We start from the raw sequence: 115343 nt of genomic DNA on the forward strand, positions 1-115343 counted from the left end.
TGCCAGCATTCAGGTCATCAAAGAACAGCCCACCCACACCGCGGGTTTCGTCGCGGTGCTTCAAGTAAAAATACTCGTCACACCAGGCTTTGTAGCGGGCGTACACATTCTCTCCAAAGGGGTCACAGGCGGCCTTGGCAACCTGATGCCAGTGCACGACATCCTCCAGGACCGGGTAGTAAGGCGTTAAATCAAAGCCGCCACCAAACCACCAAACGGGCGTCTCGCCCTCTTTTTCCGCAATAAAGAAGCGTACGTTGCCGTGACTGGTGGGAATATGCGGATTTTCCGGATGCAGTACCCAGGAAACCCCAACCGCATGAAAGCTGCGCCCAGCAAGTTCCGGGCGCGACGCGGTGGCCGAGGGCGGCAACTGGGCGCCGTATACGTGGGAAAAATTAACACCACCTTTTTCAAACACGCGGCCCTGTTCAATTACCCGTGAACGACCGCCACCGCCCTCTTCGCGCTGCCAGCTGTCTTCTCGGAATGCGCCACGGCCATCGACGGCGGCTAGGCCCTCGCAGAGCCGCTCCTGCAGGTTAAGCAGGTACGTCTTAACGTTATCCAGGTGCTCGTGGGCCACGGTATCTCCAACAATGTGCCTAAGGGGTTAGTGACAATGGTAAGGCGTAAGGCTTAAGGGTTGAAGGGCGAATCGGCAAAAGGTGACAAGCCTCTGAGCACTACGGCCGCGCCTGAAAGCGCGCGAGCGCCCGGCGGTAGGCGCCGCTTCGTACCGCACGGCTGATCATGGGCATGGCGCTTTTGATCCCGGCACGCACCAGACGGCGCTGAATCCAAGGCATGTCCAATTCAAGCTGGTTAGCGGCCCATTCGGGAAGCAGATCGATACCCGCACGCATGAAAAGCGCACCGGCCGGACGAAAGATCAGATGGCGCGGTGGGGCGTTCAACAATATTTGTATGACTTCCCGGGTGCGCTCGTCGCAGATGAGTTCGCGCCTTTTAGTGTCAAGGTACGCCTCGATGGCGGCGCAACTGTCGGGCACGTTGCGCGCCCCCAACGCCTCGGCGATACAGGCGGTCTCGAAAAAGTAACGATCCTGGCTTTCGCGCTCAAGGTGGGGGTTACGATAACGCAGGTGGGCGGCCATGAAGCGGCTCATCTCGGCGACATGCACCCAGGTGAGAAGGTCCGGGTCGTCGGCCGAATAAGGGCGACCGTCGGCGGCGTGGCCGCGTACCTTGGCGTGCACTCGACGTACGCGGGCGATCGCCTCTTCGGCCTGCTCGAAGGTGCCGAAGCTGGTAGTGGCGATAAAGTCGCTGGTGCGTCTTAGCCGCCCGACCATATCATGGCGAAAGCTTGAGTGATCCCATACGCCAGCCAGCGCCAGCGGATGCAACATCTGCAAGAGCAGCGCGCTGATGCCGCCGCACATCATGGGGGTGAAGTCGCCATGAATGTTGCGCACCAGACCATCCAGAGGAAAGGGACCTGGGTTTTGCGCGGCGCGCGCCTCACCCAGGCGCGCCGCCATGGCGTCATACAAGAAGGTGGTCACGGCTATGAGCGCAGCACCTGGCCCGTGGCAAGATCGCGAATGGTGCTGGGCCGCGGGTTGCCTCCCAGCTCGCCGACAACAATAGCGGCAACCTCCTGGCCAAAGATACTGACAATTTCGTCACTGCTCATGGCTGGCGGCTCCCCGGCGCGATTGGCCGAGGTAGATACCAACGGGCCGCCAAATGCTTCGCACAGCGCCTTCATTAATGGATGGTCGGTAACCCGCAGCGCCACGCGCTGGTGAGCACCGCGTACCAAGGCGTGGCTGCGGCCGTTATCCGGCACCAGCCATGTATTGGGGCCAGGCCAGCTGGACGCCAGTGGGGCATGCAGGGCCAAGGGAAGCTGATTTAACCAGGGCTGGAACTGCTGGATACTCGCGGCCACCAGAATAACGCCCTTGGCCGGGTCGCGTTCTTTCATGCGCATTAATCGGGTAAGCGCTTCGTCATTATCGGGGTCGCAGCTAAGCCCCCAGACGGCTTCGGTGGGGCAGGCAATTACGCCACCTGCGTGCAGCGCATTAATGGCAGTATCGAGGTCGGTAGCCGGTTTCATGGCAACTCCTGCTCTACTCAAGGCAACGGGCAATAAAGAGGTTTTTTGCATCCTATCACGGCCTGGGCAAACGCACCCAGCCACCCGCTTGCTGGGCTACCCAGCCATCAAGCTCCAGCATGAGTAGCCGCTGCTGGCAGCCGCTGACGCTTTCACCGGTCGCCTGCACCAATACATCAATCGGCGTGGGTGTGCCCGACAAGTCATGTAACAGCGTATCAGGCAGCGGTTCACACTTATCTGCCCCAGCGGCGGGGACTTGCTGTTCAACGGCAGGCGGCGGCAGGAACGTGCTTGCCCATTGCTGCAGCTCTTCAAGCATATCGTCAATATGGCGCACCAGCGTCGCCCCGTTGCGCAGTAGATACAGGCAACCCTGCGCCTGTATGTTATGCAGCGACCCCGGCAGGGCAAACAGCTCCTTGCCCTGCTCCAGCGCCAAGCGCGCGCTGACCAACGAACCGCTTTTCTCGGTCGCCTCCACCACCAACGTGCCGAGGGAAAGCCCGGTCACGATGCGATTGCGCCGAGGAAAAAAGGCGGGCCGGGCCACCGTGCCCGGCGGGTGCTCTGAAAGCAGCAGCCCGCCAGGTATCTGGCTTAGCTGTTCGTGAAGATCACGGTGCCGGGCAGGGTAGATAACATCAACGCCACAGCCCAGCACGGCAATACTGCTCCCCCCGGCGCTTAACGCAGCGCGCTGGGCGATACCATCAACCCCAAGCGCCATCCCGCTAACCACGCACCACCCGCGGCGCGCCAGTTCGCGGGCAAACCCTTGCGCGTTAGCGCTACCTTCCGAGGTGGGCTTACGGGTCCCCACCATGGCAAGCTTTGGCCCTTCAAGCGCACTCAAATCACCTTGCGCCCAGAGTACGGCAGGCGGGTCATCTATTTCATCCAACAGGGCCGGCCATGCGGGATGATGACGATGCAAAATATGTCGACCGGGGCCGCTTTGCTGCCAGGCGATAGACGCCTCGACCTGTTGCTGTAACGGGCTGCGTTCAGGATGTTCAAGCCATAGCCTTAAGGCGTTGGCAGCATTACTGGGCAGCACCGCCAGCCAGCCTTCCGGCCAGCGCGGCCTGCGGGCCACCAGCTGATGTATGCGCAGTGCCCCCATTCCGGGCAAGGCATTGATTACTAGCCATTCCTTGGTATCCATCGGCTCTCCTTACAGTGCATCACGCGAATAAAAGTTGATTGATCAATTCGGGGTAACTACCCAGTCGCCCACTTCCAGCACATTGGATGTCTGCATCACCAGTGCATAGCTGACCCGCTGGTAGGGCTTGATAATCATCACCTGCCCTGCTGGCGTGGCGGGTAACTGAACTGACGCTTGGGTACGCGGGTCGTCGATCAACGTGCCTTGCTGGTTAACCTGAAGGATATGCCCGGGCTCCAAGCCATCCTGAGTGCCCACATCCAGAGCAACCATTTGCAAACGACCGACAAACCGCATGCCACTCGGCACGGCAACAATACGCCCACGGATACCATTCAAAGGCGGGTGCGGCTGAAGCGCCGGGCGAGCGCCGTCATACTCAAGGGGCAAGATCAGATCATTGCTACGCACTTCTTGGTCGGCCTTGAGTACGTGCAACTGCGCAATGTCGCCGTCGCTTCGCAGGTGCTGCGCCTCCCCCACCTTGAGCAACTCACGTCCCAGCAGTCTGCCATCAACATCACGATAAGACTCCCCCGGGCGATAGACCCCAAGCGCCACGTCATGGGGCACTCGGCCTCGCGCATAGAGCGTATCCCCCGCGGCACTCATCAGACGCTGCTGATTTCCAGCCAGCACGTAAGTAAGCTCTGGCAGGTTATCGCCCTCCTCCAACACGCGGTGCGCGCGCAAAAAAGCGTCCAGGCTTGCAAGAGGTAATGCAAAATCGGCAAAGCGCCCCTTCTGATCTGCCTCACCCAGCGCTATTGTGCGTATTTGCGGGGATAGCTTGACGACCTGCTGGCATTCATCGCCTAACGCCTGATCACTGAACAGCAGCAGTAGGCCGAGCCCTAACGCGTATAATGTCATTATCAGAGCTACCCTTTTCACGTGAGCTGCCTTGGGCGGCATGGCCATATTGCGCTCCTTTGAAGAGGCTGGTGAAAGACTGGCCTATGCAAGTCGGCGGCGGGCGCGCTTTTTGCTGCCTGTCAGGCCGTGTGGCAATGCCCAGGAGTGCTGCCAGCGTGGTATAGTAATCATCAAGAAAGTAGCAGGCCGCGGCTAGCCGGCCTGATTATCTAAGATTCTGCATAACGGTGATTGTAACCCCATGGCCAAACTACCTATTCTCGAATTTCCCGACGAGCGCCTGCGCACCAAGGCGGTACCGGTGGAAACCGTCGACGATGAAGTTCGCCAGCTTGTCGACGATATGCTGGAAACCATGTACGACGCCCGCGGCATCGGCCTTGCAGCCACGCAGATTGACGTGCACCGGCGTGTTGTCGTGATGGACGTCAGCGAAGATAACTCGCAGCCGCTGGTACTCATAAACCCCCGTTACACGCCCATCGGCGAAGAAAAAGAGCCGCTTTCAGAAGGCTGTCTGTCGATTCCTGAGTACTACGCCGAAGTGCCACGCTATCTCAAGGTCAAGCTCAACGCCCTTGACCGTCACGGAGAAGCTTACGAGCTTGAGGCCGATGGCCTGCTGGCGCACTGCATTCAGCACGAGTACGACCATCTTGAAGGCGTACTGTTTGTTGATTACCTCTCACCGCTCAAGCGCGACCGCGTCATGAAAAAAATGCAAAAACGCCATAAGCTGATGCAGGACGATGCATAACGGCTAAACGGTTTTACCACAGTTTACTTCGGTTTTGGTAGCTGGCGTTCAAAAAGCGCGGTGTAAAATGTGTCAGGCCGAGGAGCCCGGTAATCACAACAACTGTTGTCTACCTTCGCTTCTCGGCCTTTATCGTCAGCGCGGGGCTTTATTTCTTTTCTTGTTATTAGGTATCTATTTACATGTCACAGTTGCGCGTTGTTTTTGCGGGCACGCCCGATTTTGCCGCCTCAAGCCTTGCTGCTCTTCTAGAAAGCAAGCATGAGGTGGTCGCGGTTTATACCCAGCCCGACCGCCCGGCGGGTCGCGGCCGCAAACTCACGCCTAGCCCTGTTAAAAAGCTGGCCCTTGAGCAGAGCCTTCCGGTCTATCAGCCGCAAACACTAAAAGATACCGGCGCCCAGGCCGAACTTGCAGCGCTGGATGCCGATATCATGGTGGTGGTTGCCTATGGCTTGCTGCTGCCTCAGGCCGTGCTGGATACGCCGCGGCTGGGTTGCATCAATGTGCATGCTTCGCTATTGCCACGCTGGCGTGGCGCCGCTCCCATTCAGCGTGCCATTGAAGCGGGAGATCAAGCTTCAGGCGTGACGATCATGCAGATGGATGCGGGGCTGGATACTGGGGCCATGTTGCACGAAGTGCGCACCCCCATTACCGAGCGCACCACCGGCGGCGACCTTCACGACCGTCTGGCCATTCAAGGCGCTACTGCGCTGATCAACGTACTGGATGAATTGGCCCAAGGCACGGCAAGCGCCACGCCTCAGCCCGAGGAAGGCGTTACCTACGCCACCAAACTGAGCAAGGCCGAGGCCGAGCTTGATTTCACCCAGCCCGCCGAGGCGCTGGCACGCAAGATTCGTGCCTTTAACCCTTGGCCGGTCGCGTGGTGTCAGCTAGGTGACGACCGCTTGCGCCTGCTTATGGCAAACGTTGAACCAGGCGAACATGCCCCTTCGCTACCCGGCATGCTTCTGGAACACGGCGAAGACTACCTGCGCATTGCCTGCGGCGCACAAGGCCGTGAGGTATTGTGCATAACCACCGCTCAACTGCCGGGCGGCAAGGCCATGGCGGTCCGCGATCTGCTCAATGCCCGCCACGCTCGCCTGACTACCGGCACACGCCTTGGTCAGTCAGAAACCCAGCAAGGAGACTCCTTATGAGCCAAAAACGCCCCGCGCAGAACGGTCGCGCCTCAGGCAACAGTGGCCAGGACGTTCGCGCCGCCGCTGCCCGTGCCTTGGCACCGGTTATTGCCCAGCAGGGTTCTCTTGCCAGCCTGGATGAGCATAGCGTGGTGGCCCGAGACCGGAGCCTGTTAAAAGAGCTCTGCTTTGGCACTTGCCGTCAGCTGCCACGTCTGGAAGCCCTGGCTAACACCCTTTTAAAGCAACCCTTTAAAAAGCGTGATAGTGATATCCACGCCCTGCTGCTGGTAGGTATTTATCAGCTTTTGTACATGCGCATTCCCGCCCACGCGGCGGTGGGTGAAACCGCAGGTGCCGCACGTTTGCTGGGCAAGGAGTGGGCAACACGCGTGCTCAACGGTTGTCTACGCCGCCTGCAGCGCGAGTCCGAGGAACTCCAGGCCACTGTTGATAAAGATGAAAGCGTGGCGCTCGCCCATCCCCGCTGGTTACTGGATGCTCTACGCGACGCCTGGCCCGAGCAGTGGCGTTCGATTGTTGACGCCAACAACCAGCCCGGCCCCATGACGCTGCGCGTTAATCAGCACCACAACGATCGCGAAGCCTATCTGGAGCGGTTGGTTGAACAGGGGCTCAGTGGAGAACTATGCACCCATGCGCCTGACGGCATTACGCTTAACGTACCGTGCGATGTGACCTCGCTACCCGGGTTTTCCGAGGGTCACGTCAGCGTACAGGACGAGGCGGCCCAACTTTGTGCCGCACTACTTGGCCCTGTACTGGCGCCACGGCACGGCGCACAGGTTCTGGATGCGTGCAGCGCCCCCGGCGGCAAGACCGCGCATCTGCTTGAGCAGTTTGATATCGCCCTGACAGCCCTGGATAGCGATAACCAGCGCCTATCGCGAGTAGAGGATACGCTTAGCCGTTTGGGTCTAACGGCTGATCTCCAGCATGCCGATGCCACCCAGCGCGACTGGTGGAACGGCACGCCGTTTGAGGCTATTCTGCTGGATGCCCCCTGCTCCGGCACGGGCGTTATCCGGCGCCATCCGGATATCAAGACGCTGCGCCGCAAGGAGGATATCCGTAAACTGGCCAAGCTCCAGCAGCAGCTGCTGGATAATCTGTGGCCCTTGCTGCGCGAAGGCGGCACGCTGTTATATGCCACCTGCTCGGTACTGCCTGAAGAGAACGCCAAGCAGATCGATGCCTTCCTGGCGCGTACGCCAGATGCCAGGGTAACCACGCCTAGTGATGTTGCCTGGGGTGTCGAGAGCGGCCATGGCCGTCAGCTGTTTCCCGAGGTGGGGCGTCACGATGGCTTTTTTTATGCCAGACTAGAAAAGCGTACTGCCTAGGTTTTATCGAATGCCAAGGCAGTGAATTCATGACTAAGGATGGAGATACCATGACTCATCACACCTACAAGCACGTAGAAATCACCGGCTCTTCCGAGAAAGGCATCGAGGAAGCCGTGCAGAACGCACTCGCCAAGGCATCAGAAACCCTTCAGCACATGCGCTGGCTGGAAGTCACCGACACGCGCGGCCATATTGAAGATGGCCGAGTGGCTCACTGGCAGGTCACTGTAAAAGTCGGTTTTACATTGGAATAATCCTCACCTGCTTTTCAACGGCGGCTGGTTTACACTGGCCGCCGTCTTTATTGCAGCGCATTAAGTTAGAACTTCACATTAGACATTGCGCTGGCGCTTTCAATGGAACCGATGCTCAGTAATGAAAATCATCATTCTCGGCGCCGGCCAGGTCGGCGGCACCCTGGCGGAGCACCTCGCCCGCGAGGAGAACGACATCACCGTCGTGGACACCGACGCCAACAAGCTGCGCGAGCTGCATACCAAGCTCGATATCCGCACCGTTACCGGCGCAGGCTCCTACCCCATCGTGCTGCGTCAGGCGGGCTGTGAAGACGCCGATATGCTGATCGCGGTGACCAATACCGACGAAGTCAACATGATCGCCTGTCAGGTCGCCCATACCCTGTTTCGTACGCCCACCAAGATTGCCCGGGTACGCGCCACACCCTACCTGACTCGCAAGGGGCTGTTTGCCCACGAAGCCATCCCCATTGATGTATTGATCAGTCCCGAACAGGTGGTCACCGATCACGTGCGCCGTCTGATCGAACATCCCGGCGCCCTGCAGGTGCTGGACTTTGCTGGGGGGCTGGTACAGCTGGTGGCGGTGAAAGCCGTGTTTGGCGGGCCACTGGTAGGCCAGGACCTGGCCTTTCTTCGCCGCCATATGCCCAACGTGGATACCCGTGTGGCGGCCATCTATCGGCGTAACCGGCCGATCATTCCCCGCGGCGATACGGTGATTGAAGCCGACGACGAGGTATTCTTCCTCGCCGCCCGACGGGACATCCGCGCGGTGATGAGCGAGCTTCGGCGTGTCGAACGGGGCTTTCGCCGGGTGGTGATTGCCGGAGGCGGCAATATCGGCGAGCGTCTGGCCGAGCACCTGGAGCATACCCACCAAGTCAAGATCATCGAGCACAACCTCGAGCGCTGCACCACGCTGTCCGAGCGGCTCGACCGCACCGTGGTGCTCCACGGCAGCGCGACCAGCAAGCGGCTGCTGGAGGAAGAGAACATCGAGGACTGCGATATCTTCTGCGCGCTGACCAACGACGATGAGGTCAACATCATGTCGTCGCTGCTCGCCAAACGGTTGGGCGCCAAGAAGGTGCTGACGCTGATCAACAACGCCGCCTACGTGGATCTGGTGCAGGGCGGCGAGATTGATATCGCGATCTCCCCCCAGCAGGCCACCATCGGCAGCTTGTTAACTCACGTACGCCGGGGCGATATCGTCAACGTGCACTCGCTGCGCCGTGGGGCAGCCGAGGCGATTGAGGCCATTGCCCACGGCGACAAGCAGTCATCCAAGGTAGTGGGGCGTACCATCAGCGAGATTAACCTGCCCGAAGGCACCACCATTGGGGCAATCGTGCGCGGCAAGGAGGTCATTATCGCCCACGGGGAGGTCGCGGTGGAAAGCGGCGATCACGTGATTCTGTTCGTGATCGACAAGCGCCGTATCCGCGATGTGGAACGCCTGTTCCAGGTCGGTTTGACGTTCTTTTAGGAGCATGCAACAACCATGAGTCTGCGGGTAATCCTACGCATTTTAGGGCTGCTGCTGATGCTGTTCAGCTTGACCATGCTCCCTCCCATGCTGATTTCTTTTTGGTTTCGCGATGGGGTCTGGTATGCCTTCATGATCGGTATTGCCATCACGGTGCTGACAGGACTGGTCCTCTACCTGCCTAACCGGCGGGCGCGCAAGGAACTGCGCATCCGCGATGGCTTCCTGATTGCCGCCATGTTCTGGACAGTACTTGCCCTGTTCGGTTCGCTGCCCTTGATGCTGTTTGGCGATGCTGCGCTGGGCATTACGGATGCGGTGTTTGAGTCGTTCTCGGGCCTTACCACCACAGGGGCAACGGTCATCACAGGCATCGATTTTCTGCCCGAATCGATTCGCTACTACCGCCAGCAGCTTCAGTGGCTGGGCGGCATGGGGATCGTGGTGCTAGCCGTGGCCATCCTGCCCACGCTGGGGGTAGGCGGCATGGCGCTTTACCGCACCGAGATTCCGGGGCCGCTAAAGGACTCAAAGCTGACTCCCAGAATTACCGAAACGGCCAAAGCGCTCTGGTATATCTATGCCACGCTGACCATTGCCTGCATGGTGGCCTACATGCTTGCGGGCATGGATTGGTTCGATGCCTTAGGGCACAGTTTTTCCACCGTCGCGATTGGCGGTTTCTCTACCCACGATGCCAGCATCGGCTACTTCAACAGCCCCTCTATCGAACTGATCTGCGTGGGCTTTATGCTGATTTCAGCGTTCAGTTTCAGCCTGCACTTCATGGCCTGGCGCGAAAAGCGTCTGCTGCACTACTTCCAGGACCCGGAAGCCCGCTTTTTGATGCTGTTTCTGGCTGGGCTGGTCACCATTGCCGCGATCACCCTGTGGCTGACGCAAACCTACGATACGATGAGCGGCTTACGATACGGCCTTTTCGAGGTGGTATCGGTGGCCACCACGGCGGGCTTCTCAGTAGCTGACTTTTCGGCTTGGCCTGGCGCGCTGCCTTTCTTACTGTTTATTGCCGCCTTTGTGGGTGGATGTTCGGGGTCAACCGCGGGGGGCATGAAAGTGATCCGCATCATCCTGATCGTTAAACAGGGCATGCGCGAAGTCATGCGTTTGATTCACCCCAATGCGGTGATTGCGGTCAAGGTCGGCAAGATGAGCGTCCCCGACAGCATTGCCCAGGCCGTATGGGGATTTTTCTCCGCCTACGTCATGCTGTTTTTCCTGATGATGGTAGGCGTAATGGCTACCGGCGTTGACCAGATTACCGCCTGGTCTACGGTGGGTTCTGCGCTTAATAACCTTGGCCCTGCTCTGGGGGAAGCCAGCAGCCACTACGGCGAACTGCCAAGCCTTGCCAAATGGATATTAGTGCTTGCGATGCTGATGGGCCGCCTGGAAATTTTCACGGTGCTCGTTCTGTTTACGCCGGCTTTCTGGCGACGCTAGCCCGTATGACACCGCTTTACTATTTGAGTTGAAAAATCATGAATCAAGACGATATCACTCCGCTGGCAACGGCACCTGACGCTATACCAGCGACCAGCGGGCCGCTGAAAGCGGTCAGCATTGGTGACACTACTTACACGCTGCTGGGCACCGCGCACGTATCAGCACAAAGTGCCGACGATGTTCGCATGCTGGCCGATAGCGGCCAGTTCGATGCTATCGCCATCGAGCTTTGCGATGCCCGCCATCACAGCATGAACAACCCCGACGCCATGGGCGAGCAGGATCTTTTTCAGGTATTCAAGCAAGGTAAGGCCGGGATGGTGGCGGCAAGTCTCGCACTGGGCGCTTTCCAGCAGCGCATTGCCGAGCAGTCGGGTATCGAGCCTGGCGCCGAGATGCGTGCAGCTCTTGAAGAGTGCCGCTCGCGCAACCTGCCGCTGCTGCTAGTGGACCGCGATGTAGGCGTAACCTTGAAGCGCATTTACCGCAATGTGCCCTGGTGGCAGCGGTTTTCGCTCTTCTCCGGGCTGATCGGCAGCGTGCTGTCGCGTCAGGATGTTTCCAAGGAAGAGATAGAAAAGCTAAAAGAAGGCGACATGCTGGAAGCCACCTTTAGCGAGTTTGCCGCCGAATCGGAAGCGCTGTATACCCCGTTGATCCGCGAGCGCGACCGCTATATGGCGCTGCGCCTGGCCGAACAGGCCCCGCCCGGACGCTATAAAAACGTACTGGTGGTGTTGGGAGCCGGGCACTTAAAGGGTACCGTTGAACACTTGGAAGCCCCACTTCCTGAAAATCCCACGATTGAGCGCGAAGCGCTGGAAGCCACCCCGCCGCCCTCCAAGCTCTGGAAAGCCCTGCCCTGGCTGATTACCATCCTGGTGCTTACCGGCTTTGTGATTGGTTTTTCACGTAATACGGATCTCGGCTGGCAGCTGGTGCTGGAGTGGTTCCTAATCAACGGAATTTTGTCCGGCGGGGCGACCATTATTGCCCTGGCCCACCCGGTGACGGTGATCGCCACCTTCTTTGCAGCACCGCTTACCTCGCTAAACCCCACCATTGGCGCCGGGTTTGTCGCCGCTGGGGTTGAGCTTTATATGCGCAAACCCAAAGTGCGCGACTTCTCGTCGCTGCGTAAAGATGTCACCCAGCTTAAAGGCTGGTGGCAAAACCGCGTGTCGCGCACGCTGCTGGTATTTATCCTCGCCACGCTTGGCTCGGCCGTGGGTACCTGGGTTGCTGGCTTCAGAATTGCTGGCGCCCTGTTTGGAGGTAGCGCCGCGTGAGTACGCTCACGCGTGCGCCCTGGCAGGCCGATGCCCTGCTGCTGCTAGTAACGATAGTGGCAGCGGGTGGGTGGATCTTTTCAAAAGAAGCGCTCGCCGGCATGCCACCGCTACTGTTTATCGGCACCCGTTTCTTGCTGGCAGGCTTGATCCTGCTGGGCTTTGCCTGGCCAACGTTAAGCCGTATGCCCGCGCGGCGTATTCGGCGCGGTTTCTTTGTCGGCCTGTTGTTTAGCGTTGCCATCGGCTTCTGGATTATGGGGCTTCAAACATCCAGCCACCTGGGTGAAAGCGCATTTATCAATAGCCTGGGAATACTGCTGGTTCCTGTCGTTGCCAAGCTTCTGTTTGGCGACCGGCCGCCGCGCTCTACCTGGATTGCTCTGCCGATAGCGCTGGCAGGCTTCGCGCTGCTCTCTCTTAATGCCGGCTTCAAGGTAGAAAAAAGCCAGCTGTTAATGGTGTGCGCCGCGCTCTGCTTTGCTCTGTTGATCAACGTCAATACCCGCGTGGTGCGTAACGTACCGGCGCTTCCTCTGACCACGCTACAGCTATTGGGAGTGGGGGCCGTATTAACGCTTACCTCGCTTATTTTCGAGCGCCAGCCCGTGGCACTGGACATCTCTATTTTGGGCTGGTTTATGGCAAGCGTTCTGCTTTCGAGCTCGCTGCGTTTTTTTATACAGATCAAGGCTCAAGGCATGACCACCCCCAGTCATGCCTCGGTTATTTTGATGCTGGAAGCGGTATGGACAGCGCTATTTGCCGCCCTGTGGTTTAGCGAAACCATGGCACCACTTCAGTTGCTTGGCTGCGGGCTGATTTTTGCCGCCCTGTTGATCAACCGTTGGTACTGGGTACGCAAATTACTTCTGCGCTGGTTGCCGGGCGTTACCCGCTAGTCTTACTCCGTCAACCTGCTTACTCCGCCTGGCGCGCCAGCAGGCGCGTCATTGCCTTGGTGGGTTCGGCAATTTTTGTGTAGAACCGGCTGGCGGCGTAGCTGTCGTTAAACACATCAAAGTAGTCATCCAACACGGCTGCTGCGCTTTCATCCCCGCCTTGACGCAGCAGCTCAATCGCCACTTCCACCGTGCATAAATGCGCTTTAGAAGCGGGCTTGCGCAGCCGGTAGCGGGTTTCACGATCGGTACGCAAAGGCAGTACCGGCAACTCATCCAGGTACGCGCTTTTGCGAAACATGCGCCGCGCCTGACGCCAGGTGCCGTCCAGAATGATAAACACCGGAATGCGTGAATCCTGCTTGGTGTTATGTACCGCCTCCATACCTACCACACGATCGGCATAGTCAGGCTGATCATCGGGAAAGATCAAGAAAGGCGCATAGCGCGGGTCTGCCAGTAAAGCAGTCAACTGCGCATCGGGCGCCGTTCGGTACCAGGTAAACACTTGGGTTTGCGCCAGCACGTCACCAATCAACCGGCCGGTATTGGTCGGCTTATAGTGCTCCAGCGGGTGAGTGATCAACCAAACCTGGGCGTGGCTTTCTGCCTTCACCTGATACGGGCAGAGGCAGTTCAGCTCAGGAAGGTTACAGCCTTCGCAACGCCGAACAAAACTGCCCCGCGCCTTGAACTCACGCCGCGGCGGGCGCGGATGGCCGGTTGCCGGATCACACTCAGAGGAAGTATCAGAGGCAGACATCCACGCTCCAGAAAGAAGAAGAGAAGAAAAGGGCGCAGAGTATAAAGCAGGGCATTCGGGATGACGAACCTCTTACACTGTAAACCATGAAAATTTTCAAAGTTGACATAGCAAGCGTATCGTCGATAAAGTCTGGTAAACTTATCAAATATAAAAGGTTTACCAATGGCCGTAACAGCTGCCACACGTCATGACTGGACGTTAGACGAAATCAATGCCCTGTTTGCCCTACCGTTTAACGATCTGCTGTTTCAAGCTCAGCAGGTTCACCGGGCAAATTTTGCCGCCAATGCGGTGCAGGTCTCTACCTTGCTGTCCATCAAAACCGGCGCCTGTCCGGAAGACTGTAAATACTGCCCGCAGTCCGGCCACTACAACACTCAGCTTGAAAAAGAGAAGCTACTGGAGATCGAAAAGGTCGTTGAGCAGGCCAAGGCAGCGAAAGCGGCGGGCGCTAGCCGCTTCTGCATGGGCGCTGCCTGGCGCAGCCCGCGGGATAAAGACCTGATCGCCGTTGAAGAGATGGTGCGCCAGGTTAAAGCCCTAGGACTTGAGACCTGCATGACGCTGGGCATGGTCAATGGCGAACAGGCCAGTCGCCTGGCAGATGCAGGCCTTGATTACTACAACCATAACCTGGACACCTCGCCTGACTACTACGGCGAAATTATCACCACGCGCACCTACAGCGACCGCCTGGAAACGCTAGCTACGGTGCGTGAGGCAGGCATGAAGGTATGTTCAGGCGGTATCTTGGGCATGGGAGAAGGCGCCCAGGATAGAAGCGCTCTTTTACAGCAGTTGGCCAAACTCACCCCCCACCCGGAGTCCGTGCCAATCAACATGTTGGTAAAGGTACCTGGCACACCGCTTGAAAACGCTGACGACATGGACCCTATCGAATTTATCCGCGCCATAGCCGTGGCGCGCATCATGATGCCGCAAAGCCATGTGCGCCTGTCGGCCGGGCGCGAACAGATGAGTGAGTCTACTCAGGCACTGGCATTCCTGGCAGGCGCCAACTCGATCTTCTACGGCGACAAGCTACTGACCACCGGCAACCCTCAGGCTGACCGCGACCGTGCCCTGTTCGCCAAGCTGGGCCTGTATCCTGAAAAGCGTGAGACTTGTGAAAGTGAAGAAACCCAGGCCGGCCGCCTTGCCCAACAGGCGCAGCAGCAACAGCTCAACGAGCGCGCTGCCGAGCTTGCGGTGGATGCCGGTGTCTAAAGCATGGCGTGAACGCCTGACTAACGCTCGTGATACCCGTCAGTGCGCCCAGCAGTGGCGCGCTCGGCGCATCAAGCAGCCGGGCCAGCTGGATTTCGCAGGTAATGACTACCTCGGCTTGGCGAAAGACCCACGGGTCCAGGCCGCCCAGGTCGAAGGCGCCCGCCGGTTTGGCGCTGGCGCCGGAGCATCGCATCTGGTGAACGGTCATCTGGCGGTTCATGAGGCTCTGGAAGAAGCCTTGGCAGCATGGACGGGGCGCGAGCGCGCGCTGCTGTTTTCCACCGGCTATATGGCGAACCTGGGCGTGCTACAGGCGCTTGCCGGTACTGATACGGCTATCTTCCATGACCGCCTCAATCACGCCTCGCTGCTTGACGGCAGTGCACTGAGCGGCGCTCGCTCGCGGCGTTATCACCATAATGATATTGACGATTTGACCCGCCTGATGACACGCAGCGGCTGTGCCTGCAAGTTGGTGGTAAGCGACGGCATTTTCAGCATGGACGGCGATGTGGCCGACATTGCCGCCTTGGCGCGCGTTAGCCAACAGCACAACGCCTGGCTGATGATCGATGATGCCCACGGCCTTGGCGTTACCGGCGCTAACGGCAGTGGCTGCGTCGGGCCTCACTGGGGAAGCCAGCAGGTGCCGATTCTGGTAGGTACCCTGGGTAAGGCGCTTGGCACCGCTGGGGCGTTCGTCGCGGGCGATTCACTGCTGATTGACCATTTGATCCAGTTCGCCAGAAGCTATGTCTACACCACCGCGCAGCCCCCCGGCGTTGCCACCGCTACACTGGAAGCACTCACCATTGTTCAGCGCGAGCCCGAACACCGCGAGCGCCTTGAACGCCATATCGACTACTTCCGTAAGGAGGCCTTACGGCTGAACCTGCCGCTGGGCAAATCACGCACGCCCATTCAGCCGCTGTGCCTGAAAAGCGAATCGCGCCTACTTCTGTGGGCCGAACGGTTGCACCACGCGGGCATCGATGTTGGTGCGATTCGCCCGCCGACGGTGCCTAAATGCGAGTCGCGTCTGCGTGTCACCCTGAGCGCCAGCCATTCACGCAGCGATATTGACCAATTGCTTGAAACACTGAACACCTGCCGCCGGGAGGTTCCATGACACGCCTGGTACTGCTTTCCGGCTGGGGAATTGACCAGCGCATCTGGCAGCCAATTCAGCCTTACTGGCCAGACAACGTTAATGCCGTCACCGTTGACTGGCCGGGATACGGAAAGGCGCCCGCGCTGCCCGCCAACGCCTCCATTGACGAACTTGCCACTGTCATGGCAGGCCGCTTGCCAAGCGATTCCGTGTGGGTTGGGTGGTCGCTGGGCGGCCTGTTGGCGACCGCCCTACTTGACTATTTTCCCGCGCCGCGGGGGCTAGTACTTCTGGGAGCAGGCACCCGGTTCTGTGTTCCGGGTAGCGCGCTTGCCGCAGAGCTCGACGACTTCCGAGCGGTGTTCGCGCGCCGCCCCGATGCGGCCTGGCGCCACTTCTTGCGCTGGCAAGCCCAAGGCGAGCCAGCGCCCCAGCAGGCTTACACTCAGCTTCGCGACCTGCTGGGCAAGACACCCGGTGCAGACCATGCGACTCTGGCCACGGGCCTTCACTGGCTGGCCACGCTGGATAATCGTCAGCGTTTGAAGGTACCCCCCTGCCCGGTGGTTCACCTGGCTGGCGAGCATGACCCGTTGATCAGCCGCACTACGCGCCAAGAGGCGCTGCCTATTGCGCGCTGCGGCCACTGCCCGATGCTCTCGCAGCCAGCGCGTTTAGCTTCCCTGCTCGCCGCCCAGGCCGCCATGTTATCCGCGGAGGAGATCGTATGAGTCTCCGTACTGCTCAACCACTACTGCCGCCTGAGGCTGACTGGCAGGCCAAAGTGGCCCGCGCCTTCTCCCGGGCGGCACCTCGTTATGACGCGCTGGCCAACGCCCAGCGGCATATCGGTGAGACGCTATGGCGCGGCCTGCCATATACAGCGAATCATATACTCGACCTGGGATGCGGCACCGGCTACTGGTCACAGCGGCTAGCCACGCGTTACGCCACCGCAAACGTCACGGGATTGGATATTGCGCCAGGCATGCTGGAACACGCTCGGGCGTACCATGGCGACAGGATTATCTGGCAACAGGGCAGCGCCGAGGCGCTGCCGCTGCCCGCAGGATCGTTTGACCTAGTGTTTTCCAACCTGGCGATCCAGTGGTGCCGCGATAGCCTCGCCGTTATGCGGTCGCTTTATCGCGTGCTGACCTCGGGCGGCAAGGCGTTCATCACCACGCTGCTGCCCGGCACGCTGGCCGAAATCGCCGCCGCCTGGCAGCGCCCGGACGCTCTGCTGAAAACGCCAGAACGTTGCGCGCTTGAAGCCGCCATCAGCGAAAGCGGCCTGCTTTCTCTACAGCAATCTACCTGGGTGGAAACATTCTTTTACCCCGATTTCAAGGCCGTCATGGCGTCTATCAAGGGCGTAGGTGCCCAGGTGGCGAGGCCCAATGCCGCTCTCACCCGGGCTGACTTGGCAGCGGCAGCAGCACGTTTTGAGCAGCTTCGCGAGCCTCGTGGCTTGCCGGTCACTTATCACTGTCTGAACTTGCAGCTGGAGAAACCCTGATGAAGCGCTTCTTTGTTACCGGCACCGATACCGATGCGGGCAAAACGCTGGTCACTGCCGCGCTACTTCATGCAGCCCGACAACAGCAGCTGAGTACGCTGGGACTCAAGCCCATCGCCTCTGGCAGCTCACTAACGCCTGACGGGCTGCGCAATAGTGACGCCCTCGCACTGCAACAGCAAAGCGTACCACCGGTCGACTACGTCACGGTCAACCCCATTGCCCTTGCCCCGGCCATTGCGCCTCATTTGGCCGCGCTGGAAGCGGGCCAGCCGCTAAATGTCTGTGATACCACCCGTCTGCTACGTGAAACGCTTAGCCAGACGGCTAGGCGCTTCACACTGATTGAGGGCGCCGGTGGTTGGCGCGTGCCGATAAACGAGCGGGAGGATTTTGCCGACATCGCCATCGCGCTGGGGTTTCCGGTCATCCTGGTGGTTGGTTTAAAGCTCGGCTGCCTGAATCACGCCTGTTTAACGGCCGAAGCTATTCGCGCCGACGGCCTGACGCTGGCAGGCTGGGCAGGCAGCGTGGTTGACCCCGCCTTTGCGGCTGACACTGCCCGCCTAGCGGCCAATATCGCCCATCTTGAGAGCAAACTAGCGGCACCCTGTCTGGGCATCATTCCTCACCTGACTACTCCCGATGCCGCCACCGCCCATTGCTATCTCTCTTTGGAGATATTATGAGTTCGCCGGTTTGGCACCCCTATGCGCACCTTAAAACCCAGGCGCCCGCTCCCCGAGTCGTCGGCGGCAGCGGCGCCCACTTTGAGCTTGAAGGCGGCGAGCGCTTGCTGGACGCCACCTGCTCCTGGTGGTGCATGATTCATGGTTACGGCCATCCACGCTTGGTAGCAGCTATTCGCGAGCAGGCAGGCACGCTTTGCCACGTGATGCTGGGCGGGCTGACCCACGACCCCGCCGATCAGCTGGCCCGTGAGCTGGTGCGTATCACCCCCGATGGGCTTAATCATGTCTTCTACTCCGACAGCGGTTCAGTGGGCATGGAAGTGGCGATGAAGATGGCGCTTCAGTATCAGGTGCTAACCGGCCGCCCCGGCAAGCGCAAGATGCTTTCGCTGATGAAGGCGTACCACGGCGACACCACTGGTTGCATGGCGGTCTGTGACCCCGAAGAGGGTATGCACAGCCTGTTTGCCGCCCTGCTGCCCCAGCACCACTTTGCGCCTGTGCCCACCGCCCCTTTTGAGGCATCACCGGAGCAGGTCGAAGCGGACCTTAACGCCTTGCGCAGCATTCTCGAGCGTCACCATACTGAGATCGCCGCCCTGCTGATGGAGCCGCTACTGCAAGCCGCAGGTGGGCTGAACATGACTTCCCCTGCGTATCTGCGTGGTGCGCGAGCACTGTGCGATGAGTTCGGAGTACTGTTGGTGTTTGACGAGGTAGCTACCGGTTTCGGGCGCACCGGCAAGCTCTTTGCCGCCGACCATGCAGGCGTCACGCCGGATATCATGGTGCTCTCTAAAGGCCTGACCGGCGGCTACTTGGGTCATGCGGCAACACTTGCCACGGATCGCGTCCATGACGCCTTTATCGGCGACAGCGCGCATCATGCCTTTATGCATGGCCCTACTTTTATGGGTAATCCACTGGCTTGCCGCGTGGCGCTGGAGAGCTTGCGCGTGTTTGAGCAAGAGGATTATCTAGCAAAAATCGCCACACTTAACCAAACGCTCAGCCGCGAACTACTCGATGATGCCGCGCTGAACGCTCACCCGGCAGTGGCCGACGTTCGCGTACTCGGTGCCACGGCAGTGATTGAAACGTACGCAGCGGAAGCGCTTACAGGCGTAGCGAGCTTTGCCCGCAAGCGCGGCGTATGGCTGCGTCCGTTTGGCCGTTGGCTTTACACCATGCCCGCCTATATCACCTCGCCCGCGGAAATGATCCAAATTACCGATGTCATGAAGGACTGGTTTGCCCCCCCCCAACACACCTGAATAGTCATAAACTCACGGTAGTTCCAGTTTACCCTGTGCTTTCCACTGTTCGACCAAAGTAGGCACGCCTTCCCCGGCGGTGGCGTTAATGGCCGCCACACCGGGCGGGCTTAGCGCGTCGGCGTCAGGGTCGATCAGCACGCAAGGTGTGTCGTAGTCGATATAAGACAGCAGTGAGGCTGCGGGCATCACCGCAAGCGATGTTCCCACTACCAGCAGAAAATCGGCCTGGCTTGCGATCGCGCAGGCCTCTTCAAACAGCGGTACGGCCTCACCAAACCAGACCACATCCGGGCGTAGCTGGCTGCCTTTGTCGCACACATCGCCAAGCGCAATATTGCCTTTCAACGGGTAGCACATGCGCTCATCCACACTGGAGCGCGCTTTCAATATCTCCCCATGCAGGTGAATCACCTGGCTGGAGCCTGCCCGCTCGTGCAGGTCGTCAATATTCTGGGTGATGATGGTGACCTTGAAGCCCGCCTGCTCAAGGCTTGCCAACGCTTTGTGCGCCGCATTGGGTTGGGCCTTGCGGATCTGCTCCCGGCGCTGGTTATAAAAGCCCAATACGCGCTCGGGGTCGCGCTGCCAGCCTTGCGGTGTGGCTACCTCTTCCACGGGGTGGTCTTCCCACAGCCCGTCGCTGGCGCGAAACGTCTTGATACCGCTTTCGGCACTGATGCCCGAGCCGCTAAACACGACCAGATGACCAAGTGTCGTCATGGTTACCTCATTAATATCAGTGTGGCAGAGGGAATAACGCCCCCGCTGCTGCTACAAAACGCTGTTCATTAGGGTAAGGGTACACATCAATGATGTGACCATCGAGAATGGCTTGCTGCAGGCTTTTCCAATACGCCACGTCAAACAGCTCCGGGTGGAGCTGTTTAAACACATGAAGCCGCTCGGGATTGGCAAACATAAACGGGCCAAACTCTTCAGGAAAAATATCGTTGGGCCCGATGGATAAGCTTTCGCCCCCACCACCCAGGTAATCGCTACCACTTGATACGGGGATAGATCGGAAATGACACTCGGTGAGATAGCACACCTCATCGTAGTCGTAGAAGATCACCCGCCCTTGACGCGTAACCCCAAAGTTTTTAAGCAGCATATCGCCAGGAAAAATATTGGCAGCGGCCATCTGCTTGATGGCATCGCCGTAATCCTTAAGCACCGCTAACTGTTCTTCGTCGCTGCACTGTTCCAGATAAATATTCAGCGGGATCATCATGCGCTCGGTATAGCAGTGCTTGATGATGACCTTCTCGCCTTTCAGGTAAACCGTAGAGGGCGCAACGTCCAGCAGGTGGGCCAGGCAATCGGGGGCAAAGTGATCCTTGTGGACCGTAAAGTTGGGAAACTCCTGGGTGTCGGCCATGCGGCCGACCCGGTCGTGGCGTTTTACCAAGCGGTACTTTTCACGCACGATGTTATGCGTGACGTCCTTGGCGGGGTCGAACTTATCCTTGATGATTTTAAACACCGTACGCGCGCTTGGCAGCACGGACACTGCCATCACCATACCGCGCACACCCGGGGCGATAATAAACTGATCCTCGCGTTTGGCGACCTGATGATTAAGCGCGCGAAAAAATTCGGTTTTACCATGCTTGAAAAAGCCGATAGCGGCGTAAAGCTCACCGGCAGGTTTATGGGGCATCAGCATTTGCAGATAGCCCACGAACTCGCCGGGCACCGCTACGTCCACCTGAAAATACGCCCGGGTGAACGAGAAGATGATCGCCACATCGTTAGGATTAACCAGCACGGTATCCAGATGCAGACAGGAATTGCCATCCGTTTTCTCTTCAAAGCGCTCATTATGGCGTATGGGCAATACCAACGGCACCTGCTCGCCACCGCCGGTAATGCGCCCCACTAAATAAGCGCCTTTATTGCGGTAGAAAACGCTGTTGAGCAGCTCAATCTCGGCATACTTCGCCTGTAAAAGAGCGCTAGGCAATGCGTTGGAAAGTAACGCCGCCCCCAGATGTGTGTCCCGCGTCATATCGGCGAAAGGGTTTTCCAGCGCCGCGCCTTCCAGGGCCCAGTGCAGAGCCGCCTGCCAATCACCGTTGACCGAGTAGCGGCGACACAGTGCAATGCTTGAGCGCCGCGCAGCCTCTGGTTGCGAGCTAACCACAAACATCCAGTCGTTGTGGATATGGCGATGGTTGAAGACTGCGCAAAACAGCGAGTTAAAAAAGGTTTCCGCTAACTCGACATCCAAGCGCTGGCTAATCATCGCTGCATAGTGGGCACGCGCTTCGCGCCAGACCTCACAATCGCCCAGCACGTCACTAAACGTGAGCTGCAAACGCTCTAACGTGTCATCTACTTTCTGCTGGTAGAGATTGATTCTCTCTACAGAAGCTTGCTGCCCATCCCGCCAGGCGCCATTACGAAAGCGGCGGCAGGCATCCTGGGTAATCGCTTTAAAGCGCGTTCGGTAGGCTTCAAAGCCGTGCAGAATGGTCGCCGCCAAGCGATACGCAGGAGTGGTTTTCACATGGATTACTCTTAGCGTTTTTTTGCCAGCCTATATGATGAAAAGCCCCTATGCCATTCACACAGGGGCTTCTCAGAGCGTTGATCTAGCCTTTACGTAGATCAGCAACGAATGGTCGATTATGGTTTCACGGCCGATACTGTCGATACTCCTGTACTTGGCGCTGCCTCCGGCTCGGCGATTACCAACGCAAACTCCTCTTCAGCGGTTTTCGCGACCAGCTTGTTCTTGCTGTACAGGAAGTAATACGCCGCCCCAGCGATAAACAGCACAATGGTGTAATTAAAGGCGCGCGGATCAAACGCGTAAACGCCAGTGAGGGCGATCAGCGCCAGCACCAAGGCAATGGAGGATGTGACAATACCACCGGGCGTTTTATAGGGACGCGGCAGCTCTGGGCGTTTAAGACGCAGCAGAATATGACTAAGCGCCATCAGCGCATAGGAAAGCGTGGCTCCCACCACGGCCATCGCCAGTATCAGATCGCCCTCACCACTTAACGAGACCAAAAAGCCGAAGATACCGGGTACGATCAATGCCAGATAAGGCACTTTACGGCTACTGGTCAGCGACAGCTGTTTAGGTAGATAGCCCGCACGGGAAAGCGCAAATACCAAGCGGCTATAGCCATAAATAATCGAGAAGAACGAAGCAATCAGGCCCGCCAGCCCCAGCACGTTAACGAGCGTGGCAAGCGTTGGGTTACCCACCGCGTTGAGTGCATCTACCAGCGGCACACCGCTTTGCCCAATCATTTCAGCTCCTGCAGCCCCGGCCAGCAGCACTACAACCAGCAAGGCTGTAAAGAGCAAAAACAGCATCGCGGCAATAATCCCCTTGGGCATATCGCGGGCAGGGTCTTTGGCTTCTTCCGCGGCAAGTGGCACGCCTTCCACAGCTAAAAAAAGCCACATGCCAAACGGCAGCGCCGCCCAGATGCCGTACCAGCCATAGGGCATAAAGGTGCTGGCGCCTGCCGCGTCAGTGGGCGCAATATCAAACAGGTTGGTCGCATCAAAACTACCTATCAGCGCCGCCGCCGTAGCTAAAATGGCAAACACGGCCAACCCACTGATCACCATCATTACCTTTAGCGCTTCACCAACACCTGCAAGATGAATGCCGATAAAGGCTGCGTAAAACAGCAAATACACCAACGGGCCATCCAGGCCGGTGAGGGCTTCCATCGCTGAGCCAATAAAAATCACGATCGCGGCGGGTGCCAGAGCGTACTCGATCAGTACGGCCAGCCCGGTTAAATAGCCCCCGGCGGGGCCCATCGCCTGGCGAGCAAAACTATATAGCCACCGCCAGCCGCCGGAATGGCAGCCGACATTTCCGCCAGCGACAGCACCAGCGCCAGATACATGAGGGCCATTAAACAGGCAGCAATCGCAAACCCGCCCCACCCGGCCTCGGCGATGCCAAAGTTCCATCCCGCGAAATCACCGGAGATGACATAAGAAACTCCAAGCCCTGCCAGGAGTAGCCAGCCTGCGGTGCCTTTACGCAGCTGGCGCTTGGCCAGATATGCCTGATCAATAGAAGATTGTGTCATTGTTTTGCCCTTTTAGTGTGGAACGAAACCTGTGTCAGCGGCGTGCGTCCGTAGTAACGGTTCCATGTAGTTATTTGGGTAGCTGTTGTTAGTGATTATTCGTTAGCGACGGGTTGAGCGTTAATCGGCGACCAGAAAGTTCTGGGTTAAGTCTGTTGCGGCTGCGTCGCCTTCCAGTACATTATCCTCGCTGCGATCTTTCAGTTTGACGCCAGAAAGCTTTTCCTGGCGCGCCTCTTTCAAGAGTAGAAATAGCCGCCTCGCGGCTTCAGCCATTTGCAGCCCGGCGGGACGCACGTTGGAGATGCAGTTGCGCCGGTCATCCTTGAGCCCCGGCTTGGGCGCCCAAGTCATATAAAGCCCCAGGCTGTCCGGCGAGCTAAGCCCGGGGCGTTCGCCAATCATCACCAGCACCGCATCGGCATTGAATAACGCGCCAATTTCATCGCCAATTGCCACCCGTCCCTGCTCGACAATGGTGAGCGGTGCTAGTGGCCACTCAGCGGCGTCCTGCTCAAATTGCTGATAAAGCGCTTTTAAAAACGGCAAGCTGTTCTGCTGTACTGCCAGCGCAGAAAGTCCATCAACCATTACCACAGCTAGCGCCGCACGCGACTGGGAAGCCGCTGACGCTTGTAAACGCTCTTTTGAACCATCATTCAAGCGGCGGCCCAAATCAGGGCGCTGAAGATACATGGCGCGATCTTCTGCCTGACTGTGCAAGCGTAGTGGCGCCTCTTCCAGGGCAAACGCTTCTTGCAGCTGATTAGCCAGCCTGTCTACCTCCAACGGGAAGTGCACCGCATCCTGTGCCTGGGCGTGGGCCAGCTGAAACTCCAGCAGTTTGCTGGTGGGCAAGCTGACGCCTGCCCGGCCCAAGCCAATGCGCGCATCGGTAAACGCGCGCAGTTTCTCCCAGGGGTTTTCAACCACAATAGGCGATGGGTTAGGCGTCATGGCGTGGCTCCTTGGGCAGGTAGCTCAGGCTGTTGGCAAACGCAGCGGGTAGCTGGTCGTTTAGTCGGTGCGTTTGTACATCTTTGAAAATCTGCATCTCGGCCAGCCAGCGTTCAAACTCAGGTGCGGCTTTTAGCCCGAGCACCCGGCGGGCATAGAGCGCGTCGTGAAACGAGGTGGTTTGATAATTGAGCATGATGTCGTCAGACCCCGGAATGCCCATCACAAAATTGCAGCCCGCTACGCCCAACAGGGTCAGCAGGTTATCCATGTCGTTCTGGTCGGCTTCGGCGTGGTTGGTGTAGCAAACATCACAGCCCATAGGCACGCCCAAGAGCTTGCCGCAGAAATGGTCCTCAAGCCCGGCCCGGGTAATCTCCTTGCCGTCGAATAAATATTCAGGGCCGATAAAACCCACCACCGTATTGACCAGCAGCGGGCTGAATTTACGGGCGACTGCATAGGCGCGGGCCTCGCAGGTTTGCTGGTCAAGCCCGTGATGGGCATCAGCAGAAAGCGAGCTGCCCTGGCCAGTTTCAAAGTACATGACGTTGCGCCCCACCGTGCCCCGGTTAAGCGACTGAGCCGCCGCTTCGGCCTCGGCCAGCGTACTTAAATCAAACCCGAAGCTGCGATTCGTCGCCTCGGTGCCGCCAATCGACTGAAATACCAGGTCCACCGGGGCGCCCTGCTCAATCGCTTCCAACGTATTGGTCACATGGGTAAGCACGCAGGACTGGGTGGGAATCTGATACTTCTGAATCACATCATCCATCAGGCGCATCAGCTTCACGCTCTGGGCCACGTTATCGGTTGCCGGATTGATCCCGATCACCGCGTCGCCGCTGCCGTAGAGCAGGCCGTCCAGAATGCTCGCCGCAATACCGGTGACATCGTCAGTCGGGTGGTTGGGCTGTAGCCGGGTGGAAAGCCGCCCGGGCAGGCCGATGGTGTTACGAAAGGCCGTAGTGACTCGGCATTTCTTGCCCACCAGAATCAAATCCTGATTGCGCATCAGCTTGCTCACTGCTGCGGCCATTTCCGGCGTAATGCCAGAGCGAACAGCGGTGAGGGCTTCAGAGGTTGCTTGGTCTGAGAGCAGCCAGTTACGAAAATCCCCCACCGTTAAATGCCGAATGGACGCAAAGGCTTCGGCATCATGGTCGTCAATAATCAGCCGGGTAATTTCATCTTGTTCATAGGGAATCAGCGCTTCGTTTAGAAAGATGGTGAGGGGGAGTTCCGCCAGTACCATCTGCGCGACCACGCGCTCTTCCGCGCTTTCGGCGATCACACCTGCCAACCGGTCGCCCGAGCGAGCCGGAGTCGCTTTAGCCATCAGTTCGGCTAAGCTTTTAAAGCGATAGTGTCGGCTGCCTACCGTGGAATGAAAGGTTTGAGCCATGGTGTTTCCTTATATTTATTTTCCCAACGCTTGGCGTTACGGAATAAAAATTGCTTGCTTACACCATAGCGCTATCACTCAACTTTCAGTATCGAGTTTTGGCAAACCCAAAAATATTAAATAAATACAAATACTTATAAAACAATCAGATAATTTTAGGCGACGCCGCCACTGCCTGAGGAGTACGTATGCCTACAGCCGCCTTGCTTGATGCACCAAAAAGATGCACTCAGGAAGCCTTCGATGCCGATGAACACGCCCAAAACCTGACTCGCTGGCAGCAGGAGTATGACCAACTGAGCCCTGGCCGGTTTTATGGCCGATTGGATGAGATAGGGTTAGAAGCCATGCAGGTCTTCAAGGAGCACACGGGACAGGCGCTACGCCAGCAGTGCAGGGTATGGTCCAACTCGCTATGGATAGGCATTCCTTCTTCCCCTAACGGCACGCGCATTAACGGGCAGGCCCTCAAGGCCTACGAGGTCATGTGCCGCCCAGGCGGGCAAGATTTTGAACTGATAACTCCCGAAGCCTTCGATATCTATGGGCTGGTGATCCACCTCCCCACCCTAGACGCTGCCGCAACACAGCAAGGCGTTACGCTAACGTCCCACTGGCAGAGGGCTCCACGCCACCATATTTCGCCAACTACGTTAAAAGCTATGTCGTTCTTACTGGAGCGATTACTTGGTAATCAAAACGTCGCAATTGCCGGGCATGTACATCAGGATATTTTATTGATGGGGCTTATAGAACTGCTTCAGGCAGAGCAGCCGAGCAGTGAACTACCGCCCAGCTACGCCCATCGCAAAGCAGTGGTCGACCGGGTTAAACGTTACCTGGATACGCATTTGGAAGGCCCGGTTACCATGGAGGAACTGTGCAAGCTTACCCACGTTAGCCGACGCACGCTGCAGTATAGCTTTACCACTATTCTGGGCATCAGCCCGCTGCAGTTTCTGCGCATGACACGCCTAAATCGCGTTCGCCGAGCACTGCGGGCCGCGACACCTTCACAGTCGGTCACAGAGATTGCCACTTGCTGGGGATTTTGGCATCTGAGCCAGTTCGCCCACGACTATAAGCATCAGTTTGGCGAGTGTCCTTCTCAAACGCTTGCTAGTAATACCCACTAACGATGGTGATAAAGCGGCAATAGGTCTACAGGACATCTACTTAAACGCTTCTAAGCGCCTCCTTATTGTTATATTATTACATAACAAACAATTTAGAGGAGTGCTAGCAATGACTGCGTTTTCTCCCCTGCCCGTTACGGTGTTATCGGGCTTTCTGGGTGCCGGTAAAACCACCGTACTGAATCATATTCTGGCCAACCGTGAAGGTCTTCGCGTGGCGGTGATCGTCAACGATATGAGCGAGGTGAATATTGACGGCGCACTGGTACGTGGTGGCCCCGGAGAATCAACGCTGGATAGTGAAGTAGCGCTTAACCGCTCTGAAGAGCGCTTGGTTGAGATGAGCAACGGCTGCATTTGCTGCACCTTGCGTGAAGATTTGCTTATCGAAGTTAATCAGCTCGCCAAAGAGGGCAGATTTGACTATTTAGTGATCGAATCGACCGGTATTTCTGAACCTCTGCCTGTGGCGGAAACTTTTACTTTTGAAGATGAAAGCGGCCAGAGCCTTTCCCACGTGGCCCGGCTGGATACGCTGGTAACGGTCGTGGATGGCGTCAACTTTCTTAAGCAATATCGTGAAGCGCGAAGCCTGGAGGAAGCTGGCGAAAGCCTAGGCGAGGAAGACGAGCGTAACGTAGCCGACCTGCTGGTCGACCAGATCGAATTTTGCGATGTGCTATTAATCAGTAAAACGGACCTGATAAGCGATAAAGAGCTTGCCTCATTAAAGGCCATTCTGCGTTCGCTTAACCCGGATGCCGAACTGGTGCCCATCCGCCAAGGCGGTGTGCCGTTAGATAAAATACTGAATACCGGCAGGTTCGATTTTGAGCGCGCCCAGCAGGCGCCCGGCTGGTTGAAAGAGATGCGCGGCGAGCATGTGCCCGAAACCGAAGAGTACGGCATCGGCAGCTTCGCTTACCACGCGCGCCGCCCTTTTCACCCAGAGAAGTTTCACGATCTGCTGCATTCCGAGTGGTTCGGCGAGGGCCTGTTGCGCTCCAAAGGCTTTTTCTGGCTGGCTACCCGCCCTCAGTGGGCTGGCCAATGGAGCCAAGCGGGCGGAATCGCCCACCACGGCGTAGCGGGCATGTTCTGGAAAGCCATCCCGGAAGATCGATGGCCGGAGGATGCAGAATACCGCGATTTTATTTTGGAAAAATGGCAGGAGCCGTTTGGCGATATGCGCCAGGAGCTGGTGTTTATCGGTCAGGGCTTGGATCAGGCGAGGATGCGCAAAGCGCTGGATGACTGCCTACTCAATGAGGGAGAGCTACTAGCAGGTATGGAGGTTTGGAAAACACTGCCTGACCCCTTCCCCGCCTGGGAATAAACCCGCTTGTGAGTCAGCCAAAAAGCCTCAGGTAGCGACCTGAGGCTTTTTCAATTACAGCGTAATAGCAAATTGTGCCTAGACCTTTTGGGTCTTCTTCTTCGAGACCGCCCAGCGTATCGCATCAATTACCGCGATGATGAGCAGGCTGCCGCCCAGTACAGGCAAGGCGACGCCTAAACACACCATAATGGCGATCAGGCCTAGCTGAGCGGATAGGGGCAACATGATAAACAGTGCCGTCATGGTCTGCGCCTGGTTAACCGTGGTGCCTTTGATGCGCTGCCACCACATCCTATAACCCCAGACAATCAAGAAGACCAGGGCGGCGGCAAACAGGGCCAACACCAGCTGGTTGATCAGCCCAAAGAGTACGCCCATGTGCAAATCGACGCCCCAGCGCGTCAGCTTTGCCGCCAGGGGAAAGGTGGTAAAGTCGGTTTGCTCAAGAACCTGCATGCCATGGGGGTCTAGTGCTACCTGGTCCACCTGGGTAGGCCAGTGGCGGTCAATTTCCGATACTCGCCACGCCCGGCCCTCACCGGCAGGCGCCTCTATCTGCATTCTGTCTGCCAGTAGTCCTGCATTTCGGGCCGCCTCAAGCGCCTGGTCAAACCCTGCTGGGCTCGCGTACTCCCCGGCTTGGGGGGCACTGCTCATGCCATGGTCGGCGTGAATATCGTGATGGGCATGGGAATTGTGACTCGCCGCATCGTCAGGCGCTTCAAGTACAGTGGACACACTGGGTGTGCCCCAGCCCCAGGCTTGCCTTAATTCACCAATATTACCTCCGGCCCACTGCGACCAGGTAAGCCCGGTGGCCGAAAAGAACAGCAGCCCGACGACCGCGAATGCCCCCACGGTGGCGTGCCGCCGCCGAGTTGCCATACGCGGGCTTGCACCATGCAGCGCTTTACGGCGTGCAACCCAAAGCACAAGCCCTAGCAGGGCAATAATCCATAGCCAGGAGGCGGCCAGCTCACTGTATAAGCGCCCTACATCACCTAACAGCAGGCTTCGATGGAACTGATCAATCGCGGTACGAAAAGGCAATATGCCGCTAGTACCATAAACGGTCATATCCCCTTTTACTTCGAGCGTTGCCGGGTCAATGAAAATGGCGCGGTGCTCGGAAGGGCCAAGCGTCGGGTCGGCAAACATGACCCGCGTAGTGCTGTCGGCATCAGGCGCGGGGCGAACCACGGCAGGCAGCATGGTTTGGCCAGCCGCCAGTTGGGCAGTTTCAATTTGCCGAGCCAATGGCTGTGGCGCATTCTGGGTGCTGGCCGTTAACGCATCGCGGTAAAGCCAGGATTCCACCGAGGGCGTTAATACGTACACGATACCGCTCAGGGCGGCCACCAATATAAAAGGCCCTACCAGCAACCCAACGTAGAAATGCATACGCATTAATAACGCAAAGAGAACATTGCCACTTCGCCTGGGCGGCGCCGGGTCGGTTTTTTTCGATAGCATGTTTTATCTTTCCCTAAGGATTTAGAGCAGGCTTTCTATAAACACAGAGTGTGAGAAAAATATTAACGATTTTAAAAACCGCCCAACTATAAAGATTACATTAAACAGCTTTTCAAACACCGGGCGTAAAGCATGCGGTGTTATGCCGCATAAAACCCAGTGCTTACAGACGCTATAACCCAGCCGATCATTTATTTCACAATGTAATAGCGGCCACCCATAAGGCTGCTACAATAACGCCACTTATAACGCCCTGAGGGCTGAATTTGATGCCGCTGTCTCGCTCAGCACGCTTACTCTACTACCGCTGTACGTTAGCGATGGCGTGGGTAGCCATGTGTCTGTTATTTGCGGGCCCGCTCATTTCTCAATTGCAGGCCAGCCAGCACGCTTATGACCACCAAGGTCATGGTCATCATGGGCATTCGGCGAGTGTTGATCGTCCTGGACGCTCTGCTGATAGGCAGGCCGGACACCCTGTCGTCCATCAAACCGAGTATTCTGCCGGTCCGCCGGGTACGGCTATTAACTCAGCCCCTATCAGCGCCTTGTCGGATTGGCACAATCAGTGCGGGTACTGTGAACTGTGGCAACACAGCCCGTCGCTCTCCCTTGCGTTACCCGCCATTGCCAGTGACGCCTTCATAGTACTTGGCGGTAGGTTTCTTGCGTCTCAAGCTGGGGCGCTTTTTCAGTATAACTACCCGCACGCATTAACTCGCGGACCGCCTTATTTCATCTATCGCTCTTTAAAACATTATACGCGAGTCACGTTTATAGTAACGCGTATAATTAAAAAAGGAACAGGGCTGTTAGGCTTTTTTAAAGTATAACAAGGCTCGGCTTTAGTGCGCTTTTAATTCTCGTAAAGTACGTTCAAATATCTTTATTTTTTTCACAACATCTTTAAATTCTCTCTTTATAAAAACCGGTTCAACGATCGCTGCTGTATATTAAAGCCATTAATAGTTTTTTATCCTTAATCATTAGCATTCGGTTAACTAACCACTGCTATCACCTCTTTGAACCAGGGCTACACAGCAAGATGTTCAAGGCAGCAAACACAAACCGGGGTGCCTATTAGGCACCCCGGTAGCGGTCTGACTTAAACAGCGTTTTTACTTAAGGAATAATGCGTTCTGCGCGTAAGCGGGTAAACAGATCAAAAAACGCGCCGCGGGTTTCGCGGAAGTGGTCAAAGCCGAAATCCCGTGACTTGGTGATATCGTTGACGCACTCAAGCTCACGGCCAAGATCGGCATCGGTGTGCCACCAGGAAGCCAGCTTGGTCACATCGGCTTCAACAAGGTCATGCTTCTCAGCAATGTCGGCCCAGATAGGCGCAATATCCGCCATTTGCGTTTCCAGCGGCAGCGGCATTTCCGGGCAGTCGGCGACTTCCAGCTCGAAGAACTCGCCAATTTCACGCCATAACCGGCGCCAGCGGAAAACGTCACCGTTAACGGTGTTGAACGCTTCATTATGCGCACCTGGGGTGGTGGCCGCCCACTCCAGCTGGCGTGCCAGCACTAGCGCATCAGTCAGATCAGTCAGTGCATTCCACTGAGTCTGCGAACCTGGGAAGGTAAACGGCTTGTCGGTTGCCTTGCAGATGGATGCGTAAACCGCCAGCGTCACGCCCATGTTCATGGCGTTACCCAGGGCATAGCCGATCACGGTATGCGGGCGGTGCACGTTCCAGCTAAAACCGTCACGTTCGGCAGCGGCGAACATGGTGTCTTCAAGGGCGTAGTAGAAGTTCTCACCGGGTACGCGCGGCGCAGATTCACGAAACGGTGTTTCGGTCTTGCCGCTGCCGTAGCTCTCAAAAGACCCCAGGTACTGCTTGGTGCCAGTTACCAGCGAGACATGCTTAATTTTCGCGCCCTGCAAGGCATCCAGCAGGTTCTGCATCATCGCGCTGTTGGCCTCGACGTTGGCCTTTTCGCTATCGCGCTTGATCCAGGTGCAGTAGAAAACGTGCGTGATGGGTAAATCGGCCAGGGCTTTCTCAGTGGCCTTGCGATCCAGCAGATCAGCGGCAACAGGGATAATGCCGGTCTGGGTCGTGGGGCGGCGTGATAAACCATAAACGGTCCAGCCACTGGCATTGAGATAGCTTGCCAGGTTCCCGCCGGTAATACCGGTGGCGCCGACTACAAGCGCATTGCCTTTACGCATTATTGACTCCTTATCCAAACGGGGTAACTCGTTGCAATCCAACTAGTGTTGAAAGAGTTAGCTCTGAAAACGACGAACGCTGTGTTCGTATTGGTTACGGCTCATTCTGGATAGCAACCAGAGTTGCTACAATTGGAAAAACCGCAAATCTTTATTGCTTCAGGCGCAACTCAATGGATCTCAATGCATTACGCGTTTTTGAGCGCGTTGCGGCAACCGGCAGCTTTACCGCCACGGCTCGTCATTTTCATCGCGCGGTATCATCCGTCTCGCGCCAAATCGCGTCGTTGGAAGAGTCTTTGGGTCAGCAGTTGCTCTATCGGCACACGCGAGCGGTCACACTGACCGAGGCGGGCTTACGCTATTACCAGGACGTACGCGAGATTCTTGAACAGCTCGATCTAGCGACCGAAGCGCTGATGGCGCCGGATACCGAGCCTTCAGGTGTGCTGCGCTTAAACGCGCCGGTCGCTTTCGGCCAGCGCCAAATAATGCCGATTCTGCATCACTTTCAGCAGCGCTATCCCGCTATCAAGGTTGAGCTAATGCTCACCGATCAATTAACCGATCCGGTGCGTGAGGGCATCGATATCACGTTTCGCGTTGGCGAACTGGCAGACACCACGCTGGTGGCGCGTCGCTTGGCGCCTATGAATTACGTGGTGGCCGCTGCGCCGAGCTATTTACAGCACACTGGCGCGCCGAATACGCCAGATGACCTAAGCCAGCACAACTGCTTGCTTTACCAAGGCGAAATGGGCCGCCAGCGCTGGTACTTCTACCACCCCGAGCAGCCGCAACCCATTACCTGCAAAGTCGATGGCTCCCTTTATAGCAACGATGCCGGGAGCCTGGTGCAAGCAGCGCTCATGGGCCAGGGGTTCGTCATGTTTCCTACCTGGCTAATTGCCGATGAGCTGGCTTCAAAAAAACTACTACCCGTACTTGAAGCGTGGCGTTGCGAGGTCGCCCCCGGCAAGCGCGATATTCACGTGCTGTATGCTCAGCGGCGCCTGCATACCCGAAAAGTCAGCGTTTTTCTGGATCATCTGTTCGAGATGGTCGGGCCTGTACCGCCGTGGGATAACTGGCGAGAAAGACGCCTGTCTGGTGGCAGTAATTAAAGGAGATACTTAAAACAGTAGTTAGCGTCAATTCAAACAATCCTACTGTTTTTGCCGAATAGCTAATTTAGTAATTTCTCTATATAACTACGCCCATTCCCTTACACGAGCGCCATTGATGTTTCACTTCATCGTTGCCATACCCTGCCTGATCGTTATTGCCCGTTACCTGGCGCCGCTACGCTGGCCGCTCTGGATTAAAATTGTACTCAGCGCGTTACTGCTGCTTGTTTCACAGCATCATCTGCTAACGTATCTGGCCTTCGGCAGCATGTTTTCCCCCGAGGTACCCAGAACCATGGTGCTGGCGATTAACTGGGTGTTTGGCACGCTTCTTCTACTCGCCGTATTTCAGCTAGCCGTCGACCTGGTGACCATTTTCTTGATGGTGATCAAAAGAAGGCGACTCACAATCCCTGCTTCCCTGCGCTACGCCATCGGGGTTATTGCTCTTGGAATTGCAGCGTTTGCGGTCAACCAGGCGACGCGTGTACCTCCCTTGAAGGAGGTTGAGATCACCATTGATGGACTTCCAGCGCCGTTTGACGGGTATCAAATTATTCATTTAACCGACCTGCATATTAGCCGGTTATTTGAAGCGCCTTGGGTCGAAGCAGTGGTTGCCAAAACCAACGCCTTGGCGCCTGATTTGATCGTGATTACCGGCGACCTGATTGACGGCGATCTTGAAGCCCGGCGGGTCGACGTGGCACCGCTTCAAGCGCTTTCAGCCCCTGATGGGGTCCATGCAAGTCCCGGCAATCATGAGTACTACTTTGGGTATGAGCAGTGGATGGCGCATTACCAATCATTAGGCATGCAGACGCTAGCCAATCAGCATGCCGTGATCACTCGAGACGGTGCCGATTTAGTACTTGCTGGAATTACCGATTTAAGAGCACCCCGTACTGGCTGGCCCGCACCGGATGTAAAAGAGGCGCTTGCGGGCGCACCGACCGATGCGCCCATCATCCTGCTCGACCACCAGCCTTTTGACGCCGCCATCGCAGCCGCAGCTGGAGTCAACGTGCAGCTTTCCGGCCACACCCATGGCGGCATGATTTGGGGGTTTGATCGTATCGTGGCCCGGGCCAATAACGGTTTTGTGTCAGGCATGTACGATGTTGACGGAATGACGCTTTACGTGAACAACGGCACCGGGCTCTGGCCTGGCTTTGCGCTGCGTCTGGGCAAGCCTTCGGAGCTCACCCGTATTACGCTACGCCAGGGTTAAGGCACCGCGCTGTTCAAGCGGCTAATCCGCTGGGCTTGTTAAACAGCCCATTCACGCTAGTCCCACTTCGCCCCTTTTAAAGCATCCAGGGGGATTTTCAGGTAGCGCTTGCCGTTGGCTTCAGGCTCCGGCAAGCGCCCACCCTGAATATTCACCTGCAGTGCATGAAGCATCAGCTTCGGCATGGGCAGCTCGCTGTCGCGCTGCTGACGCAGGGCGATGTAGTCGGCCTCACACTTGCCCGTTAGATGCGGGTTATGCTCCCGCTGCTCGGCAACACTGCTTTCCCACTTGGGCTCGCGGCCATCTGGCATATAGTCGTGGCCGGTAAACAGGCGGGTGCTGTCGGGGAGCGCAAGAATTTGTTGAATGGAATGCCAGAGTGACTGGGCATCGCCGCCGGGAAAATCAGCCCGCGCGGTGCCAAAATCCGGCTGAAACAGCGTGTCGTGGATAAACGCCGCACCGCCTATGACATAGCTAATCGAGGCCAACGTATGGCCAGGTGAATGCAGCACGCGAGCGCTTAATTCGCCAATGTTAAACGTATCCCCTGCCGCAAACAGCCTATCCCACTGCCGGCCATCAGCGGGCATGTCCGGCCAGTGATAAATCTCCTTCCACAGCGCCTGTACTTGCGTGATGTGCTGGCCAATCGCGGTCGGCGCGCCGGTTTTCTCTTTTAGATACTGCGCTGCGGAGAAGTGATCCGCATGGGGGTGGGTATCCAAAATCCACTCCACGCTCAAGCCGTGCTTCGCCACATAGGCAAGCAGCTCGTCGGCATGGTGGGTGGCGGTGGCGCCGGATTTTTCGTTAAAATCCAGCACCGGGTCGATAATCGCGCACTTATGTGTGGCCGGGTCGCTGACGATGTATTGAACGCTAAACGTACGCGGATCAAAAAAGCCAACCACTTCCGGCATTCCCTCACCCGTACTCGCTGAACGTGCAAACGTCTTCATGCTGTCTCCTGACCGCCTAATAAATGATAGTGCAACAGCCTACCATTTAGACAAGTAATGCTATAACCATAGCCATATAAAGAATATAAGAGCTATGACGTATTAACACGACTGCTTCAGTAAAGCGATAAAGCAGGCAGCCCCCCTTTTTCTGAGCAAAGAAGATATTGAGTAAAAAGCAAAAGCCAACTAAAACGCCTTCTCAAGTGCAAAGCGTGGCTGGATGCGGCCGTCTTTGGTGACGGTCTCAGAAAACATCTCAAGGGGGCGAACCCACAGCCCGTACTCACCATATAACGCGCGGTAAACCACCAGCGGTTCTTCGGTCTCGCTGTGCTGGGCGGTGCCGAGCACTTCGTAAAGTGCGCCTTTATAGTGGCGGTAGATACCGGGAACAGGGGCAGTCATTCGCTTTCCTTTTGAGTAGCTGGCTGGTTGGCTTTTTTGGCCAGGCGTTCGAGCACCTTGGAGGCTGCGACAAAGCCGAACGTGCCGGTGACGAACGTGGCCGCGCCAAAACCGGAGGCGCAGTCCAGGCGGGTGGCTTCACCGCTGCCGGGCTTTTGCAGGCACACTTCGCCGTCGCTTCCGGGGTAAACCAGTTGCTCGTCGGAGTAGACACATTCCACCGAGAAACGCCGTTTGGGGTTGCGGGAGAAATTGTAATCACGGCGCAGGCGCGAGCGCACCTTGGCCAGGAGCGGGTCGTGCTCGGTGCGGGTTAAATCCGCCACTTGAATGCGCGTAGGATCGGTCTGCCCACCGGCAGCGCCGGTCACGGTAATGGGGATCTTGCGCCGCTTGCACCAGGCAATCAGTGCCGCCTTGGCGATTACGCTGTCGATGGCATCCACTACATGATCGGCATCATCAGGAATGCGCTCGGCCAGGTTCGTGGGTGTGACAAACGCGGTGTCAGCGACGATCTCGATCTCAGGGGCGATCAGGCGGCAGCGATCGGCCAGCACGTCTACCTTGGGTTTGCCGATAGTGCCATCCAGCGCGTGAAGCTGACGATTGACGTTGGAGACACACACGTCATCCAGATCGATCAGGGTAAGCTTACCGATCCCCGAGCGCGCCAGCGCTTCGACTGCCCAGCTGCCTACGCCGCCTACGCCGACGACCACTACATGGGCATGGCGAAATGCGGTGGCCGCGCGCTGGCCATAGAGGCGCCGAATGCCTCCAAAGCGAAATTCATAATCAGCCGAGGCCGGTGAAGGCGTTGCTGGCGTGCTTGATAAAGTAGTAGATGACATAGCGGGCTTACTCACCGTTCGTAAACAGACAGGTCTTGAGCAGACGATTCTTGAACAAGCGGCTCTTCAATAGGTAGCGCTTGAAAAGCAGAAGAGGCGGCCAGAGGTGGCACATTTACACTATCCAGCGGCAGGTGACCGGCCCATCCCAGATGATCAAACAGTGTGGTCATCGCCTCATCCAGAGCGCAGTTTATGACTATTCGCGTTGCCAATACCGGGTGATCGAACGCCAGGTAAGTTGCTGCGAGTAACAGGCGCGGTGCCCCGAGCTTATCGGCAAAAAAGCGGTTGTGGATACTTTTACCATGCTTGGCATCGCCAATAATCGGGTAGCCGCGCCGCGAAAGATGGCGGCGGATCTGGTGGCGCCGCCCGGTTAGCGGCCGGGCTTCCACCAGCGAATAGCGAGCTTTCGGGTAACGATCTACCTGAACGGGCAGCTCCACGCTATCCAGGCGGCGTATATCGGTCATGGCAGGCATCGCGGGCATTTCTGCCTTGGGACGCGTGCCGTCTTCCTCGCGCAGCGGGTAATCCAGGCGCGCCTCTGCGGGGGCTTTACCACGCACCACCGCCAGATAGCGCTTTTCAACCTGTCGCTCGCTAAACGCTTCGCTTAACAATGCGGCCACGTGGGAGGAGAGCGCAAACACGATGACACCCGAGGTGGGCCGGTCGAGGCGATGCACGGGATATACCCGCTGGCCCAACTGATCGCGCAGCTGTTGAAGCAGAAACTGGGTTTCGCCCCGGGCCAGTGCCGAACGGTGCACCAAGAGCCCTGAGGGCTTATGCACCGCAACAAGGTGCTCATCCTGATAAAGGATTCTAAGGGCCGACATAGCACTTCCTGGGGAAAAAACGAGGCGCTATTGTCGCGGCTTGGCGGGTAGATGTCACTCACTGCCGGAGGATTTAACCGCCAATCATCTGGGGATGCTTGTGACAAGGGGATTGGCGGAGTCGTGCAGAGCCAGCTACCTTGAGTAACAACGCTTAACCCGCGTTTCCATGGATCAGGAAAGGAGAGTTCATCATGCGTATTGCAACCACGCTTACCGGTATTGCGGCTTCACTACTGCTTGCCTCCGCTGCCCACGCCAACGAAACCTTGGATGTCGATATGCACAAGGTGAGCGTGGATGGTGTTGAAGAGTCCATTGGCACCATTTCGCTGGAACAGACCGATCACGGCCTGCTGCTGACGCCTTCGTTAAGCGGCCTTGAGCCCGGTATTTACGGTTTTCACGTGCATCAAAATGCCAGCTGTGAACCGGCTGAAAACGATGACGGCGAAATGACGGCCGCCCAAGCGGCAGGCGGCCACTACGACCCTGAAGAAACCGGCACCCATCAGGGCCCTTACGGCGATGGGCACTTGGGCGACCTGCCCGTGCTGACGGTTAACGATGACGGAGAAGCCAATCTGCCCTTGCTGGCGCCGCGCCTGAGCATGGAAGATATGCCGGGGCGTGCGCTGATGATCCACGAAGGCGGCGACACCTATTCCGATGAGCCCCACCTGGGCGGTGGCGGAGGCCGTATGGTGTGCGGTGTGGTCGAGTCGTAACGCCAAAGCTATACATCATCACTATATTAACGGGCAGCTTAAAGCTGCCCGTTTTCTTGCCTGCATCCATACTCACCCCCAGTGGGCAACTAAAGTCTTAAAGCGGTTTTGCCAATGACTCTGTACATTCTGCAAGGCTAAACAAGGCGTTGCCTGATTAGCTCGAACATACCTGTCAATGGTTAATCCCCCCTTCTGACCACTTTGGGTGCCCTAAATGATTACATTTATTGTATCGATCCTGCTGTTGATCGTGGGCTATTTTACCTATGGAAAATTTGTCGAACGCGTCTTCGTGACCAATCGAAAACGTCAGACGCCCGCCTTCAGCATGCGTGACGACATCGACTACGTGCCGATGAATACCACGCGCAACTCATTAATTCAGCTACTTAATATTGCCGGGGTCGGACCTATTTTCGGGCCAATCCTGGGTGCGCTGTATGGCCCCATCGCGTTTGTGTGGATCGTGGTCGGCTGCATCTTCGCCGGTGCCGTACACGACTATCTCACCGGCATGATCTCCATTCGCAACCACGGCGCTCACCTGCCTCAACTGGCCGGCAAATTCCTGGGCAAGATGATGAAGCATGTCGTTAACGGCTTCGCCATTCTGTTGCTGTTGCTTGTGGGTACGGTCTTCGTGACGTCACCGGCGGCCTTGCTCAACAATATGATACCGCTGTCGCTGACGGCCATCATCCTGGCGATCTTCGCTTACTATTTGATCGCCACGCTTTTGCCGATAGATAAGGTCATCGGACGCATCTATCCCTATTTCGGCGCCCTGCTGCTGTTCAGCGCCGCCGGTATCGGTATCGGCCTGGTGGTCACCGGCGCGCCAATTCCCGAGCTTTCGTTCCAGAACATGCACCCGGAAGGTGCGCCTATCTTCCCGCTGCTGTTTCTAACCATTTCCTGCGGCGCGCTTTCCGGCTTTCATGCCACGCAAACCCCGATCATTTCGCGCACCACCGAGAACGAGACCAACGGACGCAAGATCTTTTACGGCATGATGATCACCGAAGGTGTGATTGCGATGATCTGGGCGGCAGCGGCCATGAGCCTGTTCCATGGCGACCAAAGCCTCTCCGATGTGCTCGCTGCGGGCGGCCCGGCGGCCGTGGTCAGCGAAGTCGCCACCACCATGCTGGGCGCCGTGGGTGGCACGCTGGCGGTACTCGGCGTTATCGTGCTGCCGATCACGTCAGGCGACACCGCGTTTCGTAGTGCACGCATGATCATTGCGGACTATCTGAAAATTGACCAGCGCCCGATCGTCAAGCGCCTGTTGATTGCCCTACCGCTGTTTGCGATGTCCTACATTCTGACGCACATGGACTTCACCCTGCTGTGGCGCTACTTCTCCTGGGCCAACCAGACCACCGCGGTCATTGCCCTGTGGGTCGCCACCATGTACCTGGTGCTTTCACGCAAGCCGTACCTGATCACTTCGATTCCGGCGGTCTTCATGACCATGGCGACCTTTACCTACATCGCCTACGCGCCGATTGGTTTTGGCCTGCCACTGCAGTGGAGCTACGCGGCGGCTGCCCTCGGCACCCTGGTTTGCATCGCCCTGTTCATGAAGCGTGTGCGTCGTTTGAGCCGCGCTACCTTTACCGTGGATGAGCCGGCTAATAACTTCAGCGATGAAGCTTTCGCTGCCTCCGCTAAATAACGTCATACCTGCCGGGCAGCCTTGCCCGGCCATTATCAAGCGCTGAACATTCAGCGCTTTTTTTATGCCTGCTATGTTTTGCCTACCTCTTTCGTCCTCGCCTTTCCGATTGACGTCTTGGCCTGGGTTGTCGCGTATTGCTGTTCGCACAAAAAATGTTATATCATAACTTTACTTGCGATTTAATGGCTTAGCTTGAGATGTTGTCAATGTGCAGCAACCCCGTGTTATCCGTGCGTGACCTGCGCATTCAAATTGGCCAACAGCTGGTCGTCGAGGGGCTCTCTTTTGATGTGATGGCGGATGAGCGTGTGTGCCTGCTGGGCGCATCGGGGTCGGGAAAATCATTTACCGCTAAAGCGGTATTAGGGCTTTTGCCTCCTAATGCCCGTGTTCAGGGAAGCATCCGTCTTCTTGGCCAGGAAGTTATCCATACCCCTGCCGCTCAGCGCCGTAATGAAACCCGCGTCTCCATGGTGTTTCAGGATTCGCTTTCGGCGCTTAACCCGCTGGTGACCATTGGCTCCCAACTGCGGGAACCCTTTACACGCCACCACGGCTTATCGCGTAAGGCGGCCGTGCAGGCCACCATGGCGCTACTTGAGGCCATGGGCCTTCCTGACCCACAGCGTCTTATTAAACGCACGCCGGCCGAGCTTTCCGGCGGCCAGCGCCAGCGCGTGTGTATCGCGCTTGCCATGGCATGTAAAACCTCGCTGCTTGTGGCCGATGAGCCTACGACCGCACTGGATGTGGTCACCCAGGCACAGGTACTTCGCACGCTGCGTGAACATACCGATAAAACAGCCACCTCCCTGCTGTTTATTACTCACGATCTGCACGCCGCCGCCCAGCTCTGCCAACGCGCCGTGATTATCGAGCGCGGTGTCATGATTGAAAGCGGCGAGCTGGATACTCTGATTACCGCTCCACAGCACCGCTTTACCCAGGAGCTGGTGGCCGCGGCACACAGCGTACAGCCAGCAGAGCTGATGGGGGCTACCGAGCGAATGCCTATTGATTACTTAAAGAGCGCCTAGATGCAAAGCCCCATACCGTTTAGCCGTCAGGAAGCACTGGTGGGTAGAGAAGCGTTTATCTCGGCACGCGGACTCAATAAGAGTGTCACGCTACCGCGTGAGGTGTTCTGGCGGGCGGGTGAGCGCAAGCGGATAATGAGCGATATCGACCTCACGCTTTACCCCGGCGAGCGTGTGGGGCTGGTGGGCTTATCCGGCTCGGGCAAAACCACCTTGCTGCGCTCGCTTCTGGCCATTGAAGCACCGGATACCGGCTCCATTACCTGTCAACGCCAGGCGGTGCGCCCTGCCTCTATCGCCCGGCTGCGGTGGTACCGTCAGGCGGTTCAGTATATTCCCCAGGACCCTGCCTCATCTCTTGACCCACGCATGAGCGTGCGCGCGCTAGTCGCCGAGCCGCTGATTCGGCTTCAGGTGAAGTGCAACCCTGAAGAGCGCACCCGTGAAGCGCTGGAACAAGTTGGTCTGGATGCCCCGTTTCTGGACCGTAAGCCCCATGAGCTTTCCGGTGGCCAGGCCCAGCGGGTGGCGATTGCCCGGGCGATCGCCACCCGTCCGCGTTTCTTACTGGCCGACGAGCCGCTTAGCGGGCTTGACCTACCGGTACGCGCTCAGGTGATTAACGTGCTTAAAAGGCTTAGCGATGAGAACGGCACGGGCCTGCTGATGGTGTCACACGATTTATCCGTGGTCGCCAACCTTTGCAAGCGTACCTTAGTGATGGATGACGGCAAGATTGTTGAAGACCGTCCTACTGCGGAACTATGGCGTACGCCTCGCCACCCCATAACGCTTGATTTGATCGAGGCAGTCTCTCAATTGCCCACCTGCGCTTATCCGCACTGCAATGCGGCTGACGTGGAGGCGCTTTTATAGCGAGCTTTCGATTAAACACCGCGATTAATAATCCATTTGCCAGCGTAGCGCTTGCTTTTCGCGCGCGTGGCGTACTTATTTAACTGCATGTTTTTAATAAAATTAAAAAGTTGGAGACTTTACGATGTTACGCCGAAAGCTTCGCTTATCTTTACCCGCTGCCCTGGCTACGCCGCTTCTCCTCACCGGCTGCTTTGATGACCAGCGTGATGCGGCGTCTGACTCGCCAGACGCCGGTGAGCGTATTAGCGTGGCGATGCTTCAGCCGCCGCGTTCAGGGTTGAACCCGTTATCCGACGACGCTTTTAAGCTATCGCGCTGGAGTAACGCTGAAACCCTGATTCGCCTGGATGCCAACAACGACCCACAGCCGCTTTTGGCGACCGAGTGGGAGCAGCTGGATGACCAGACGTGGCGCTTTTTGATTCGCGACGGCGTGATTTTCCATGATAGTACCGAGTTGACCGCCGATGACGTGGTGAACGCTCTGAACGCCGCTACCCAGGCGGCCCCAAAGCCACGGATTCTGGATGGCGTCAATATGACCGTCGAGGCCGATGGTGATAACGCCGTAATCGTACGTACCGAAAAAACCGATCCACTGATTCCCAACCGTCTCTCTAGCCCGCAATTGGCGATTCTGGCAGCTGGTGCCTACGGCGAAGATGGCCGGGTGAACCCCATTGAAGCGGGCACCGGCCCCTTTGTCTTGAAAGAGATCAACGGTACCACCAGTGCCAAGCTTGACCGGTTCGACGACTACTGGGGCGAACCCGCCACCATTGCCGGGATTGATGCCGACTACGTATCCGATGGTACGGCGCGGGCCGCCGCTCTAAGAACCGGCACCGCCGATGTGGTTGAAGCCATTCCGGTTTCTCAAGTGGCGCTGCTTGACCAGGCGCTGGTACACGAAGTACCGATGCCCCGTACCAATACGCTCTACCTGAATACCCAATCGGGCCCCATGGCCGACCCTGGCCTTCGCGCGGCCGCTCGTGAAGCAATTGATCGCTCGGCCATTGTGAATACCGTCTACGAAGGCCGTGCCGATATTGCCGAAGGTCTGCTGGGCCCGGCGCTGGCCTGGGCAAGCGCCTACCGCTCGCCGATTGACAACCGCACCGCCCCCAAAGCTCCTGGCGGCACCGAAATTACCCTGGCGACCTTTACCGACCGTGCTGAGCTGCCTGAAGTTGCCGTGCTGCTTGAGCAGCAGCTCACCCGCGCGGGCTTCAAGGTGACTCAGGAAGTGCGTGAGTACGCGCATATCGAGTCTGACGCTTTGGCCGGTGAGTTTGACGCCTTTATTTTATCGCGTGCCACCGTGCTCGACTCCGGCGACCCGGTGGCCTACATGTATAGCGATTTCGCCTGCGAGGGCTCTTTCAATATCGCCCAACTTTGCGACCCGGCCGTTGATGAGGCGCTTGCCAACGCGGCCCAGCAGCCCACCGGCGAGGCGCGCCGCCAGGCGATCATTGCCGCTGAAACCGCCATTCTGCGCACCGATGCGGCGATTCCGATGCTGCATGAGCGAGTCATTCAGGGCGAGTCGGCGCGGGTTGCCAACGCCGAGCGCGACCCACGTGAACGTATGCTGATCACCGAAAAAACCGCTATCGACACCGATAGCGAGTCTTGAAGGCGCGCCACACATGATCAACGCAACATCGCGATTCCTGTGGCGCAGCCTACGCATCGAGCCGTTTATTCCGCTGCTATCACGACTGGTGACGCTTGCCGGTGTTGTGGTTCTGGTGGGGCTACTGCCGTGGCTTTCGGGCCGCGACCCGGCATTGAGCATCTTACGAGCGCGCTCTGCCGAGCAGGAAGCAACACCTGAAGCGCTAGCCGCTATTCGGGCGCAGCTGGGCCTGGAGTCTGGGCCCTTGGAGATGCTGCAGCGCTGGCTAATGGGACTTCTCCATGGTGATGCGGGCAACTCCTGGATTTCGGGGGCGCCGGTGCTGCCCGGCATGCTTAAAAGCGCTCAGGTATCGCTTACCCTGATGGGCTTTGCCATGCTGGTGGCCGTCGTTACCGCAACGCTTATCTGCCTGCCGGTCGTTCGGCGCGGTTTACGTGGCCAAATCAGCCGCTCGTCAGGCGCCGTGGGTGCAGCATTAACGGCGCTGCCCGAGTTCCTGCTCGCCTCGCTGCTGCTGGTAGTCTTTGCCGCCTGGCTCAACTGGCTGCCGCCCTATGGCTGGCGTGGCTTGAGCTATGCAGTACTTCCGGCATTCGCCTTGGGTCTTCCCGCCGGGGGGCTTCTGGGCCGCCTGTTCAGCGATGGCCTATCGGCCACCTTTACCGAGCGCTGGGTGGCGACTTGGAGCGTGGCAGGCTTTTCCCATCGCCGTATTACGTTATCCGTTCTACGCCGTACGCTTCCAAGCCTTATGCCCCAGGTGGGCATGGTCATGGTGGGCTTGACCGGCGGTGCGATTGCCGTTGAGCAGGTGTTTTCGATTCCAGGCCTTGGACGGGCCACGCTGGGCGCGGCATCGGCTCAGGACATGCCTGCGCTGCAGACCGGCATTCTCATTCTGCTGGTGATTGCCATTGTGCTGGGCAGCCTTGCTAATATTGGCCGCGCCCTGCTGCTTGGTCGGGCGTTTCGGCTGGGCGCCCTGCCCGTTGCCCATAGCGAGCAGAGCGTATCGCGTAGAACATGGATCGTTCCGGCAACTGCGGTCACACTATTGTGTGTACTGGTGGTGGCAGGTATTACCCGTGACCCGTTTAGCTCTGCGTTTATGCGTCTGGAACCGCCCAGTTTTGGCCTGCCCTTGGGGGCGGATGGCACCGGCCGAGATATTCTGGCGCGGGTGGCTCATGGCGCGCTATCCACGATTGGCATGGCGGTTGTCGTGGTATTTTTCACGCTGATTTTAGGGCTTCTGATTGGCTTGGCCCCACGGGTTGCCACGGGCCCCATTGAGATCACCAAGGCAACGCCGCCCACCATTGCAGGTCTTATCGTCGCTGGTTTGATTGGGCCTAGCACCAGCGGCGCGATTATTGCTGTTACGTCAGTGGCCTGGGCACCGCTTGCAGCACATACGGCGGCGCTGGTCACCGAGGTAAAAGCTCAGCCTCACGTGCGGATAACGCCGATTCTTGGGGTAGGGCAACTGCGCTTGATGAGTCGTTATATTCTTCCTGCAGTAATTGGTCCGGTATTTCGCCACGCTATGCTGCGCTTGCCCGGGGTCGCCTTGGCGCTTGCGGCACTGGGCTTTTTGGGCCTAGGACCAAGGCCACCCTCGCCGGAGTGGGGATTAGTGCTAGCAGAAGGCATGCCTTATATTGAACGCGCTCCTTGGGCGGTGCTGATTCCAGCGCTTGCGCTGGTGCTGCTTTCGGTACTGGCCGTGTCGCTTTCAAGCTTTGTAGGTTCAAACAAGCCAACCCGTTAAATGGCCCATGCAGATGGTTAGGCAATAACTAGGCAAGAGCTAGGCAAAAAAATGCCCCCGAAACATCGGGGGCATTTTTGTGTACGCGGCGTTTAAGCGACGCGTTGGTAAGCCCTGCTCTCGATTTAGCGCTTACTCGTGATCGCCTGCCAGCTGCATCTGACGCAGCATATAGTTCTGAATACCTACCTGCTCAATCAACTTCAGCTCGGTTTCAATATGGTCGATATGTTCTTCTTCATCGGCGAGCAGATCGCGCAGCAGATCGCGGGTAACGTAGTCTTTCACGCTCTCGCAATAGGTAATCGCTACAATGTAATCGTTGCGGCCATCATGTTCGATACGTAGATCGCTTTCCAGCATCTCTTTAACGTTTTCGCCAATATGCAGCTTGCCAAGATCCTGCAGGTTGGGAATACCTTCAAGAAACAGGATGCGCTCGATCAGCTTGTCAGCGTGCTGCATCTCTTCAATGGACTCGTCGTATTCCCATTTGGCTAGCGCTTTCAGGCCCCAATCCTTGTACATTTTGGCGTGCAAAAAGTATTGGTTGATGGCAATAAGCTCGTTGCCTAATGCTTTGTTGAGATGCTGGATTACCTGGGGATCACCTTTCATGACGTCACCTTTTTCGCTGCAATACCGATAGTTAATCTAACCAATCAAGCAGTTACGTTAATGAAGGAGTATAGGCCATGCAAAGGCATACTCCCAGCTTTCTGAGAGTATAGAGAAGAGGAATAAAAATTCAAACAAATCAGTTATTTGCTAACGATAACCCTAACAAGAGTGATTCGCGTCACACAGCGTAAGCGAGACCCATATCTGCGTCCATACGTGCTTCCTGTAGCGCTTCTTTGGTAAGCGATTTGGCATAACAGGCGCACTTGCCGCACTGGGTTGCGCAGCCAGTTGCTTCACGCACTTCTCGCCAGCTGCGAGCTCCGTCGCTTACCTGCTGGCGTATCTGATGATCGGTTACTCCCTTGCACACACAAACGTACATGGCGACACCTCATAAATCATATGAGGTGAATGTAAATGATTCGCATACATTTTATCAAGTAAAAAAAGATGCCTAATAGTAGTGATTGCCTTTCATCTAATAATCACCCTACCAATACAATAACTTAGTCGTTACTTGCCTAAATACTGATATACAGATTAACGCTTGGGCAGCAAAACGGTGCGGGTATTAGAGACCATATCCGGCCAGCTACGGCGCTGAGGATCAATAATCACCCACCAGTACCCAAGCCCCAGCGCCGCCAGCGAGAGCCAGCCAATGGCGCAGCGTATCAGGCATTGTTTAAGAGAGGGAATTTGGCCATTAGAGGTTTGCACTTGAAGCCTCCAAGCCTGCATGCCCAGCGTCATCCCGGCGCGATGCCAGAAAAAGCAGAAGAAAAATGTGGTAGCCGCCACCAGTACGCCGCGCAGGCTCCATATCGCCAGCGCAGAAGCGCCTACAGCTTGAGCAGGCTGACCCAGTATCCATTGGAAAAATGCTAAATGCAGCGTGGTAATCACCAGCCAGAGCGCCAGAACCAGTACGCCATCGTAGATTAGGGCGCCCAGCCGGCGCCCCAAGCCGGCAGTAACGGGACTAGCCATTGCGACGCAGGAAGTACACTCCGACAAAGGCACACACAAGCGTGGGTACAAGTACCGCCCATACGGGAGAAAAGCCAAAAATGGTAGATGCCGGGGCCAGCAGATCCTGGATATATTTAAATGTAAGCCCCGTCACTACGCCGTAAAACACTCGGGTGCCCGCCGCCACGGTACGCAGCGGGCCAAATACGAACGACGCCGCAATCAGTACCAACGAGCCCATGGTGAGCGGCATCAGCATTTTTTGCCAGAAGTACAGTAGAGGCTGATCCGCCTTTAACCCCTGGGCCTGCAGGTAGTTGGCATAGGCCCACAGCTCACTGGGCGCCTGACTTTCGATATCACGCAGCAGGCGCTCAAGCTGTGTAGGGGTAATATGCGTTTCCCAGAAGGCGCTTTCCTGAGTATCCGATTCGGTATAGTCCTCGTAAATACGCGTAGTGGTGATATTTTCAAGCCGCCAGGCGCCTTGCTCCCAATGCGCACGATCAGCATGCGTAGCCTCAATCAGGCGGCGGTCATCAAACCGATAGCGGGTTAAATCAAGCACCACATTGTCAGCTCTTATGGCACCGAACCGGTAAACGCTATCGCCTTCGAACTGCCAGCCGCTGCGACTGGCGGGCTGGGCACTTTCGCCCTGGCGCTGTTCAAGACGCCACGCTTCGGCAAATTGTTCGGTACGTGGGCTTACGAACTCGGCGACCAGCAGTACAACGACCACCACCACCAGTACCGGCTTCATTACGCCCCACACAATGCGCGCAAGCGAGCGCCCGGCGGCACGCATGACGGTAAGCTCGTTGCTGGAGGCCATGCTACCCAAGCCTATAAGTGCACCGATCAGCACCGCTACGGGGGCGTACTGATAAAACCGCCATGGCATGCGCATTAACAGATAGAACAGTACATCCAGCGCCGTGTAGTCCTGCTGCACTTTGCTTAACTCACCAATGTAGGCAATGGTGATATCCAGGCCCAGCAACACAAACTGAACAATAACAATCGCACCCAGCACGTTGCGGGCAATATAGCGATCCAGGCGGTCGGCCAGTGTCAACATTAACGCATCCCCTTACGCTGTGAGCGCCATAAAAGCAGCAGCCCTAACCCCAAGAACAGGAGATGAACCGGCCAGACACCTATTACTGTTGGCAGGCTTCCACTACCAATAGCGTCCACCGCCGCCAGCAGCAGACTCAAATAGGCAACGTATAGAAAGATCGCTGGCAGCAGCTTGCCAAACCGACCCTGACGCGGGTTCACCCGGGAAAGCGGCTGGGCGAGCAGCGCCAGGATGAAGACCATAAAAGGCAGCCCGGCTCGCCACTGAAATTGTGCCTGGGCGCGCGGGTTAGGATCGTGCCACAGCTCCTGCGTTGTGGCGTACTCGAGCGAATCAAGTTCCTGAAGACTACGGCTTAGGCCAAGCCGCATGGTATAGCGCTCAAAGGTCAACCGTTGGGCATCGTTTTGCCCCGGCATTACGCCGTAGCGCTCGCCGTTTTCCAGCACCAAAAAGCGGCTGCCCGTTTCGACCCGGGTTTCCTGATAGCCTGACCCTGCCCGTGTCACGAAGCTATGCGGGCTTTCAGGACCTGGTTGCTCATGAACCAGCACTTCCTGCATTTTGGTGCCATCGCTACTGAAATCACTGATATAGGCCGTTCGGCCACCACCGAAATCCTGAAACCGTCCTGGCGCCAGTACCGAGACATCCAGCCGGCTGCGCTGCTCCTCAAGGGTGGCAGCGGTTTGCAACGCCCCGGCCGGAGTTAGCCACAGGCTGCAAAGGGCGACCAATACCGCCACAATAGAGGCGGGCAGAAACGTTACCCGTAAAAGGCGCAGCGGGCTCATGCCGCAGGCGACCATCACGGTGATTTCGCTGTTCATGTAAAGCTGGCCATAAGCCAGTAAAATCCCCAGGAAGAACGCCAGCGGCAGTACCAGTTCCATAAAGCCCGGTAGATGAAACATCATCAGGCTGCCCAGGATGGTGACCGGAAAATCGCCCTCTGCCGCATCTGAAAAGTAGCGGATAAAACGACTGCCCATGATGACCAGCAGCAAAATGCCGGCGACCGCCGACATGGTGAGTAACACTTCGCGGGTTAAGTACCGAAATAAAATCAACGCCCTCTCCGGCTAATCATGCAGGATGCCATGCAATGCGCGCATGGCTTGGGTACACTAAACGAACACTCAGTACGGGGCATTATCCCGAATCCCTCGATGCTTGTCTTGTTGGAGACGTCATGGAATTTTCCGTTCAGACCGCCAATCCGGCCAAAGCCGAAACGGCTTGTCTCGTCATCCCCCTGTTTAAAGGTAGCCACTTACTGCCCACTGCGGCCAGCCTGGACGACGCCAGCGAGCGTTTAATTAGTCAATTGCTTACGCGTGGCGATTTCGACGCCGCCCTTGGCAATGTTCAGATGATCCCCTTTGCGCCAGGCCTATGTGCCGAGCGGCTTTTACTAGTAGGCCTCGGTGAGCGCGAAAAGTGCCAGGAAGCCGCCTTTTTAAAAGCGCTGGATGCAGCCATGGCGGCGCTTGCCAAACTGCCTGTGGATGAAGCAAGCATCGCGTTTAATGATGTCCCCCTTGAAAGCCGCGAAAGTGACTGGAAAGCCCGCAAGGTATTGGAAGCTGCTGAGCGGGCGGTGTACCGCTTCGACCAGTTTAAGTCTCAGCCCGCGCCTTTAGCGAGCCTTAAAGCGCTCACGCTGATCTGCGAGCCTGAAAATGCCACGCTTGCCAAGCAGGGTGCCCGCATTGGCGCCGCTATTGGCCAGGGCATTAACTACACCCGCACGCTGGGTAACCTGCCGGGCAATGTATGCACACCACGCTATCTTGCCGAACAGGCCGAGGAGTTGGGCCGAGCATCCAACGGCGCGCTAGAGGTTGATATTCTCGACGAAGAAGCGCTGGAAGCGCTGGGCGCGGGCTCCTTGCTGTCCGTAGGCCGGGGTAGCAACGAACCTAGCCGCTTGATTGTCATGAAGTACAACGGCGCAGCTGAGCGTGAAGAGGCACCCCACGTTCTGGTAGGTAAAGGGATCACCTTTGATACCGGCGGTATTTCGCTGAAACCCGGCGAAGGCATGGACGAAATGAAGTTCGACATGTGCGGTGCAGCCAGCGTGTTTGGCACCGTGAAGACGATGTTGACCATCAAGCCCAAGCTTAACCTGGTCTTCATCGTCGCTGCGGCAGAAAACATGCCAGACGGCCTGGCCACCAAGCCCGGCGATATCATTAAAACGCTCAAGGGCTTGACGGTTGAAGTATTGAATACCGACGCCGAGGGTCGCTTGGTGCTGTGCGATGCGCTGACCTACGCCGAGCGCTTCAAGCCGGCAAGTGTTGTGGATATCGCAACCCTCACTGGCGCGGTGATTGTTGGCCTGGGTCACCACGCGACTGGCTTGCTCTCCAATGACGACGACTTGGCGCTCGATTTATTAGAAGCGGGCGAAGCGGCCTGGGACCGCGCCTGGCACCTGCCCCTTTGGGATGAGTACCAGGAGCAGCTGGAATCCAACTTTGCGGATCTGGCCAATATCGGCGGGCGCCCGGCGGGTACGATCACTGCGGCGTGCTTTTTGTCGCGCTTTGCCGACCACTTCCCCTGGGCGCATCTGGATATCGCCGGTACGGCCTGGCATTCAGGTAAACAGAAAGGCGCTACCGGCCGCCCGGTTGGTCTGCTTTCGCAATACCTGCTGGACCGTGAAGCCGACGCCCAGGTAGAAAGTAGCGCCAATTAATATCCTGATTGAGCGCTCGATGGTTGCCTTTCAGGGCGACAACCGTTAAATCTGAAAGTATTAGCGTGTGCCAGCCCTTTATGACGCACGCTACTCTTGATCATATGCTTACATTTGCCCTTCGGGGTCTGGCTCTAGCGGAGAAAACACGCCGTGCCCACTAGCTCTACATCATTTGAAGTTCTGCCGTCCAACCAGCCGACGGCTGGCAGTATCCGTGACAACATTCTGGCCAACCCTGGGTTTGGTAAATACTTCACCGACCATATGGTCAATGTCCGTTGGACGGTCGACGCTGGCTGGCACGGCCACCAGGTGCGTCCCTACGGCCCGTTAACCCTCGACCCGGCCGCCTCCGTACTGCATTACGGCCAGGAAATTTTTGAAGGCATCAAGGCCTATCGCCATGCTGATGGCTCGGTCTGGACCTTCCGCCCCGAGAAAAATGCCGAGCGTTTCCGCCGCAGCGCCCGCCGTTTGGCGCTGCCGGAGCTCACTGACGAGGATTTCATCGGCTCCATCAAGGCACTGCTGGCCCAAGACCACACCTGGGTACCCACGCCGTCAAGCGATACCGATGAGTGCAGCCTGTATCTTCGCCCGTTCATGATCGCCTCCGAAGCCTTCTTGGGCGTACGCCCGGCCCACGAAGTGGATTACTACGTGATCGCCTCACCGGCGGCCTCCTACTTCAAAGGCGGCATCAGCCCGGTTTCCATTTGGCTCTCCTCCCACTATAAGCGTGCAGCCGCGGGCGGTACCGGCTTTGCCAAGTGCGGCGGCAACTATGCGGCGTCCTTGGCCGCGCAGAAAGAGGCCGAGTCTCACGGCTGTGGTCAGGTAGTATTCCTTGATGCCGCTGAAAGCAAGTGGATCGAAGAGCTGGGCGGCATGAACCTGTTTTTTGTCTTCAAGGATGGCCGCCTGGTCACCCCGCGCCTCACCGATACCATTTTAGAAGGCGTTACCCGCAACTCGGTGCTCACCCTTGCCAAAGATGAGGGCCTAACGCCTGAAGAACGTCCGATCAGCATTGACGAGTGGCGCGAAGGTGCGGCTTCCGGCGAGATCACCGAAGTATTCGCCTGCGGCACTGCCGCGGTCATCACCCCGGTAGGCGAGCTGGTCACCGAAGACGAGCGCATTCGCCTGAACGGCGACGGCGGCAATGAAGTGGCCATGCGCATTCGTAAAAAACTGCTCGACGTGCAGTACGGCCGCAGCGAAGACAAGCACGGTTGGCTCACTCAACTGGTGTAATACCCTCCCGCCGCCGCCAACAATGGCGGCGGCTTTGGAACGTTGAAAGAGCGGGAGCCGCCATGGCGCGCATCGACTTTTATATTCTCCCCGATACCACCCTGGAAGCGCGTTTGGCCTTCGCCTGCAAATTGGCCGAAACCATCTGGCGCAAGGGCTATCGTTTGCACCTCCACTGCGAAGACAAGGCCCTGGCCGAGCAAGCCGATAAGGCCCTGTGGAGTTTTCGCGAAGACGCCTATCTCCCCCACGCCCTTGAAGACAGTGACATGGCAAGCAGCGTGCCGGTCACGCTGGGCTGGCAGAAGTTGCCAATACCTATCGAGGAGACCGCGCTTTTAAATCTGCACCCCGAAATTCCTGATGGCGTTGAGCGCTACGCGCGTATCGCCGAAATCATTAACCAGCACCAAGACGTGCTGGTCGCCAAGCGCGCCTGCTGGCAGCGCTACAAAGAGCTCGGCCATGAAGTGGTGCCGCATAAGCTTGGCTAGGCCAGAGCGCTCTGTAAAACATCAATAATTACCAAAGAGCCTTTTCATGTCTTCTCAACACGCCACTCGCACACGGTTTGCTCGTTACCCGCTGACCGTGATCGTTATCGCCCAGCTGTTTGGCACCTCACTGTGGTTCAGCGTCAACGGCATAGGCCCTGCGCTGCAGGCAGCGGTTGGGCTGAGCGAGGGCGACTTGGGGCTTTTAACTATCGCCGTTCAGGCCGGGTTTATTAGCGGTACGCTGCTGATTGCTACTACCGGCCTTGCCGACCGCATGCGGGCAAGTCATCTGTTTGCGATTTCCGCCGTACTCGGTGCGTTCATCAACGCGGCATTTATCGGTCTTGCAGAGAACATCACGCTGGCCGCGGCCGCCCGTTTTGCCACCGGGCTTTGCCTGGCGGGCATCTATCCTCTGGGCATGAAGCTTGTCGTCAGTTGGACACCCAGCCACGCAGGTGCCGCGCTGGGTTGGCTTGTCGGCATGTTGACCCTCGGCATTGCCTCGCCGCATCTGCTGCGCGGTTTAACGTTAACCCTGCCTTGGCAGTGGCCGCTATTGCTGGCCTCTCTTCTGGCGCTGATGGCCGCGGTGATGATTTACCGGTTAGGCGTGGGACCCCATTTGCCCACCAAAGCCGGAAGCGGCCGCCCTTGGGCAGGGCTTAGCGCTTTCAAGCAGCGCTCGTTTCGCAAAGCCGCTTTGGGCTACTTCGGCCACTGCTGGGAACTTTATGCCTTCTGGGCGCTGGTCCCCTTTTTGGTTATCCGCGAGCTTGAACGGTTAAACGCATCAGCGAGCCTTCAACCGTGGTTAACCTTTGTGGTCATTGCGCTGGGCCTGCCAGGCTGCGTGTGGGCGGGAAAGTGGAGCCGCAAAGTAGGCAGCGCCCATGTCGCTTTTGTGGCACTGTTTACCTCTGGTGCGCTTTGCCTGGCTTATCCATTGCTAGGCAGTCTTCCGCCCTGGCTATTACTGATGCTTTTGGGTCTTTGGGGTGTTAGCGTGATTGCTGACTCGGCGCAGTTTTCTGCCCTGGCGTCTGCTCATGCCCCGCCCGAACGGCTGGGCGCGGCGCTGGCCATGATGAACGCCATTGGTTTTGGGTTAACCATTCCCTCTATCGCGCTGGTAACCGCCTTGTGGTCAAGCCAGAGCCTGACTGTTATCTGGTGGCTGCTCCCAGGCCCGGTATTGGGTCTGATTGCCATGCACGGTCTTAACCATCACTCGCCAAGGGCCTGACGCTTTAGCGCTTATCGCGCTATACTTGTCGCCATTTTTTTGCACGTTGTGAGCCGACTCCCCATGGAAAAGACCTACCAACCCGAACAGATCGAAACCCGCTGGTACCAGCGCTGGGAAGCTGATAACCGCTTTGCCCCTTCGGGTAAGGGCGCGCCTTTCTCCATCATGATTCCGCCGCCCAACGTGACAGGTAGCCTGCACATGGGCCACGCCTTCCAGGACACCATCATGGATACCCTGACGCGCTGGAAGCGCATGCAGGGTAATAACACGCTATGGCAGGTAGGCACCGACCATGCGGGGATAGCGACCCAAATGCTGGTTGAGCGCAAGGTAGCCGCGGAAGAGGGTAAAACGCGCCACGATCTCGGCCGCGAAGCGTTCACCGACAAGATATGGGAGTGGAAGGAGGAGTCTGGCGGCCATATTACCCGCCAGCTGCGCCGCATGGGCGCCAGCGTCGACTGGTCTCGTGAGCGCTTCACCATGGACGACGGCTTCTACAAGGCAGTGCAGGAAGTCTTTGTACGTCTGCATGAAGAGAAGCTGATCTACCGTGGCAAACGCCTGGTTAACTGGGACCCCACCCTGCACACCGCGATTTCCGATCTGGAAGTGGAAAACAAGGAGCAGCAAGGCAGCTTCTGGCACTTCCGCTATCCGCTGGCCGACGGCGTTAAAACCACCGATGGCAAGGATTATGTGGTCGTTGCCACTACTCGCCCCGAAACTCTGTTGGGTGATACCGGCGTTGCCGTTAATCCAGAAGATGCGCGTTACGCCTCACTGGTCGGCAAATTTATCGAGCTACCCCTGGTGGGTCGGCGTATCCCTGTGGTGGCGGACGAACACGCCGATATGGAGAAAGGCTCGGGCTGTGTGAAAATCACCCCCGCTCACGACTTCAACGACTATGAAGTCGGCAAACGCCAGAACCACTTACTGATCAACGTCTTCTCCAAGGACGCCACGATTCTTGAACAGGCCGAGATCTTCGATCTCAAAGGCCAGCCGCAGCCGGAAGAAGATGCCAGCCTGCCCGCCAAGTACGCGGGTCTGGACCGTTTTGAAGCGCGTAAGCAGATCGTTGCTGATATGGACGCGCTCGGCCTGCTGGAGCAGGTGGAAGCTGTTAACAACACCCTGCCTTATGGTGACCGCTCTGGCGATGTGATCGAGCCACTGCTCACCGATCAGTGGTTCGTGGCCGTTGAGTCGCTGGCCAAACCGGCCATTAAAGCGGTTGAGGATTGCGAGATCCAGTTCGTACCTAAAAACTACGAGAACATGTATTTTGCCTGGATGCGCGACCTGCAGGACTGGTGTATCTCCCGCCAGCTGTGGTGGGGACATCGTATTCCCGCCTGGTACGACGCGGAAGGCAACGTTTACGTTGCGCGCACAGAAGAAGAGGCACGCGAAAAGCACGGCCTGGGCGCGGATATCGTGCTTACCCAGGACGAAGACGTGCTGGATACCTGGTTCAGTTCAGGCTTGTGGACCTTTGGCACGCTTGGCTGGCCGGAGAAAACCCCGGAGCTTGAAACCTTCCACCCGACCAGCGTGCTGGTGACCGGTTTCGACATCATCTTCTTCTGGGTTGCCCGGATGATCATGCTGACACTGAAGTTCACTGGAGAGGTACCCTTCAAGACCGTGTATGTGCATGGGCTTGTGCGCGATGGCCAGGGCCAGAAGATGTCCAAATCCAAGGGCAACGTGCTGGACCCCATCGACTTGATTGACGGTATTACGCTGGATGCGCTACTTGAAAAGCGCACCGGCAACATGATGCAGCCGCAAAAGGCCAAGGCAATTGCCAAGGCTACCCGCGATGAGTTCAAGGACGGTATTGAACCCCACGGCACCGACGCGCTACGCTTTACCTTCCTCTCCCAGGCCACCACTGGGCGCGATATCAAGTTTGATATGAACCGCCTGGAAGGCTACCGCAACTTCTGCAACAAGCTGTGGAACGCCTCACGCTACGTATTGATGAATGCCGAAGGTGAGGATTGCGGCACCGATGGCGGCGAAGTGGAGCTTTCACTAGCGGATCGCTGGATTATTTCCGAGCTGCAGAAGGTGGAGACTCAGGTCACCAGAGCGATGGACGAGTACCGCTTTGACCATGCCTCGCAAGCGCTGTATGAATTCGTGTGGAACGAGTACTGCGACTGGTACCTGGAGCTTTCCAAGCCGGTGCTGTGGGACGAAAATGCCTCCGCTGAAGCCAAGCGTGGTACCCGCCGCACGCTGGTGCGCGTACTCGAAACCATCCTGCGCCTTGCCCACCCGATGATGCCCTACATTACCGAGGAGATCTGGCAGCGCGTATCGCCTCTGGCAGGTACGTTTATGGGCGAAGGTGCTTCTCTGATGCTGCAGGCCTGGCCGGTAGCCGACGAGAGCAAGATCGACGAGCAGGCCACCCGGGATATCGAGTGGCTGAAAGGCGTCATTATCGCCGTGCGCAATATCCGCGCCGAGATGAACATTGCCCCCGGCAAGCCGTTGGACGTGCTGCTGACCAAGGGCCAGCCTGAAGACGCCGAGCGTCTGGAGCAAAACCGCCGCTTCCTGGCCAAGCTTGCCAAGCTTGAAAGTGCCACTTGGCTTGAAAACCCCAAGGACGCGCCGCTTTCAGCTACTCAATTGGTGGGTGATATGGAAGTGATGGTGCCCATGGCCGACCTGATCAATAAAGATGCCGAGCTTGCCCGCTTAACCAAAGAGATTGAAAAACAGGACAAGCTGATTGGCGGCATCGAGAAAAAGCTGGGTAACGATGGCTTCATCGCTAAAGCCCCGGTAGCCGTTGTCGAGAAAGAGCGCGGTAAACTTGCCGAGTTCCAGTCTGCCAAGAAACTGCTGGAAGAACAGCGGGCCAAGATCGAGGCGCTGTAAAACTCGCCCTGGCTCATAGGCTCTAACGCGCCCGGCTCCTTGCGGAGCCGGGCGTTTTTATGACCACTACAACTGTTTTGGTTACCTTACTAATGGCGGCAGCGAGTTAGGAAACATCGTCAGGTAGTGCTCCCCTGGATGCTATACAACGCGCACATTACCCGTTTGATCGAGCGTATGGCCGCCTTCTTCGACAGCGCCTTTCATAGATTGCAGAACCACCATTAAATATCGCTTATGAGTAGAGCATAAAAGCCCCACATGCCCGCTTATGCAGGCATGTAGGGCTTTGAGAGCCATTAACCTGCCTAGCGTTAGTGCGCTTTGCGCCAGCCACCAAGGACGCGGCTATCCGGACCGAAGAACACCAGCCGGTCATGATCAATTAAATAGCGGTAAGCGGTATCCAGCATATCCGTTACTCGCTTGGCATCGGCCATTTGCGGACAGGCCATGCGCGTGGTGGCAAGTTCCTTAACGTCGATGCGCTGGCTTTCCCCCAGGTTTACTTGGCCTGTAAAACGGTTACAGCCATCAGAGCCAGTCATTTTTCCATCCTTCGAGATCGTGAAAAATGGCGTTTCCGCAAACGATAGCCGCTCATCGGTACCTACCAGCAGCAAATTCCAGCGCTGACCCACCACCGGGCCTGATAAGCCTGTGCTCTGCGATGCATCGTTTAACTGTGGCCCGGGCGCGCTGCTACACGCATTGAGCAACAGAGTGGCTAGTGCCAGTACAGGCAGCAGACCAGTGCGTGGACGTAGTCTCTTCATGAACATATCCATCACCTTTCGCTTACCAGCTGCCGCTGTTTTCCATGGAAGCCCATGGCTCCTGAGGAGGCAGCGCATCTCCTTTCTGCAAAAGCTCGATGGAAATACCATCAGGCGATTTAACAAACGCCATATGACCATCGCGAGGCGGCCGATTGATGGTCACACCGTTGTCCTGAAACTTCTGGCATAGGGCGTAGATATCGTCAACACGGTAGGCCAGATGGCCGAAGTTGCGCCCGCCAGTGTACTCTTCAGGGTCCCAGTTGTAGGTCAGCTCAAGCTCAGGTGCGCTTAACTGGGCTGAACGCTCTTCATCATTCGGTGCGGCGAGAAAGATCAGCGTAAACCGGCCCTTTTCGCTCTCCTTGCGACGTACCTCTTTAAGCCCCAACAAGTCGCAGTAAAAGTGTAATGAGGCATCTATATCCTTAACGCGCACCATCGTATGTAAATATTGCATGCAGCTACTCCTTTAGTGATGATGGTTCTAGTGTACGCTTGCCTCATAATATCGCGCAGAATAGAAAATTGCCTAATGCTTGACGACTATGTGACATACAAGAATAAAGCCAGTAACTTTGTATAGTAAATACCAAGAGATTATCTTAGCGCGCACCCGAGGAGGAACCAGTGGATTCGATCACACAGGCTGCATTAGGCGCCGCTGTGGGTGGAGCGGTATTAGGCCGCCGCCTGGGCCGCAAAGCTGTGCTGATTGGCGCACTGCTTGGCACCCTGCCCGATCTTGACGTAGTGCTTGATTATGGCGATGCAATTACCAATGTGACCGAACACCGAGGCTTTTCCCACTCCTTATTTGTCCTCACGGGCCTTGCGACGCTGTTAGCCTTATTGTGCAAGCGTTTTGCTCCCGCCAGGGATATTACCCTGCTCCGCTGGTGGTGCTTTTTTGCGCTATGTTTGGTGACTCACCCGCTGCTTGATGCGCTTACGACCTACGGCACTCAGCTTTTCTGGCCATTGAACACGCTGCCCGCTGCGTGGCCGATCATTTTTATCATCGACCCCGTTTATACCCTGGCGCTTTTGATTGGCCTGGGAGCGGGCCTGACCTCTCAGCGGGTGTACAAATACTGCGTATGGGGATTGACGGCTTCGAGCCTTTATCTGGCCCTGGCGGCAGGTGCCAAATGGAACGTGGAACAACGCCTGGCACCCGCGCTTGTAGAGCAGGGGCTTACACAAATGCCGCTTCTCATTCAGCCAACACCCTTCAATATTTTGCTCTGGCGGGCCACGGTAGTGGGTGAAGACCGCTACTACGAGAGTTTGATCAGTGTTTTTGATTCACCCCGCCTGCCTCAGCTAGAAGCGCTGTGGCGTAATTCAGGTCTTGAACAGGACGCATTGTCAGGCCCCTTGGGCCAGCGCTTGACGTGGTTTACCGGCCCCTTCCTGCGCTACGACATGCGCTTAATTAACGAAAGGCAAACGTTGGTAGCAACCGATATTCGCCTGGGTTTTCCAGGCTTTCATCCGTTCAGTTTTACGCTTGCCACGCGGGAAGATAACCGCTGGGTTCCAGTGGCCAGAAGCGAAGCGGTGGAAGCACCTCAGGAAATAAGCCTTGCCACCCTTTCAAGGCTTGCTGAGCGTGCGATGGGCGACGTAACGGCCTTATGTGCTAGTGATTTTGTAGCATCGCATTGGCGAGTCGAGCGGTTTGTATACCGCTGCTAGCCGCTGCATCAGGGGGCGATCCCTTGTCCACAGCCGCTATACTGTTCGTCTTCGTAGGTGAGCGTTACCCGGGCAGGAAAAGGCTGACCGCTCATGTTGTCAAAACAGGCCGCCGCTTCAATGCGCAGGCGAAAGAAAGGTTCCACGCGAGCATTTTCAAGCACTACCCGGCCCGCTGCGTTGTCCATCACGCTGACCATATAGGGTAGCTCAATACGCTCTTCCCCATAGTTGAGCTGCAGGGTAAGCGTCGGTGCATCGTGAGCTAACGCCACGTTCCAGCCGGGTTCATTGCCCTGCGCCCAGAACATAACGCCTGACTTCTCTGCACGGGTAATAGCAGCTCGTTCTTCACTCAGCGTGCACTTCAACTGGCCGCGTGGCGTTTCTACGCGGGCCTCATCGCCGCGGTTCCAGAAGCTGATGTCGCCGTCCTGATAGTGTGCGCCGCTGGCCACCACCGCTTGGGGCAGGCGCCAGGCGCCATGCAGTGACCACAGCCGCAAGTCTTGCACGTTGGTGGCACTTACTAAGTGTTGATTGGCCGGTGTGCAGTGCCAGCCCTGAAAACGCTCGGCCGTGCCCGCAAACAGCGCTGACGGCAACAGCGGCGCACTGCTGTTCACTGTGGTTTGGGTGGGTGCCGTCTCTGGCGTTTGCGTGGCGGCGCAGCCCGCCAGCGCCATTGCCAAAATACCTGCCCCGATCAAGGGGATGGGCTTTGTAAACCGTGTCATCAATTTCTTCCCTGCATTTCTCATTTGTTTTATAGCGACTGAACGGTGCTTAAAGCTTCAGCTTCGCTTGAAAGCGTGCAGATCCTGCGAATCGAAGGTATCGACCTGAGCCGGCAGCCCTAGCGCTTCGCGCTTCTCGGCAAGGTGCGTTGTCTCGGCAAGCCAAGCGGCATCGTTAGGCGGCGTGCGGCCATTAAGCTCGGCAAGCTGCGTCACCCCTGCATGGTAGAACGTGACGATATCAAGCGCGGCCCGGTTATTCTCCTCGACCGCTCGGCGTAGCGTGGGCAAAAAACCGCTGATCTGCGATAAGTACTGCCTTAGTTGCCATACGTAGCGCATTTCCGCCATCCACGGGCGCTCGCGTAGAACGGCAAACAGAGCACTGGTGGCCAGAAGCCCAAGAAATATTCCGAGTGCATATAGCCACGGGCTGCTGCCAAAGGTCGATGTCAGCAGCATGGAAAACAGCATACCGAAAATAATTAGCTGCCCCGTCATTGCAAAGCTGATCATGCGCGCCTTGCGGCGATAGCTATGTGAATCATGCTGCTCGAGGGTAAAAACCATGGCCAACCTCGTCATCTAATTGAACGCTCTATGATACGGGGCTGGCCAAAGCAAACAAGCCTGAGTCGCTAAACGTTAGCTTAACCGCTCTGCGGCTGTTTTTAGCAACCGCTCAGTTGCCTCCCAGCTAACACAGGCATCGGTCACCGAAACGCCATAACGCAGGGTGTTCGGCGTCAAGGGCTGCTTACCTTCAAATAAGTGGCTTTCCAGCATCAGGGCCACCAGGTTGGCATTTCCAGACTGGCGCTGGGCCACTACATCCAGCATTACTTCACTCTGTCGGCGATGGTCTTTACACGCATTAGCGTGGCTGCAATCAACCATCAGCCGAGGATTCTGGCCTGCCTGATCAAGCGCCTTAATGGTAGCCTGAACGTGGGATGCCTGATAGTTAGGCTCGCCATGCCCACCACGTAGCACCACGTGGGTATACGGGTTGCCGGCGGTTTGCTGCATGACCGGGCGCCCATTGCCATCCTGGGCAAAACGCTGATGCCCGTGAGCAGCCGCCTGCATGGCATCAATGGCGATTCGTACATCCCCACTGGTAGCATTTTTAAACCCGACCGCCGCTGCCAAATCACTTGCCAGCTCGCGATGCAGTTGGGATTCCGTGGTGCGCGCACCAATCGCAACCCAGCTTAAAAGATCATCCAGGTAAGGGGCGAGCATGGGTTGAAGCAGCTCGGTGGCAACCGGCAGACCCCGGGCGGCAACGGCGTGCATCAATTCCCGCGAAAGCGTGATGCCTTTTGCCATATCGCCGCTGCCGTTTAAATCCGGGTCGTAGGCAAGGCCCTTCCAGCCGACCGTGGTACGAGGCTTTTCCACATAGACCCGCATGACCGGCAGTAACCGCTCGCTTACCTGCTCGCTAAGCACTGCCAGGCGGTCCGCGTATTCAAGCGCGGAATCTGGGTCATGTATGGAGCAAGGGCCAACCACGATCAGCATACGATCATCATGACCACTTAAAATATTGTGGACCGCTTGGCGCTGTTGGGTTATTTGCTGGTTTAATCGGGCATCTACCGCCACGCTGTGACGTAGCTGTGCCGGGGTGGGAAGCGGTGTGGTTACGCTGGCCGTGCTGGCAAGAGATATAGCGTTACGTGCTTGATTCAGGGCATTTGCAGGGGCATTCATAAATTTTTCTCCGGTCTCACATGACATCGTTGGCTGGCGTTGCCACCCAGGTTGGCGCGGTCGGAGGTGGCAGCTAGCACCGACCGCGCGCCGCTAAATCGCCAGCCATAGCCCACATAGCCGGTTGCAGTAGCGTATGCATAAGCGCGATAAGTCATGGTGTAGCTCCTTTTGATGACGTTTCCAGTACGTTGGTAAGAGACGCTAAACGCAAAAAGCCCCGGTTGGGTTACCAACCGGGGCTTAGATATTCGGCAGGCAACCCAGTAGGTGTGCCTGCTAGCGCGACGTTAGCCGTCGGCCATGGGCACACCGCTGCTAAACCAATATCCAAAATAGGCCACTACGCTCATGCACACGCCAGCCGCCGCGATGGGCAGGCTATTAGTAGTGTGCAAAAACGACGATGCGTGCATATTCTTCCTGATGATTGGCAAGCCAGGAGGCTTTGCGAAACGGATTTCATAAAAACGCTGATTTTTTAAATAGATTGTCAAAAAGCCGCGTTTTGAAAATTAATTGCTTTATCCTGCCCTTAAGTCTGGCAAATGGCAACCATTCATTATCAAGCAGCTGCGCGGCCAACAGGGGCAGGAGTGTGTCTTGCTCCGATTATACACGCGGCGCGTAGGCAAATACGTCGGAGAAGACCCGCTCGCTAATTGCGCCCTTGGCTTCCAGTATGTCCATACAGGCGTACACCATGCCGGGCGAACCGGAGAGATAAACGTCGTAATCACTGAACGTTAGCGCGGCCTTTTCCAACACCATATCAATCCGGCCCTGGTGATGGTGAATGCGCTCACCGCTGGCCAAAGGCTCGGCGAGGGGAAACTCAGTAACGGCCTGAAAGCTTACCTGGGGGTAGCGCTGCGCCCACTCGCAGGCCAGATTCTCAGCGTACAGGTCGCGATGCTCACGCGTGGCCCACCAAAGTGAAATGGGACGCGCCGGCTGGTCATGCAGCGTCGCTTCAACGATGGCCTTCATTTGTGCAAAGCCAGTGCCTGCGGCAATCAACAGCAGTGGGCGCTCACTTTGCGGGTCAACCACGCACTCGCCGCTGGGCAGGCGCAGGGTAAGCTGATTGGCCACCTGGAGCAGATTGCGAAGCCGCGCCGAGTTATCTCGCTCGGGCCAATGCTGAATATGCAGTTCAATTACGCCATCGCCTTTCTCGGCACTGGCAATGGAAAACGGCACCCAGGTGCTTTCATCCAACTGAAGCTCCAGATACTGACCGGGCGCATGCTGCATGGCTTCGGCGCGGCCTTCCAGCGTCACACCAAATACGTCAGGACTCAAATCCTCAACGGCCGTTACCTGGCAGGTCAACGTTCTGCACGTCGCAGTCTCTCGTAACGTCCTTGCGCTCATGAAAGCCTCTTTATAGAAAATCGATCCGCGTGGGCGGCAGTATCAGCCGCCATGGCGAGGGGCGGGTAGCGGAATATCGATCCCCAGTTCTTCCCAGCGCTCGTTCACACGGTTTTTTACCGCCTCGTCCATCACAATGGGAGTCCCCCACTCGCGATCGGTCTCTCCCGGCCACTTGTTGGTCGCATCCAGGCCCATCTTGGAACCCAGCCCCGATACGGGGGAGGCGAAATCCAGATAGTCGATAGGTGTATTCTCAACCATGACCGTATCCCGAGCCGGGTCCATACGTGTAGTGATGGCCCAGATCACGTCTTCCCAGTTGCGTGCGTCTACATCGTCGTCCAGCACAATCACGAACTTGGTGTACATGAACTGACGCAAGAAGCTCCATACGCCCATCATCACGCGCTTGGCATGGCCGGGATACTGTTTCTTCATGGACACGACCGCCATGCGGTACGAGCACCCTTCCGGTGGCAGGTAGAAGTCGACGATCTCGGGGAACTGCTTGCAGAGGATCGGCACGAACACTTCGTTTAATGCCAGCCCCAGAACGGCCGGCTCATCCGGTGGCCGCCCGGTATAAGTGGAGTGATATATCGCATCCCGGCGCATGGTCATGCGCGTCACCGTAAAGACAGGGAAGTGATCCACCTCGTTGTAATAACCGGTGTGGTCGCCATAGGGGCCTTCAGGTGCCATATCATCAGGATAGATATAACCTTCCAAAATGATCTCACTGGAAGCAGGCACATCAAGGTCTGAATGGCCGCACTTGACGAGTTCGGTGCGCGAGCCGCGCAATAGCCCGGCAAATGCATACTCGGAAAGGGAGTCAGGAACCGGTGTGACAGCGGCCAGAATAGTCGCCGGGTCAGCGCCCAACGCCACAGCCACCGGGAAAGGCTCGCCGGGGTGAGCTTTCTGGAATTCCAGGAAATCCAGCGCACCGCCGCGATGCGAGAGCCAGCGCATGATTAGCCGGTTCTTGCCGATCTTTTGCTGACGATAAATACCCAAGTTCTGACGCTTTTTGTGCGGCCCCCGGGTGATCACAAGCGGCCAAGTCACCAGGGGAGCAGCATCACCCGGCCAGCAGTGTTGAATGGGCAGCCGACCAAGGTCAACCTCGTCGTCTTCAAAAACGACTTCCTGCACGGGGGCGCGTTTGACGCTTTTGGGCCCCATGCTGAGCACCTGTTTGAAAATAGGCAGCTTATCCCAAGCGTCTTTCAGGCCCTTGGGCGGGTCCGGTTCTTTTAGAAAGGCCAGCAGCTTACCCACTTCACGCAGCGCTTCAACCGATTCCTGCCCCATTCCCAACGCCACACGTTTCGGCGTGCCGAAAAGATTGCCCAACAGCGGCATGTCATGGCCCTTCACATTTTCAAACAAGAGTGCCGGGCCACCGGCACGCAGCGTGCGGTCGCAAATTTCGGTAATTTCCAGGTAAGGATCGACTTCGGCTTGGATACGTTTGAGTTCACCGCGCGCCTCCAGCGCCGCTATAAACTCGCGCAAGTCGTTATACTTCAAGACATACTCCCCGGTGGGCCTGCGCCGCCACGCCGATTGGCGTTAGCGGCGCTTCATCGCATCAAAGAACTCAAGGTTCGTCTTGGTATCCTTCAGACGATCAATCAGGAATTCCGTCGCTGCTGTATCTTCCATGGGGTTGAGCAGCTTGCGCAGAATCCACATGCGCTGCATCTCGTCCTCGGACGCCAGCAGGTCTTCACGGCGTGTACCGCTGCGTCGAATATTGATCGCCGGGAACACACGCTTTTCGGCCAGCTTACGGTCAAGGTGCGCTTCCATGTTGCCGGTACCCTTGAATTCCTCGAAGATGACTTCGTCCATCTTGGAGCCGGTATCCACCAGAGCCGTGGCGATAATGGTCAAACTGCCACCCTCTTCGATATTACGCGCCGCGCCAAAGAAGCGTTTGGGCTTCTCAAGGGCATGGGCGTCAACACCACCGGTGAGCACCTTGCCAGAGCTAGGTACTACAGTGTTGTAGGCACGCGCCAAACGGGTAATCGAATCCAGCAGGATGACCACGTCTTTCTTGTGCTCAACCAGACGCTTGGCTTTCTCAATAACCATTTCGGCGACCTGAACGTGACGCGCCGGGGGCTCATCAAAGGTAGAAGCCACGACTTCACCGCGCACGGTGCGCGACATTTCGGTGACTTCCTCAGGGCGCTCATCAATCAACAGCACGATCAGATGACACTCAGGGTTGTTGCGTGTGATCGATGTCGCAATGTTCTGCAGCATCAGGGTCTTACCCGCTTTCGGCGGAGACACCAGCAGACCACGCTGACCTTTACCGATGGGCGCGGTCAGGTCGATGATACGGGCCGTCAGATCTTCGGTGGAGCCGTTACCGATCTCCATGCGCAGACGCTCATCCGGGAAAAGCGGCGTCAGGTTCTCAAAAAGAATCTTGTGCTTGGCGTTTTCCGGGCGATCAAAGTTGATCTGGCTAACCTTGAGCAGAGCAAAGTAGCGCTCGCCTTCTTTGGGCGGGCGAATCTTGCCGGAAATGGAGTCGCCTTTGCGCAAATTGAAACGACGGATCTGCGAGGGCGACACATAGATATCGTCCGGGCCGGCGAGATAGGAGCTGTCGGCGCTACGCAGAAAGCCAAAGCCATCCTGAAGAATTTCCAGCACACCATCACCATAGATATCCTCACCGCTTTTGGCGTGTTTCTTGAGGATGGCGAAAATGATGTCCTGCTTGCGCGAACGGGCGAGGTTGTCGATACCCATTTCGCGGGCGATATCGAGCAGCTCGGGAACGGATTTTTGCTTGAGTTCAGTGAGATTCATCGGTGTGTTAGAAAATTGCTCATGGAAGCTAGGCGCAAGCGCCGAAATAAGACAGGAGGCGTAGCGTTAATGATAGGGCTAAGCACCGTGTGATGCGTTCAGACCCCGATAAGCACATACTCGAATGAATCGCTAAGCAAATGCTAACTCATGGCGGAAATACAGTGAGGCGATGAGTTTTTGCTCGGTTCGAGGGTGCTAGCAGCTGTGTGCTCTGACCAGTATAAGAAAAGAACCAGTCAGTAGGTAATCTGACGACTTGGAATTCTGGCTGACACTATCTGGATAAGTACTTTAGTCAGCATCCGTACTATTCTGGACAAGTACCATTTAGTCAATACGAATAAACTAATCAACGCAAGTTATAAAAAGCATTCTAGCAATGCGCTGGAGAAGCATAGTATTAAGTAAAAAGAACTTTCAAGAACCGGGATACGTCTGAGGCAACAGCGCCTGGACCCTTACAATGATGCCATTTTAAAAGAGGTGATCGTAAAATGGCAATATGGCTACACGCCATGTTGGATCAAGCCAGTAGTCCGATGGTAGTCAAGCTCCGCCATAAACGCAAGCGTTTGCCAATTGACAATAACTACCCTGCACCGCAACCTTGGCACAGCCAATACGAAGGATAGCTTATGCCCAAGGACATTTCGCCCCCCCTTATCGCCCCTGCCAGCGAGCTGGAAAGCGCGGCACCCCAGCGTTTAGCCGCCATAGATCTCGGCTCCAACAGCTTTCACCTGCTAGTTGCCAACTATCAGAATGAGCGCCTGCAGGTCGTCGCACGCCTAGGCGAAAAAGTCCAGCTGGCGGCCGGCCTGGAGGAAGACGGCAAGCTTAACGAAGCTGCCATGCAGCGTGCTCTGGACTGCCTGAGCCGGTTTGCCCCGTTTTTAAGCGATATCGAGAGCACCAATCTACGTGTCGTGGGCACCAATGCACTACGTGACGCCCAAAATAGTCAGGCATTTATTGAGCGTGCTGAAACCCAGCTAGGCCATGCCATCGAGATCATTGCTGGCCGCGAAGAAGCCCGGCTTATCTATTTGGGCGCGGCACATGCCCTGGCCGAGAAAGGCCGTCGGTTGATTGTCGATATTGGCGGTGGCTCCACAGAGTTTATCATTGGCGAAGAGTTCGAACCCAAGGCGCTTGAAAGTCTGCGTATGGGCTGTGTCACCTTTACCAGCCGCTTTTTCCCCGATGGCGAGTTAAGCGAAAAACGCATGCGCCGCGCTGAACTGGCTGCGTTATCAGAGCTTGCCCATATCCAGCGTCCTTACCAGCGCCTTGGCTGGGAGGACCCGGTTGGCTCCAGCGGCACGATCAAGGCGGCTGCCAGCGTTCTGTTGGCCTACGGTGACACGCCGAATGAAGGCGTGATTACCCGTATCGGCTTGAGAAAACTGCGTGAGCGGCTACTCAAGTGCAAACATCTGGACAAAGTGGAACTGGAAGGATTGAAGCCGGATCGCGCCCGGGTATTCCCGGCAGGCATCGCCATTCTAGGTGCCGTTTTCGAAGCATTCGAGCTTGAGCAGATGCGTTTTGCCGATGGTGCCCTGCGCGAAGGTGTGCTTTACGACATGGCCGGACGCAACAGCGCCGAGGATACCCGTTCCAAAAGCCTGGAGGTTCTCAAGCGAACCTACGATGTGGATACCCGCCAGGCGGATAACGTAGCCGATACCGCCCTGCGCCTGTTTCAGCAGGTCAAGCGCCCTTGGTCGTTAACCCAGGAGCATGGCCACTACCTGCAGTGGGCCAGCCACATGCATGAAATTGGCCTGGCTATTTCCCATAGCCAGTTCCACCGTCACGGCGCGTATCTGTTGGAACACTCCGATCTGGCAGGTTTTTCACGTCCAGAGCAGTACCAGCTAGCCTTTCTGGTGCGCGCTCACCGGCGCAAATTTCCGCTGAAAGAGTGGCAGGCGCTGCCCAAGGCGCAGCAGCCTCATAGTGCCAAGCTTGCGCAGCTTCTGCGCCTGGCGGTGCTGCTCAACCATTCGCGCCCGGAAATCGCGCCACCACTACCCGAAATCAGCGCTAATGCAACGAGCCTGACGCTGACGCTGCCAGCAGGCGAAGAGCCTACCCTGTTCAGCACCGACATCGAGCAGGAACAAGCCTATATGGCGGCAGCCGGGTTTACCCTGAACGTGATACAGGCGTAATTCAGGAAAGCGACATGGTTACTGCATGGCTACGTCGTCGCCCGCGTAATACTGATGTCGGCCGCCTGCCAGAGCACCCTGTCAGGTGGCCTGATCACGCCCAGGCAAGTGTTAGCGCGCATGACCATGATGAGCCGCTCGCGCTCCCACGGCGGTATATCTGCCTCCTGGAGAAGGCGTTTGACATCACGGCGCCCTCGCCCAGCCAACGCAATCACCTCCCCCCCCTGACGCCAGCGTAGCATCAGGGGCGTTTGCGTCGACACGGCAAGTTCAAGGGCACCTAACGGCGTCTCCAGGCCCGGCTGGCCGCCCCAAGTATGCTGCCACTGAGGTAAGGGGTGCAGCGGCGCCATAATATAAAGTCGCTTGCGCCATACACGAGCCTCAGCACCCGGCCAGCTAACCTGCACACTGGCATCAACAGACGCCGCCAACTGCTCCAGCAGAGCCTCCAGGCGCCGTTTTGGCGGTGTTGGCAAATGCTGCTGCTGACACAGGGTACGCACCAATAATCGCTGGCGCGACCGCGAGCGCGTGGCGAGCGCAGCGGCGTCGATACACTCGGCACTTAACCGCAGCGTATCAAGCTCCGCCTGCGCATACTCCCCGAGCAGCGCGTCCGCCTCACCGGCGTGGGCAGCACTTTGGGCAAGCGCCTCGCTCGCATGTGGCCAGCGGTTTTCAAGGCTTGGGATTACCGCATGGCGTAATCGGTTACGATCAATCGCCAGATCACGGTTGGTAGGGTCTTCACACCACCTAAGGGCCAACGCATGGGCGCAGGCTTCAATGTGCTTACGGCTAACCGATAGCCACGGACGAATAAAGTAAAGTCCTTGCGCTTCACGGCGGTAGGGCATGCCCGCCAACCCCCGAATACCGCTGCCACGCAGCGCGGCCAGCAGCAGCGTTTCCGCCTGATCATCCTGATGCTGTGCCAGCCAGACACAATCACCTGCCGGGATATGTTCATAAAACGCTGCGTAGCGCGCCTGACGGGCCGCCGCTTCAATACCGCCATCAGACGAGCCAACCGATACGCGCACCACCGTCAGAGGTACATCAAGGCTCTTACACAGCGCCTGGCAATGCTGTTCAAAACCATCTGCTGCGGTTTGTAATCCGTGATGGATATGGATGGCCCGAAGGGAGCGCCCTACACGACGGCATACATGGCTTGCCAGATGAACCAGCAGCGATGAATCAAGCCCGCCCGAAAGCGCCACCCAAATAGAGCGCCCCGGCGGGGTTTCCGCCAGGGCGTCGGTCAGCAAGCGTTCAAGCGGCTCAGGCCGCTGGGGCGCCATAGCTCATCAGGCGCTTGTAGCGACGCTCTAAAAGCGCATCCGTATCCATTGCTTGCAGACGTTCCAGGCCTGCCGTGAGGGCCTCCTGGACCCGCTCGGCGGTATTCAGCGGATGGCGATGTGCCCCCCCCAGCGGCTCCTTGATCAGCGTATCCACAAAGCCCAGCTCTTTCAGGCGCTCGGCGGTGATACCCATGGCCTGCGCCGCATCGGAGGCTTTCTCAGCGCTTTTCCACAAGATGGAGGCGCAGCCTTCCGGCGAAATAACCGAGTAGGTGGAGTACTGCAGCATATTCAGCTCATCGCACACGCCAATTGCCAGTGCGCCGCCCGAACCGCCCTCGCCCACTACCGTGGAGATAATCGGCGTTTTCAGACGCGACATGACCGCGAGGTTATAAGCGATAGCCTCACTTTGCCCACGCTCTTCTGCATCAATACCCGGGTAAGCACCGGGGGTATCGATAAAGGTCAGAATCGGCATCTTGAAGCGCTCTGCCATTTCCATCAGGCGGCACGCCTTGCGGTAGCCTTCTGGGCGCGGCATGCCAAAATTGCGGCGCACCTTCTCTTTGACATCACGTCCTTTCTGATGGCCAATCACCATAACTGGCTTATCATTTAAGCGCGCCACACCGCCTACCAGGGCGGCATCATCGGCGAAATTACGATCGCCGTGCAGTTCGTCAAAATCGCTGAATATGTACTCAAGGTAATCCAGCGTATAGGGGCGCTGAGGATGGCGCGACAGCTGAGAGACCTGCCAGGGAGTCAAATCCTTGAAGATCGATTCTGTCTGCTTGCGGCTTTTCTCCTCCAGCCGGGATATCTCATCGGAGAGATTAACGCTGTCGGAGCTGACCAAACGCAGCTCCTCAATTTTTGCCTGAAGTTCGGCAATGGGCTGTTCAAAATCGAGATAATTAGGATTCATCGGCTTTGCCTATAAGCTGCCTATTAAAAAAAAGCCTTGTCGAAACGAGCATCTGATGGGGCTATTATCGCACCCTGACCCTGCCACGCAAGGTAATGCCCGCTCAATTAGATTGTCCCATCATTATTCACAAACAGGCTTAGCGATAGCGAAGCTGAACGCCCGCCTGCCCTTCCACGTCGCGCAGCGCGAGCAGCAGGTCGTCGCTGGGCGCGACTTTCCACTCATCAGAAAGCTCCAGCCAGCCAACCGCTTCAACATGGCGATACTGTACCCGCACCGGCAGGCCTTCGCTGCTCCGGTAGGGCGTCAGGCTATCGCGCAGGCTTTCCACCAGACGCCCGTTGATATGCTCGGCGTTTAGCGCAAGCTCCACCGCCTGGCCGTAGCGGATACGTGCAGTGACCATGGGCGTGACATCCTTACCCCGCAGCCGGAGGCCACCAGAGAAGTCGTCACTGGAGACTTCGCCTTCAACGATCAGTACCTGATCAGACTCAATCTGGCCGCGAAGCTGGTCATACAGTTCACCAAAAAGCGATGCCTCGATACGCCCGGTGCGGTCATCCAGGGTGATAAATGCCATGGTATCACCACGCTTGGATTTCATGGTGCGCATCGCCACCACCAGCCCCGCCACCCGTTGAGGCTCACGGGAGGGCTTTAAATCACTGATCCGAGTCGATACGAAGCGTTTCAACTCCCGCTCGTACTCGTCAATGGGATGTCCGGTCAGATAAAGCCCGAGGGTGTCTTTTTCACCGGAAAGACGTTCCCGATCAGTCCATTCGCGCGCCCCCAGGTAGTCTGCGTAGACATTGGCCTGTTCATCCTCGGGGTCGGCAAACGCCTCGCCGAACATATCCAGCATGCCAAGGCTCTGGTTGGCGTGGTTCTGAGCGGCGGCCTTTAGCGCGTCCTCCATGGAGGCTGCCAGCACCGCTCGGTTAGGGCCGAGATTATCCAGCGCACCTGAGCGAATCAGCGCCTCAAGTGTACGCTTGTTCATCCGTTTGGGATCGAGCCTGCGGCAGAAATCGAACAGATCGGTAAACGGTCCGCTGGTTTCCCGCGCTTCAACAATCGCACCAATGGGGCCTTCGCCCACGCCACGAATCGCCCCCAGGCCGTAAACCACGCGGCCTTCGGCATCCACGGTAAACTTGTAGCCGCCCACGTTGACGTCCGGCGGAGTGACAGTCAGCTTAAGATTGCGACACTCTTCGATTAACGGCACTACCTTATCCAGGTTGTCCATCTCAGTGGACATCACCGCAGCCATAAACGGCCCCGGGTAGTGAGCCTTTAACCAGGCGGTCTGGTAGGAGACCAGGGCGTAGGCGGCCGAGTGCGACTTGTTAAAGCCGTAGCCGGCAAACTTTTCCACCAGGTCGAAGATGTTACCGGCAAGGTCTTTATCAATGCCGTTGGCCGCACACCCCTCCATAAAGCCAGAACGCTGCTTGGCCATCTCTTCGGGTTTTTTCTTACCCATTGCCCGGCGCAGCATATCGGCCTGACCCAGGGTATAGCCTGCCATTACCTGAGCGATCTGCATGACTTGCTCTTGGTACAGGATAATCCCGTAGGTCGGCGCAAGCACCGGTTTCAACAGCTCGTGCTGGTAATCCGGATGTGGATAAGAGACTTCAGCACGACCGTGCTTCCGGTTGATAAAGTCATCCACCATGCCTGACTGCAGTGGGCCTGGGCGGAACAGGGCTACCAGGGCGATCATGTCATCCAGTGAATCAGGCAGCAGGCGCTTGATCAGCTCCTTCATGCCCCGGGATTCAAGCTGGAACACGGCGGTGGTTTCAGCCCGCTTGAGCATCTCAAAGGTTTTGCCATCATCCAGCGGAATGGCATCGATATTCAGCGGCTCCTGACCGTGCACTGCGCGCACCTTATCGACCATTTCCAGCGCCCAGTCGATAATGGTCAAGGTACGCAGGCCCAGAAAGTCGAACTTGACCAGCCCCGCGTCTTCGATATCGTTTTTATCAAACTGAACGACCAGCCCGTTGCCGTTTTCATCGCACAAAAGTGGCGAGAAATCAGTCAGCTTGGTGGGCGCGATGACCACGCCCCCCGCATGCTTGCCGGTACCCCGGGTGGTGCCCTCAAGCTTGAGCGCCATCTCCCAGATCTCTTCGGCCTCATCGTCATTCTCGATGAACTCCTTGAGCGCAGGCTCCTGCTCGATCGCCTTGCCAAGGGTCATGCCCACTTCAAACGGAATCAACTTGGAGAGCTTGTCGCCCAATGAATAGGGCCGCCCCTGGGCACGCGCCACGTCACGCACGACCGCTTTTGCCGCCATGGTGCCGAAGGTAACAATCTGGGATACCGCATCGCGCCCATAGCGCTCGGCCACGTATTCGATTACGCGGTCGCGTTTTTCCATGCAGAAATCGACGTCAAAGTCGGGCATGGAAACACGCTCGGGGTTAAGAAAGCGCTCGAACAGCAAGTCGTAACCAATCGGGTCAAGGTCGGTAATCTTTTGCGCGTAGGCAACCAAGGAGCCTGCACCAGAGCCACGCCCTGGTCCCACAGGTACGTTGTTATCCTTGGCCCATTGGATAAAGTCCATCACGATCAGGAAGTAGCCGGGAAAGCCCATCTGGATGATAACGTTGAGCTCAAACTCCAGTCGCTCGCGGTAGCGCTGATCAATGGCTTTATACTCGTCGCTATCGCGAGGGTAGCGCTCTGCCGGGAACAGGAAGTCGAGACGATCCGTCAGACCATCGTGAGAGACCTTGCGAAAGAACTCATCCTGGGTCATGCCCTCGGGGATTTCGAACTCGGGCAGAAAGATTTCGCCCAGACGCACATCCACGCTGCAGCGCTCGGCAATCATCACGCTGTTTTCAAGGGCCTCGGGGATATCCGAGAACAGAGCGGCCATTTCCTCAGGGCTTTTCAGGTACTGCTCTTCGGTATAACGCCGTTCGCGACGGGGATCATCCAGCGCCTTACCTTCGCCAATCGCGACGCGCGTTTCATGGGCCCAGAAGTCGTCGCGCTCAAGAAAACGTACATCGTTGGTGGCCACTACCGGGGTGCCGGTTTCGATGGCAAGTTTGACGCTGGCATGAACGCACACTTCTTCCAACGGCCGGCCTGTACGGATCAACTCCAGATAGAAGCGTTCCGGGAACGCGGCCTGCCACTCCTCAAGGAGCAGGCGCGCTTCGCGCTCGTGATCCGAGAGCAGATGACGGCCTATATCTCCCTCCCGCCCGCCGGACAGCGCAATCAGGCCGTCACTTTGTTCAAGCACCCAGCGCTTGTCTAAAATGGCCCGCCCCTGGCGCTGACCATGGGTCCAGCCCTTGGAGATCAACTCGGTCAGGTTGCGATAGCCGTCGGCATTCATCGCAAGTAACGTGATGCGATAAGGGTGAGCGTCGTCGTGGGGATTGGTGAGCCATAGGTCGCTGCCTATAATCGGCTTTAGCCCGGCCCCCTGTGCAGCTTTATAAAACTTTACCAGGCCAAACAGATTTGTTTCGTCAGTTAGCGCCAACGCTGGCATGCCGCGCTCAGCGGTGGTGCTGACCAGGGACTTAAGTTTTACCAAGCCGTCGACCAGGGAATATTCACTGTGCAAACGTAGATGAACAAACGGTACCGTCATGACACTCTCGGTAAAATCTCGGTAAAAAGAAACGGGCTTACGGCTTACAACAGAGCTAGCTGACGCTGTACAGGTGCAAAGCTGCGGCGGTGTTCTGCTAGCGGCCCATGGGCCGCTAGCGCCTCAAGGTGTTGTTTGGTTGGGTAACCCTTGTGGCGCGCAAAACCATACTCAGGATAGCGCATATCCAGCGCCATCATCTGGGCATCGCGGGCCACCTTGGCAATGATTGACGCAGCGGCAATAGCCGGGTGGCGGGCATCGCCCTTGACCACGGCCTGTCCTGGAAGCGGGTGCCGGGGCAGCCGGTTACCATCGACCAGCAGATACTCGGCGGCAGGTGCCAGACCATCAATGGCGCGGCGCATGGCCAGATGAGTAGCGTGGTAGATATTCAACTGATCGACTTCGGCGGCACTTGCTTCAGCCACCACAAAGGCCAGAGCCTGCTCACGGATAAGCCCATCCAGCGCCTCACGCTTGCGGGCGGTCAGCTTTTTGGAATCGGTCAGCCCTTCAATGGGACGCGCGGGATCCAGAATCACCGCTGCCGCCACTACGCTACCAATCAGCGGTCCTCGCCCCACCTCATCTACGCCTGCCAGACGTTCACCGGTATAGGTGATTTCAAGTGGCGGAAAATCGCTCAGGTTAACGGGCATCCTGAATCTCCAGCGGCTGACCTGCAGCGATGGCGGTAATTGCTTCAGTAGCACGTCGGCTGGCATCCCGTTGAAGGGTTTTATGCAATGCGGCAAAGCGCGCCTCCAGCTCGCTGCGTGCATCATGATCAGTCAACAGTTCATCCAGCTGATTTGCAATGGCATTCGGCGTGGCTGCCTCCTGAATAAGCTCAGGCACCATGCTCTGCTGCGCAATCAGGTTGGGCAGCGACACCCATTGGGTCTTGACCATTCGTTTGGCAATCCAATGAGTGGCGGGCGCCATCTTGTAAGCCACCAGCATGGCCCGATGACACAGCATGGCTTCGAGCGCGGCAGTACCTGAGGCCAGCAGCACCGCATCGCTTGCCACCATGGCCTCACGCGCTTGCCCATCCAGCAGGTGAACCCGCGAGGCCAGCGCCGGGTAGTCGTCCAGTAGCGTCTGTATTTCCGCATGGCGCTGCGCCGTAGCGGCAGGAATCAATACTCTCAACATGGCGTGACGCTGGCACAGCTGCTCGGCAGCGGATAAAAAGGTACGGCCCAGAAAACGTATTTCATTGCTGCGCGAGCCCGGCAGTATGGCAAGCACCGGGGCGTCCGGCTCAAGCCCTAATACCTGACGCGTTGCCAAGCGGTCGTTCTCAAGCGGCAGCTCATCGGCAAGCGGGTGGCCCACAAAGGCGACGGGCACCTGATGCTCGCGATAGAAGTCGGCCTCAAAGGGTAAAAGTGTGAGCATGCCGTCTACCGATTGGGCAATCCCCTTCACCCGGCCTTGTCGCCATGCCCATACGGAAGGGCTGACATAATGCGCCGTTTTGATACCCGCGCGGCGCAACTGCCTTTCAAGGCCGAGCGTAAAGTCCGGCGCATCAATACCCACCATGATATCCGGCTGCCAGGCAAGCGCTTCGCGACGCAGTGTGCGGCGCACGCTTACCAGTTCGGGTAGGTGCTTGATCACCTCGACAAGCCCCATCACAGAAAGCGTTTCAAGCGGAAAGCGGCTCTGCATGCCTTCAGCGATCATGCGTGGGCCGCCGATGCCCCGAAACTCAACGTGTGGATGGCGCACCTTTAGCGCACGCATCAGGCCAGCCCCGAGAATATCTCCCGAAAGCTCGCCTGCGACGAGATAAACGCGCTGCAACGTCATAAGAGAAACATGCTTAGCGGATAATACCGCGGGTTGAACGCTCAATGGAGGCGGCAAAATGGGCCACTTCGTCTAGATCAAAGCGTGTGCGCATCTCTTCAAGCGCCTGCTCTACCGTTAACCCCTGGCGATAGACCATCTTGTAGGAGGCACTAAGCGCATTGATGGCTTCACGGCTAAAACCACGCCGCTTCAAGCCTACCAGATTAAGCCCACGCGCTTCGGCAGGGTTGCCGTTGATCATGATATAGGCGGGCGTATCCTTGGTAATGATCGAGCCGCCGCCTGCCATGGCATGCTCGCCAAAATGGCAAAACTGATGCACGGCAGACAATCCACCTAAAATGGCGTGATCGCCTAGCGTCACGTGGCCCGCAAGCGTTACCTGGTTGGCGAGAATGCAGTCGTTGCCTATCACACAGTCATGGCCGACATGCACATAAGCCATAAACAGGTTACGCGAGCCAATGGTCGTTTCACTGCGGTCTTGCACGGTGCCGCGGTGAAGCGTAACGCCTTCGCGCACCACGTTATCGTCACCCATTACCAAACGGGTAGGCTCGCCCGCATACTTTTTGTCCTGGCAGTCCTCACCCACGGAGGCAAACTGGAAAATACGCGTGCGCTTGCCCAGCACCGTGGGGCCTTTAACCACCACATGCGGGCCAATAATAGAGCCTTCGCCGATCGTGACGTCAGGCCCAATGACGCTAAAGGGGCCAACCTCAACGTCGTCGGCAAGCTGGGCTGCCGGGTCGATCAGTGCAGTAGGGTGTATCAAGCAACCTTCCTCTCAGCGCAGATAATTTCCGCTTCACAGGCAAGTTCACCATCTACCGTCGCACGGCAGGCAAACTTCCAGATGCCGCGTTTGCCACGAATCACGTTGGCTTCAAGCGTAAGCTTATCGCCTGGCATCACGGGACGCTTGAAGCGTACATTGTCGCTACCTACCAGATAGTAAACATAGCCATCGGCCGGCAGTTTGTTAACTGTTTTAAAGCCCAGAATACCGCAAACCTGCGCTAGCGCTTCAACAACCAGTACGCCCGGCATAATGGGATGATGGGGAAAGTGTCCGTTAAAAAAAGGCTCGTTGATGCTAACGTTTTTAAACGCAACGATGGATTCACCTACGGTTAATTCCGTTACTCGATCCACCAGCAGAAAAGGGTAGCGGTGGGGCAAGTATTCGCGAATTTCGTTAATATCCATAACCATCGTAACGACCTCAAAAATGAAAAACGCCTGATAATCATCAGGCAAATACCAGCGCCCCGGCTGGTCAAAGGGCAGGGGATTATACCCCGCAGTGATTAAGCCTCAAGCCACTTTCCCGTCAAATAATGTGACCTTTATGTATCACGTGTGTTTTTTTCAAGCCGCGACAAGCGCTTGGCAATATCGTCCAGCTGCTTAAAACGCACCGCATTTTTCCGCCACTGGGCATTGCCCATCGCCCCGGTGCCTGACGAGTACACGCCAGGCTTGTGAATCGAGTTGGTCACAAGACTCATGCCCGTCACCTGAACCCCATCACAAATCGTCAGATGGCCAGATAAGCCGACGCCGCCGCCCAGCATGCAGTGCTTGCCCACCTTGGTGGATCCGGCAATCCCTACACAGCCAGCCAGTGCACTATGGGCGCCGATCGTCACGTTATGCGCGATTTGCACTTGGCTGTCGATCTTGACGTCATCGCCAATTACCGTATCGCCAAGAGCGCCACGGTCAATACTCGAACAACTGCCCACTTCAACATCATCGCCCAGCACAACACCGCCCAGCTGGGCAATCTTGTGCCAGCCCTCACCATCGTGGGCAAATCCAAAACCATCACCACCAATCACACAGCCGCTTTGCAGGATTACCCGCTTACCAATCACAACACCATGGCATACGGTCACATTGGCGTGCAGCCGGGTGCGCTCACTGATGACGCTATCAGCACCAACCACGCTTCCTGCACCAACCACTACGTAATCACCCAGCGTTACCCCTTCTTCCACCACGGCGTGAGCCTGGATGGAAACGCCCTTGCCAAGCTTTACATTGTCGGCAACAACAGCGGTTGAATGGATACCGGGCTTATCGCGAGCAGGAAGCGGATCAAATAGCTGGGAGAGTTTCGCGTAGCCCAGGTAAGGATTATCCGTCTCCAGGCGGGGTACCGGACAGTGTTTTCCGTGCTCAGGATGCAGCAAAACGGCAGCTGCCTGGGTCGTGGCCAAATCTTTCAGATAGGCTCGGTTCGCCAAAAAAGCCACTTGATCAGGCTTGGCCTCCTTGAGAGTTGCCAGGCCACGAATGGGTTGTTCGGCATTACCTTCAAAGGTAACGCCTAAATGGCGAGCGATGTCCGCAAGGGTGAGATGGTTAAAAGCGTGCGTCATGGGAGCCCAGGAAACAGAGGTGCAGCAAGGCTGCACCGGCAATCATTAAAGATGAATTACATGGAATTAAAGATCTGCGTAACCTCTTCGGTTACGTTTGGCAAATCAACTGACGAATGCAGCACCCCTTGAGGCTCAACCAGCACGTCAATATTATGGCGTTCCAGCACCTGCTCAACCGCCTGTTCAAGCTTGGCTTCAGCACTTTCCAGGAACTGCTGTTCGGAGCGCTGCTGCGCCTGGATCACTTCACGACGCAGCTGTTCAAAACGGCTGCCTTTTTGCTGAAGCTCGGCGATCAGTGAGTCGCGCTCGGACTGGGCCATGGTTTCACCATCACGCTGCAGGCGCTCCTGCAACTGCTGTAGCTCGTTACCCAAGCTCTGGGCTTCACGCTGCTGGCCGCCAATCTGGCCCTCCAACTGGCTCAGCGAGGTTTGAGCTGATTGGGTATTCATCAAAGCTGCCCGCCAATCCAACACGGCCACTTCTGCGGCTTGTGCTGCATGAACCGGCAAAACCATTGCACCAAACAGGCACGCCGCCGCTGTCAGTTTACGCATCGAGTCAACTCCTTGTCATTCAGGCTGGCACGCACTTCTTAAGTGCGCTCCGTCGCAATATTAGAACGTTTGTCCCAGAGAGAACTGGAAGAACTGCGTATCGTCACCGCTTTCATCATTAAGCGGCTCGGCGATGCTGAAAGTCAGTGGCCCGACAGGCGTTAGCCAGGAGAGGCCTATACCCACACTATACCGCAAGTCACCCAGATCCACGCCAGAGCTACACTGCTGACGCGCCTGATCCGCTTCTAGCACATCATAGCAGGAGCTCAGGAAGGTGTTACCCGCATCCAAGAACAACGACGGCTGAACGGAGCGCTGGTTTTCCACAAACGGCATAGGAAAGATAATTTCAGCACTACCTTCTACCTGTACGTTCCCCCCCAGGGTACGGTCGCGACCACCTTCAACCGACGGTGTTGTCCGCTGCCCCAGCGTGTTGGAGGTAAAACCACGTACCGAGCCCAAGCCGCCTGAGTAGAAGTTCTCATAGAAGGGGTAAGGGTCGTTAGAACCTAGCGTATCGGCGTAGCCCAGGTTACCACTGAACTTGAGTGCCCAAGTCTCATCATCATTGATCGGGAATAGCTGCTGGGCCCGGGCACGCAACTTGTAGTACTCGGCATCGCTGCCCGGCACGCCCGTTTCAATTGATAAGCGCTGGTAGTTACCAGCCGTGGGCATAACGCCACGGTTAAGGTTGTTACGCGTCCAGCTTGCAGTGAGCTTCAAGCTTTGCGCATCTTCACCTTGGTCATCGACATAACGGCGGATTTCTGACGCCGTGTCGTTATAAGTTTTCACCGAGATATCTTCGATACTCGCCCCGAAATTCAGTCGTGAGAGCTCGCTGATTGGGTAACCAAAGTTAATGCCCGCGCCGTAAGCATCGGTTGAATAGGTAGAGATGTCGGAGTCGGCGTAATCGGTTTCACGATAAAACACGTTATAACCGCGGGAAATACCGTCAAGGGTCCAATAAGGATCGGTGAAGGCGAAGTTGACGCTGGTAAAGGTATCACTGCGCTGGGCGCCAATATTGACCCGGTTACCGGTTCCCAGGAAATTGTTCTGGGCAAGCCCGACGCCATAAATAACCCCGGCGCTTTGCGAAAAACCGACACTTGCCGATACCGAGCCAGAGGGCTGCTCTTCAACGTTATAGGTAACGTCCAGCTGGTCGGGCTCGCCAGGAACAGGCTGAGTATTCACTTCTACCTGACTAAAGAAGCCAAGACGCTCCAGGCGCTGTCGCGACTGGGTAATCGATTCAGTCGATGCCGGGGCACCTTCCATCTGGATCATTTCACGGCGCAGCACTTCATCCTGGGTCGTGGTATTGCCGTAGAACTCGATACGACGAACATAGGTGCGCTGACCAGGGTCAACCGCAATGACCAGATCAACGGTTTCGCCGTCATTCGCCATTTCAGGAATACCCTGAATATCGGCGAACGCGAATCCTTCAGCGCCTAGGCGCTGCCGCAGCGCTTCGGTCGAGGCGTTAACCTGCCCGCGTGAGAAGATATCGCCACTTTTAATCTCAAGTAGCTGACGCGCTTCACTTTCACTGATTTGAAGATCGCCTGCAAAGCGAACATTACCGACACGGTATTGGTTGCCTTCATCAATATTGAGCGTCACGAAGATCTCGGACTTCTCAGGCCCAATGGATACTTGAGTGGAAGTAACGTCGAAATTGACATAGCCACGGTCAAGGTAGAAAGAACGTAAACGCTCGATATCGCCCGACAATGCCTCGCGAGAATACTCATCGCTTGAAAACCAGCCAAAGAAACGTCCTGGGCGGTCATTTAGCTCAAATACTTCACGTAATGTTTCATCGTCAAAATCTTCATTGCCGACGATATTGATTTGCCGGATTTTGGCAACTTCGCCTTCATTGATATTGATATTGACCTGTACGCGGCCTTCATCGATCTGCTCAACGTCAGTGGTAATCCGAGCGCTGTAACGTCCCTGAGACTGATAAACGCCTTCAAGCTCACGTTGGATCTCTTCAAGCGTTGAGAGTTGCAGCACTTGGCCTTCGGAAAGACCGGACTCACGCAACCCGTTGCGCAGGTCCTCTTCTTTCAGCTGCTTGTTGCCGGTGAGGTTAAGGCGAGCAATCGTCGGCCGTTCGACCACCTGGATAACCAGGACGTCCCCTTCACGGGCAAGCGATACATCTTCAAAAAGGCCAGTGGCAAACAGATCGCGGGCGGCTGACGCTAGCTGCTGTTCGCTAACCCTGTCATTAGCACTGACAGGAAACGCATTAAAGACCGAGGCGGCGGATACCCGCTGTAGTCCTTCCACACGAATGTCCGAAACATCAAAGGATTGTGCCTGGGCGCTGCTGGCGCCTGCCAGCAAGAGTGCCGCCATTCCAAGGGTCTTGATTTTCATGCAGTCAGTTCGCTCGCGTTGGTCTGCCTATCGTTCCAGATAAGCACCATATACATTTGTGCAGGCAGATGACAAGACATCCTGCGCGCTACACGCGTCATTACCAAAGGCGCATCAGATCAAAATACAGAGCCATCGCCATCAGGCCGCCCACCATGGCAAGCCCAATACGTAGCCCGATTGCCTGGGTTTGTTCAGAGACCGGCCGCCCACGCACGATTTCGACAAAATAGTAAAGTAAGTGTCCTCCATCGAGCACCGGAATAGGCAGTAAATTAAGCACGCCGAGGCTGATAGAGAGATAGGCAAGAAAGCCGACAAAGGCTTCAATGCCTGCCCGAGCTGAATCACCTGAAATCTGCGCAATTGTAATCGGGCCTGACAGGTTGGAAGGCGAAATAAGCCCGACCAGCATCTTGCGGATAGCATCTACCGTGAGCAGCACCATGTCGCCCGTCCGTGCTAGCGCCTGCCCTACTGCTTCAATCGGCCCGTAGCGAATTTCACGCTGGAGCGACTCAGGCCACGACACAGGCTCGACGCCTGCACCAATGTACCCAACCTCGCCGCCACTCTCCAGCTGATTGCTACCCGGCGTCAGCGAAAGCTCGCCCTGCTCGCCACCGCGCTGGTAGGTGATGCTCAGCGTTTCACCAGCACTGCGGCGGATAATGGTGACAAACTGCATCCAGTCTTCCACCGGCATTTCATCAATGGCAACAATGCGATCACCCGCCTGCAGTCCTGCATTCGCCGCCGCCTCGCCCTCTAACACCTGTCCCAGCACGGCCGGAAATTCCGGTTGCCAGGGCGTCATGCCCAACGATTGCAGCGGCTGCGGAGGGTCCTGGCGAGTCAGGTAATTATTGACTTCAAGTGCGTAGGCGCGTTCATTGCGACTACCCTCGGGTAGGGCATTGATGGTCAGCGTGCCGCTAAAACCAATCATGGAGATAAGCTTTAGGTTAACCTCTTCCCAGGAGCGCACGGGGTCATTCTGGATGGCGATAATTTCATCACCATGGGCAAGGCCTGCTTCTGCCGCCGGGGAATTGGGCAGAACATCGCCGACCATTGGGGCGACCGTTGTTGTTCCGTATACGAACAGTGCCCAGTAGGCAACGATGGCCAGCAGGAAGTTTGCCAACGGACCGGCAGCGACAATGGCGATGCGCTGCCAAACGTTTTTGCGGTTAAAGGCTTGGTCAAGCTGATCTTCGGATACGGGCGCTTCACGCTCATCCAGCATTTTGACGTAGCCGCCCAGCGGAATGGCCGCTAAGGCGTACTCTGTACCCTGACGATCGACGGTAGACCACAGCGGCTTGCCAAAGCCAACTGAAAAACGCAATACCTTGACGCCACAGCGGCGTGCCACCCAGAAGTGACCAAACTCGTGAAAGGTGATCAACAACCCCAGCACGACGATTATCGCTAAAACGTTTTGTAACAGGCCCACAATGAACTCCTTAGCACCATGCACAACAGCCGCTGATGCTTAAGCGACCTACTTGCCTTCCATTATCCGGTGCGGTACTGCCTAACCCGCTAGTTGCATAACCTTTTGTACTGCCTGCTGACGCGCCCACTGGTCTGCTGCCAATACGTTATCAATAGTATCGGCATTGCCTGCATAGGGCTGCGACACGACATTTTCTACCACTTCGGCTATTTCTCCAAAGCTGAGCTTTTCAGCCAGAAACGCCTCGACAGCGACCTCGTTGGCTGCATTGAGAATGGCTGGGGCTGCGCCGCCCTTCTGCATGGCTTCACGCGCCAGACGCAGGCAGGGAAAACGCGCTTCATCGGGTGCTTCAAAATCCAGCTGCGCGATTTGAAACAGGTCCAGAGTTTCCACGCCAGCCTCAATGCGTTCAGGCCAGGCCAGTCCATAGGCAATCGGGATACGCATATCCGGGTTACCCAACTGGGCAATGACCGAGCCATCAATGTACGCCGCCATTGAGTGAATCACACTCTGCGGATGAACTACCACCTGAATTTGCTCGGGCGCTGCGTCAAACAGCCAGCACGCTTCAATCAGCTCAAGGCCCTTGTTCATCATAGTGGCACTATCAACCGAAATCTTGCGCCCCATCGACCAGTTAGGGTGAGCACAGGCCTGATCAGGCGTGGCATTGGCAACCTCGGCCGCGCTCCAGGTACGAAAAGGGCCGCCCGATGCCGTTAGCAGCAACTGGCGGACACCGTAACGCTCAAGCCCCCCGCGATGCGCCGCCGGCAGGCACTGGTAAATAGCGTTATGCTCGGAATCGATGGGCAAAAGCGTGGCGCCGGAGCGTTCAACAGCCTGCATGAACAGCGCCCCGCTCATCACCAACGCCTCTTTATTGGCCAGCAGTACGCGCTTGCCCGCTTCTGCGGCTGCTAGTGAGGGCAACAACCCGGCTGCTCCAACAATCGCAGCCATGACGGCATCCACGCAGGCTTCACGGGCAACCTGGCAAAGCGCTTCGCGGCCCGTCAGTACTTCTGTCGGCTGGCCAGCATCATCAAGGGCCCGGCGCAGCCAATCGGCATCGTCTGCATGATTGAGTACCGCCACGCGGGGATGATGCGCCAAGCACTGATCCAGAAGCGCTTCTTTGGAGGTATGCGCGGTCAGCGCATACACCCGGTAACGATCTGGGTGACGGGCAATCACATCCAGCGTACTGATCCCGATAGAGCCGGTTGAGCCAAGCACGGTAATCCACTGGCAAGACGGTTGACTCATAGGGGCGGCACCTGTCCTTGAAGAACCGGTAAATAGAGCAGCGTAAAGATAGGAATTGTCGCCGTCAGGCTATCAATGCGATCCAGAACGCCGCCGTGACCTGGCAATAGCTGGCTCGAATCCTTGATATTGCGATAGCGCTTGAGCATGCTTTCCAGTAAATCGCCCAACACTGAAACGAGCGTTACAGCAACAGTTACAACCACCAGACCAATGCCCACACCGACTGTTAGCGACTGCCAAAGTGCAAACATAACCGCCAGCATCGTGGTGGCGGCAAGCCCACCGATGACGCCTTCCCACGACTTGCCAGGGCTGACCCGCGGCGCCAGCTTACGCTTGCCAAAACGGCGTCCGGCAAAATAGGCGCCAATATCGGCCGACCACACCAGCAGCAGCACAAACAAGAGCCATACTGCGCCGCTGTCGCGCAGGATATTAAAGCCGACCCAACATGGCACAAGCACCCACAGCCCCATTGCCAGACGCCGTGGCGTTGCCTGCCATTGTTGCCCCTTATCCGGGTAGTGAATAACCCAGTAAAGATTTAGCAGCCAGCCAAGGGCAGCGCACCATAACGGCCATACCGCAAACGCAGCGCCGGTTAGCCACATCAGCAGCATTACAACGGCAAGCCCGGCGACCAGCACAATACGCCGGCTTTGCCGACTAACACCTGCCAGGTTCGTCCACTCCCAGGCACCAAGCAGCACCATCAAAGCGGTGAAGAGCGCAAATGCCTTCCCCTGCAATCCAAACAGGCCAACCAGCACCAGGGGTGCCAGCCAGGCTGCGGTGATAATCCGCTGTCTAAGCACCTTGCGCCTCTATTTGTTGGTCGGTCATGCCAAAGCGTCGGCGCCGCTTGCAGAAATCGTTTAACGCAACGTCCAGCGCTTCGGCACCGAAATCGGGCCAGAGCAAGGGCGAAAAGTGCAATTCAGCGTATGCCAGCTGCCATAGCATGAAATTAGACAGCCGCTGCTCACCGCTTGTTCGAATACACAGGTCAACGGGCGGCACCTCGGTACTTTCCATTGCTTTATCAAAACAGGCTTCGTCGATATCGTCGGGGTCCAGTTCGCCCCCCGCCACCTGCTCGGCCAGCTGCCGTGCAGCACGCACGATATCCCACTGCCCGCCGTAGTTGGCAGCGATCACTAAATGCATGCCGGTGTTATTGGCAGTCAGCGCCTCTGCGCGATGGATATATTTTTGAATAGCATGGGAAAAACCGCGCTGCTCGCCAATAATTGTCAGCCGAATATTACGCTCGTTGAGCTTTTTGACTTCGCGCTTGAGCGCCATCAAGAAAAGCTCCATTAGCGCATTAACTTCAGCGGCGGGCCGCTTCCAGTTTTCGCTTGAAAAGGCGAACAGGCTTAGTGTCTGTACCTGACGCTCTGCCGCGCGCTGGATCACCGCTCTGACGGCTTCTACGCCTGCACGATGGCCGCGTATACCGGATAGCCCGCGGGCCCGTGCCCAACGGTTATTGCCGTCCATAATAATAGCAACATGCGACGGCATTACTTCACCCGGAATGAAAGGTGACGTGCTGGCGTCGCTCGGCTGTTCTTCGGGAAGCTGCGGTGACGTCATGGGGTCTCGCACAAAAGCTCAGTCATAGTAAAGCCATAGGCCTAGCGGGCAGCCAAGCTACCCGCGGCTAAATAAAAGGCAGAGATTTATACCTGCATCAGGTCTTGTTCTTTTGCAGCGAGCAACTTGTCGATCTCGGCGATATATTTGTCGGTCAGCTTCTGGATCTCATCCTCGCCCTGACGCTGATCGTCTTCAGTAATCTCTTTATCCTTGAGCAGGGACTTGAAATCACCGTTGGCGTCGCGGCGCACGTTACGCACAGCCACGCGAGCGTTTTCGGCTTCGCTACGTGCCTGCTTGATGTAACCCTTGCGGGTTTCTTCTGTCAGCATCGGCATGGGAACACGAATGACGTTACCCGCGCTTGATGGATTCAGCCCCAGATCAGACGTCATGATGGCCTTTTCGATTTTCGGCACCATGCTCTGCTCCCAAGGGGACACAGTGAGCGTACGCGCATCTTCAACGTTGACCGATGCCACCTGACTAAGCGGCACCTGGCCACCATAATACTCAACGGTCACTGCATCCAGAATGCTTGGGTGTGCACGCCCGGTGCGAATCTTGTTGAAGTTGCCATGCAGCGCTTCAACGCTTTTCTTCATCCGAGATTCAGCATCTTTCTTGATATCGTTGATCACGTTATTCCCCTTTGTCTATCAGCGTGCCTTCCTTGCCCCCTACTACCAGGTTCAGCAGGGCGCCAGGCTTGTTCATATCAAATACCCGCACCGGCATATCATGGTCACGCACCAGGCAGATAGCGGTCAAATCCATTATGCCCAGCTTTTGGTCCAGGGCATCATCGTAGGTGAGCTGGTCGTATTTTACAGCGTCTGAGTGCTTCACCGGGTCCTTGTCATAAACACCGTCCACCTTGGTCGCTTTGATGACCACGTCAACGTCGACTTCAATGCCGCGTAAACAGGCAGCGGAGTCGGTCGTGAAGAAAGGATTGCCCGTACCTGCTGAAAACAGTACCACGTCGCCCGACGTTAAATAGCGGATCGCCGTGCGGCGATCGTAATGCTCTACCACACCGCTCATGGGAATCGCTGACATGACCCGCGAGCGTATATTGGAACGCTCCAGCGCATCACGCATGGCAAGTGCATTCATCACGGTTGCCAGCATTCCCATATGGTCGCCTGTGACCCGATCCATTCCAGCCTCACTTAAGGCCGCTCCCCGGAACAGGTTTCCGCCACCAATCACGATGCCAACCTGCACGCCGATACCCACCAGCTGGCCAATTTCCAGCGCCATGCGGTCCAGCACTTTAGGGTCGATACCAAATTCGTGCTCGCCCATCAGCGCTTCCCCGGAAAGCTTCAGCAAAATACGCTTGTATTTCGACTTGGACTTTCCAATCGTGCTGGGGGTTGCAAGGGGGGTAGACTCTTGAATATCACGTGACATGGCATTTCTCCTGAGGCAGACATGGGCACAGGTGGGCGAAGCAACCCCCCGTTTAGCAGGGGCCGGATACACGAAGGCGTGCGCTTACGCGCACGCCATCTTCTGACTGAAACGTCTGACCTTAACGACGGCCAGCCTGTTCCATAACTTCTTTAGCGAAGTCGACTTCTTCTTTCTCGATACCTTCACCCACTTCAAAACGCGTGAAGCTAACCACTTCGCCACCAGCTGCTTTAACGAATTCAGCAACGGTCTGGTTCGGGTCTTTAACGAACGCCTGCTCGGTCAGGCTGTTCTCGGCCAGATACTTCTTCAGGCGACCTTGAACCATTTTCTCAGCAATCTGCTCGGGCTTGCCTGCCATGTCTGGCTGACCCAGGATGATGGCTTTCTCTTGGTCCAACTGCTCTTGCGGCATATCGGCCGGGTGAGCAACCGCTGGGTTAATGGCCGCTACGTGCATAGCAACGTCTTTCGCCGCTTCTGCAGTTCCGCCATTAAGCACGGTCAGAACACCAATGCGGCCACCGTGAACGTATTCGCCAACCAGGCCACCGTCAACTGCGTTGATAACAACAGCACGACGTACGCCGATGTTCTCACCGATTTTTTGAACCAGCTGCTCGCGGGCTGCTTCCAGATCGCCCGCCATAACGGCGGCAACATCTTCGCTTTTCGCGGCAAAGAAAGCTCCGGCGACTTTGTCAGCGAATGCGATGAAGTTGTCATCGCGCGCAACAAAATCGGTCTCGGAGTTGATTTCAACCATTATGCCGTAGCTACCGTCTTCTGCTACACGGGTAACAACAACACCCTCTGCAGCGATACGATCGGCTTTCTTCGCGGCTTTTAATCCTGAATTTTTACGCAGGTTCTCGATCGCGACTTCAATATCACCGTCGGTTTCGGTGAGTGCTTTTTTACACTCCATCATGCCGAGACCAGTACGTTCGCGCAGTTCCTTGACCTGAGAGGCGCTGATAGCTGCCATGAGAATTCACCTCGGAAATGGTTCTAGCTGAGAGTTAAACGCCCTACAGAGTATAAACACGATAGATGACCATCATGTATCACTTTGAAGGTCGCTTGCCGGCAACTGGTGCCCGGCATAATCGGCCCACCCGGATGTTCATCCAAGGCGGGAAAAAGGGGGCACAGGCCCCCTCTTGTCACGATGCGGCCCAACTGCCCGCCGCACCCACTGCAGCCTTACTCGGCGGCAGCGTCAGTCTCGGCGGAAGCAGCCTCGTCGGTCACTTCAACAAACTCGTCCGGACGACCTTCTTTAGCGCGACCACACGCGTCAGCAATTGCCTTCACGTAAATCTGGATAGCACGAATGGAGTCATCGTTACCCGGGATAACGTAATCAACGCCATCGGGGTTGGAGTTGGTATCAACCACGCCAATAACCGGGATACCCAGCTTGTTGGCTTCGTTGATCGCGATGCGCTCGTGGTCAACGTCGATAACGAACAGTGCGTCCGGCAGGCCGCCCATGTTCTTGATACCACCGATAGAACGCTCAAGCTTCTCTTGCTCGCGAGTTGCCATCAAGACTTCTTTCTTGGTCAGCTTCTCGAACGTGCCGTCTTCGCGCATGGTTTCAAGATCACGCAGACGTTTGATGGACTGACGGATGGTCTTGAAGTTAGTCAGCATACCGCCCAACCAGCGATGGTTGACGAACGGCTGATTAACGCGATTCGCTTCTTCTTTGATGATCTTGCTAGCGCTGCGCTTGGTGCCAACAAACAGAATCTTGTTGTTGGATGCCGACATCTTCTCGACCACATCGATCGCTTCGTTCAGCGCCGGTAAGGTGTGCTCAAGATTGATGATATGAATCTTGTTGCGCGCGCCGAAGATGAATTTGCTCATCTTCGGGTTCCAGTATTTGGTCTGGTGACCGAAGTGAGCGCCTGCTTTGAGCAGGTCACGCATATTGACGTGAGACATGGTAAAACTCCTGAAACTCGGGTTAGGCCTCCACGCACCCCATGGATCCGACCGGTGACTGCGTCAGACGCGGCCAGCGGCACCCGGGACCATGTGCCGGTGCATGTGTGTTTTCAAGGCTTGCTATTAAGCAGCACATCCAAATAGGGACGCGCTGCGGGTTGTTCGCCTCTCCATGATCGCCTACTCGGGTTAAAGAAGCGAGCGAGCGATTGCAGGAAAGCGCGCGGCTTTATACCATAGATCATTGCCAAGATGAAGTCGCAGCTCGTGTTACGATCGTTATTTGCTGCTCAATACGGCTATTTACTGTTACACGTTTATTTACTATTACAGCCTGAACCCATATCGAGAATTCATGAACGTTCCTATCAAGACACCTTCAGAAATCGAGAAAATGCGCGAAGCCGGGCGCCAAGCCGTCAGCGTGTTTGAAATGATCACGCCTCATATACAAGCGGGCGTCAGCACCGGCGAGATCGACCGACTGTGTCATGAATATATTGTCAATGAACTGGGTTCCACGCCTGCTCCACTCAACTACCACGGCTATACCCACGCCACCTGTATTTCCCTGAATCACGTGGTCTGCCACGGCTTTCCAGATTTCAATAAAAAGCTCAAGAACGGCGATATCATGAACCTGGATGTCACGGTCAAGACGCCGGATGGCTACCACGGCGACTCCAGCATGATGTTTATCATCGGCGAAAACATTCAGGGTGAACGCCTGTGTCGTATTACCCAGGAGTGCCTATATAAAAGCATTGCTCTGGTAAAACCCGGCGTGCGCCTTTCAGAACTTGCCCGCGCCATTCAAAAACACGCCGAAGGGCACGGTTACTCGGTAGTCCGCGACTTTTGTGGTCACGGCATTGGCGCGGGCTTCCATGAAGAGCCCCAGATTCTGCACTACGATGGCTACGCACCGGAGGCTGACATCACTCTGGAAGCGGGCATGTGTTTCACCATCGAGCCGATGATTAATGTGGGCGGCTATAAAACCAAGGTGCTGCGCGATGGCTGGACGGCCGTCACCAAGGATAAGAGCCTGTCGGCACAGTGGGAACACACCTTACTGGTTACCGATACCGGCGTTGAAGTGCTGACCGCGCGTAGCGATGAAGACTTCAGCTTTTTAACTAACTGATGCTCCTCCACCACTACCGGTTCGAGCCGGACACGTCGCTTTATGACCTAGAAGCATTTCGCACCGAGCTTGCCGGTTCACGCTCCCCCATTGCGCCTTTTAAAACGGCGCTGCGTGAGCTTCAGGCACGCCTGGATGACCGGTTTCGGGCAGGCGCGGATATACGCGACCTGGTGCGCGGGCGGGCCTGGTACCTGGATCAACTGCTGGCGATCGCTTGGGCACGACACGCCTGGCCGGATGACGGCATTGCCTTGGTTGCCGTGGGTGGCTATGGCCGGGGTGAGCTGCATCCTCACTCGGACGTCGACCTTTTACTACTGCTTGAAGATGACGACGACACCGCTTACCGCGAGCCGCTCACCGCCTTTATCACCTTTTTATGGGATATTGGCCTTGAGATCGGTCACAGTGTGCGTTCGCTGAATGACTGTGAGCGGGAAGCGCTTGCGGATGTGACGGTGATTACCAACCTGCTTGAGTCACGCCTGATTGCAGGCCCAGAGGTGCTGCGGGAAAAAATGCGTGAGCGCTTGAGCGCCGAGCATATCTGGCCCGCCGATCGTTTCTTTGAAGCCAAGTGGCAAGAGCAGATTACCCGCCACTACCGCTACAACAACTCTGAATACCATCTTGAACCCAACCTCAAGAGCTCGCCCGGCGGGCTACGCGATATTCAGATGATTGGCTGGGTGGCCAAGCGCCACTTCGGTACCGAACAGTATGTCGATATCGTGGCCAACGGCTTTATGAATGACGCCGAACTACGCATTCTAAGCCAGGGCCAGGCCTTTTTATGGCAGGTGCGCTACGCCCTGCACATGCTGACGGACCGCGCCGAAGACCGCCTGCTATTTGACCATCAGCGCACGATTGCCGAGCTGTTCGGTTTCAAGGACACGCCCGAGCGCCTGGCCGTCGAACAGTTCATGAAGCGCTACTACCGCCATGTCACAGCGCTTGCCGGGCTTAACGACATGCTGCTTCAGCACTTTGATGAAGTCATTCTACGCGGCAGGCAAACGCTGAAAACCGTTCAGCTCAACGAGCGCTTTGAAACCATGGGCGGCTATATTCAGGTCCGCTCGCGCAAGCTCTTCCGCGAGCAGCCTGCTGCCATGCTGGAGCTGTTTTTGCTGATGGCCAGGCATCCGGAAATTGAAGGCGTACGCGCTGATACCATTCGCCTGATCCGTGATCATCGCCATCAAATTGACGATCACTACCGTGATGATCCTCACCACCAGCGACTTTTCATGGAAATCCTGCGCGCCCCCGGCAACGTGCCGCGCCAACTGCGACGCATGAACCGCTATGGCATTCTCGGCAAGTACCTGCCGGAGTTTGGCCGTGCCGTGGGGCTGATGCAACACGACCTGTTTCATATCTATACCGTAGATGCTCACACCTTGCGCCTGTTGAAGTTTCTGCACGGCTTTCGCAAACCCGATGCCAAGGATGAATTTCCGGTGGCAGCCGCACTGATTCACCAGCTACCCAAGCTGGACCTTTTATGGATAGCGGGCCTGTTTCACGATATTGGCAAAGGCCGAGGTGGCGATCACTCTGAAATTGGCGCCAGGGACGTAGAGCAGTTTTGTAAGCGTCACCATATCTCCACTCACGATACAAAGCTTGCCAGCTGGCTGGTGGAACATCACTTGCTGATGTCAATGACTGCCCAAAAGCGCGATATCAGTGACCCGGATGTCATCCGTGATTTCGCACTGGTGGTACGTAACGAAGCCCGCCTTGACTACCTGTACGTGCTCACCGTCGCCGATATCAACGCCACCAACCCCACGCTATGGAACGGCTGGCGGGCATCGCTGTTGCGCCAGTTGTATGCCGAGACCAAGCGCGCCCTGCGCCGCGGACTTAAAAACCCGCCAGACCGTGATGACTGGGTGCGGGAAACGCGCAGTGAGGCGCGTTCGCTACTGCAAACCATCGGCGTGGGCCGCGCCCAGATCGACACGCTATGGGAATCATTAGGGGAAGACTACTTCCTGCAGTACGCGCCCAGTGAAATCGTCTGGCAGACCCAGGGTATTCTGGCACACAATGCGTCGCCACTACCGCTGGTGCTGATCAGTGCTCCTACGCTGGATATGGCCGAAGGCGGCACGAAAGTATTTATTCACACCCGCTCGGTGGATGATCTGTTTGCTGCCACCGCGGCCGCCATGGAGCAGTTGGGACTCTCGATTCACGATGCGCGTATCGTGACCTCGCACAACAACTGGACGCTGAATACGTTTATCGTGTTGGACAACAATGGCCAACCCATCCGTGATCCGGATCGCATCGAAGAGATGCGCCAGCATCTTGTTGAAGAGCTGGATGATCCTGACGACTATCCGGAAATCGTTACCCGGCACACGCCGCGCCAGTTAAAGCACTTCAAGGTGCCCACCGAAGTACTGATCGAGCAGGACCCGGCCAACGAGCGCACGCTGCTGGAACTTACCGCCCCTGACAGGCCGGGGCTACTGGCCCGGGTCGGGCGTATTTTCATGGAGCAGAATATTGCCCTCTCGACCGCCAAGATTGCCACCTTGGGAGAGCGCGTGGAAGACGTATTTTTTATCACCACCAAAGCGGGCGAGCCGGTAACCGATCCCCTGCACCAACAGCAGCTGCGCGAGCGGTTGATTGAGGTGTTAGGCGTGTAAACGCTTAAATACGGTATGCATAGCGCTTAAGTTTGAGCCCACACCGGGGCTTGCTATAATCGGCGTCTTACACCTGCCGTTTTATTACGCCAGCAGGGCACGCTCAACAAAACGCTCTCAACGGATACGCCATGAATTCTGATCTTTCCGCCTTACATCCCTATCCGTTTGAGAAGCTGGCTGCACTTAAAGCCGAACTAACACCCCGGGCTGATTTGGCGCATATTCCGTTGACGATCGGCGAGCCTCAGCATGCGCCCTACCCAGCGGCACTCGAGGCACTGGTTAAGCACCAGTTGGAAATGGCCCGCTATCCGGCCACCAACGGCTTGCCAGCATTTCGTGAAACCCTGGCTCAGTGGGCTACCGGGCGCTTTAAACTTCCAGGGCTTGATACCGAGCGGCAGGTACTGCCGGTTAACGGCACGCGTGAAGCTATTTTCGCGTTTGTGCAGGCAGCGCTTGATCGCACCCGCTCCGCCAAGGTGGTCGTCCCCAATCCGTTCTATCAGATTTATGAAGGCGCGACCCTCCTGGCCGGTGGCGAACCGGTTTATTTGAACTGTACCGCTGAAACCGGCTTTCAGCCGAATTTTGCGGCCATCAGCCCGGATACCTGGCGTGATGTGCAAATCGTGTTTATCTGCTCGCCCGGCAATCCCACCGGCGCTGTGACTCCGCTAAGCGCGTTCAAACAGCTGATTGCGCTGGCTGACGAGCATGACTTCATCATTGCCTCTGATGAGTGCTACTCCGAGCTCTATCTGGATGAATGCGCGCCTCCACCTGGGCTGTTACAGGCTTGCGCTGAGCTTGGTCGCGATGATTACCGCCGCTGCGTAGTGTTTCACTCGCTCTCCAAACGCTCCAACCTGCCCGGCCTGCGCTCGGGCTTTGTCGCGGGCGATGCGGATATTCTGACTCCCTTCAAACGCTACCGCACCTATCACGGCTGTGCCATGTCGCTGCCGGTACAGCACGCTTCCATTGTTGCCTGGCAGGATGAAATCCATGTGCGTGCCAACCGTGATGCGTACCGCGAAAAGTTCAGCGCGGTGACCGATGTGCTTGCGCCCGTCATGGACTTTCCCACGCCTGAAGCAAGCTTCTATTTATGGCCAGCCGTGCCGGATGGCGATGATATTGCGTTTACCCAGCGGCTATATACCGAGCAGAACGTAAGCGTGTTACCCGGTAGCTTGATGGGCCGCCCTGACGCGCAGGGCATTAATCCTGGCGCGGGCCGACTGCGCCTTGCCCTGGTGGCCGAACTTGCCCCAACGCTTGAGGCAGCCCAACGTATCCGCCAGTTGATCGAATGTGGTTAACGCCTACCGTTTACGGCACGCACAGCTCGAATGGAGATTACATGCTTACACTCTATGTCATTGATACCTGCGATACGTGTCGTAAGGCGCGCAAAGCACTGGAAGACAACGGCGTGCCTTTCAAAACCCACGATCTGCGCAAAGATGGTTTATCCGCGGAGCTGCTTGAACATATTCTGGAGCGGGTACCGCTTCAGGACGCCGTCAACAAGCGCAGCACGACATGGCGCAACCTTCCTCAGGAAGATAAAGACAGCCTGGATGCCACCTCTGCCCGCCAGCTACTGCTGGAACACCCTACGCTGCTTAAACGCCCGTTGCTGGATACTGGCGGTGACGCCTTGAAAGTGGGCTACCGCGCCGGCGATTACGATAAGCTAAGCAGCTGACCCGACGCCCGTTTTGTTTACTTCAGTACCGACACTTTGACTTCCGTTAACCCCAGGTTAACGATGCTATTAACGATAGGATGATATTTTATGCTGAGCTTTGCGCTTGGAATTGGCACGCAGAACACTCAAGGCGACTGGCTGGAAGTTTACTACCCGGCACCGCTCTACAGTCCGCAGGAAAGCCTGATTAACGCTGCCAGAGAAGCACTTGATGCGCCCCAGGGCAATGCAGCCGTCAGTTTTTTGCCGGAAGACTGCACCCGCCTTGCCAAGGCGCTTGAAGCCGCGGGCTATCCTGAACAGGCCGAGCTTGCTGAGTCACTCACCGCCAGCCAGCGCCCGCTGGTGGCCATGTTTCTGGAAACCGATCAGGCGCCGCAAACCGCCCCTGAGGTATACCTTAAGCTGCATCTGCTCTCGCACCGTCTGGTCAAGCCGCACGGCCTTGATCTAACAGGCATGTTTGGCCTGCTGCGCAATATTGCCTGGACCAACGAAGGCGCCATCGATATCGAAGAGCTGCCTTCGCGTCGCCTCAAAGCTCGCTTGGCCGGTCGCGCGCTGTCTGTCGACTGCGTGGATAAATTCCCCAAAATGACCGACTACGTGGTGCCGACTGGCGTTCGTATTGCCGATACCGCACGAGTTCGCTTGGGAGCGCACCTAGGCGAAGGCACCACGGTGATGCATGAAGGTTTTGTGAACTTCAACGCAGGCACCGAAGGCCCCGGCATGATTGAAGGCCGCATTTCAGCGGGTGTCATGGTTGGCAAAGGATCTGACCTGGGGGGCGGTTGCTCCACCATGGGTACGCTTTCAGGCGGTGGCAATATCGTTATCAAGGTTGGCGAAGGCTGCTTGATCGGCGCCAATGCGGGTATCGGCATTCCGCTGGGCGATCGCTGCACGGTAGAGTCCGGCCTGTATGTCACAGCAGGCACCAAAGTGGCCCTGCTGGACGACCAAGGTAACGAGGTTAAAACATTGGCGGCGCGTGAACTGGCAGGCCAAAACGATCTGCTGCTACGCCGCAACTCTAAAAATGGCCGTGTTGAGTGCCTGACCAATAAAAGCGCCATTGCGCTGAACGAGGCACTGCATGCCCATAACTGAGCCTGACACACTGTCGCCAACGCTACAGCTTGCCTTCGAGCTGCTCAGCCGCCCGTCAGTGACGCCAGATGATGAAGGCTGCCAGGACATCATGATCGAGCGCTTGACCGCGCTCGGTTTTCATATCGAGCCCATGCCGTTTGGCGATGTGCAGAACTTCTGGGCCGTACGCGGCCACCACGGCCCGGTCATTGCATTTGCCGGCCATACCGATGTGGTGCCTAGCGGGCCGCCCACCGGTTGGGAATTTCCGCCATTTTCACCCTGTATTGATGAACACGGCATGCTCTGCGGGCGTGGCGCTGCGGATATGAAGGGCAGCTTGGCCGCCATGCTGACCGCCGTTGAGCGCTTTGTAGCCCGTTACCCGGATCACGACGGCCGTATCGCCTTTTTAATTACGTCTGATGAGGAAGGCCCGGCGGTAGACGGCACTCGCGCCGTGGTCGAGCTGCTTCGCGAACGCAACGAGCGGCTTGATTACTGTATTGTGGGCGAGCCCTCCTCTACTGAACGTCTTGGCGATGTGATCAAGAATGGCCGGCGTGGTTCTCTGGGCGGCGTATTGCACATCCATGGAATTCAGGGCCATGTGGCCTATCCCCACCTGGCGCGTAACCCGATCCACCAGGCTATGCCTGCGCTGGATGCGCTCGTCAATGAGCACTGGGATGCGGGCAATGATTTCTTTCCGGCTACCAGTTTCCAGATTTCCAATCTGCGGGCGGGCACCGGGGCCACCAACGTGATTCCCGGGGAGGTCGAGGTGGTATTCAACTTCCGCTTCTCGACAGAAGTGACCCATGAACAGCTTAAAGCCCGTACGGAAGCCCTTCTGACCCAGCACGGCCTGGAGTATCAGTTGGACTGGACGCTGAACGGCGAGCCATTTTTAACCGCAGAAGGCGAGCTGGTAGATGCGGCCATTCGAGGCGTAGAAGCGGTTACTGGTGAACGCCCCGCGCTATCTACCAGCGGCGGCACCTCCGACGGGCGCTTTATTGCCACACTGGGCGCTCAGGTGGTCGAGCTAGGCCCTCGTAACGACACCATTCACAAGGTAAACGAGCGCGTACGCGCCAGTGATCTGGATGATTTAAGCCGGATCTACGAGGCAACGCTTCAGGCGCTGCTGACAGATGATGAGGTAAGCGTATGATGGAGCGCTATCCGGATATCGAGGTGTATATCGCGAGCGTTTCCCACGATACGCTGAACGCCTGGCTTGCTGAGACGCTCCTGGCGGCGCCACTTAGCCCGGCAGGCAAGGGCAAATGGAAAACGCGCGGCATCTACCAGGGCGGAGACGTACCCGTACTGCTGGTGGAAAATGTGGCCGACGGCTTTGCCAGCCTATGGTTTGATAGCGCTAATACGCCGTGGATGACTGATCAGGAGTGCGCACAGCATGCTGCTGAAGCGCTCCAAACGGAAATTCGCTGCTCGCTTGGCGGTTGGCACCCGGGCGCTGATCCTGATCGTTTCTGGCAAGTACTACCGGGTGGCAAGGAAGGCGCTATTGAATGGCCGGATTCAGGACGTTAACCCAATTGCGCTTCGTGCAGTGCTAAAACAATCGACCCCGCCTGGGCGGGGTCGATTGTGGTTACGCTAGAAAAGCACTTGTGAATGTACTATTCGCTACTACTTTCTACTCAATAATACTCACATCATCGGCTTGCAAACCACGGTCGTTCTTGATGACGTGGTAACGCACAATTTGGCCTTCTGCCAACATACGCGGGCCGCGGCCACGGATAGCGCGAAAGTGAACGAACACATCTTCACCGTTATCACGGGTAATAAAGCCATAGCCCTTGTTAGTATTAAACCACTTCACTTCACCCTCTTCCCGGCCATCGTTGGGGTCGATGACATCTTCTTCGTCATCGTCCATTTCGTCGACAGGCTGAGACTGGCGAGGTGCAGCTTTAACACGTGCAGCATCTGAACGCTCTACACCCGGCGTTACCACCACTGGCGTAGCCAGCGCAGCAGAGGCCAGCGTACCAATACACAAAACGATAAAACTACCCAAGGCAACGGCGATATAGATACCGCTTACACCGCTAATGGCTATTTCAGCCTGCCATAATTCAGCCAGGGGCGTGTTGGTTAAATGAACAATCCCCGCCAGCAAGAGCGGCGTGGGGGCGGCTAGTAATACACTGATCAATAAACAGCGAAACACAACTTTTTGATTCATAGATAATAAAAGCTCTCTTGTTGTATGGGTAACAGACGAAGGACAATACCCGAACTATCAGGCCCATTCCTAACAGTACCGGACATACTACACAAGGTTGCCATGTTACCATGACACAAGACTTTTCTCCTGCTGAGCTAGCCCAACATCTTGAAACGCTGGAAAGCCGCCTTGCCTACCAGGAACACTGGCTGGACACCCTTGATCAGGCGGTCGCGCAACAAGAACGCCGACTCGAAAAGCTCGAGCAGATCAGCACTTTGATGCGCGAACGCCTGCGCGAACAGCATCAGGCCCTGCACAGCGGTGACAGCCAAGGAGCGGGCCGCCCGGAAGACGAGGTGCCCCCTCACTATTAGATGGCACCCGTACACGCTCTTACGCACCCCATCTTTTCCACCATCAAGCAGCATATCCGACTTATTGAGCAGCATTGCTCTGTGGTGAATGGCTCTGGGGTGAAATACTGCTAGTGACGACTAATTAACTAGCCGCCTACTATGCCCGCCGGATCAACGCGCTCAAGCCCAAAGGCATCCGCTACGGCAGGATAGATTATTTTTCCTGCATGTACATTAAGCCCGGGCAAAAAGTGGCGATCATCGCTTAACGCCTCACGCCAGCCTTTGTCGGCAAGCGCGAGTACAAATGGCAGCGTGGCGTTAGTTAGCCCCAGCGTCGAGGTGCGTGCCACGCCTCCCGGCATGTTGGCCACACAGTAGTGCACAATGCCATCCACCAGGTAGGTGGGCGCTGCATGGGTGGTAGGCTTGCTGGTTTCAAAGCAGCCGCCCTGATCAATTGCCACATCCACCAGCACGCTGCCAGGCTTCATATCAGCAAGCATAGCGCGGGTGATAAGCTTGGGCGCTGCAGCTCCAGGAATCAGCACAGCGCCTACAATCATGTCGGACTCGCGCACGGCGTGATCCAACGCATCTGCCGTAGAGTAAACCGTTTTGATGCGCCCCTGATACCGTTCATCCAGCATATCCAGGCGCGCCAGCGACTTATCCAGAACCGTGACATCCGCACCCAGCCCCAAGGCCATGCGGGCAGCGTTTTCACCCACCACGCCACCGCCAATCACGGTTACCTTGCCTGGCGCTACACCGGGCACGCCCGGCAGAAGCACGCCCGAGCCGCCTTGGGCTTTTTCCAGACTATGGGCGCCTGCTTGAATGGCCATACGCCCGGCTACGGTACTCATGGGAGCAAGCAGCGGTAGCTTGCCCTGAGCATCGGTAATCGTTTCATAGGCAATGCAGGTAGCCCCGCTTTGCATAAGCCCGCGCGTCAGCGTTTCCTCAGCGGCCAGGTGCAGGTAGGTAAACAGCACATGCCGAGATGTAAGCCGCGCCACTTCCTCCGCCTGAGGCTCCTTGACTTTCAACACCAGCTCGGCATATTGCCACAGTGCCTCGACATCACCCTCAATTCGCGCCCCGGCAGCTTCATAGTCGCTATCGTTAAAACCGGCGCCTTCACCCGCACCTGCCTGCATGCTCACCGCATGGCCACGGCCAGTAAGCTCACGCGCTCCGGCAGGCGTCAATGCCACGCGGTACTCGTGATTCTTGATTTCCTTGGGAACGGCAATATGCATAGCGACATCTCCTGTTGTGGTAAATTAATCAATACGCTTCTTGCATTACAGCACAGCGAGAGACTGCCGCTACCACCCTGAGCTAAAACAAAAAAAGCGCCCATCACGGCGCTTTATGAGAGCTATATTTACTGTTTTACTGCACTTTAGTTAATATTTCCCGTTACTCTGCGACTTGGGCTGCACCATAAATGGCCTGATATTCCCCAGGTAAGCGTTTAGGCCGCCCGCTGGAAAGGGCGATACACGCAAACCGGGTACGTGCATTCAGCAGAGTCTTGCCATCTTCAAGGCGCTTTAGCTGAAAGCGCCTTGTCAGAGTAAAGCGGCCATCACACTCGACAATCCAGGTAGCAAGCGCAAGCGCGTCGCCTGCAAACGCTGGAGCCAAGTAGTCGAGCTCGTGGCGATGAATCGCCATAGCGCGGTCCAGTTCGCGATAGCGCTCGATAGATAGTCCCAAGGCTTCGGAGTGGGCCCAGCTGATCTGCTCGACCCAGCGCAGATACTCGCTGTTATTCACGTGCAGGTAAGCATCAATAGATGCTTCGTTAACGTGAATATTGATCACGAAGGGATCAGGTAGCGCCCATTCCATGATTCCTCTCCTTCACCGTGTCTCTTGCTTACCAACCGCTATCGCGTCCTGATGATGCCTGGCTATCCCAGCGGGTTAATCGCGAAATACCCGAACGCCTAGCGCTTTCAGATAGGCCGTTTCCGGAATTGCTGGGTGCACCGGATGATCGGGGCCCTGATGGCCTTGGAAAATCACCTGGCCATGGCGGTCCTGATGGCGTACTGACCCGCGTACCACGTCAACCAGGCGATCTGTTGCCAGGTGCATGGAGCACGATGCGGACAGCAGCAGGCCGTCGCGGCCCAGCAGACGCATGGCTTCACGGTTCAGGCGTGCATAGGCCCGTTCGCCGTTGGGAATGTCTTTACGCTTCTTGATGAACGCAGGTGGATCAAGGATTACCACATCAAACTGTTCGCCGTCGGCTTTCAGCGCCGCCAGCGCTTCAAAGGCATCGCCTTCACCAATCGCTACCTGCTCCTGAACACCATTAAGCTCGGCATTACGCGCCACTTGTTCAAGCGCCGGGCCAGAAGCATCGATACACAACACTTCAGAGGCGCCACTTGCTGCCGCCTGAACGCCCCAGCCGCCTATATAGCTGAACACGTCGAGTACGCGCTTGCCAGCCACATGGTTATTAAGCCATGCGCGGTTTTCACGGTGATCGAAGAACCAGCCGGTCTTCTGGCCGTTAAGTACCGGTACAACAAACTGCGTACCGTTCTCTTCAATGACAACTTCATCAGGCAACGTGCCTTTTACTACCTCTACATGCGCTTCCAAGCCTTCCTGACGACGCCCACCGGTGTCGTTACGGAAGACAATTACTTCAGGCTTGATCACTTTCTCAAGCGCGTCTACGATTTCATCGGCCAAGGCCTGCATACCTGCCGTGTTCAGCTGTACCACTAGTACGTCGCCAAACCGGTCAATCACCAGCCCGGGAAGTAGATCGCCCTCGCCATGAATCAAGCGATAAAACGGTTTGGCATAAAGGCGTTGGCGCAGAGCCAATGCCTGATTGAAGCGGTGTACGAACAGTGACCGGTCCAGACGCATTTCCGGGTCGCGGGACATCACGCGGCCAGCAATCAGCGAATGCGGGTTGATATACGCCACACCCAGGGTTTTACCATTGGAGGCTTCAACCAGCGCGGCCTCGCCTGCGGTAAAGTTTTTCAGAGGCGTTTCTTTAATATCCACTTCGTTGGAGTAGATCCACAGATGGCCGGCTTTCAAGCGGCGATCGGCGTTTTTATTCAAGCGCAGGCGTTGGGTCACAACAGTCTCCAAAAGCGTAGACAACAAAAAAGTGGGTGCGGGCAGCATCAACGCTGACAGCCAGGGCAATAGACACTGGAACGTTGGCCCAGTGTAATACGCCGAAGCTCAACACCACAGTGCAGGCAGGGCTGGCCCTGACGCCCATATACATTTAGCCGCTGGGCAAAGTAGCCGGGCTCGCCCTGGCCACTGACAAAATCGCGCAGCGTAGTGCCCCCTTGGGTAATGGCAGCGGCCAGCACCTCTTTGACAGCGGCGGCAAGCATCTCATAGCGTGCCAGGGAAATACGCCCAGCAGCACGCCGTGGGTCAATACCCGCCATGAACAACGCCTCGGTCGCGTAAATATTCCCTGCCCCGACGACCACTCGGTTATCCATCAGAAAGGGCTTCACCGCAACACGCTTACCGCGCGACAGCTGGTAGAGCCACTGGCCGTTGAAGGCTTCATCAAACGGCTCCGGCCCTAGGTGAACCAGGCGCCTATCCGCTGTTCCATCACCCAGCTGCCAATCCACAAAGCCAAAGCGCCTGGGGTCATGGTAGCGCAGTATGTGGCCGCTGGCCGTTACGACATCAATATGGTCGTGCTTTTTGGGAATATCTCCCACCTGCGCAATACGCAAACTGCCCGACATGCCCAGGTGCCACAGCAGCGTTGCCTCGTTATCTGCCTGCTGCACGGGAATTTGCAGGTACTTAGCGCGTCGGGTCAGGGTGCCAATACGCGCGCCGATCAGGCGCTCAGCCAAGTCGTCAGGCACAGGGATACGCAGCCGAGGCTGGCGGACACGTACCTCGGTAATTTCCTGACCTTCAAGATAGGGAGCAACACCACGCTTGGTGGTTTCAACTTCGGGCAGTTCAGGCATGAAGAGGACCTAGTAACGATATCGGTACATACAAGGTAGGTAATGCCGCCAGCAACAACGTACGCATACAAACCCCATGTATGCAAAAACCCGGCATGGGCCGGGTTTTTCAACAGGCACTCGCCTGCAGTGGAAGCCGATCGTCATCGCTTACGCGATTACTTGATCTTGGCTTCCTTGTAGATAACGTGCTTACGGACTACCGGGTCGTATTTCTTGAATTCGAACTTGTCCGGCGTGTTCCGCTTGTTTTTATCAGTGGTGTAGAAGTGGCCTGTACCGGCACTGGACACCAGCTTGATCTTATCGCGCATGGTTTAACTCTCCCAAAAATGCTTTCTTAGATGGCGTCGCCGCGCTTACGGATTTCAGCCAGAACCGTGTCAATACCTTTCTTGTCAATGATACGCATACCTTTAGAGGAAACGCGCAGCTTGACGAAGCGGTTTTCAGACTCAACCCAGAAACGGTGAGTGTGCAGGTTCGGCAAGAAACGACGACGTGTCTTACGCTGGGAGTGTGAAACGTTATTACCAGTTACCGGACGCTTGCCGGTAACCTGACATACTTTGGACATGAGAGCCTCCAACCGCTTGGCGAGTTGTTCAAAACTGTCGGGCAAACCGGAGCAGGGAGGGAGTCGACGCAGTTAACCGCCTAGCTGTACCCAAATCCGTTATTCAACCCAAGTTTAAAGGTGGCACTTTATACCAGAGCACCCGACTACCGGCAAGCAAAACCGCCCAAAGAGGCTAAAAAAAGCCGTTTTTGAGTAATTTCCGCTGAATAGCCAGCGCTACACGCGTGCTTTTCATTTGCTGCCTATAGCCAGCCGCGCTCGGCAAACGAGACCACGTCTCCATCCCCCACCACAAAATGATCCAGTACGCGCACGTCAAAGAGACCAAGGGCCTCTTTCAAGCGGTCGGTAATACGACGATCAGCATCGCTTGGCTCAGCCACACCGGAGGGGTGATTATGGGCCAGGATTACGGCGCCAGCGCTAAGTTCTAATGCGCGCTTGGCAACTTCGCGGGGGTAAACGGATGCGCTGTCTAGGGTACCGCGAAATAGGGATTCATAGCGAATAATTCGATGCTGCGTATCCAAAAAAATTACCGCGAACTCTTCATGCCCCAAGTGGCGCAACTGTGAACTCAGGTAATGGCGTACCAATTCCGGCGAGGTCAGCGCGTTGCCCCGGGCCAGTTGGCTTGCCAGATGGCGTTTGGAAATTTCAAGCGTGGCCTGAAGTTGCGCGAATTTGGCACTGCCTAACCCATGGGCGGCGCAGAAGCTGGCTTGATCCGCTTCCAGGAGTGGGCGCAGGCCACCAAACGTTGTCAGCAAATCGCGGGCCAAGTCGACCGCTGAGCGCCCCTGGACACCCACACGTAAGAAAATCGCCAAGAGTTCCGCATCTGAAAGCGTCTGTGCGCCCATGGTTAAAAGCTTTTCCCGTGGCCGCTCACCCTCTGGCCAGTGATTGATTCCCATCTATTCTCCTTGCTTTGTCTGCGCTCATCAAAAGCTCAGTAAACCTAGCTTACTTGTTGTCTGCCACAATTTACCAAACTAAAATTTGCACCAAACGCGCAAGGCAACGACAGTTTTCATACAAAAATAGACAGTCTGAATGGTATGGTAAGCCTCCCAAAGAATACTCATGTGGATCTCCTGCCATGGTTTCTGACACTCCATCAACGCTATCGATGCTTGCCGGCAAACGTATTTTACTGGGTGTAAGCGCGGGCATTGCAGCGTATAAAAGCGCGCTGATCGTGCGCCTGTTCAAGCAAGCGGGCTGCGAGGTACGTGTGGTTATGACCGATGGTGCTCAGGCATTTATCACCCCGCTGACACTGCAGGCGCTCTCTGGCGAGCCGGTGCGCACTTCGCTCCTTGACCCGGAAGCCGAGGCTGGGATGGGACATATCGAACTCGCCCGCTGGGCAGATCTTGTCCTGATCGCCCCTGCGACGGCTGATTTGATCGCTAGGCTGGTTCACGGCATGGCCGATGACCTGCTCACCACACTGTGCTTGGCCAGCGAAGCTCCCAAACTGATTGCACCGGCGATGAATCAGGCCATGTGGCACCAGCCGGCGACCCAGCGTAACGTAGCGCAGCTAGCGCAGGATGGTTGGCAACTGATTGGCCCTGCCGCAGGCGACCAGGCGTGTGGCGATGTAGGCCCAGGGCGCATGAGCGAGCCTGACACCATATTCGAAGCGGTGGCGAACCACTTTACCACTGCCTTTGCGCCCGGCCGCGGTCCCCACGTGGTGATTACTGCAGGCCCGACCCGCGAAGCGCTGGACCCGGTACGCTATCTCTCCAATCACAGCTCGGGAAAGATGGGCTATGCTCTGGCCGCCGCCGCCGTGGCTCAAGGCGCCCGAGTCACGCTTATCAGCGGACCGGTGAGCCTACCCACTCCTCATGGCGTAACGCGCATCGATGTTGAGTCTGCCCAGCAAATGCACACAGAAGCTCTGCGCCTGGCGCCGGAGGCGGCGCTGTTTATCGGCTGCGCGGCAGTAGCCGACTATCGCTCGGCATCACCTGCCGAGCACAAGCTTAAAAAGCAGGAAGATAGCGACACGCTTACCCTCACACTGATAAAGAACCCGGATATTATTGCAGAAGTAGCCGCCCTGACGGCTGAAAAGCGCCCTCTGGTGGTCGGGTTTGCCGCAGAAACCCAGCAGATCGAGCGCTACGCGCACGACAAGCTCCGCCGTAAGAGGCTTGATATGATTGTTGCCAATGATGTCTCTCAAGCGGGCCTGGGCTTTGGCAGCAATGACAACGCGGCACTGCTGCTTTGGCGCACTGCCGAAGGCATCCAACAGCGTACCGAACCCGCTCAACCCAAAAACCAGTTGGCGCAGGGCATTATTCGCCAGGCGCTGGCGTTACTATCTGTTTAATGTTGGAACTACCTGTTTAATGTTGGAGCCATTCATGACGACCCGCCCCCGCCTGCAGTGCAAAGTGCTTGATGAGCGCCTGCATGACTATATGCCGCACTACGCCACCGAAGGCTCGGCCGGTATGGACCTGCGCGCGCTGCTCGACGAGCCGCTGACGCTCACGCCCGGCGAATGCCAGCTCGTGAGGACAGGGCTTGCCATCTATATTGAAGACCCGAGCCTTGCGGGCATGATTCTGCCGCGCTCAGGACTAGGTCACAAGCACGGCATCGTATTGGGCAACCTGGTAGGCCTGATCGATTCCGACTACCAGGGCGAGCTGATGATATCGGTCTGGAACCGCGGGCAAAGTGCCTTCACGCTATCGCCCTTCGAGCGGCTGGCACAGTATGTACTCGTACCCGTGGTACAGGCTGAGCTTTCCATCGTTGACGCGTTTACTGACTCTACCCGGGGTAGCGGCGGCTTTGGTAGCACCGGCCGCCAGTAGTCTCGCCGTAACGCTACGTATTGACAGGAAATAGCCATGAACGTACCTGCTTCGATTTTTCGCGCCTACGATATTCGCGGTATTGTGGATAAAACGCTGAGTGAATCCACCGCCGAGTGGATAGGCCGCGCCATCGGTACTGAGGCAGCTGCTCGCGGCGAGCAAAGCGTGATTGTCGCTCGTGATGGGCGCCTGTCCGGTCCGCCCCTTCAGGCGGCACTGATCCGCGGCTTAATGGCCGCAGGGTGCGATGTTATCGACATAGGCATGGTACCTACCCCGGTTCTGTACTTCGCCACCCACACCCTGCCCGGCAGCCGCTCGGGCGTAATGGTCACCGGCAGCCATAACCCACCGGACTACAATGGCTTCAAGATCGTACTGGCCGGTGAGACGCTTTCTGGCGACGCGATCACAGCGCTTTTTAAGCGCATTGAGTCAAATGACTTAGCCAGCGGCCAGGGCAGCGTTCGCTCGTTGGATATACGCGCCGCGTACCTTGCCCGTATCCTTGACGATGTCCACGTCAAGCGGCCTCTAAAAGCCGTGGTGGATTGCGGCAACGGCGTGGCGGGCGAACTTGGCCCGCAATTGATTGAGCAGCTGGGCGTCACAACCACCGCCCTGTTTGCCGAGATCGACGGCCATTTCCCCAACCATCATCCCGACCCCGGCAAACCTGAAAATCTTCAGGACCTGATCAATAAGGTTCGAGAAACAGGCGCTGATATTGGGCTTGCCTTTGACGGCGACGGCGACCGAGTGGGTGTGGTGACCCCGCGCGGCAGAATGATCTACCCCGACCATCTGCTGATGGTATTTGCGACCGACATGCTTACCCGTCATCCCGGCGCCCGCGTGATCTTTGATATCAAGTGTACCGGCAATCTTGCCCGGGTGATCAGCGAGGCCGGCGGCGAACCTGAAATGTGGCGCACCGGCCATTCGCTGATCAAGGCGCGCATGCAGGCCACCAATGCGCAGCTGGGGGGCGAGATGAGCGGGCATATTTTCTTCAAGGAGCGCTGGTATGGTTTTGACGATGGTCTTTATGCCGCCGCACGTCTGTTAGAAATATTGGCACTTCATAATGAAGATGCAGACGCCTTTTTTAACCGCTTTCCTCAGGATCCAAGTACACCGGAAATCAATATAATCGTAAGCGACGAAGAGAAATTTAGCCTGATAGAAGCGCTTGCCCGTGAGGGCGACTTCGGCGAAGGTATCAAAACCACGCTGGATGGTATCCGCGTTGACTACCCCGACGGTTGGGGCCTATGCCGCGCCTCCAATACCACGCCTGCCCTGGTGCTGCGTTTTGAAGGGAAGGACAGGGAAGCTTTGGCGCGTATAAGGGAACGCTTTGCCAATGCACTCGCACGCGTTGCGCCATCACTTGAGATTCCTGTAACGCCGGTTTAAACACTCGGCAGATACGATAACAATGCCGTTAGCTACTACTATCCGAGTAAAAGAAAACAGTAAGCAAGGGACAACACCATGAATCCAACCAGTCGCGACCCAAAGGTCGTTGTGGAAGTGCTCTCCGAAGCACTTCCCTATATTCAGCAGTTCTCCGGTAAAACCGTCGTGGTCAAGTACGGCGGTAACGCAATGACGGAAGATACGCTTATCAACTCATTTGCACGCGATATCGTGCTGATGAAAGAGGTAGGCATCAACCCGGTAGTAGTTCACGGCGGCGGCCCCCAGATCGGCAGTCTGCTTGAAAAACTGAATATCGAATCACGCTTTGTGAACGGCATGCGAGTAACTGACTCGCAAACCATGGATGTGGTAGAAATGGTGCTGGGCGGTCTGGTTAACAAGAGCATCGTTAACCTGATCAATCAAAGCGGAGGCAAAGCGATTGGCCTGACGGGCAAGGATGGCGCTCAAATTCGTGCTCGTCAGCTCAAGGTTGAGCATCAAAGCCCTGAGATGACTGCGCCCGAAATTATCGATATCGGCCATGTAGGGGAAGTGGAATCGATCTCGACAGACCTGATCGAGATGCTGGCAGCCCGCGACTTTATTCCCGTAATTGCCCCCATCGGCGTAGATGACGAAGGCCACAGTTATAACATCAACGCCGATCTGGTGGCTGGCAAGCTGGCCGAGGCGCTCAACGCTGAAAAGCTGATGCTGCTGACCAATGTGGCAGGCTTGATGAACGGCGAAGGCGAAGTATTGACCGGGTTAAGTACGCTTCAAGTGGATGCGCTGATTGCCGACGGCACCATTTACGGCGGCATGCTGCCTAAAATACGCTGCGCGCTGGACGCGGTGAAAGGCGGTGTTAACAGTGCGCATATTATTGATGGGCGCGTTCCCCACGCAGTGTTGCTGGAAATTTTTACCAACGCTGGGGTAGGCACTCTTATTACTGACGCGAGCTAACCGCGACGGAGGGCTAACGTCATGAGTGACGACCGTAAACCTCGCCGCCGCGAGCAGATTCTTCAGGCGCTTGCCTTAATGCTTGAAGAGGACAGCGGAAAACGCATCACCACAGCGGCACTGGCGCGCCAAGTAGGCGTTTCAGAGGCGGCGCTTTACCGCCACTTTCCAAGTAAGGCGCGGATGTTCGAGGGCTTAATCGATTTTATCGAAGAGAGCATCTTTGCGCGTATTAGGCGGATTTTAGAAGAAGTCCCCGACGCCACCGCGCGCTGCGGCAATATTCTGGCGCTACTGCTGGGCTTTGCCGAAAAAAACCCCGGGCTCGCCCGTGTAATGGGGGGTGATGTCCTGACCGGTGAAACCGCCCGCCTGCGCCTGCGGGTTCATCAGCTGTTCGAACGCATGGAAACACAGCTCAAGCAGGTTATTCGCGAAGCCGAACTTCGCGAAGGGCGCCGCCCACGCATCCCCGCGTCAGCGGCCGCCAATCTATTGATTGCCCAAGCCGAGGGGCGTATTGCGCAATATGTACGCAGCGATTTCAAACGCCTGCCTACCGAATACTGGGAAGATCAGTGGCCGCTGCTTGCCGGGCAACTGCTGCGCGAAGCACCGCAGGCGGCCTAAAACATAACGGTAAGATGGCCGACAAGGTAGTTGGCCGCTTAAATGTTTAAGGGCTATCTCTGCCAAAGGAAGGCTCTTTTGAATATTACCCACCTTGAACACACCTTTATCGCCCTACTCTTTCAAGCCCTGCTTTGGCCGTTTGTGGGTCGCTGGGTGGCGGGGTCGTTAATTGTCGCGGTCTTTTTAGGACGAGAGATTGCCCAGCACGAATATGCCGGTGGAGGCGCTAACGAGGTGTGGTATCTCTATGGGTTGTTCAACCACTGGTCGTTGGATTCTTTTCTAGATTTCGCAGCTCCGGCCTTGGCGTGTGCCTTTATAGCATTAGCCATGCCTGGTGGCTGGCTCTGGAAACAGTTTGCCAAGAGCATATAGATCAGCACTGAACGCCTTGCCTGGCAGGTATAAAAAACCGGCACTGCCAAGGCAGCGCCGGTCTTTTTGTACGCTAATAGCGTTTTAAGCCGCCACGGCGTCGCCCATTTTCTGGCGCAGTTTTTTCATCGCGTTCTTTTCCAGCTGCCGAATTCGCTCGGCGCTGACACCGTAAACATCGGCCAGATCATGCAGCGTAGCCTTGTTATCGGTCAGCCAGCGGCGCTGTAAAATATCCCGCGAACGCTCATCCAGCCCTTTCAACGCCAGCTGCAAACGACGCGTTGAGTCTTCCTCAAAATCGCTGTCTTCAAGCTGCATGGCCGGGTCTGCCGAAGCGTCGTCCAGAAAGTAAGCCGGTGCCTGATAAGTGCTCTCTTCATCATCACTTGGCGAGGCGTCATAGCCTGCGTCATAAGCAGAAAGACGCCCTTCCATATCACGTACGACTTCCGGCTTGACATCGAGATCCCTGGCAATGGCATCGACTTCGTCGTTATTCAACCACGCCAGACGCTTTTTAGCGCTGCGCAGGTTGAAGAACAGCTTACGCTGGGCCTTGGTCGTGGCAATTTTAACAATTCGCCAGTTACGCAGCACAAACTCGTGGATTTCAGCCTTGATCCAGTGCACTGCAAACGATACCAGGCGTACCCCTTGGTTGGGGTCGAAACGCTTAACGGCTTTCATCAAGCCCACGTTACCTTCCTGAATCAGGTCAGCCTGAGGCAGCCCATAGCCTGAGTAACTGCGGGCGATATGCACCACAAAACGCAGATGCGACAGCACCAAGCGGCGCGCTGCTTCCAGGTCGCCTTTATCGTATAAGCGGAACGCAAGCTCTCGCTCTTCTTCAACACTCAGCACCGAGATGCCGTTAACCGCTCGAATATAGCCGCCCAGGTCATGGCCTGGAGAAAGCTGTCCCACCGGTAGAAGACTAGTGCTCATATGCAAACGGTCTCCCTATCAATCTATCGTGGTTGGCGTATGCGGTTGAAATCACACTGTACGCCTCAATTTAATCTCTAAGACTCTACCTGCTTGACAAGGTTCACTTGGATGCAGGTCTGTTGCGCTTGTCTACTATATTGTTACTATCATGTTTCTAATGCTATATCTCTGCTGCGATGCGACGGTAGGATAATGAAACATTGTTACCGTTAGCAGACACTGCATGAGTTCTTAACGTGGGCGAATGCTGGTGAGATGACGGGTAACTGCCAGCCAAGCCCCCAACCAGCCTAATAGCGTACTGCAGGATAGCAAAATTGTAGCGCCAGTCATATCCAACTGTGGTAGTGAAAAGCTCGCGCCATAACTTGCCGCCAGTGCCGCGACAGGCAACGATAGCCAGTGATTTCCTAGCCCGAGCAGGCCCAGTGCTAAAAGCCCACCGCCCAGGCCATACCAGGCGCCGCTGTACAGAAACGGTCGACGAACAAAGGCGTGGGTCGCCCCAATCAGCATGACCACCTCAATTTCTCGACGTCGACTCTCTACCGCCAGTCGAATGGTGTTGCCGACGACCAGAAGCACCCCAAGCCCGAACAGCACGCCAAGCGCCAGCGCTACCCGCCGCCCAAGGGCTGCCAGATGCCGCAAGCGCTCTACCCATGCCAAATCAACCCGCACTTCATCAACCCCCGCCAGCGCTTCCAGCGTGCTGGCCAGCTGCTGCATGGCGGCGGTCTCCACGTCTTGCGGCCGTACCACAATACTTGCCGGTAGCGGGTTATCATCAAGCCCTGCCAGCGCATCATCCAGACCCAGCGACCGCTGGAATTCGGCCATACCCTGCTCAGCGCTGATCATGCGAGTATCAAGCACTGCCTGCTCCGCACTTACCGCCTGTTCAATACGCTCGGCCTGACCCGGGTCTATCGCGGGCTGTAAATATACGGTAAGCGTAGCGCTCTCATCCAGTTCAGCATCCAGCAAACGTGCGCTGTCCAGGGTTAGCCATAAGGCAGCAGGGAGTACCAGAGCAATCGCAATCGCGAGCATGGTGAGCAGGTTGCCAACCGGATGGCGTACCAGACGATAAAAGCTGTCCCAGCTCATTGCCCGATGGTGACGCCCCCAGGCGCGCAAACGGCTCGAAAGCCGGGCCTGCTGGGAGTTGGCACCACGCCGCTTGGGCGACTCCTGGCGTGGCGGAGCTACCCTGCTTCTCTCCTTGGACGCTTTTGGCGCAGCTCCCCTGGGGCGCCTAGGTGTCGTTGACGGTTTCATACGGCCCTCTCGTCGGCCACCAGGCGCCCTTCACGCAAACGCAAAATGCGGTGACGCAAGCGGGCAATCAGCGCCAAGTCGTGACTTGCAATCATGACCGTAGTACCGATGTGGTTGAAGTCTTCAAAAAGCGCCATGATGTCAGCAGAGAGCTGTGGGTCCAGATTACCCGTTGGCTCATCGGCCAGCAGTAACGAAGGCTTGTTGACCACCGCGCGGGCAATGCCCACCCGCTGTTGCTCGCCGCCGGAAAGCTCTACGGGCAGCGCCTTTTCGCGGTGCAGCAAACCGACTTTATCCAATGCGGCACGTACCCGGCGCGCTGTTTCTCGTGGCTCGATGCCCTGAATTTCAAGCGGCAATGACACGTTGTGAAACACGCTTCGGTCAAACAGCAGCTGGTGGTCCTGAAAGACCACACCTATCTGGCGTCGATAAAAAGGCACCTGGCTTGCATGAAGCTGAGCAATATCATGCCCGGCGACCATTACTCGCCCCCGGCTGGGCTTTTCAAGGCGCATGATCAAGCGCAGCAAGGAGCTTTTGCCCGCCCCGGAATGCCCGGTCAGAAACACCATTTCACCGCGTTCTACGCGAAAATCCAGGTGGGCCAAGGCTTCAAAGCGTCCTCCATAGCGCTTACCGACATGCTCGAAAGCAATCATGCGCGGCCATCATCCCCTTGACGGTCAAACAGGGCATTGACAAAGTCTTCGGCTTCGAAGGGACGCAGGTCATCTAGTCCCTCTCCCACACCAATGAAACGGATAGGCGTTTTTAGCTGCTTGGCCAAGGCAAAGATAATGCCGCCCTTTGCTGTGCCGTCCAGCTTGGTGAGTGTGATTCCTGTGACTGGCACGGCTTCATTGAACGTGCTCGCCTGAGCAATCGCGTTTTGCCCGGTACCCGCATCCAGTACCAGCATGACTTCATGGGGTGCAGTGCCGTCCACTTTCTTCATAACGCGATGAACTTTTTTCAGCTCCTCCATCAAGTGGCTCTTGTTGTGCAAGCGGCCCGCCGTATCGGCGATCAGTACATCCACCCCACGCGCCTTAGCAGCGGCCACGGCATCATAAATCACCGACGCACTGTCAGCACCGGTATGCTGAGCAATAACCGGCACGCTGTTGCGCTCGCCCCACACTTTAAGCTGCTCAACCGCCGCCGCCCGGAAGGTATCCCCGGCCGCCAACATGACGCTCTTACCTTCGCGCTGAAAACGCTGGGTGAGTTTACCGATGGTGGTGGTTTTTCCCACCCCGTTCACGCCAACCACTAGAATAACAAACGGGCCATCCGACTGTTTTTGCAGATCAAGCGGCGCGGCGACCGGCCCCAGCATGGCGGCCAGCTCTTCCTGCAAGCCACGGTACAGTGCCTCGGGGTTGTTGAGTTCCTTGCGCGATACACGCGCTTCCAGTCGCTCGATAATCTCGCTGGTGGCATCGATCCCCACATCAGCCATCAGCAGCTGGGTCTCCAGATCTTCCAACAACTCTTCATCAATCTGCTTCTTACCCAAAAACAGGTCGGCGATGCCGTCGGTCAGATTGGCGCGGGTCTTGCCCAGGCCTGACTTAATGCGTGCAAACCAGCCCTGTTTTTCAGCCTTTGCGGCCACCGGCTTCTCTTGAAGCACTGGTTTCGCTTCAGGCTGGAGGTCTGGCGCCGGTTTGACAGGCTCGACTTCGGGCTCAGGAGCAGGCTCTGGCTTGGTCTCCGGTTTAATCGGATCGATTTCAGGCTCAGGAGCAGGCTCCGGCTTGGTCTCGGGCTCCGGTTTAATCGGATCGATTTCAGGCTCAGGAGCAGGTTCCGGCTTAATTTCGGGTTCCGGTTTAATCGGATCGATTTTGGGCTCAGGAGCAGGTTCCGGCTTAATTTCGGGTTCCGGTTTAATCGGATCGATTTTGGGCTCAGGAGCAGGCTCCGGCTTAATCTCGGGCTCCGGTGTAACCGGATCAACATCAGGCTCAGGCACTGGTTCGATCTCAGGCCCGGAAGCAGGGTGGGTCTCGGCCTGCGACTCCTGGGACTTTTTATCAAGCAGCTCTTCGCCGTGCAGCTGTTCCGGGGCATCCTGTTTCTGCCGTTCTTCTTTGTGTAGCTCTTCTTGCTCCAGCTCTTCCTGGCGCAACTCCTCTTGCTGTAACTCCTGGGAGTCATGCTTTTTCTTACGCTTGAAAAAACCAAACATGGTTGTCATCCGACTTGAAAGGTGAACATTGTGACCATCCTACCACCGCCAACCAAGACTTTGGATAAGTAGCCCGCTACAATCCCCGATATGACACGACAACGCTCTCCCCGCTCAAGCTCTCGCTCTTCAGCTTCCCATGGCGCGCCCTCCCGGCAGCCGGGTAAGTTACGTATTATCGGTGGTGACTACCGGCGCCGCCAGTTACCCGTACTCGACCGCCCGGGACTACGTCCAACCCCTGACCGAGTGCGCGAAGCACTGTTCAACTGGCTAGGCCAGCAACTATACGGCCAGCGTGTGCTGGACCTGTTTGCAGGCACCGGCGCGTTAGGCATCGAAGCGCTTTCCCGTGGTGCCATTCACGTGGACTTTGTCGAACGTGACAGCACCGTGGCGGCGCATATTACCCAAAACCTGGCCACGCTTGGGGCTACTCGCGGGTACGTTACCCCACGCGATGCGCTGCTGTTTCTCGGCCAACCGGCAAGCCCCTATGATTTGGTGTTTCTCGACCCACCCTTTCATCAAGCATTAGCCGCCCCTTGCTGCAGCGCGCTGGAACAGGCTGGCTGGCTTTCGGCCGATGCCATGATTTACCTGGAAACCGAACGCACTCTCACGCCTTCCGTTCCGGCTAACTGGCAGCTGCACCGTGAAACCCAGGCAGGAGAAAGCACGGCCCGTCTCTACCAACGACAAACACCCTAAACAGCGCTTGCCGACAGCGCCTGCGAGCGTTACGCTCGCCTCATTCGCCCCTGTTGGCACGCCTGTTGTTCGTTTTTTAACCCTGGAGGTTTACATGAGTCTGGAACTGTTCAATCAGCTCGAACAGAAAGTCACCGATACGGTGGAAGCACTGGAAATGATGAAGCTGGAAAATGAAGAGCTGCGCGATGAAAACGCCAAGCTCAAGCAGGAGCGCGAAGAATGGGAACGTCGCCTGAACAGCCTGTTAAGCAAGTTTGAAGGCAGCGCTAGCTAAGCGCCCGCGACATTAGCAGCGCGTCTTCACGCCCGGCGGTGTCCTTAACTGCCGGGTAGTAGTTTTTGCGCTGCCCATCCAGGTCAAATCCCATGCGCCGGTAGAGGCTGATAGCGGCCCTATTGCCCGCACGCACCTCAAGCAGCAAACGCTCGCTTTGCCACTCAACGGCTTTTTTCAGCACCGCCTGCATGAGTTCGCTGCCCATTCCCAAATGACGACAGGCTGGCAGTACGCCAATCGCCTGAAGCTCTGCGTCAAAAGGCAGGCGGGCAAGCACCGCATAGCCTACCAGTACCTCTTCCTGAAAGCGCCCCAGAATACAGTGGTTACTGGTGCCGGTTAGTGCCTCCTTCAGCAGAGCATCGCTTGCACCGCTTTGGGCCTGAGCCTCAAGCGCTACCAGCGATGCGTAGTCCTTTTCCTGAAGCTCAGTCGTCATTTGGCTGGCCTTGCTCATGGCTCTGCCAGTGAGGGGCCAGCTCATTTAATGAAGGCCAGAGGTCGCGCTTGGCAGCGCCGCTTTGCAACAGGCTCTCAAGCGTTGGCCCTTGCCATACCGGCAGCGCCAGCGTCTGGCTGCGGACGTCCTGGATGTCCAATACGCGCAGTATATCTGTCGCACCCGGGTCGTGTTGACCTCCCCACCAGAGCACGCGTTCCAGCGCCCATTGCTTTCGACCTGCGCTGCCCGCGATAAACGCTGTAAGCCCTTCTCGAGCTTCTTCAAGCGGCTCTTGCGCAGCGAAGACATTGGCCATAGGCGGCCATTTGAATAGCGTGATGTCGGGCAGCGCGTCTAGCTCAATGCCTGAAGCGTGCAAGATATTACCTAGCAGGCGCTGCGCCTGAGGCGTTAGCTCGCCAGAATGCAAGCTCAGCCAACGGTTGCCGATACACACGCAGGAAAGCGTAAAGTGCAACGGCTTGGCAGGCGCGACAGGTGACGCGCTGGGCGTTGGCTCAGCGGATGTTTCAACCGCCGCCTTGTCGACGGGCTCAGCCGGCGCGGATTGGCCAAGCAGCGCACGCACCGCTGAAGGAGACGACTCAGAGGTAGCCTGCTCGGCTTCCTGAGACAGCCGAACAGGTTCTCCACGTGCCGCTGGCGCGTCGTCAAGCAGAGCTTGCAGCCGTTCACGCGGGGGCGTTTTTTCCGGCGGGGTATCGTCCCATTCGCAAGCTTCTGTCGGCAGCGCATTAGGCAACTGGTAACGCGACGCCCAGGCGGTAATACCCATGGCGTCCAGGTAGTGGCGCCTCGTAACCTCAGGTGTCACTGGCCGCCGC

111 protein-coding genes and 1 pseudogene (2 of these 112 cut by a window edge) are annotated in these 115343 nt (G+C 56.8%); 48 read left to right on the top strand and 64 right to left on the bottom strand.

The window, feature by feature from the left end:
- From hemF to ELY38_RS02815, 5 genes are all read right to left on the bottom strand, one after another.
- A protein-coding gene (gene hemF, locus ELY38_RS02795) for an oxygen-dependent coproporphyrinogen oxidase (protein ID WP_127059977.1) crosses the window boundary here: on the bottom strand, window positions 1-586 show its 5' portion. It extends 329 nt beyond the left edge of the window; the window shows 586 of its 915 coding nt (coding positions 1-586); the start codon lies at window positions 584-586; the stop codon falls past the left edge of the window.
- Between the two features lie 100 nt (window positions 587-686).
- On the bottom strand, window positions 687-1529 hold the full coding sequence (locus ELY38_RS02800; RefSeq protein WP_127059978.1) for an oxygenase MpaB family protein: 843 nt from the start codon (window positions 1527-1529) through the stop codon (window positions 687-689).
- Between the two features lie 2 nt (window positions 1530-1531).
- The gene (tsaC, locus tag ELY38_RS02805) at window positions 1532-2089 is read right to left on the bottom strand and encodes an L-threonylcarbamoyladenylate synthase type 1 TsaC (RefSeq protein WP_127059979.1); all 558 of its coding nucleotides are present in this window, start codon (window positions 2087-2089) and stop codon (window positions 1532-1534) included.
- A gap of 55 nt (window positions 2090-2144) precedes the next feature.
- Window positions 2145-3257: a DNA-processing protein DprA gene (dprA, locus tag ELY38_RS02810; protein ID WP_127059980.1), complete on the bottom strand. Its 1113-nt coding sequence runs from the start codon at window positions 3255-3257 to the stop codon at window positions 2145-2147.
- A gap of 42 nt (window positions 3258-3299) precedes the next feature.
- On the bottom strand, window positions 3300-4181 hold the full coding sequence (locus tag ELY38_RS02815) for a peptidoglycan-binding protein (protein ID WP_127059981.1): 882 nt from the start codon (window positions 4179-4181) through the stop codon (window positions 3300-3302).
- Window positions 4182-4377: 196 nt separating this feature from the next.
- Here ELY38_RS02815 and def point away from each other — a divergent pair, with 196 nt between their 5' ends.
- The 8 genes from def (at window position 4378) to ELY38_RS02855 (ending at window position 12818) form a co-directional block, all read left to right on the top strand.
- Window positions 4378-4893 carry a peptide deformylase gene (gene def, locus ELY38_RS02820; RefSeq protein ID WP_127059982.1) on the top strand — a complete coding sequence of 172 codons (516 nt, stop codon included), beginning with the start codon at window positions 4378-4380 and terminating at the stop codon, window positions 4891-4893.
- 182 nt (window positions 4894-5075) lie between these two features.
- Window positions 5076-6062 (top strand): methionyl-tRNA formyltransferase, encoded by a 987-nt coding sequence (gene fmt / locus ELY38_RS02825; RefSeq protein WP_127059983.1) that lies wholly within the window; start codon window positions 5076-5078, stop codon window positions 6060-6062.
- Window positions 6059-7408 carry a 16S rRNA (cytosine(967)-C(5))-methyltransferase RsmB gene (rsmB, locus tag ELY38_RS02830; RefSeq protein WP_127059984.1) on the top strand — a complete coding sequence of 450 codons (1350 nt, stop codon included), beginning with the start codon at window positions 6059-6061 and terminating at the stop codon, window positions 7406-7408. Before fmt ends, rsmB begins: the two co-directional genes overlap by 4 nt.
- A gap of 50 nt (window positions 7409-7458) precedes the next feature.
- Window positions 7459-7665, top strand: a complete 207-nt coding sequence (locus tag ELY38_RS02835) for a dodecin (protein WP_126950666.1) — start codon at window positions 7459-7461, stop codon at window positions 7663-7665.
- Between the two features lie 121 nt (window positions 7666-7786).
- Entirely contained in the window at window positions 7787-9160 is a 1374-nt protein-coding gene (gene trkA / locus ELY38_RS02840) for a Trk system potassium transporter TrkA (RefSeq protein WP_127059985.1), read from the top strand.
- Window positions 9161-9175: 15 nt separating this feature from the next.
- Entirely contained in the window at window positions 9176-10624 is a 1449-nt protein-coding gene (locus ELY38_RS02845) for a TrkH family potassium uptake protein (protein ID WP_127059986.1), read from the top strand.
- A gap of 38 nt (window positions 10625-10662) precedes the next feature.
- Window positions 10663-11916, top strand: a complete 1254-nt coding sequence (locus ELY38_RS02850) for a TraB/GumN family protein (protein WP_127059987.1) — start codon at window positions 10663-10665, stop codon at window positions 11914-11916.
- A complete protein-coding gene (locus tag ELY38_RS02855) occupies window positions 11913-12818 on the top strand; it encodes a DMT family transporter (protein ID WP_127059988.1) in 906 nt (301 codons plus the stop codon). The genes ELY38_RS02850 and ELY38_RS02855 overlap by 4 nt, the downstream gene beginning before the upstream one ends.
- Before the next feature lie 19 nt (window positions 12819-12837).
- Here the strand turns inward: ELY38_RS02855 and ELY38_RS02860 are convergent, their stop codons facing one another.
- Window positions 12838-13581 carry a tRNA-uridine aminocarboxypropyltransferase gene (locus tag ELY38_RS02860; protein WP_127059989.1) on the bottom strand — a complete coding sequence of 248 codons (744 nt, stop codon included), beginning with the start codon at window positions 13579-13581 and terminating at the stop codon, window positions 12838-12840.
- Between the two features lie 165 nt (window positions 13582-13746).
- Between ELY38_RS02860 and bioB the strand changes: the two genes are divergently transcribed.
- From bioB to bioA, 6 genes are read left to right on the top strand one after another with little or no spacing between them, the layout of a single operon-like run.
- Complete coding sequence (gene bioB, locus ELY38_RS02865) at window positions 13747-14811, top strand: biotin synthase BioB (protein WP_127059990.1); 1065 nt, start codon at window positions 13747-13749, stop codon at window positions 14809-14811.
- Window positions 14798-15943: an 8-amino-7-oxononanoate synthase gene (gene bioF, locus ELY38_RS02870; RefSeq protein ID WP_127059991.1), complete on the top strand. Its 1146-nt coding sequence runs from the start codon at window positions 14798-14800 to the stop codon at window positions 15941-15943. The genes bioB and bioF overlap by 14 nt, the downstream gene beginning before the upstream one ends.
- The gene (locus ELY38_RS02875; protein WP_127059992.1) at window positions 15940-16656 is read left to right on the top strand and encodes an alpha/beta fold hydrolase; all 717 of its coding nucleotides are present in this window, start codon (window positions 15940-15942) and stop codon (window positions 16654-16656) included. Before bioF ends, ELY38_RS02875 begins: the two co-directional genes overlap by 4 nt.
- Complete coding sequence (locus tag ELY38_RS02880) at window positions 16653-17444, top strand: methyltransferase domain-containing protein (RefSeq protein WP_127059993.1); 792 nt, start codon at window positions 16653-16655, stop codon at window positions 17442-17444. The genes ELY38_RS02875 and ELY38_RS02880 overlap by 4 nt, the downstream gene beginning before the upstream one ends.
- On the top strand, window positions 17444-18133 hold the full coding sequence (gene bioD, locus ELY38_RS02885) for a dethiobiotin synthase (RefSeq protein WP_127059994.1): 690 nt from the start codon (window positions 17444-17446) through the stop codon (window positions 18131-18133). The genes ELY38_RS02880 and bioD overlap by 1 nt, the downstream gene beginning before the upstream one ends.
- A complete protein-coding gene (bioA, locus tag ELY38_RS02890) occupies window positions 18130-19410 on the top strand; it encodes an adenosylmethionine--8-amino-7-oxononanoate transaminase (protein WP_127059995.1) in 1281 nt (426 codons plus the stop codon). The genes bioD and bioA overlap by 4 nt, the downstream gene beginning before the upstream one ends.
- Window positions 19411-19422: 12 nt before the next feature.
- On the opposite strand, the gene ELY38_RS02895 is transcribed toward bioA, so the two are convergent.
- From ELY38_RS02895 to ELY38_RS02915, 5 genes and pseudogenes are all read right to left on the bottom strand, one after another.
- Window positions 19423-20133, bottom strand: a complete 711-nt coding sequence (locus ELY38_RS02895; protein ID WP_127059996.1) for an SIR2 family NAD-dependent protein deacylase — start codon at window positions 20131-20133, stop codon at window positions 19423-19425.
- A 16-nt stretch (window positions 20134-20149) separates the two neighbouring features.
- A complete protein-coding gene (gene aceK, locus ELY38_RS02900; RefSeq protein WP_127059997.1) occupies window positions 20150-21922 on the bottom strand; it encodes a bifunctional isocitrate dehydrogenase kinase/phosphatase in 1773 nt (590 codons plus the stop codon).
- A 119-nt stretch (window positions 21923-22041) separates the two neighbouring features.
- Window positions 22042-23480, bottom strand: a pseudogene (gene eat, locus ELY38_RS02905) (ethanolamine permease).
- Between the two features lie 120 nt (window positions 23481-23600).
- Window positions 23601-24437 (bottom strand): ethanolamine ammonia-lyase subunit EutC, encoded by an 837-nt coding sequence (eutC, locus tag ELY38_RS02910; RefSeq protein WP_127059998.1) that lies wholly within the window; start codon window positions 24435-24437, stop codon window positions 23601-23603.
- A complete protein-coding gene (locus ELY38_RS02915; protein ID WP_127059999.1) occupies window positions 24427-25842 on the bottom strand; it encodes an ethanolamine ammonia-lyase subunit EutB in 1416 nt (471 codons plus the stop codon). The genes eutC and ELY38_RS02915 overlap by 11 nt, the downstream gene beginning before the upstream one ends.
- A gap of 188 nt (window positions 25843-26030) precedes the next feature.
- Here ELY38_RS02915 and ELY38_RS02920 point away from each other — a divergent pair, with 188 nt between their 5' ends.
- Window positions 26031-26978, top strand: coding sequence for a helix-turn-helix domain-containing protein (locus ELY38_RS02920; protein WP_127060000.1), 948 nt, complete (start codon window positions 26031-26033; stop codon window positions 26976-26978).
- A gap of 109 nt (window positions 26979-27087) precedes the next feature.
- Window positions 27088-28314, top strand: coding sequence for a zinc metallochaperone GTPase ZigA (zigA, locus tag ELY38_RS02925; RefSeq protein ID WP_127060001.1), 1227 nt, complete (start codon window positions 27088-27090; stop codon window positions 28312-28314).
- Between the two features lie 78 nt (window positions 28315-28392).
- Here zigA and ELY38_RS02930 read toward each other — a convergent pair whose 3' ends face one another.
- Complete coding sequence (locus ELY38_RS02930) at window positions 28393-29790, bottom strand: PepSY-associated TM helix domain-containing protein (RefSeq protein ID WP_340148026.1); 1398 nt, start codon at window positions 29788-29790, stop codon at window positions 28393-28395.
- A gap of 335 nt (window positions 29791-30125) precedes the next feature.
- Between ELY38_RS02930 and ELY38_RS19605 the strand changes: the two genes are divergently transcribed.
- Complete coding sequence (locus ELY38_RS19605; protein WP_422822309.1) at window positions 30126-30623, top strand: DUF2946 domain-containing protein; 498 nt, start codon at window positions 30126-30128, stop codon at window positions 30621-30623.
- A gap of 289 nt (window positions 30624-30912) precedes the next feature.
- Here ELY38_RS19605 and ELY38_RS02940 read toward each other — a convergent pair whose 3' ends face one another.
- Entirely contained in the window at window positions 30913-31971 is a 1059-nt protein-coding gene (locus tag ELY38_RS02940) for an SDR family oxidoreductase (RefSeq protein WP_127060003.1), read from the bottom strand.
- 173 nt (window positions 31972-32144) lie between these two features.
- Between ELY38_RS02940 and ELY38_RS02945 the strand changes: the two genes are divergently transcribed.
- The gene (locus tag ELY38_RS02945) at window positions 32145-33095 is read left to right on the top strand and encodes a LysR family transcriptional regulator (RefSeq protein WP_127060004.1); all 951 of its coding nucleotides are present in this window, start codon (window positions 32145-32147) and stop codon (window positions 33093-33095) included.
- Between the two features lie 118 nt (window positions 33096-33213).
- Window positions 33214-34329: a metallophosphoesterase gene (locus ELY38_RS02950; RefSeq protein ID WP_127060005.1), complete on the top strand. Its 1116-nt coding sequence runs from the start codon at window positions 33214-33216 to the stop codon at window positions 34327-34329.
- Between the two features lie 56 nt (window positions 34330-34385).
- On the opposite strand, the gene ELY38_RS02955 is transcribed toward ELY38_RS02950, so the two are convergent.
- From ELY38_RS02955 to ELY38_RS02970, 4 genes are all read right to left on the bottom strand, one after another.
- Window positions 34386-35294, bottom strand: coding sequence for an MBL fold metallo-hydrolase (locus ELY38_RS02955; protein WP_127060006.1), 909 nt, complete (start codon window positions 35292-35294; stop codon window positions 34386-34388).
- Window positions 35295-35483: 189 nt separating this feature from the next.
- The gene (locus tag ELY38_RS02960) at window positions 35484-35702 is read right to left on the bottom strand and encodes a DUF1653 domain-containing protein (RefSeq protein WP_127060007.1); all 219 of its coding nucleotides are present in this window, start codon (window positions 35700-35702) and stop codon (window positions 35484-35486) included.
- Complete coding sequence (gene tcdA, locus ELY38_RS02965; protein ID WP_127060008.1) at window positions 35699-36556, bottom strand: tRNA cyclic N6-threonylcarbamoyladenosine(37) synthase TcdA; 858 nt, start codon at window positions 36554-36556, stop codon at window positions 35699-35701. Before tcdA ends, ELY38_RS02960 begins: the two co-directional genes overlap by 4 nt.
- Before the next feature lie 11 nt (window positions 36557-36567).
- Window positions 36568-37401 carry a pseudouridine synthase gene (locus ELY38_RS02970; RefSeq protein WP_127060009.1) on the bottom strand — a complete coding sequence of 278 codons (834 nt, stop codon included), beginning with the start codon at window positions 37399-37401 and terminating at the stop codon, window positions 36568-36570.
- 194 nt (window positions 37402-37595) lie between these two features.
- Between ELY38_RS02970 and sodC the strand changes: the two genes are divergently transcribed.
- From sodC to ELY38_RS03000, 6 genes are all read left to right on the top strand, one after another.
- Entirely contained in the window at window positions 37596-38129 is a 534-nt protein-coding gene (sodC, locus tag ELY38_RS02975) for a superoxide dismutase family protein (RefSeq protein ID WP_127060010.1), read from the top strand.
- Window positions 38130-38346: 217 nt separating this feature from the next.
- Complete coding sequence (locus ELY38_RS02980; protein ID WP_127060011.1) at window positions 38347-39810, top strand: carbon starvation CstA family protein; 1464 nt, start codon at window positions 38347-38349, stop codon at window positions 39808-39810.
- Window positions 39811-40019: 209 nt separating this feature from the next.
- Entirely contained in the window at window positions 40020-40850 is an 831-nt protein-coding gene (locus tag ELY38_RS02985) for an ATP-binding cassette domain-containing protein (protein ID WP_127060012.1), read from the top strand.
- On the top strand, window positions 40851-41726 hold the full coding sequence (locus tag ELY38_RS02990; protein ID WP_127060013.1) for an ABC transporter ATP-binding protein: 876 nt from the start codon (window positions 40851-40853) through the stop codon (window positions 41724-41726).
- A 124-nt stretch (window positions 41727-41850) separates the two neighbouring features.
- Complete coding sequence (locus ELY38_RS02995; RefSeq protein ID WP_127060014.1) at window positions 41851-43371, top strand: ABC transporter substrate-binding protein; 1521 nt, start codon at window positions 41851-41853, stop codon at window positions 43369-43371.
- Between the two features lie 13 nt (window positions 43372-43384).
- On the top strand, window positions 43385-45148 hold the full coding sequence (locus ELY38_RS03000; protein ID WP_127060015.1) for an ABC transporter permease subunit: 1764 nt from the start codon (window positions 43385-43387) through the stop codon (window positions 45146-45148).
- Between the two features lie 132 nt (window positions 45149-45280).
- On the opposite strand, the gene bfr is transcribed toward ELY38_RS03000, so the two are convergent.
- From bfr to lptF, 5 genes are all read right to left on the bottom strand, one after another.
- A complete protein-coding gene (bfr, locus tag ELY38_RS03005) occupies window positions 45281-45766 on the bottom strand; it encodes a bacterioferritin (protein WP_127060016.1) in 486 nt (161 codons plus the stop codon).
- Between the two features lie 181 nt (window positions 45767-45947).
- Window positions 45948-46154 carry a bacterioferritin-associated ferredoxin gene (locus tag ELY38_RS03010; protein ID WP_127060017.1) on the bottom strand — a complete coding sequence of 69 codons (207 nt, stop codon included), beginning with the start codon at window positions 46152-46154 and terminating at the stop codon, window positions 45948-45950.
- A 158-nt stretch (window positions 46155-46312) separates the two neighbouring features.
- A complete protein-coding gene (locus tag ELY38_RS03015) occupies window positions 46313-46762 on the bottom strand; it encodes an RDD family protein (RefSeq protein ID WP_127060018.1) in 450 nt (149 codons plus the stop codon).
- Window positions 46755-47825, bottom strand: coding sequence for an LPS export ABC transporter permease LptG (gene lptG / locus ELY38_RS03020; protein WP_127060019.1), 1071 nt, complete (start codon window positions 47823-47825; stop codon window positions 46755-46757). Before lptG ends, ELY38_RS03015 begins: the two co-directional genes overlap by 8 nt.
- Window positions 47825-48898: an LPS export ABC transporter permease LptF gene (lptF, locus tag ELY38_RS03025; protein WP_127060020.1), complete on the bottom strand. Its 1074-nt coding sequence runs from the start codon at window positions 48896-48898 to the stop codon at window positions 47825-47827. The genes lptG and lptF overlap by 1 nt, the downstream gene beginning before the upstream one ends.
- A gap of 122 nt (window positions 48899-49020) precedes the next feature.
- On the opposite strand from lptF, the gene ELY38_RS03030 reads away from it, so the two are divergent.
- From ELY38_RS03030 to ELY38_RS03050, 5 genes are all read left to right on the top strand, one after another.
- A complete protein-coding gene (locus tag ELY38_RS03030) occupies window positions 49021-50538 on the top strand; it encodes a leucyl aminopeptidase (RefSeq protein WP_127060021.1) in 1518 nt (505 codons plus the stop codon).
- Between the two features lie 153 nt (window positions 50539-50691).
- On the top strand, window positions 50692-51798 hold the full coding sequence (locus ELY38_RS03035) for a branched-chain amino acid aminotransferase (RefSeq protein WP_127060022.1): 1107 nt from the start codon (window positions 50692-50694) through the stop codon (window positions 51796-51798).
- Window positions 51799-51860: 62 nt separating this feature from the next.
- Entirely contained in the window at window positions 51861-52292 is a 432-nt protein-coding gene (locus ELY38_RS03040; RefSeq protein WP_127060023.1) for a DNA polymerase III subunit chi, read from the top strand.
- Window positions 52293-52338: 46 nt separating this feature from the next.
- The gene (locus tag ELY38_RS03045) at window positions 52339-53541 is read left to right on the top strand and encodes an MFS transporter (RefSeq protein WP_127060024.1); all 1203 of its coding nucleotides are present in this window, start codon (window positions 52339-52341) and stop codon (window positions 53539-53541) included.
- Between the two features lie 63 nt (window positions 53542-53604).
- Complete coding sequence (locus ELY38_RS03050) at window positions 53605-56451, top strand: valine--tRNA ligase (RefSeq protein ID WP_127060025.1); 2847 nt, start codon at window positions 53605-53607, stop codon at window positions 56449-56451.
- Window positions 56452-56765: 314 nt separating this feature from the next.
- Here ELY38_RS03050 and ELY38_RS03055 read toward each other — a convergent pair whose 3' ends face one another.
- Window positions 56766-57227 carry an META domain-containing protein gene (locus tag ELY38_RS03055; RefSeq protein ID WP_422822306.1) on the bottom strand — a complete coding sequence of 154 codons (462 nt, stop codon included), beginning with the start codon at window positions 57225-57227 and terminating at the stop codon, window positions 56766-56768.
- A 22-nt stretch (window positions 57228-57249) separates the two neighbouring features.
- On the bottom strand, window positions 57250-57690 hold the full coding sequence (gloA, locus tag ELY38_RS03060; protein WP_127060027.1) for a lactoylglutathione lyase: 441 nt from the start codon (window positions 57688-57690) through the stop codon (window positions 57250-57252).
- Window positions 57691-57860: 170 nt separating this feature from the next.
- Between gloA and ELY38_RS03065 the strand changes: the two genes are divergently transcribed.
- Window positions 57861-58931: a metal-dependent hydrolase gene (locus ELY38_RS03065; RefSeq protein WP_127060028.1), complete on the top strand. Its 1071-nt coding sequence runs from the start codon at window positions 57861-57863 to the stop codon at window positions 58929-58931.
- Between the two features lie 8 nt (window positions 58932-58939).
- On the opposite strand, the gene ELY38_RS03070 is transcribed toward ELY38_RS03065, so the two are convergent.
- The 7 genes from ELY38_RS03070 to rho form a co-directional block, all read right to left on the bottom strand.
- Window positions 58940-59668: an MliC family protein gene (locus ELY38_RS03070; RefSeq protein WP_127060029.1), complete on the bottom strand. Its 729-nt coding sequence runs from the start codon at window positions 59666-59668 to the stop codon at window positions 58940-58942.
- Between the two features lie 57 nt (window positions 59669-59725).
- On the bottom strand, window positions 59726-60238 hold the full coding sequence (locus ELY38_RS03075) for a DUF3087 family protein (protein ID WP_127060030.1): 513 nt from the start codon (window positions 60236-60238) through the stop codon (window positions 59726-59728).
- Window positions 60239-60313: 75 nt separating this feature from the next.
- Window positions 60314-61387 carry a 3-deoxy-7-phosphoheptulonate synthase gene (locus tag ELY38_RS03080; RefSeq protein ID WP_127060031.1) on the bottom strand — a complete coding sequence of 358 codons (1074 nt, stop codon included), beginning with the start codon at window positions 61385-61387 and terminating at the stop codon, window positions 60314-60316.
- Window positions 61388-61677: 290 nt separating this feature from the next.
- Window positions 61678-61803 (bottom strand): hypothetical protein, encoded by a 126-nt coding sequence (locus ELY38_RS19505; protein ID WP_281274306.1) that lies wholly within the window; start codon window positions 61801-61803, stop codon window positions 61678-61680.
- Window positions 61804-61999: 196 nt separating this feature from the next.
- The gene (locus tag ELY38_RS03085) at window positions 62000-62764 is read right to left on the bottom strand and encodes an NAD(P)H-flavin reductase (protein ID WP_127060032.1); all 765 of its coding nucleotides are present in this window, start codon (window positions 62762-62764) and stop codon (window positions 62000-62002) included.
- A 42-nt stretch (window positions 62765-62806) separates the two neighbouring features.
- Complete coding sequence (gene ubiD / locus ELY38_RS03090) at window positions 62807-64303, bottom strand: 4-hydroxy-3-polyprenylbenzoate decarboxylase (protein ID WP_127060033.1); 1497 nt, start codon at window positions 64301-64303, stop codon at window positions 62807-62809.
- A 42-nt stretch (window positions 64304-64345) separates the two neighbouring features.
- A complete protein-coding gene (gene rho / locus ELY38_RS03095; RefSeq protein WP_106375708.1) occupies window positions 64346-65605 on the bottom strand; it encodes a transcription termination factor Rho in 1260 nt (419 codons plus the stop codon).
- A gap of 638 nt (window positions 65606-66243) precedes the next feature.
- Here rho and ppx point away from each other — a divergent pair.
- The gene (ppx, locus tag ELY38_RS03100; RefSeq protein ID WP_127060034.1) at window positions 66244-67785 is read left to right on the top strand and encodes an exopolyphosphatase; all 1542 of its coding nucleotides are present in this window, start codon (window positions 66244-66246) and stop codon (window positions 67783-67785) included.
- A gap of 29 nt (window positions 67786-67814) precedes the next feature.
- Here ppx and tilS read toward each other — a convergent pair whose 3' ends face one another.
- The 18 genes from tilS to rpsB all read right to left on the bottom strand — a co-directional run bounded on the left by tilS (window position 67815) and on the right by rpsB (window position 88587).
- Complete coding sequence (tilS, locus tag ELY38_RS03105) at window positions 67815-69095, bottom strand: tRNA lysidine(34) synthetase TilS (protein ID WP_127060035.1); 1281 nt, start codon at window positions 69093-69095, stop codon at window positions 67815-67817.
- Complete coding sequence (locus ELY38_RS03110) at window positions 69076-70029, bottom strand: acetyl-CoA carboxylase carboxyltransferase subunit alpha (protein WP_127060036.1); 954 nt, start codon at window positions 70027-70029, stop codon at window positions 69076-69078. The genes tilS and ELY38_RS03110 overlap by 20 nt, the downstream gene beginning before the upstream one ends.
- Before the next feature lie 139 nt (window positions 70030-70168).
- Entirely contained in the window at window positions 70169-73675 is a 3507-nt protein-coding gene (dnaE, locus tag ELY38_RS03115; protein ID WP_127060037.1) for a DNA polymerase III subunit alpha, read from the bottom strand.
- A gap of 44 nt (window positions 73676-73719) precedes the next feature.
- Window positions 73720-74337, bottom strand: a complete 618-nt coding sequence (rnhB, locus tag ELY38_RS03120) for a ribonuclease HII (RefSeq protein ID WP_127060038.1) — start codon at window positions 74335-74337, stop codon at window positions 73720-73722.
- Window positions 74327-75499, bottom strand: coding sequence for a lipid-A-disaccharide synthase (gene lpxB / locus ELY38_RS03125; protein ID WP_127060039.1), 1173 nt, complete (start codon window positions 75497-75499; stop codon window positions 74327-74329). Before lpxB ends, rnhB begins: the two co-directional genes overlap by 11 nt.
- A gap of 13 nt (window positions 75500-75512) precedes the next feature.
- Window positions 75513-76280, bottom strand: a complete 768-nt coding sequence (lpxA, locus tag ELY38_RS03130) for an acyl-ACP--UDP-N-acetylglucosamine O-acyltransferase (protein ID WP_127060040.1) — start codon at window positions 76278-76280, stop codon at window positions 75513-75515.
- Window positions 76277-76720, bottom strand: coding sequence for a 3-hydroxyacyl-ACP dehydratase FabZ (gene fabZ, locus ELY38_RS03135; protein ID WP_126950732.1), 444 nt, complete (start codon window positions 76718-76720; stop codon window positions 76277-76279). Before fabZ ends, lpxA begins: the two co-directional genes overlap by 4 nt.
- Before the next feature lie 134 nt (window positions 76721-76854).
- On the bottom strand, window positions 76855-77892 hold the full coding sequence (lpxD, locus tag ELY38_RS03140) for a UDP-3-O-(3-hydroxymyristoyl)glucosamine N-acyltransferase (protein WP_127060041.1): 1038 nt from the start codon (window positions 77890-77892) through the stop codon (window positions 76855-76857).
- A gap of 56 nt (window positions 77893-77948) precedes the next feature.
- A complete protein-coding gene (locus ELY38_RS03145) occupies window positions 77949-78455 on the bottom strand; it encodes an OmpH/Skp family outer membrane protein (protein WP_127060042.1) in 507 nt (168 codons plus the stop codon).
- A gap of 60 nt (window positions 78456-78515) precedes the next feature.
- The gene (bamA, locus tag ELY38_RS03150; RefSeq protein ID WP_422822307.1) at window positions 78516-80867 is read right to left on the bottom strand and encodes an outer membrane protein assembly factor BamA; all 2352 of its coding nucleotides are present in this window, start codon (window positions 80865-80867) and stop codon (window positions 78516-78518) included.
- A gap of 100 nt (window positions 80868-80967) precedes the next feature.
- Complete coding sequence (gene rseP, locus ELY38_RS03155) at window positions 80968-82326, bottom strand: RIP metalloprotease RseP (protein WP_127060043.1); 1359 nt, start codon at window positions 82324-82326, stop codon at window positions 80968-80970.
- Between the two features lie 81 nt (window positions 82327-82407).
- Window positions 82408-83604, bottom strand: coding sequence for a 1-deoxy-D-xylulose-5-phosphate reductoisomerase (gene ispC, locus ELY38_RS03160; protein ID WP_127060044.1), 1197 nt, complete (start codon window positions 83602-83604; stop codon window positions 82408-82410).
- Window positions 83601-84422 carry a phosphatidate cytidylyltransferase gene (locus ELY38_RS03165; RefSeq protein WP_127060045.1) on the bottom strand — a complete coding sequence of 274 codons (822 nt, stop codon included), beginning with the start codon at window positions 84420-84422 and terminating at the stop codon, window positions 83601-83603. The genes ispC and ELY38_RS03165 overlap by 4 nt, the downstream gene beginning before the upstream one ends.
- On the bottom strand, window positions 84415-85206 hold the full coding sequence (uppS, locus tag ELY38_RS03170) for a polyprenyl diphosphate synthase (RefSeq protein ID WP_127060046.1): 792 nt from the start codon (window positions 85204-85206) through the stop codon (window positions 84415-84417). The genes ELY38_RS03165 and uppS overlap by 8 nt, the downstream gene beginning before the upstream one ends.
- A gap of 86 nt (window positions 85207-85292) precedes the next feature.
- On the bottom strand, window positions 85293-85850 hold the full coding sequence (gene frr, locus ELY38_RS03175) for a ribosome recycling factor (protein WP_127060047.1): 558 nt from the start codon (window positions 85848-85850) through the stop codon (window positions 85293-85295).
- 1 nt (window position 85851) lies between these two features.
- Window positions 85852-86628 (bottom strand): UMP kinase, encoded by a 777-nt coding sequence (gene pyrH / locus ELY38_RS03180; RefSeq protein ID WP_127060048.1) that lies wholly within the window; start codon window positions 86626-86628, stop codon window positions 85852-85854.
- Window positions 86629-86749: 121 nt separating this feature from the next.
- Window positions 86750-87619 (bottom strand): translation elongation factor Ts, encoded by an 870-nt coding sequence (gene tsf / locus ELY38_RS03185; protein WP_127060049.1) that lies wholly within the window; start codon window positions 87617-87619, stop codon window positions 86750-86752.
- A gap of 218 nt (window positions 87620-87837) precedes the next feature.
- Complete coding sequence (rpsB, locus tag ELY38_RS03190; protein WP_127060050.1) at window positions 87838-88587, bottom strand: 30S ribosomal protein S2; 750 nt, start codon at window positions 88585-88587, stop codon at window positions 87838-87840.
- Between the two features lie 358 nt (window positions 88588-88945).
- On the opposite strand from rpsB, the gene map reads away from it, so the two are divergent.
- From map to ELY38_RS03225, 7 genes are all read left to right on the top strand, one after another.
- Window positions 88946-89737, top strand: coding sequence for a type I methionyl aminopeptidase (map, locus tag ELY38_RS03195; RefSeq protein WP_127060051.1), 792 nt, complete (start codon window positions 88946-88948; stop codon window positions 89735-89737).
- Window positions 89737-92412 carry a [protein-PII] uridylyltransferase gene (locus ELY38_RS03200; RefSeq protein ID WP_127060052.1) on the top strand — a complete coding sequence of 892 codons (2676 nt, stop codon included), beginning with the start codon at window positions 89737-89739 and terminating at the stop codon, window positions 92410-92412. The genes map and ELY38_RS03200 overlap by 1 nt, the downstream gene beginning before the upstream one ends.
- A gap of 131 nt (window positions 92413-92543) precedes the next feature.
- On the top strand, window positions 92544-93740 hold the full coding sequence (dapC, locus tag ELY38_RS03205; RefSeq protein ID WP_127060053.1) for a succinyldiaminopimelate transaminase: 1197 nt from the start codon (window positions 92544-92546) through the stop codon (window positions 93738-93740).
- 41 nt (window positions 93741-93781) lie between these two features.
- Window positions 93782-94129: a Spx/MgsR family RNA polymerase-binding regulatory protein gene (locus ELY38_RS03210; protein ID WP_127060054.1), complete on the top strand. Its 348-nt coding sequence runs from the start codon at window positions 93782-93784 to the stop codon at window positions 94127-94129.
- Between the two features lie 90 nt (window positions 94130-94219).
- Window positions 94220-95245, top strand: a complete 1026-nt coding sequence (gene dapD, locus ELY38_RS03215; protein WP_127060055.1) for a 2,3,4,5-tetrahydropyridine-2,6-dicarboxylate N-succinyltransferase — start codon at window positions 94220-94222, stop codon at window positions 95243-95245.
- Window positions 95232-96404 carry a succinyl-diaminopimelate desuccinylase gene (gene dapE / locus ELY38_RS03220; RefSeq protein WP_127060056.1) on the top strand — a complete coding sequence of 391 codons (1173 nt, stop codon included), beginning with the start codon at window positions 95232-95234 and terminating at the stop codon, window positions 96402-96404. Before dapD ends, dapE begins: the two co-directional genes overlap by 14 nt.
- The gene (locus ELY38_RS03225) at window positions 96401-96790 is read left to right on the top strand and encodes a hypothetical protein (protein WP_127060057.1); all 390 of its coding nucleotides are present in this window, start codon (window positions 96401-96403) and stop codon (window positions 96788-96790) included. Before dapE ends, ELY38_RS03225 begins: the two co-directional genes overlap by 4 nt.
- Before the next feature lie 106 nt (window positions 96791-96896).
- Here the strand turns inward: ELY38_RS03225 and ELY38_RS19510 are convergent, their stop codons facing one another.
- Window positions 96897-97451 carry a cold-shock protein gene (locus ELY38_RS19510; protein WP_127060058.1) on the bottom strand — a complete coding sequence of 185 codons (555 nt, stop codon included), beginning with the start codon at window positions 97449-97451 and terminating at the stop codon, window positions 96897-96899.
- Between the two features lie 110 nt (window positions 97452-97561).
- Between ELY38_RS19510 and ELY38_RS03235 the strand changes: the two genes are divergently transcribed.
- Window positions 97562-97810 carry a SlyX family protein gene (locus ELY38_RS03235; RefSeq protein ID WP_127060059.1) on the top strand — a complete coding sequence of 83 codons (249 nt, stop codon included), beginning with the start codon at window positions 97562-97564 and terminating at the stop codon, window positions 97808-97810.
- A 128-nt stretch (window positions 97811-97938) separates the two neighbouring features.
- Here ELY38_RS03235 and ald read toward each other — a convergent pair whose 3' ends face one another.
- The 7 genes from ald to radC all read right to left on the bottom strand — a co-directional run bounded on the left by ald (window position 97939) and on the right by radC (window position 103293).
- Window positions 97939-99057 carry an alanine dehydrogenase gene (gene ald / locus ELY38_RS03240; protein ID WP_127060060.1) on the bottom strand — a complete coding sequence of 373 codons (1119 nt, stop codon included), beginning with the start codon at window positions 99055-99057 and terminating at the stop codon, window positions 97939-97941.
- Between the two features lie 163 nt (window positions 99058-99220).
- On the bottom strand, window positions 99221-99655 hold the full coding sequence (locus ELY38_RS03245; protein WP_127060061.1) for an acyl-CoA thioesterase: 435 nt from the start codon (window positions 99653-99655) through the stop codon (window positions 99221-99223).
- Between the two features lie 75 nt (window positions 99656-99730).
- Window positions 99731-100921, bottom strand: a complete 1191-nt coding sequence (locus tag ELY38_RS03250) for a class I SAM-dependent rRNA methyltransferase (protein ID WP_127060062.1) — start codon at window positions 100919-100921, stop codon at window positions 99731-99733.
- A 47-nt stretch (window positions 100922-100968) separates the two neighbouring features.
- Window positions 100969-101796 (bottom strand): bifunctional DNA-formamidopyrimidine glycosylase/DNA-(apurinic or apyrimidinic site) lyase, encoded by an 828-nt coding sequence (mutM, locus tag ELY38_RS03255; protein WP_127060063.1) that lies wholly within the window; start codon window positions 101794-101796, stop codon window positions 100969-100971.
- A 158-nt stretch (window positions 101797-101954) separates the two neighbouring features.
- Window positions 101955-102110, bottom strand: coding sequence for a 50S ribosomal protein L33 (gene rpmG, locus ELY38_RS03260; RefSeq protein WP_009098622.1), 156 nt, complete (start codon window positions 102108-102110; stop codon window positions 101955-101957).
- 26 nt (window positions 102111-102136) lie between these two features.
- The gene (gene rpmB / locus ELY38_RS03265) at window positions 102137-102373 is read right to left on the bottom strand and encodes a 50S ribosomal protein L28 (RefSeq protein ID WP_127060064.1); all 237 of its coding nucleotides are present in this window, start codon (window positions 102371-102373) and stop codon (window positions 102137-102139) included.
- Between the two features lie 245 nt (window positions 102374-102618).
- A complete protein-coding gene (radC, locus tag ELY38_RS03270) occupies window positions 102619-103293 on the bottom strand; it encodes a RadC family protein (protein WP_127060065.1) in 675 nt (224 codons plus the stop codon).
- A 185-nt stretch (window positions 103294-103478) separates the two neighbouring features.
- Between radC and coaBC the strand changes: the two genes are divergently transcribed.
- The 6 genes from coaBC to ELY38_RS03300 all read left to right on the top strand — a co-directional run bounded on the left by coaBC (window position 103479) and on the right by ELY38_RS03300 (window position 108630).
- On the top strand, window positions 103479-104729 hold the full coding sequence (gene coaBC / locus ELY38_RS03275) for a bifunctional phosphopantothenoylcysteine decarboxylase/phosphopantothenate--cysteine ligase CoaBC (protein ID WP_127060066.1): 1251 nt from the start codon (window positions 103479-103481) through the stop codon (window positions 104727-104729).
- Window positions 104730-104763: 34 nt separating this feature from the next.
- On the top strand, window positions 104764-105222 hold the full coding sequence (dut, locus tag ELY38_RS03280; RefSeq protein WP_127060067.1) for a dUTP diphosphatase: 459 nt from the start codon (window positions 104764-104766) through the stop codon (window positions 105220-105222).
- A 36-nt stretch (window positions 105223-105258) separates the two neighbouring features.
- On the top strand, window positions 105259-106644 hold the full coding sequence (locus ELY38_RS03285; protein ID WP_127060068.1) for a phosphomannomutase/phosphoglucomutase: 1386 nt from the start codon (window positions 105259-105261) through the stop codon (window positions 106642-106644).
- A gap of 78 nt (window positions 106645-106722) precedes the next feature.
- Entirely contained in the window at window positions 106723-107622 is a 900-nt protein-coding gene (gene argB / locus ELY38_RS03290; protein WP_127060069.1) for an acetylglutamate kinase, read from the top strand.
- Window positions 107623-107643: 21 nt separating this feature from the next.
- Window positions 107644-108252: a nucleoid occlusion factor SlmA gene (slmA, locus tag ELY38_RS03295; RefSeq protein WP_127060070.1), complete on the top strand. Its 609-nt coding sequence runs from the start codon at window positions 107644-107646 to the stop codon at window positions 108250-108252.
- A gap of 78 nt (window positions 108253-108330) precedes the next feature.
- Window positions 108331-108630: a hypothetical protein gene (locus ELY38_RS03300; protein ID WP_127060071.1), complete on the top strand. Its 300-nt coding sequence runs from the start codon at window positions 108331-108333 to the stop codon at window positions 108628-108630.
- Between the two features lie 84 nt (window positions 108631-108714).
- Here the strand turns inward: ELY38_RS03300 and rpoH are convergent, their stop codons facing one another.
- The 4 genes from rpoH to ftsY form a co-directional block, all read right to left on the bottom strand.
- On the bottom strand, window positions 108715-109581 hold the full coding sequence (gene rpoH / locus ELY38_RS03305) for an RNA polymerase sigma factor RpoH (RefSeq protein WP_127060072.1): 867 nt from the start codon (window positions 109579-109581) through the stop codon (window positions 108715-108717).
- Between the two features lie 234 nt (window positions 109582-109815).
- A complete protein-coding gene (ftsX, locus tag ELY38_RS03310; RefSeq protein WP_127060073.1) occupies window positions 109816-110865 on the bottom strand; it encodes a permease-like cell division protein FtsX in 1050 nt (349 codons plus the stop codon).
- Window positions 110862-111530, bottom strand: a complete 669-nt coding sequence (ftsE, locus tag ELY38_RS03315; RefSeq protein ID WP_127060074.1) for a cell division ATP-binding protein FtsE — start codon at window positions 111528-111530, stop codon at window positions 110862-110864. Before ftsE ends, ftsX begins: the two co-directional genes overlap by 4 nt.
- The gene (gene ftsY, locus ELY38_RS03320) at window positions 111527-113065 is read right to left on the bottom strand and encodes a signal recognition particle-docking protein FtsY (RefSeq protein WP_127060075.1); all 1539 of its coding nucleotides are present in this window, start codon (window positions 113063-113065) and stop codon (window positions 111527-111529) included. The genes ftsE and ftsY overlap by 4 nt, the downstream gene beginning before the upstream one ends.
- 90 nt (window positions 113066-113155) lie before the next feature.
- Between ftsY and rsmD the strand changes: the two genes are divergently transcribed.
- Both rsmD and zapB read left to right on the top strand, forming a co-directional pair.
- A complete protein-coding gene (rsmD, locus tag ELY38_RS03325) occupies window positions 113156-113776 on the top strand; it encodes a 16S rRNA (guanine(966)-N(2))-methyltransferase RsmD (protein ID WP_127060076.1) in 621 nt (206 codons plus the stop codon).
- Window positions 113777-113870: 94 nt separating this feature from the next.
- A complete protein-coding gene (zapB, locus tag ELY38_RS03330) occupies window positions 113871-114053 on the top strand; it encodes a cell division protein ZapB (RefSeq protein WP_126950769.1) in 183 nt (60 codons plus the stop codon).
- Here the strand turns inward: zapB and rimI are convergent.
- The 3 genes in view from rimI to ELY38_RS03345 are tightly spaced (each overlapping or abutting the next) and all read right to left on the bottom strand, a layout consistent with a single transcriptional unit that may run on beyond the window.
- Window positions 114046-114495 carry a ribosomal protein S18-alanine N-acetyltransferase gene (gene rimI / locus ELY38_RS03335; RefSeq protein WP_127060077.1) on the bottom strand — a complete coding sequence of 150 codons (450 nt, stop codon included), beginning with the start codon at window positions 114493-114495 and terminating at the stop codon, window positions 114046-114048. The two genes, zapB and rimI, sit on opposite strands and share 8 nt — an antisense overlap.
- Window positions 114485-115333, bottom strand: coding sequence for a hypothetical protein (locus ELY38_RS03340; protein ID WP_127060078.1), 849 nt, complete (start codon window positions 115331-115333; stop codon window positions 114485-114487). The genes rimI and ELY38_RS03340 overlap by 11 nt, the downstream gene beginning before the upstream one ends.
- Window positions 115330-115343, bottom strand: partial view of a BolA family protein gene (locus ELY38_RS03345; protein WP_127060079.1) — the final stretch only. Its footprint extends 295 nt past the window's final position; 14 of the gene's 309 nt are visible here — the last part of the coding sequence; its start codon lies beyond the right edge, outside the window — the gene reads right to left on this strand; it ends in the stop codon at window positions 115330-115332. The genes ELY38_RS03340 and ELY38_RS03345 overlap by 4 nt, the downstream gene beginning before the upstream one ends.

Source organism: Vreelandella nanhaiensis, from assembly GCF_003990185.1.
GTDB lineage: Bacteria > Pseudomonadota > Gammaproteobacteria > Pseudomonadales > Halomonadaceae > Vreelandella > Vreelandella nanhaiensis.

Bases quoted from the DNA above. Each gene is read 5' to 3' on its own strand.
- tsaC (WP_127059979.1), bottom strand. From the start codon at position 2,089: ATGAAACCGGCTACCGACCTCGATACTGCCATTAATGCGCTGCACGCA.
- dprA (WP_127059980.1), bottom strand. From the start codon at position 3,257: ATGGATACCAAGGAATGGCTAGTAATCAATGCCTTGCCCGGAATGGGG.
- ELY38_RS02815 (WP_127059981.1), bottom strand. From the start codon at position 4,181: ATGGCCATGCCGCCCAAGGCAGCTCACGTGAAAAGGGTAGCTCTGATA.
- def (WP_127059982.1), top strand. From the start codon at position 4,378: ATGGCCAAACTACCTATTCTCGAATTTCCCGACGAGCGCCTGCGCACC.
- fmt (WP_127059983.1), top strand. From the start codon at position 5,076: ATGTCACAGTTGCGCGTTGTTTTTGCGGGCACGCCCGATTTTGCCGCC.
- rsmB (WP_127059984.1), top strand. From the start codon at position 6,059: ATGAGCCAAAAACGCCCCGCGCAGAACGGTCGCGCCTCAGGCAACAGT.
- ELY38_RS02835 (WP_126950666.1), top strand. From the start codon at position 7,459: ATGACTCATCACACCTACAAGCACGTAGAAATCACCGGCTCTTCCGAG.
- trkA (WP_127059985.1), top strand. From the start codon at position 7,787: ATGAAAATCATCATTCTCGGCGCCGGCCAGGTCGGCGGCACCCTGGCG.
- ELY38_RS02845 (WP_127059986.1), top strand. From the start codon at position 9,176: ATGAGTCTGCGGGTAATCCTACGCATTTTAGGGCTGCTGCTGATGCTG.
- ELY38_RS02850 (WP_127059987.1), top strand. From the start codon at position 10,663: ATGAATCAAGACGATATCACTCCGCTGGCAACGGCACCTGACGCTATA.
- ELY38_RS02860 (WP_127059989.1), bottom strand. From the start codon at position 13,581: ATGTCTGCCTCTGATACTTCCTCTGAGTGTGATCCGGCAACCGGCCAT.
- bioB (WP_127059990.1), top strand. From the start codon at position 13,747: ATGGCCGTAACAGCTGCCACACGTCATGACTGGACGTTAGACGAAATC.
- bioF (WP_127059991.1), top strand. From the start codon at position 14,798: ATGCCGGTGTCTAAAGCATGGCGTGAACGCCTGACTAACGCTCGTGAT.
- ELY38_RS02875 (WP_127059992.1), top strand. From the start codon at position 15,940: ATGACACGCCTGGTACTGCTTTCCGGCTGGGGAATTGACCAGCGCATC.
- ELY38_RS02880 (WP_127059993.1), top strand. From the start codon at position 16,653: ATGAGTCTCCGTACTGCTCAACCACTACTGCCGCCTGAGGCTGACTGG.
- bioD (WP_127059994.1), top strand. From the start codon at position 17,444: ATGAAGCGCTTCTTTGTTACCGGCACCGATACCGATGCGGGCAAAACG.
- bioA (WP_127059995.1), top strand. From the start codon at position 18,130: ATGAGTTCGCCGGTTTGGCACCCCTATGCGCACCTTAAAACCCAGGCG.
- ELY38_RS02895 (WP_127059996.1), bottom strand. From the start codon at position 20,133: ATGACGACACTTGGTCATCTGGTCGTGTTTAGCGGCTCGGGCATCAGT.
- eutC (WP_127059998.1), bottom strand. From the start codon at position 24,437: ATGACGCCTAACCCATCGCCTATTGTGGTTGAAAACCCCTGGGAGAAA.
- ELY38_RS02915 (WP_127059999.1), bottom strand. From the start codon at position 25,842: ATGGCTCAAACCTTTCATTCCACGGTAGGCAGCCGACACTATCGCTTT.
- ELY38_RS02920 (WP_127060000.1), top strand. From the start codon at position 26,031: ATGCCTACAGCCGCCTTGCTTGATGCACCAAAAAGATGCACTCAGGAA.
- zigA (WP_127060001.1), top strand. From the start codon at position 27,088: ATGACTGCGTTTTCTCCCCTGCCCGTTACGGTGTTATCGGGCTTTCTG.
- ELY38_RS02930 (WP_340148026.1), bottom strand. From the start codon at position 29,790: ATGCTATCGAAAAAAACCGACCCGGCGCCGCCCAGGCGAAGTGGCAAT.
- ELY38_RS19605 (WP_422822309.1), top strand. From the start codon at position 30,126: ATGTGTCTGTTATTTGCGGGCCCGCTCATTTCTCAATTGCAGGCCAGC.
- ELY38_RS02940 (WP_127060003.1), bottom strand. From the start codon at position 31,971: ATGCGTAAAGGCAATGCGCTTGTAGTCGGCGCCACCGGTATTACCGGC.
- ELY38_RS02945 (WP_127060004.1), top strand. From the start codon at position 32,145: ATGGATCTCAATGCATTACGCGTTTTTGAGCGCGTTGCGGCAACCGGC.
- ELY38_RS02950 (WP_127060005.1), top strand. From the start codon at position 33,214: ATGTTTCACTTCATCGTTGCCATACCCTGCCTGATCGTTATTGCCCGT.
- ELY38_RS02955 (WP_127060006.1), bottom strand. From the start codon at position 35,294: ATGAAGACGTTTGCACGTTCAGCGAGTACGGGTGAGGGAATGCCGGAA.
- ELY38_RS02960 (WP_127060007.1), bottom strand. From the start codon at position 35,702: ATGACTGCCCCTGTTCCCGGTATCTACCGCCACTATAAAGGCGCACTT.
- tcdA (WP_127060008.1), bottom strand. From the start codon at position 36,556: ATGTCATCTACTACTTTATCAAGCACGCCAGCAACGCCTTCACCGGCC.
- ELY38_RS02970 (WP_127060009.1), bottom strand. From the start codon at position 37,401: ATGTCGGCCCTTAGAATCCTTTATCAGGATGAGCACCTTGTTGCGGTG.
- sodC (WP_127060010.1), top strand. From the start codon at position 37,596: ATGCGTATTGCAACCACGCTTACCGGTATTGCGGCTTCACTACTGCTT.
- ELY38_RS02980 (WP_127060011.1), top strand. From the start codon at position 38,347: ATGATTACATTTATTGTATCGATCCTGCTGTTGATCGTGGGCTATTTT.
- ELY38_RS02985 (WP_127060012.1), top strand. From the start codon at position 40,020: ATGTGCAGCAACCCCGTGTTATCCGTGCGTGACCTGCGCATTCAAATT.
- ELY38_RS02990 (WP_127060013.1), top strand. From the start codon at position 40,851: ATGCAAAGCCCCATACCGTTTAGCCGTCAGGAAGCACTGGTGGGTAGA.
- ELY38_RS02995 (WP_127060014.1), top strand. From the start codon at position 41,851: ATGTTACGCCGAAAGCTTCGCTTATCTTTACCCGCTGCCCTGGCTACG.
- ELY38_RS03000 (WP_127060015.1), top strand. From the start codon at position 43,385: ATGATCAACGCAACATCGCGATTCCTGTGGCGCAGCCTACGCATCGAG.
- bfr (WP_127060016.1), bottom strand. From the start codon at position 45,766: ATGAAAGGTGATCCCCAGGTAATCCAGCATCTCAACAAAGCATTAGGC.
- ELY38_RS03010 (WP_127060017.1), bottom strand. From the start codon at position 46,154: ATGTACGTTTGTGTGTGCAAGGGAGTAACCGATCATCAGATACGCCAG.
- ELY38_RS03015 (WP_127060018.1), bottom strand. From the start codon at position 46,762: ATGGCTAGTCCCGTTACTGCCGGCTTGGGGCGCCGGCTGGGCGCCCTA.
- lptG (WP_127060019.1), bottom strand. From the start codon at position 47,825: ATGTTGACACTGGCCGACCGCCTGGATCGCTATATTGCCCGCAACGTG.
- ELY38_RS03030 (WP_127060021.1), top strand. From the start codon at position 49,021: ATGGAATTTTCCGTTCAGACCGCCAATCCGGCCAAAGCCGAAACGGCT.
- ELY38_RS03040 (WP_127060023.1), top strand. From the start codon at position 51,861: ATGGCGCGCATCGACTTTTATATTCTCCCCGATACCACCCTGGAAGCG.
- ELY38_RS03045 (WP_127060024.1), top strand. From the start codon at position 52,339: ATGTCTTCTCAACACGCCACTCGCACACGGTTTGCTCGTTACCCGCTG.
- ELY38_RS03050 (WP_127060025.1), top strand. From the start codon at position 53,605: ATGGAAAAGACCTACCAACCCGAACAGATCGAAACCCGCTGGTACCAG.
- ELY38_RS03055 (WP_422822306.1), bottom strand. From the start codon at position 57,227: ATGAAGAGACTACGTCCACGCACTGGTCTGCTGCCTGTACTGGCACTA.
- gloA (WP_127060027.1), bottom strand. From the start codon at position 57,690: ATGCAATATTTACATACGATGGTGCGCGTTAAGGATATAGATGCCTCA.
- ELY38_RS03070 (WP_127060029.1), bottom strand. From the start codon at position 59,668: ATGACACGGTTTACAAAGCCCATCCCCTTGATCGGGGCAGGTATTTTG.
- ELY38_RS03075 (WP_127060030.1), bottom strand. From the start codon at position 60,238: ATGGTTTTTACCCTCGAGCAGCATGATTCACATAGCTATCGCCGCAAG.
- ELY38_RS03080 (WP_127060031.1), bottom strand. From the start codon at position 61,387: ATGAATGCCCCTGCAAATGCCCTGAATCAAGCACGTAACGCTATATCT.
- ELY38_RS19505 (WP_281274306.1), bottom strand. From the start codon at position 61,803: ATGCACGCATCGTCGTTTTTGCACACTACTAATAGCCTGCCCATCGCG.
- ELY38_RS03085 (WP_127060032.1), bottom strand. From the start codon at position 62,764: ATGAGCGCAAGGACGTTACGAGAGACTGCGACGTGCAGAACGTTGACC.
- rho (WP_106375708.1), bottom strand. From the start codon at position 65,605: ATGAATCTCACTGAACTCAAGCAAAAATCCGTTCCCGAGCTGCTCGAT.
- ppx (WP_127060034.1), top strand. From the start codon at position 66,244: ATGCCCAAGGACATTTCGCCCCCCCTTATCGCCCCTGCCAGCGAGCTG.
- tilS (WP_127060035.1), bottom strand. From the start codon at position 69,095: ATGGCGCCCCAGCGGCCTGAGCCGCTTGAACGCTTGCTGACCGACGCC.
- ELY38_RS03110 (WP_127060036.1), bottom strand. From the start codon at position 70,029: ATGAATCCTAATTATCTCGATTTTGAACAGCCCATTGCCGAACTTCAG.
- dnaE (WP_127060037.1), bottom strand. From the start codon at position 73,675: ATGACGGTACCGTTTGTTCATCTACGTTTGCACAGTGAATATTCCCTG.
- rnhB (WP_127060038.1), bottom strand. From the start codon at position 74,337: ATGCCCGTTAACCTGAGCGATTTTCCGCCACTTGAAATCACCTATACC.
- lpxB (WP_127060039.1), bottom strand. From the start codon at position 75,499: ATGACGTTGCAGCGCGTTTATCTCGTCGCAGGCGAGCTTTCGGGAGAT.
- fabZ (WP_126950732.1), bottom strand. From the start codon at position 76,720: ATGGTTATGGATATTAACGAAATTCGCGAATACTTGCCCCACCGCTAC.
- lpxD (WP_127060041.1), bottom strand. From the start codon at position 77,892: ATGACGCACGCTTTTAACCATCTCACCCTTGCGGACATCGCTCGCCAT.
- ELY38_RS03145 (WP_127060042.1), bottom strand. From the start codon at position 78,455: ATGCGTAAACTGACAGCGGCGGCGTGCCTGTTTGGTGCAATGGTTTTG.
- bamA (WP_422822307.1), bottom strand. From the start codon at position 80,867: ATGAAAATCAAGACCCTTGGAATGGCGGCACTCTTGCTGGCAGGCGCC.
- ispC (WP_127060044.1), bottom strand. From the start codon at position 83,604: ATGAGTCAACCGTCTTGCCAGTGGATTACCGTGCTTGGCTCAACCGGC.
- uppS (WP_127060046.1), bottom strand. From the start codon at position 85,206: ATGACGTCACCGCAGCTTCCCGAAGAACAGCCGAGCGACGCCAGCACG.
- pyrH (WP_127060048.1), bottom strand. From the start codon at position 86,628: ATGTCACGTGATATTCAAGAGTCTACCCCCCTTGCAACCCCCAGCACG.
- tsf (WP_127060049.1), bottom strand. From the start codon at position 87,619: ATGGCAGCTATCAGCGCCTCTCAGGTCAAGGAACTGCGCGAACGTACT.
- rpsB (WP_127060050.1), bottom strand. From the start codon at position 88,587: ATGTCTCACGTCAATATGCGTGACCTGCTCAAAGCAGGCGCTCACTTC.
- map (WP_127060051.1), top strand. From the start codon at position 88,946: ATGAACGTTCCTATCAAGACACCTTCAGAAATCGAGAAAATGCGCGAA.
- ELY38_RS03200 (WP_127060052.1), top strand. From the start codon at position 89,737: ATGCTCCTCCACCACTACCGGTTCGAGCCGGACACGTCGCTTTATGAC.
- dapC (WP_127060053.1), top strand. From the start codon at position 92,544: ATGAATTCTGATCTTTCCGCCTTACATCCCTATCCGTTTGAGAAGCTG.
- ELY38_RS03210 (WP_127060054.1), top strand. From the start codon at position 93,782: ATGCTTACACTCTATGTCATTGATACCTGCGATACGTGTCGTAAGGCG.
- dapD (WP_127060055.1), top strand. From the start codon at position 94,220: ATGCTGAGCTTTGCGCTTGGAATTGGCACGCAGAACACTCAAGGCGAC.
- dapE (WP_127060056.1), top strand. From the start codon at position 95,232: ATGCCCATAACTGAGCCTGACACACTGTCGCCAACGCTACAGCTTGCC.
- ELY38_RS03225 (WP_127060057.1), top strand. From the start codon at position 96,401: ATGATGGAGCGCTATCCGGATATCGAGGTGTATATCGCGAGCGTTTCC.
- ELY38_RS19510 (WP_127060058.1), bottom strand. From the start codon at position 97,451: ATGAATCAAAAAGTTGTGTTTCGCTGTTTATTGATCAGTGTATTACTA.
- ELY38_RS03235 (WP_127060059.1), top strand. From the start codon at position 97,562: ATGACACAAGACTTTTCTCCTGCTGAGCTAGCCCAACATCTTGAAACG.
- ald (WP_127060060.1), bottom strand. From the start codon at position 99,057: ATGCATATTGCCGTTCCCAAGGAAATCAAGAATCACGAGTACCGCGTG.
- ELY38_RS03245 (WP_127060061.1), bottom strand. From the start codon at position 99,655: ATGGAATGGGCGCTACCTGATCCCTTCGTGATCAATATTCACGTTAAC.
- mutM (WP_127060063.1), bottom strand. From the start codon at position 101,796: ATGCCTGAACTGCCCGAAGTTGAAACCACCAAGCGTGGTGTTGCTCCC.
- rpmG (WP_009098622.1), bottom strand. From the start codon at position 102,110: ATGCGCGATAAGATCAAGCTGGTGTCCAGTGCCGGTACAGGCCACTTC.
- rpmB (WP_127060064.1), bottom strand. From the start codon at position 102,373: ATGTCCAAAGTATGTCAGGTTACCGGCAAGCGTCCGGTAACTGGTAAT.
- radC (WP_127060065.1), bottom strand. From the start codon at position 103,293: ATGGGAATCAATCACTGGCCAGAGGGTGAGCGGCCACGGGAAAAGCTT.
- coaBC (WP_127060066.1), top strand. From the start codon at position 103,479: ATGGTTTCTGACACTCCATCAACGCTATCGATGCTTGCCGGCAAACGT.
- dut (WP_127060067.1), top strand. From the start codon at position 104,764: ATGACGACCCGCCCCCGCCTGCAGTGCAAAGTGCTTGATGAGCGCCTG.
- ELY38_RS03285 (WP_127060068.1), top strand. From the start codon at position 105,259: ATGAACGTACCTGCTTCGATTTTTCGCGCCTACGATATTCGCGGTATT.
- argB (WP_127060069.1), top strand. From the start codon at position 106,723: ATGAATCCAACCAGTCGCGACCCAAAGGTCGTTGTGGAAGTGCTCTCC.
- slmA (WP_127060070.1), top strand. From the start codon at position 107,644: ATGAGTGACGACCGTAAACCTCGCCGCCGCGAGCAGATTCTTCAGGCG.
- rpoH (WP_127060072.1), bottom strand. From the start codon at position 109,581: ATGAGCACTAGTCTTCTACCGGTGGGACAGCTTTCTCCAGGCCATGAC.
- ftsX (WP_127060073.1), bottom strand. From the start codon at position 110,865: ATGAAACCGTCAACGACACCTAGGCGCCCCAGGGGAGCTGCGCCAAAA.
- ftsE (WP_127060074.1), bottom strand. From the start codon at position 111,530: ATGATTGCTTTCGAGCATGTCGGTAAGCGCTATGGAGGACGCTTTGAA.
- ftsY (WP_127060075.1), bottom strand. From the start codon at position 113,065: ATGTTTGGTTTTTTCAAGCGTAAGAAAAAGCATGACTCCCAGGAGTTA.
- rsmD (WP_127060076.1), top strand. From the start codon at position 113,156: ATGACACGACAACGCTCTCCCCGCTCAAGCTCTCGCTCTTCAGCTTCC.
- zapB (WP_126950769.1), top strand. From the start codon at position 113,871: ATGAGTCTGGAACTGTTCAATCAGCTCGAACAGAAAGTCACCGATACG.
- rimI (WP_127060077.1), bottom strand. From the start codon at position 114,495: ATGACGACTGAGCTTCAGGAAAAGGACTACGCATCGCTGGTAGCGCTT.